Origin of the sequence: Campylobacter sp. RM9334, from assembly GCF_020138145.1 — a bacterium.
Lineage (GTDB): Bacteria > Campylobacterota > Campylobacteria > Campylobacterales > Campylobacteraceae > Campylobacter_E.
Map to the genome: position 1 here is coordinate 1 of NZ_JACGAX010000007.1, position 86,597 is coordinate 86,597.

Sequence of the window (86,597 nt, forward strand, 5' to 3'; positions counted from 1 at the left end):
AGGTTTTATATATAAAATCTAACTTAAGCAACGAATATTTAAAGCTTTCAATTCATTTTAAATCACTTAATTATTCACTATAAAAGTAGCTTTAATTACAAACAAGAACTATAATAAACCCATGCAAAGTAATTTTAAATTTATGCTTTTAATAGTTTCATTAGGTTCATTTTTAAGCACATTAGCGCTTAATCAAATTCTACCGCTTTTACCATTTATTATGCAAGAATATGGAGTGAGCGGAGATAAGATTAGCTTATATAGTGGTTTAGCTTATGCTGGTAGCACACTTACTATGGCGTTGTTTGCACCATTATGGGGTATTTTAGCTGATAAATATGGTCGTAAAAAAATGCTTTTAAGAGCTAGTTTTGGTATGGGCTTGTGCTTGTTAATTAGCGTATTTTTAAAAACCGCAGAATCATTTATAATACTTAGATTTATTATGGGATTTTTTTCTGGGTTTAACCCTGCTTGTATTGCATTAATAGCTGTTAATGCTCCTAAAGATGATGTGAATGTATCTCTTGCAAAACTTAGCTCATTTCAGATAACAGGCTCGCTTTTAGGACCATTGTTTGGTGGAGTATTAATGCACTTTTTTGATTTTAGAGTTCAGTTTGCAATATCAGGATTTTTATTAATTAGTATATTTTTATTGATATTGTTTTTTGTAAAAGAAGATTTTACTCCAGTTCCTAAAGGTGAAAAAATAAGGCTTGATAAAGGCTTGTATTCATTTGTAATAGTTTTGTGTTTAGCTTCGTTTTTAGTGCAGTATTCTCAAACATTTATAGGTCCTATAATCGGCTTATTTGTTTCAAAATTAGTAGACCATAAAGAATTAGCTACAGGTTTTTGCTTTAGTTTAGCAGGAATTGCTAGTGCTATATTTGCTCCGAAATTATCAAAATTAGCAAAAGATTATGGAGAAGTTAATTTAATTTTAATTAGTACTTTTGCTTTGTTTATATGTTTAATATTGCATTATTTTACTAGCCATAATTTTTGGTTATTTTGCTTAGTTAGGTTTATAACCGGTATTAGCTTTTGCTCTATTATGCCTAGTGTTTATTCTATGATAAGAAAAAAGATACCTAAACAAATTAGCTCAAAAATATTTGGAATAAATCAGAGTTTTTACGGATTAGGTGCGTTTTTTGGTAGTTTAAGTGGTGGGTATTTTTATAACTTATATGATGAAAAAGTGTTTTTTATCTGTGCTAGTTTTATTTTAGCTAGTTGTTTTTTAATTTTCTTTTATAAAAGAATAGGTTCAAAATAAAGTAGGGCATTAAGTTTAAGCATTTAAAAATAAATAGATTAGGTTGATTAGTAATAGTTTATTTTTGAATATCTTACAATCTATACGATGAAAAAATCTTTTTTATCTATTCAAGTTTTATTTTAGCTAGTTGTTTTTTTTTGTTTTACTTTATAAAAGAATAATTTCAAAATAAAGCAGGTATATTTGTGCTATAGGATAAAAATTATCAATAATAGAATAAAAACTAATTTATATAAAATAAGTAAAATTTTAATTATAGTTATTTTGGCTAAGTGATTTATTTGTGTCAATTTTATTTAATAAAAAATAATCTCAAAATAAAGTAGGGTATTTAGCTTAAGCATTTAAAAATAAATAGATTAGGTTGATTAGTAATAGTTTATTTTTGAATATCTTACAATCTATACGATGAAAAAATCTTTTTTATCTATTCAAGTTTTATTTTAGCTAGTTGTTTTTTAGTTTAACTTTATAAAAGAATAATTTCAAAATAAAGTATGGTATTCAGTTTAAATACTTAGAGTAATTCAGAGTTATTTATGGATTAGGTTCGTTTTTTGGTGATATTAGCTTATATGATGAAAAGTGTTTTTACTAGTTTTATTTGTTATTTTACTTAATATATAGACTATACTTATTTTGAGCTAAATTAATTTAATAGTTTTGATGGATACATAAGAAGACTTTTTAGTCTTCTTTTAAATTATTAGCTATTTTTGCTGCTAATTTTAATTTATCATTATCAAAATGAGTATAAATTCTTGAAGTATTAAGGGAAGCATGCCCTAAGGCTTCTTGGACTAATAACAAATCTTTTTCTTTTTTATAAAGTAGGGTAGCAAAACTATGTCTTAACATATGAGCTCCATTTTTTTCTTTGCGAATACCTGCTGCTAATAATACATTTTCAATTAATCTTGATATATAAGCTTGAGTTAATGGCTTACTTTGTTTATTTGTAAATAAGTATTGATTAGGTTCGGCGAAATTATTAAAATATTCTAAATGCTCTTTAATGGAATTTATATTTAGTAAAACCACTCTATATTTATTACCTTTAGCATGAATTCTAAGGCTTATTAAATCATTTTCATAGCTAATATCTTTTAACCTTAATCTAAGAACTTCATTAACCCTTACTCCAGTAAATAATATGATTTTTATAGCAAGTTTATTTCTGTCTTGATTACTTTTAAATTCATAATTATTTAGAGTATTTAAAAATGTTTTCATTTGCTCTTCGCTCATAAATTCTGGTAGTTTTTGTCCTGATGATGAGTTTAATCCTGACCAGTTTTTTAACTCTATTTCATAAACATAAGAACTATCATCATCTTTATTTTGTGAACTTAAAAATTTAAAAAAATTAACTATAGCGATTTTGTGATTTTTTTTACTCGCATCACTAAGACCTGCTGTTATACTTGATAGAATTTCAATTACTAATTCTTCATCAATTAGTTTTAGAGAGTACAGCTTATAGTGAATTATTTGCTCGTAAAATTTTTTAATAGGGTTAAAATAAGTATTTACACCAATCATTCCTATATTTCTTGATTTTTTAGCTAACTCATCTAATTCTTCTATAGTGAAATTATTTTTACTTAAAGCAATATTAATCTCTCTTAATTCTTCTGCTTTTTCAAGTAGTTTATTTGATAAAGAATTTAATTTAAATTTAAGAAATTTAGCTATCCAAAATAAAAATGATTTTGAAAAATTGTCTTCACAATCTAAAGGGTATTTCATAATTGTTCCTTAAAATAAGTTGTTTAATATAGAAAAAAAATTATAATAAAAGAAGATTATATTATAAACTTAGTTTTCAATATAAATTTAATATGTAAAATTTTATTAAAAATAATAATAAAAAAATATGATAATTTTACATAAAATAATACATAAAATAATATGATTATTTTTATAAATATACTAAATATCGTATAAAATATCAAAAATTATTTATATATTTTATTAAAATAATTAATATAGAAATAACTCAAATTTATGTTAAGTATATAAGAAATAGTTTGAAAATTATATTACATATATAAATTGAATTCTAAAACCTTATTAAATCTAATTTTGTTATGTTTGGAAATGAAGTATTTTTATAGTATTGAAATTATTGGCGTAGACATATAAAAAATACATAAGTGATTGGTATAAGTATATAATTTTTAAGTTCCGTAAGACTATTAAATTATTTTAATAATAAAGCAATCTAAATTGATTATTAGCATATTTAATTATGTTTATATATTATATTAGTATTGAAAACTATAATTTTCAAATTAGTATTTTAAAACCATATCACCACTCTGCGATTTTAATAAAACTAAAGATTTTAGATTGTTTATGACAAATTCTTATTAAGTCTTTTTTGGCAACTATTAGTTCAATGTTATTTTAAGCTTACTTGTTGTGTTTAATAGTATTTTGAATTATTTTTTATAAACTCATTGGACAATAGAAATATATGTATGTTATTTGCTAAAAAGCTCAAAATCACTAAGCTTAGCAGTATTATTAAAATCAGCCAATGCACTCTCGAAATCTCACGCAAACTTCACAGGCACAGCTAAAGCACCAATTCGGGCTAAATTGCCACTTAGTTCATCTTTAAAATTTTTTAACTCTTTACTTGCTAATTTTGTTTTTATATCAAGTTTGTTAAGCTTAGTAATACTTGCATTTAATTTATTCATATCATCAGCACTTAGCTTTGCTACACGACCAAGCACCTTTAAAGAAGTTTGCTTGTCTTTAATTCCGTTAAATCCATCAAAAGCTAATTTTATCTATTTCCAAATCTAAGCCCATTTTAAGCTCCTATTAATACATAATTGTATAATGCAAATGCGTGATATAAGTAGCTCTTATTGAGCGACAAGGGCTTTAAATGTGTATTGTAGGCTAATATACAAGGCTTTAATGCTTCGCTAGCAAGGTAACTTAGTCTAGTCCGCCTGTCAATCAATATCATAAAATGACTCAATATAATATTTGCTATTGATATCTTTTGAAGTCAAATATATATAATGTTTAAGCACTTTTTAAATACTCATTTTAAACTAAATATCAAATATGCTTTAAGTTAAGGCAAATGCAAGTGCCGTTGTTTTAAGTGTAGTGTTTTTTTTATATTTTGAATTTGATTTGTATAAAAGGTTTTAGTTTGTAAAACAAGAAAATTATTATTCTTGTTTTTTACTCTGGTATTTTGCTAATTCACTTTTTTGCATTTTTAATATATGTTCATCTGTTACTAGAACATAAAAAATACCTTCAAATACGCATACTTCTCTTATATATGCTTTTACTAAAACTTCTCTTTTTTTACTATTATCAAATTTAGCAGTTGCTTCAAAAGATATAATATCCCCTATTTTGGCCGGCGCAAAAAAACTAGTTCTTGAGCCTATAACACAGGTATTTTTTTTGTTAATTGCTACTTGTGCAACATAAGCTCCTGCAGAATATATAAAACCATTATGCGCTAAACCTTCAGAATCTGAAATTAATTCAGATGTTATTTTTAATTGCAGATTTGCTTTGTTTTCATCTGTTTCGGTAATGTTGCCACAAATTTCTGTATTTATTGTAGGGCAAGCTTCAACATTGATTTTAATCTCTGTAGAATTTTCTTCTATATCATTTTTTTCTTCAGCCATTTTATACCTTTAATTTTATATATATTCTTTTTGGTGCAGGATAACCTTCTTTTGTAAAATCATTATCTTCTAAAAAATCTTCCAAGCTATATCCATCAATCCAATCTGTTTTCCTTTGCTCTTCTATTGTTGTTTTAGAAGTTGCTAGTATTTCAAATTCTTTAAAATTAGCTTTTTTACACCAATTTTGCAATGCTTTAATACTTGGTATAAAATATACATTAGACATTTTTGCATAACTTGTATCTGGAACTAAAGCAAAAGGTTGTTCACTATCAAAATAAATAGTATCTAAGAATACAATCCCATTAGTGTTTAGACTTTGTTTTAATTGTTTTAGCATTTGCACTGGGTCGCTTCTGTGATAAATCACCCCTAAGCAAAAAATTACATCAAATTTATGATTGTAGCTTGGCAAATCAGCTACCCCTAATCTCTCAAATACAATATTCGTTTTAAATAAGGAATTTAAAAAAGTAAATTGCTCATAGCATCTTTGAGAAGGGTCAAATCCGACAATCTTAGTCGGTCTAAATTCTTGCATTCTAAACATATAATAACCATTGTTGCACCCAACATCAGCCACTATTTTATTCTCAATACAACCAATATGCTTTTTTAAAATATTATATTTTATATTGCTTTTCCACTCACTATCTATAAAAATATTATTTATTTTAAAAGGCCCTTTTCTCCAAGGTTTAAGGCTTTTTGCTTTAATTAATAAATCTTCTTCATTTAATGTATCATCATAAATTTCAACAATATCATCAAAAATAACTTTCATTATCCCTCATGCCCTAAAATTTTTGCTGTTAAATCTATAAAAACATCATTTAGCATTTCATTTAGCAAAGCATCATTATTAAATATAAATTCTTCAACTTGTGTATAGTCTATATTTTGCTTTTCTAATAATAATTTTAATGCTAAAAATTCTTTACTATGCGTTACTATAGTATTTTGAACTGCACCTCTTGGTGCGTTTTGTAATACATCTATTAGTTTTTCTTCTGGTGTGGTCTCAAATAATTTATCAAAATCATCCATTTTAATTCTCCAATAACTTATTTAAATAAAAATATATTTTAACTAAATAAATTATCATACAATTGATTTTTATGTTTTGTTTTTTTGTATTGATTTTGCTTTTTTATTTTCTCTAGAGTATTAAATTTGCTAATTAATTCAAATCTGTCTAATTGAGAAAAACAGCATAAATTTACAAAATTTTCTAATTCTTTTGAATATGTAGAATCAAGATAAACTGGCTCACATTTATTTAGTAATTTTAAATTCTGCTCTATACTAGACGCGAAAATACCATCTGAAAAATCTTCTTTTTTTAAGGCTAAAGCAAAGCGATTAGCAGCTTTTTCTAAAGCTCTTAAGTATTTTACACGCTTTGCTTTATCGTTCATAATTATTTATTAGCTCTTTCTATATACTCGCCTCTTTGAGTATCTACTCTAATAACTTCCCCTTCTAATACATGGAAAGGTATTTGAACAACTGCACCGCTTTCTAAAGTAGCTGGCTTTTTATTAGAGCCTTGTGTGTCACCCTTGAAATTCGGTTGAGTTTCAACTATTTTTAACTCAACAACTTGCGGAACTTCAACGCCTATTGCTTTTCCGTTATGGAATAATACACTTACATTCATACCATCAATCATCCATTTTCTACTTTCGCCAACATCTTCTTCTGTTATAGCTACTTGCTCATAAGTCTCATTATCCATAAATTGGCAAAATTCTCCATCATCATATAAATATTGCATTTCTTTTTCTACTAAATTAGGAGATTCACATTTATCACCTGCGTGGAAAGTTTTTTCTAAAACCTTACCATTTATGAAAGATTTTATTTTTATTCTTACGAAAGCAGGACCTTTACCTGGCTTTACATGTTGATATTCCACTATTTTATAAGGAACACCTTCTATTTCTATTTTTAAACCCTTTTTTAAATCACCCATTGAATAAGATGCCATTTTGTTAATCCTTTAAAATTAAATTAAATCCAAATTTCTTCAAAATCAGAATTGATATTATAGTTTTTTAAACTATCTATAAGGTAATGCAATAAAGAAATATTGTTAGTATCTATGACTATCTGAGAATATTTTTTATTATTAATTAAAAAATATTTCAAATTTAAATTAGATATAGTTTGTTTTACGCAAAATAAAGAATAATTATCGTTTTTATCTATATTTAATTTAAAAAATTTCTTTTTACTTAAATTACCTGTATCTTGTAATTCAAAATGAACATAAAGTTCATTTGATATTGGGTAAGAATCTCCCAATTCATCTTTAGCTAATTTAGCATACCACTCATTATTTGATATTTTATTTTTAATAATTTCAATATTTTCATCAATAATTTTAGAAATCTGCAAATCTTTATAATTTGCAGATTTTATTAATAGCATTAAAACCAATACTAAAATAAAAAAAATTATTCCAAATATAAAATATAACGAGTGTTGTTTCATTACTATTGTAATTGATCTTTAATTATATCACCTATTGTAATTTTATCATCAGAATTAAATTTTTCTAAATCTTCACGAGTTTTAATTAAATTTAATTTTTTTATACTTAAGCGAATTTTACCATTTCTAGTGAAAATTAAAGCTCCTTCAATTTCATCTCCAATATTAGGCTTAACTTCTCCTAAATCTTCATTTTTAATTAAAGCTTCAACTTTATCATTTACTTTAACGAACACTCCAAAGTCTTTAATATCGCTTACAATACCTTTAATAACATCACCTAATCTATGTTCTTTAGCAAATAATGAACTAGGACTTTCTTCTAAATGTTTAACACTTAAAGAAATTTTTTGGTTTTCACTATCAATTTTTCTAATTTTAACTTTTACTTTATCCCCTACTTTATAAACTTTTTTGCAAGTTTCATTTTCAGTCCAAGATATATCATCATTTAATAATAAACCTTCAATATTGTCAATTTTAACAAAAGCTCCAAAATTTGTAATAGTGCTAATCTCGCCTTCAACAATATCTCCTGCTTTAAATTTCTCATTAAAGCCATCAAAAGGTTTTGGAAGTAAATTTTTAAGAGATACTCTTAAACGGCGTTTTTCATAATCTATTTCAATTACTTCAACATCAATTTCTTGACCTTCTTTTAAATAATCTCTTGGATTTTTAACATTTTTATCCCAAGAAATTTCACTTATATGTAAAAATCCTTCAATATCATTTCCTAAATCTACAAAAGCTCCATAATTTTCAATATTAGAAACTACTACTTTTAAAATATCTCCAATTTCTAAGCTATCTTTAATTTCATCCCAAGGGTCACTTAAAGCTGCTTTAATTGATAAAGAAATATGTTTCTTCTCTTCATCATATCCTACAATTTTTACTAAAACTTTATCCCCTTCTTTGTATAAAGTACTAGGATTTACAGGACCTTTATAAGATATTTCGCTATAATGAACTAAGCCATCAACTCCACCAATATCAACAAACATTCCATAGCTTGTAAGTTTTCTAACAACACCTTCTTTAAGTTCTGAATCGTTGATTATATTATTAATTAATTCTTTTTTCTTTTTGCGGTCTTCTTCGTTTGCTTTTCTTTTTGACACAACTATACTTTGTGTTTCTTCATCAATTTTTAATATTTTAACTTTAATTTTTTTATTCATTAAAGTATTAATTTCTTTATGAGAGCATTGTGATTTTGGTAAGAAAAATTCTACTTCATTATTATCTACTGCAACAAAACCACCACGATTTTTTCCTATGATTTTTACTTCAAAAGTATCGTTATTGTCTTCATTATAGTTTTTAATAAATTCAACTACTTTTTCTTTACGAAGTGCTTTTTTGTATGATAATAAACGGCGTCCATTATAACTACCTACAACTGTTACTTTAATAACATCATCAACATTAAATAATAGCTTATCATCTTTTGTGATTTCACTAATGTTTAAAACACCTTCTGATTTATCTTGTATATCAACAAATACTTCGTCGCCTTCAATTTTAATAATTTTTCCATCAATTACTGAAATATTTTCAGGATTTTTTTCGCTTTCAAACTCATCTAACATTGCCGCGAAATCAATGTTTTCTAAATCTTCTAAATTGTTATGAGCTCCATTTAACTTAGCCATTTTGGTCCTTTTGTAATAAAATTAATCAAATTAAGAAATGATTGTGCCCTATTCTATCACTATTTCACTTATGACTATTTAATATTAAGTAAAATTTTCTATTTTTTTAACAACTTTATCAATAATCCATTCAGGTGTGCTAGCTCCTGCACTAATTCCGCATAGATTTTTATCCTTAAACCAATTAAAATCTAATTCATTTTCATTTTCAATTAAATAACTATCTTTGCAATGCTCTTTTGCTATTAAAAATAATTGCTTTGTATTTGAGCTATTTTTACCGCCAACAATTATCATAACATCACTTTTCATTGCAAGAATTTTAATAGCTTCTTGGTTTTTAAATGTTGCATCGCAAATTGTATTAAAAACTCTTACTTCTTTTACTTTTAACATTAAAAAATTAGCTATTTGCATAAATTTTTCTACTTTTTTTGTAGTTTGACTTACTAAAGCTACTTTATTTTTAAACTTAATATCTATCAGTTCTTTTTCATCTAAAACTACATAATTATTAGTAGTAGCATAACTTCTTACGCTTTTTACTTCTGGATGATTGCTATCACCAAAAATAACAATTTCATACCCTTCGTTGCTCATTTTTTCCACAATTTCTTGTGGCTTTTTAACGAAAGGGCAAGTTGCGTCTATAATTTCTCTACCACTTTCTTTTAATATGTCTAAGTCTTGTTTTGTTATTCCATGCGTTCTTATAATAGCCTTTTTCTCATCATTTAATTCTGTTATATCATTAATAGTCTTTACATTAAAATCGTTCTTTAATCTTGATATTTCATCATTATTGTGAATTAATGGCCCAATGGTGGCTGCATCTTTAGTCTTTTCTGCTTGTTTGATAGCTCTTTTAACTCCAAAACAAAATCCGTAACTTTTAGCTAATTCTATTTTCATATTTTATTGTCTTTCAAATAAAGATAAAATTTCATAAAAATTTGTAAAAGAAGCATCTACACATTCAACATTGTCAATTTCTATTTCATAATCTTTAGCTAGCAAAGAAAAACTCATAGCTATTCTGTGGTCTGCAAAACTTTTTAGCATTACATTATTATTTTTTATACTTTTTCCAACAACCATAAATCCATCTTCAAATTCTTCATATTCAACACCTAAAATTGAATAATTTTCAAGGACAGCCTTTATTCTATCGCTTTCTTTTACTCTTAATTCTTTTGCATTTTTGACAATAGAATTTCCTTCAGCATATAAAAATGCTATTGATAATGCTGGTATTTCATCAATTAGCCAAGAAATATTTTCACTAACTTCAACAGCTTTTAGCTTAGAACTTTTTATAGTAATGGTTCCTATATTTTCATAATCATTTTTCTCTATTTGATATGTAATATTTGCCCCCATTTTTTCAAGAATTTTAAATGCTTCAATTCTAGTTTTATTTAAAAGCATATTTTTTAAAACTAGAGTGGAATTATCACTGATAGCACATAAAACAGCAAAGAAAAATGCAGAAGAAGGGTCATTTGGAACTTCTATTTCATACGATTGTAATTTATCTTGTAATGGTTTTACTTCTATTTTAGAACCATCTGTTTTTATTGGTGCTTTTATCATTTTTAATAAATTTTCTGAATGGTCTCTGCTTAATTCGCTTTCGTATATTTCGCAACCATTACTCAATAATCCAGCTAATATTAATGCGGTTTTTACTTGTGCTGATTTTAGAGTATTTTCAAAAGTAAAATAATCTATTTTTTCTCCCCTAATTGCTAAAGGAGCATAATTTGCCCCTTCTCTACCATCAATTTTAGCCCCTAGTTTATTAAGTATATCGCTTACTCTTTTCATAGGTCTTTTGTTTAAATATTCATCTCCGCTTAAAACAAACAAACCATCTTGACTAGCTAAAAAACCAATTAAAAGTCTCATTAGTGTCCCAGAATTTCCACAATCTAAAACTACATTAGGAGATTTGATAGCATTAGGCGGTGTTATAACTAATTCATTTTTATCTTCATATATTTTTATTGTCGCACCTAAATTTCTTACAACTTCTAAAGTATGTAGGCAATCTTGTGCGTAAAGATAGTTTTTAACCTTACACTCCCCATTAGTTAATAAAGAAAATAAAGCAGCTCTATGAGAGATAGATTTATCTGCAGCTATATTTTCCAAAACTAAATCAAATTGTTTATTTAATGCTTTTATTCTCATCTTAATTTTAATCCTATTTTATCTAATTCACTAATAATTTCATTCATTTCATTATTTATATCATCATTTTTTAATACTTTTTCATCATCAACAAATGAAAAACTTATACTTAAACTTTCATAATCTTTTAAGCTTTCATCTTGATATAAATCTACGATTTTAAAATCTTTTAAATTCTTAATGTTTAATTTATTTATAGTTGATTTTATAACTGAATAATCATAATTTTTAGGCACTAAAATACTTAAATCTCTAGTTGTTCCTTGGAATTTTGAATAAGCTTTTGCTTGTATAAAATCATACTCTAAAGCATTAAAATCAATTTCGCATAAATAAGTAACCGGTAATTCTAATTCATTTTCTAAATGTAAATCTAATCTTCCAACTACCCCTATTTTTTGATTGTTTTTATAAATATCAGCTCTTTCAAATTCGCTAAATAAATGATAATCACTAGATTTTAATTGGAAATCCTTTAATATTGTTTTTAATTCATTTAAGAATGTGAAAAAATCAACATTTTTAGGTTTTGCATGATTTTTTAAATTTGCATTTTCACTTAAGCCAGAGCTAATTAAAGCAAATTTTTTATTTTCTTGTCCGTTTTCATCAAAGACACTACCAATTTCAAATAATTTTACTGATTTTCTTGAATTATTAAAATTAAAACTAGCTTGTTTTAAAAGTGTGCTAATAATAGAACTTCTTAGCGTATTCATTTCATTTGTGATTGGGTTTATAATTTCATTTTTGATATATTTTAAATTTAATTTTTCTAAAAATTCTTTGCTATCAAAAATATAGCCAATACTTTCAAAATATCCACACATTAAAGCCCTATTTCTTAATTCAAGAGATTTTTTATATTTTAAATAAGTGTTGTTTGTTCTGTTCAATTCATAAAAATCAAGTGGTTTAGGCTTAATATTATCAATGCCAATCATTCTTACTATTTCTTCACAAATATCAGCAGAATTATTAATATCGTGTCTATAAAATGGAACTTTTAAATATAGATTATCTTCAGCAATACTTAATTCAAACCCTAGTCTTTTTAAAATTTTCACAACATCATTTTTTTCGCAAGACTGACCTATCATATTTTCAAGCTCGCTAATATTACAATTAATTGATATTTTTTCTTTGCTTGGGGTATTTTGACAAGAACTACCATAAATTTTAATGTTTTTATTAAGTTGTAACAAATTAAATAAATAATCAATTCCTATATTAAGCTCTGGTTCGCTGCCCCTAAAACTTCTATAAATATCTGTATTTTTATAATTTTTATGAGTATTTGCGATTATTTTAGGATTTACATAATTTGCAATTATGATTATTTTTTTACTATCTTTATCTATTTTAAATTCTTCATTTTGTGTAATTCCAGCAATTGCTAATTCTTTATCTTTATACTTAATAACAAATTCTTTGTTTTCTTTGGTTTTTACATCTAAACTTATTTGCTCGCATTCATTACATAATTTGCTTAAATCAACTGCATTAAATAATACCCCGCTTGCATGTGTTGTATAAGATAATAAGTTTTCTATAGCATTATCTTTTAATTCTTCAATACTAGCTAATCTTAATTTAACCTTTAAAGTATTTTCAATATTATTTAATAATTCTATTGCTTTTATATTTAAATTACCATCAATTCCATCACTAAAATGAACATTCAAAATTCTTCTAATGCCTTCTGCATTATCAACATCTTTAAAAGGTTTCTTTTCTTTTAAATTAATATCTAATGCTGCACTTAAATCTCTTGCTATACCATTAATACTTAAGCAATCCCCACGATTAGGAGTTAGCTCAATTTCAATTAATTCATCATTAAATAAAGGATATTCGCATAATTCTTTACCTAAAGTAAGTTCGCCTATACTATTATCTAAAACCATAATGCCATCATTTATTTTGGCAAATCCAAGTTCAGTTGATGAGCATATCATTCCATTGCTCTCAACCCCACGCAATTTAGCTTTTTTAATAGTAATATCACCAATTTGTGCACCTTCTAAACTAACTGCTACAAATTGCCCTGCTTCAACATTTTTAGCTCCACATACGATTTGCAAAACTTCATTACCAACATCTACTTGGCAAATACTTAATTTTTCAGCATCAGGGTGCTTTTCTTTACTCATTACTTTTGCAACTACAACTTTTTTAGGAGCTATAATTGTAGTTACTCCATCAACTTCTAAACCTATGCTATTTAAAGTTTTTACTAATTCATCTGTGCTAATATTTTTTAAGTCTATAAATTCATTTAACCAATTCTTACTAATTATCATTTAAATTGCTCCAATAATCTTAAATCTCCTTCAAATAATGACCTTAAATCAGGTATTTTATGAAGTAGCATTGCAAATCGCTCAACTCCTAAACCAAAAGCATATCCGCTAACATTTTTATAGCCAACATTTTTAAATACATTTGGATGAACCATACCACAACCCATAACTTCAATAAAGCCAGTTTGCTTACAAATTCTACAACCACAACCACCGCAGAATACACAAGATATATCAACTTCTGCACTAGGCTCTGTGAATGGGAAAAAGCTTGGACGAAATCTAACTTTTACATCTCCGAACATATATCTTAAAAATTCTTCTAAAACATATTTTAAATTAGCAAAAGATATTTTATCTCCATCTTCAACCACAAGCATTTCTATTTGATGAAACATAGGAGTGTGTGTAATATCAAAATCTCTTCTAAATACGGCACCAGGTGCAATCATTCTAATAGGTGGATTTTGTTTTTTCATAGTTCTTATTTGCACCGGACTTGTTTGAGTTCTAAGTAGTAATTTATCTATAAAATAAAAAGTATCTTGCATATCTCTAGCAGGATGTGATTTAGGTAAATTTAAAGCTTCAAAATTATGAAAGTCATCTTCAATCAACGGACCTTCTTCAAGACTAAAATTTTGTCTTAAAAAATAATCAATTATCTTATCCATTGTGCTCATTACGGGATGAAGAGCACCAGAATTTGAACGCTCATCAAAATAAGCAAAATTGAAAGCATCTTTTTTAGCTTTTGCTTTTATAAATTCATCTTTTAAATATTTTTGCTTTTGAGTAAATTTATCGTTAAATTCATCTCTTAATTTATTTAAAATTTCTGCTCTTTGTTTTTTTTCATCACCTTCTAAGTCTTTTAACTTAGCAAATTCACTTGTTAAATAACCTTTTTTACCAAGAATTTGCACCTTTATTTGCTCTAATTCTTCAAGCGAAGAACAATTATCTAAACTAATTAAAATATCTTCCAAGAGTTAGCCTTTTTATTGATTTTTTACAATTTTAGTGTAAATTACATAAATAAACGATTAAGACTATTAAAAAAAGGAAAGAAAATGAGCGATTTAAATGTTTTTGAAAGAATTGTAATAGGCGAACTCCCATCTAGTAAAGTTTTAGAAAATGATGAATTTTTAGCATTTCACGATATAGACCCAAAAGCTCCTGTTCATATATTAATAATTCCTAAAAAAAGATTTGTAAGTTTTCAAGATGTTGATGGTGCTACAATGGCGAAAATGACAGATTTTATTCACGAAGTTGCAAAATTATTAGGACTTGATAAAAGCGGATATAAATTACTTACTAATGTAGGTGCTGATGCAGGACAAGAAGTGTTTCATTTACATTTTCATATGCTAGGTGGATTAAAACTATTTATCCCAAAAGTTGAAGAAAATAAAGAAGCATTATTTTAATTTAAATTCCTAGCATTTAGCTAGGAATGTTTTAATATTCTAAATCAGGTTTGATTGTTTTAGAAGTTGAAGCAGGTAAGCTAGGATATGTAATATCAGGCATTTTACCTGTTAGTGATTTTAAGAATGTAATTATTAATTGTGATTCTTCATCATTTATTTCTATTCCTAATTGGATTTTTCCCATTAATTTAACAGCTTCATCTAATTCCCAAATAGCGCCATTATGATAATAAGGTGCGGTTAATTCAATGTTTCTTAATGTAGGAGCTTTAATTAAACCATCGCTATCTCCTTTAAAATCACCTATATTTGCATATTTATATTTATTAGCTACTTCAAATGCTTGTAGTGTCCCACCAAGATTAATACCTGTATGACAAGCAGTGCAACCTTTATCTATAAATAGTTTTAATCCTTGTTTTTCTTCTTTACTTAAAGCTTTTTCATTACCATTTAAAAATTCATCAAATCTTGATGGAGTTATTAAGGTTCTTTCAAAAATACCAATACTTGTAGCAATTAAATCAAAATCAATTTTTTTATCTCCATAAGCTTTTTTAAAATCATTAACATATTCAGGAATTGAAGTAATTTTGCTCACAACTTCACTTGGTATAGCTGCCATTTCTACTGATGATTGAATAGGCCCTTTTGCTTGGTCTTGTAAATGACCTGAACGACCATCCCAAAATTGTGAAGAATTAAATACAGAATTATAAACCGTTGGAGAGTTTAGATGATGTGGATTAGGAGACCATTTATGCCCTGTACTTGCTGGAACTCCATCAGTTCCACCTAAACCTAAATTATGACAGGTATTACAAGATATAATTCCACTTTTTGAAATTCTTGGGTCAAAATATAGTTTTTTACCAATTTCAACTCTTTCTTTAGTGGTAGGATATTCTACATAATCAGGTGCATATTGTTTAATTAATTCTTCTAATTTGGCTTTATCGCTAGGTATAGCAACCAAACCTGCTTCTTTTGCTTCATCAATTAAACTAGCAGCATTTAAACCTGCTAATAAACTTAAAGATAACATAATTTTTTTCATTATTTTCTCCTTTTAATTAAAGTAAAAAGATTATAAAGTTTTTTAGATAATAAAAAATATTATTTATATAAAATTTTATAGTTTTATAATTTATTTTTTGATAAAAAATATTATTTAATTCATCACTATGCTTTGTGTAAAAATTAAAATAAATATCGTAATAGTGTTTTGAATAGCTAGAAAATAGAATTAGATTGTATATAAAGTAAATATAGAAATAGAATAATTTTAGGTCTTAATGAAAAGACCTAAAATATTAAATTAAGATTTTTTTAGTGCTCTAATTTTTGCACTTAAGCTAAATAGTCTTATAAATCCTGCTGCATCAAATTGATTATAAACTTCATCTTCACTAAAAGTTGCAAAATCTTTATAATAAAGACTATTAGGAGAGCTTTTACTCATTGCATTGCAATTGCCTTTATATAATTCTATAATTATTTCTCCATTTAAATCTTTGCTAAATTCATTAATCGCAGCACTAATAGCAGCTCTTGTAGGGCAAAACCACTTACCATCATACACTAAATAGCTCATTTCAAGTCCTAACATAGCTCTTAATTTTAAGCTATCTCTATCAAGAACGATTTGCTCTAACGCTCTTAAAGCAGTATTTATAATTGTTCCGCCAGGTGTTTCATAGCATCCCCTTGATTTCATTCCCACAAGCCTATTTTCTACAATATCAATCCTACCAACTCCGTGTTTTGCCCCTATTTCATTAAGCTTATTTAACGCTTCGTAAGGACTTAGGCTAATATCATTTACCTTTGTAACCACACCTTTTTCAATGCTTAATTTTACTAATTCAGCTTCATTAGGAGCGATTTTTGGATTTACACTTAGACAAAAACAATCTTCATTATTAAAAGTTGTTGTGTCTTCTAAAACTCCACCTTCAGTTGAAATATGCCAAGCGTTTGCATCTTTGCTATAGATTTTTTCTTTACTCGCAGTTGTTTTAATATTTTTTAACGCTAAAAAATCAAGCAAATCTTCTCTTGATTTCATATTCCAAATTCTCCAAGGAGCTATAACTTCTAACTTAGGTGCTAGTGCGTTTATAGTGTATTCAAATCTTACTTGATCATTTCCTTTTCCTGTAGCTCCATGTGCGATAGCATCAGCATTAATGCTTATTGCATAATCAACTAAAGCCTTAGCAATTACCGGTCTTGCCATTGAAGTGCCTAGTAAATATGTGCCTTCATATAATGCCCCACTTAAAATTGTAGGATATATATAGTTTTTAACAAAATCTTCTTTTAAATCAACTACCACACAATCTTTTGCCCCTGAATTAAATGCCTTTTGTTTAACATCTACTAATTCATTTTTATCTTGACCCACATCAGCTACTAAAGCATACACTTCACAATCATAATTTTCTTTAAGCCAAGGAATAATTGCTGAAGTATCAAGACCCCCGCTATAAGCTAAAACAATTTTTTTCATACTTTCTCCTTAATTATCTAAATCGTATTTTTGTAATAATTTTACATAAGTTCCGTTGTCTTTTAGAATTTTTAAGGCATTATTAAAATCATCTTTTAATTTTGTATTACCTTTAGCAAATGCAAAACTCACTCCATCACCTAAAATTGGTGTTTTAGCAAATACGCTAAGTTCAGGATAAGTATTAATATAGCCTTTAGCCACAGCAGCGTCTAATACAAAACCATCTATTTTTTTATTAACGGTTGCTAAAACAAAAACTATTAATTCAGAATTTAAATATGGTTTTACGCCTTTAATTTTACTAACTTCATCAGCTTGTAAAGTGCCTAATTGAGCTCCTAATTTAGCTCCTTTTGATAAATCTTCTAAAGAATTTATATTAGTATTTTCTTTTAATTTAACATAATAATTTACCCCGTTATAATATGAATTAGAAAAATCAACACTTTTTGCTCTTTGTGGGGTTTCATTCATTCCAGAAGCTATAACATCAATTTTTCCTGCTTTTAAAGCATTGATTAAACCATCAAATTCAATAGCAACAAATTCAACTTTAATATCTAGTATTTTTGCTATTTCTTCCACTAAATCCATATCAAATCCAACAATTTTACCATCTTTCATATATTCAAATGGTGCATAACCAGGAGATGTTCCTACTTTTAAAATATCTTGAGCAAAAATTTGTGCAACTAGTGCAAAACCTAAAAATAACTTTTTCATAATTAATCCTTTTAATAAAAATAAATAACTAAATTGCTTAAAGCAAAAAACTAATATAACCTAAATAACAATGATAAAACTAACAATAATAAAAATTAACAATGATAAAATCTGGGAAATTAAAAAATAGTAGTAAGCATCAACGAAGTCTTAAAAATAATTTAGCAACACTCTTTTGCATTTTTTCTCCTTTAAAATAATTTAAATAATAATATCAATATTTTTTGTTAATGATGATAAAAAATTATTTTTTTTGTTAATTTCGTTACGATTTGTAACAAAATTAACAAAATTTGTATTAAAAAATATCACATTTCATATTTTTCTAATAATTTTTCATAAATTCCTTGACTTTTTATAATTTCTAAAGCCTTATTAAAATCATCTCTTAATTTAATATTACCTTTAGCAAATGCAAAGCTAGTGCCTCCTTTTTCTTTTATATCTTTAAATATTTCAATTTCTTTATAGGTATTTAAGTATCCTCTAGCTACTAATTTATCAACTATAACAGCATCTATTTTGCCATTTACTAATGCTAGGATTAGATTTGAAATTTCAGAATTTAAAAATGGTTTTGCCGAAGGAATTTCATTAAGCATTGCAGCTTGAATTGAACCTAATTGCACTCCCACTACTAAATTATTTAAATCTTTAATATCAGTTCTTGATTTTAATCTTAAAAAACAATTTGAACCAGTGTAATAAATATCACTAAACTCAACATTTTTTGCCCTTGCAGGAGTATTGCTAAGTCCTGAAGCTATCACATCAATTTTGCCTAATTTAACAGCACCCATTAAAGCATCAAAATCCATAGGAACAAATTCCACTTTAATATCCAACACTTTAGCTATTTCATTTACTAAATCTATATCAAAGCCAACGATTTTTTCATCTTTTATATATCCAAACGGAGCAAAACCAGGCGACATACCAACTTTAATCAAATCTTGTGCGAAAATTTGCATTACAAATGCTAATAAAATAATTAATTTTTTCATAATTTTTCCTTATTCCATATCATATTTTTTTATTAAATTATTATAAATTCCACTATCTTTTATAATTTTAAGTGCCCTATTAAATTCATCTCTTAACTTTGTATTTCCTTTAGCAAAAGCAAAACTTAGACCATCAGTTTTTTCTTCAGTTTTCTTAAATACAACTAAATTTTTATAATTTTTTAAATATCCTTTGGCTACAGTTTTATCTACTAAAACAGAATCAATTTTGCCACCAACTAATGCTAAGATTAAATTTGAAGTATCAGCATTTAAAAATATTTTTACATCTTTAAATCTAGCTAATATATCAGCTTGAATTGAGCCTAATTGTGCTCCTATAGTAAGTCCATTAATTTCATTAATATCAGTTCTTGAAGATTGTTTTAAAAAATAATTACTACTTATGTAGTAAAAATCACTGAACTCAACACTTTTAGCTCTTTCTGGTGTATTTCTAAGCCCTGAAGCTATCATATCAATTTTTTTAAGTTTTAAACCACCTATTAAACCATCAAAATTCATAGGAACAAATTCCACTTTAATATCCAATATTTTAGCCATTTCATTTACTAAATCTATATCAAATCCATATGCTTTACCATCTTTCATATATCCAAATGGTGCATATGCTGGGTCAATTCCAACTTTAATCAAATCTTGTGCGAAAATTTGCATTACAAATGCTAATAAAATAATAAATTTTTTCATAATTTTTCCTTTAAAAACAATAAAACAAATTTATTTTCAAGCAAATAAAATAAAGCTATAAAGCTTAAAATGCTAAAAATAAAAAACTAAAAAAATAAACAATAATAAAAATTGGGAAATTAAAAAATAAGAGTAAGGGTCAATGGGCTTTAGTGAATAATACAAAAGAATTTAGATTGTTACAATTTAACATTTTATCTCCTTTAAAATTTTTTGCAAAAATATATCATAAAATAGCAAATAATATTAATTATTTATAAAAAATATTATTTGCTTTTAAATTTTATACTTTTTTGAAGAGTTTTAAGAGTTTTAACGTTAATTTTTTTAATATACTAGATTTTTGAGAAGCTAAATATTCAGCAATTTCAGTTCTTCCAAACATTAAAGCAAATGTATAAGGAGTCATTCCTAAACCATTGTTTTCATCAATATTTGCTCCGTTTTCTACTAGCAGTTTTACGATATTTAAATAACCTTTAAAGCAAACTCCAGCTAGTGGAGTTTGACCTTTATCATTTTTCATATCAACACTTGCACCATTGCTAATAAGCATTTGAGCGCATTCGTAAGAGCCGTTATAACAAGCCAACATTAAAAGTGTGTTTCCACGATGGTCTTTAAAATCAACATTAAATCCTGCCTTTATCATGTTAAGGAGAGTGTTGTAATCATTATTTCTTGCAAAATCCAACGCCATTTTACATAATTCATCGTATCTTGCTAATTCGGCACTACTTAATTGCATTTTATTTTCCTAAAGCTTTTCTTACGCCATTTGCATATTCAGGGCTAATTTTTTCAAAATGTGCCAGAGCTTTTGCAATAATTTCATCTTTTACACCATCAAAACTTGCTGCTAGATTTTTATATAGTCTTTCTTTTTCATCAGCAGGTAAGATATTAAATAGATTTCTTGGTTGTGTATAAAAATCATTATCAAGCGGAGCATATCTAGCTGCACTATTACCTATTGCCAAATCAGGCTCAAGATATTTAGCGTTTTCACTTGCACCACCTAAAGTATTTGGCTCATAATAAGCACCATTAGCTAAATTATCACCTATACCAAAATTCATAGCACCTGCAACATTATATGTGCTAACTTCATTTCTAGCTCTATTTACAGGTAATTGATGATAGTTTGCACCAATTCTGTATCTTTGTGCATCAGGATAGCTAAAAATTCTAGCTTGAAGCATTTTATCAGGGCTAAAGCTTATACCTGGAACAATATTGCTTGGGCTAAATGCAGCTTGCTCTACTTCATTAAAATAATTTTGTGGATTGCGATTTAATATCATTTCTCCAACTTCAATTAATGGAACAATGCTATGAGGCCATACTTTTGTTAAATCAAATGGATTAAATCCAAGTTTTTCAACTTCGTTTTCCGCAAGGATTTGAACTTTTACGCTCCAAACAGGGAAATTTCCTTTTTCAATATTTTCATATAAATCTCTTTGATGAGATTCTCTATCTTTTGCTATGATTTTTTCTGCTTCTTCATTTGTTAAGCACTTAATTCCTTGTTTGGTTTTAAAGTGAAATTTAACCCAAAATCTTTCATTTTTATCATTAATAAATGAATAAGTATGAGAACCATATCCATTCATATGGCGATATGATGCAGGAATTCCTCTATCACTCATAAGAATTGTTACTTGATGTAGTGCTTCAGGAGTTAAAGTCCAAAAATCCCATGCAGCATTATTGCTTCTTAAATGAGTTCTTGGGTCTCTTTTTTGAGTATGAATAAAATCAGGGAATTTGTAAGCATCTCTTAAGAAAAATGTAGGAGTATTATTACCTACTAAATCCCAAATACCTTCTTTTGTGTAAAACTTAATCGCAAAGCCACGAACATCTCTTTCAGCATCAGCTGCACCTGCTTCACCTGCAACTGTTGAAAAGCGTAAGAAAAGTGGAGTAACTTCACCCTTAGCAAAAACTTTTGCTTTTGTATATTTGCTAATATCTTGTGTTATTCTTAATTCTCCATAAGCTCCACTTCCTTTTGCATGAACTGCACGCTCTGGAATTCTTTCTCTATTTTGATGAGCAAGTTTTTCAATCAATTGATAATCTTGCATTAAAAGCGGTCCCATTGCACCTGCACTAAGTGAGTTTTGATTTGAACCTATTGGGTTACCAAAATCCGTTGTTAATTGTTTCATTATATCTCCTTTTAAAAATGTGAAGTAATAATAAATAATATAGGATAATAATTGGTAAATAATAAAAATTATTATCTAAAAAATTTTTTAGCTAATAATTTTATTCTATTTTATATGAAATTAGGAGCGTCATTTGAGAATATTATTAAATCCTTTTCTTTAGTTTCATTAGCTAAAGTTTCAATTAATTTTGCTTTATCTTTTAGAATGATTTTTTTAATTTTTAAATTCTCATCATATATTCTAGCATTAGTCTCACTTGTAATAATTGCTAAATCAAAACATTCATTAATTACTTCGCATAGTTTTTTGTTTAACTCTTCACTTGCTTCAATTATCCCTGGACTAACTAAGACTTTTTTACCTAAGTTATAATCTTTAATTATTCTATAACTATCACTCATACCATCATAATTACCATTAAATCCATCATCAATTATAAATTTTGGCTCACGAGAGATGATTTGTAATCTATGTTCTGTAGCTTTTAAATTAGCTATTTCTTTGCAAATTTGCTCGTAATTTAAACCTAAAGCCTTAGCTAGGTAAATACAAGCACATAAATTACTAGCATTAAAACTACCTAATAAATTAGCAAAATACTTTTCATCATTGCATTTAAAACTAAGCCCATCTAAACTAGCTTTTATCTCACTTAAAGCACTATCATAGCTAAAGCTCTCACCTACACTACTATGAGTGATTGCTAATTCTAATCTAGTGCTTTTTAGGGCTTCTTTTTTAACTTCTTTAGTATTTTCTATATTTTTAAAATATTCTAAATGAGCTGTGCCAATTTGTCCTATTATTACATAATGAGGGCGGACTAATTTTGTGATTTCTTCTATATCGCCCTTTTTTCTAGCACCTGCTTCTATTATTAATAAATTTGTATTTGGGTCTAGGTTTTCATTAATATCTTTAATAAGCCCTAAAAGAGTGTTGATACTACCTTTAGCATAATGAATTTTAAAATAGTTTTGAGTAATACTAGCTAGGTAATGTTTGATACTTGTTTTACCATAACTTGCGGTGATTAATACTACTTTACAATCTTTTAAATTGCTTATTTTATTGTAAGCTTTATTGTAAAAACTCTTATTTACAAAATACTCACAAATATACGAAAGTAAAAATGCAAAAATTATAATATCTAAGGTATGTGGGTCAAGTTTGTAATAAAAATGAATTGGGGTAAATACAAAAGCACCTAATAAATTAAATAAAAATAATCTCTTAATCCTAGCTGTAAATACTAAAGGTTTATCAATATTTTTTGCTAAAATAATTAAAGCTAAAAGATAAATTATAGCTACTCCTAAGGCTAAAAAATGATTAATATCACAAGTAATTACATAGAGTAAAAATGGTGCTATTAGATAATAAAAATGCCAACGCTTTTTAGAAAAATTAAATAAAACTCTTTTAAATTTATAATTATTTAACTGCAATACTAAAGCTAAATAATAAAGCATCAAAAAAGAAAACGCAAAAGAAACTATATAAATCATAAAAATAACCCTTCGTTAAATACATTTAATTCATTAATAAATTTATTTTTATCGCCTTTATATAACATATAAGTATGATTTTTTATTTTGGTGATTTCAAATAAATTTAAATGTTTTTTGATTTCGCTAATGATTAATTCGTTATTTTCAAAAAACACAACCTTAGAGCCTTCGCTCATTTTGACTATTTCATTATTATCATTTAAAAATATAAAATCTAATAATTTAAGATTTGAATAATTGATATTTAGTTCTTTAAATACATTGATTTTTGCAAATTGTTCTGTAAATATTATAGGTATAAAAACATTGTAATAATACTCATCATTTAATATTAAATCTTGATAAAAAAAACTAGAGCGTTTAATAATTTCATAAGAATACTTTATATTTTCATAGCTTAAGCTTAATTTATCTAAATATTCCTTGCTTGAGCAAAAAATTAAATTATTTTTTAAAATATTTTCAAAATCATAAAATAAGTCATTTTTTAAAGTAGTAATATTTAGCCTATTTAAACACTCTATGCTTAATTCATCTAATAAAACCACCCTTTTATCAATTGAATAAAACGCAAGCAATCTTGTTAAAGCAAATTCAAAATCATTTATTTTTAAAAATGCTACTTCTTTATCACTAATTGATAAATCCTTAGTGCTAATTATCGCATAAGCACCTTTTTTAATAGCTTCGTTAGCTAATGCTTGTTCATTGGTAAAAAACGCACTAGCATTAGTAACGCTATTTAAATTAAGGCAAAAATCTTTAAGCCTAGAAACACTAGGCTTATTAATAATTTTTGCATTAATTAATTCTGAAAAATTAGTTATTTCCAATTTTTATCCAATCACTGCACCATTTTCACATTTAGTAAGTGGTGTTAATAAAACTAAGCTTTCATCTGAATTTTTAGCACTTAAAATCATACCTTCACTTAAATGCTTAAATACTTTTCTACTCTCTAAATTAGCAAGTAAAATAATTTGTTTGCCAACTAAATCTTTAGCATTATAATATTTCGCAATTCCGCTTAAAACTTGTCTTTTTTCAGTTCCTAAATCAAGTTGGAATTTTAATAATTTCTCACTACCTTCTACATTTTCACATTCTAAGACGGTTGCTACTTGCATTTTGATTTTTGCAAAATCATCAATTTTGATTTTTGGCTCTTTTAATTCTTTTTTTACTTCTTCTTTGCTTTCAACTTTAAGCTCAACTCTTGAGAATAAATGTTCGCATTCGTTTAAATTAAATTCTTTTTGTAAATTAAACATATCGTTATATGTTTTAGTATCAATATTTACTCCTAAAGCATTAGCTATTTTTACACTAGCTTTTGGCATAACAGGACTTAATAAAATACTAGCATTTTTTAAAATGTTAAAAATTACTACTAATAAGCTTTGAGTTTGTTTGCTTTCGTTATTTTTCATCATAGTCCAAGGCTCATATTTTGAAACCATCGCATTTGCTATACTTAAAGCTTTCATAATTTCGCTTATATATTCATTCATTCTAAGCTCATTTATAGCATTTATACTTGCTTTAAAATATTCATTTGCTTTATTTAATTCTTCGCTAAATCCTGATACAAATTCCACTTTTAAATCAAAATATTTTTTAGCCATTGATATGCTTCTGCTTAATAAATTACCTAATTCATTTACTAATTCAGCATTTATTTTATTAACCATTGCAAGTTTGCTAAAATCTCCATCATTTCCAAAAGGCATTTGAGATAATAAAAAATATCTTAAAGGCTCATTGCCAAATTCATTTTTAACATCAATAGGATTTATTACATTTCCTACACTTTTACTCATTTTTTCGCCTTCAACCGTCCACCAGCCATGCGCTCCTATCATTTTAGGCAACTCTAAATCAAGGCTCATTAAAAAACAAGGCCAATAAATTGCGTGGAATTTTAAAATATCTTTACCAACTAATTGAATATTTGCAGGCCAAAAAGACATTTTTTCATCATTATCTAAATACCCTAAAGCACTCAAATAATTACTCAAGGCATCAAGCCATACATAAACTATATGCTTACTATCATTTAATTCATCAGGTATTTTTATACCCCAAGAAAAGCTAGTTCTAGTTACCGATAAATCCCTTAAGCCTTGTTTTACGAATGCTATTACTTCGTTTTTTTTGCTAGCTGGCATAATGCAAGTAGGATTATCTTCATACCATTTTAATAATCTATCTTGGTATTTGCTTAGTCTAAAAAAATAGCTTTCTTCTTTTAAAATTCTAGTAGGCTTTTTACAATCAGGACATTTATCATTATCAAGTAATTGAGTTTTTGTATGAAAAGTCTCGCAAGATACACAATAATGACCTTCGTATTCATCTTTATAAATATCGCCTTTTTCATACATTTTTAAAAAAATCTTACGAACGCAATTTTTATGATTTTCATCAGTTGTTCTAATAAAATAATCATTACTAATTTCAAGTTCAGCCCACAAATCTTTAAAACTTTTACTAACTTTATCAGCATAAGCTTTTGGGCTTTCGTTGTTTTTGATAGCGCTTTCTTCTATTTTTTGACCATGCTCATCAGTGCCTGTTAAAAAGAAAGTCTCATCTCCTTTAAGTCTAGCAAATCTTGCAAGCGTATCAGCAATTATAGTAGTGTATGCGTGACCTATATGAGCTTTGTCATTTACATAATAAATTGGAGTTGTAATATATGTTTTCATCTAAATCCTTAAAAATTAAAATCTTGTGAAGCACCTTGCGACATATTTTCATAAGTAGCCTTTACAAAAGCATTTCTTATATCGCACTCACAGAGCTTTTCACAATCTATACAAGATAATTTATTTTGTGTTTTTTGTTGGCAATCTTGCAAATTTTTTTTAGCAATTTGCAAATTACTCTCATAAATATTCATCTAAATATGCCTTTTCACTGATTGAACCAAGATAACAAGGTGTGCTTGCGTGAATTGTGCTAAATTTTAAATTAAGTAAACTCTCATATCCTTTAGAGCCTTTTATCCCATCACTTGAAAATCCACCAGCTTTTTCGTAAATATAAGCGAAAGGAAATACTTCAAATAAAGCCCTAAGTTTTCCTAATTTACCATCATTTAATGTAGCTTCGCTTGTATTTGGATATGAAAATAATCCACCACCCTTTATTAAAATCTGATGTAAATCACTAACCATAGCACCGCTATATCTTAAGCGGTATCCATCACTAAATATTTTATCAATCATTGCTTTATGAGCTTTACTCCAATCTTTTTGAGTGCCGCCTGTTGCGTTTAATTTACCTTTTTCATTTAGTTTTAAATCTTTTAAGAATTTAAATTCTTTTCCATCGTATTCATATAATTTTGGCTCATTTATACAAACTACTAATTGGGTTCTAGGACCATAAATTGAATAAATAGCTGCTTTTAAACTATTAGGCTCTGCAGTATTTTCATAGATAGCAAATATACTCCCTACTGCAAAATTAACATCAAATAAAGAAGAGCCATCAAGTGGGTCATACGCAACTATATATTTTGCATCATCGTATAAAAATTGCGGATTTTCTTTTTCTTCACTGATAATTGCTTTAATTGAGCCAATTTTACTAAGCTCGTTTGTAATTATCATATCGCTTAATACATCTTGTTTTAATTGTAAATCCCCACTAGCATTGCTTAATTCTGTATAGCCATATTCAGGGTTATCAAAGCTTTGCTTAATCTTTAAAACGCTTTGTTTTATAGCTTCTATTATTTCTTGCATTAAATCTCCTTAGCATTATTCAAAACAAATTCACTAATACTAGCAATATCATCTAAATTAAATTGCTTTAAACCATAATCTTTATTAGAATAACTAGCTAATGCTAAAGAATATTCTAAATAACTCTCATCAACTTCTTTGCAAAACACACATAATCTTGGTAAAGGCAAACTTTTAAGTCCTTCAACTAAAACAATATCAGCACTAAATTGCTTTATTATTTGCTCTATTTCTAAGCTTTCGTGATAAAAAATAGTGGTTTTTACAGGGCTTAAAACTGCAACTTCAGCACCCGTTTGATAGAATTTAAAACTATCTTTACCATTCGTATCAAATACTGCTTTATCTTTTGGGTCGTGCTTAATTATTGCTACCTTTAAGCCAAGCTTTTGTAAATGCTCTGAAATTTTACAAATTAGTGTAGTTTTGCCCGAATTTGATGGGCCAGTAAATGCGAATGCTTTTTTCATTGATTAACCTTTTTTATTAAAAATTATAAATTTATAAATTAAACGAAAGAGAAGTAATGAAAAAAGCTTTATTTTTAGTAATTTTGATATGTTTTACAGCTTGTGTTAGGCAAAATGATGAATTTTATAATTCAAAAGAAGAAATAATGCTAAGGTCTTATTATGTAAATGATTGCATTATTAGTTATTTAGGAGTTAAGGATAATAACGATTATTTTGTGATTGCTAGTAAAAATGAAATTGAACATATAATAATTGAAGGGTATTTGGTTCAATTTTTAAAACTGCCAAAAAATGAATTTAATTTGCCTTATAAAAATGATTTTTTATATTTTTACAAAATAATAAATACTGCTAGTAAAAAGACAAATATTGATATGGAAATTACTTTAAATAATGAAGAAACAAGAAGCGCTAAAATACAAAGAATTTCAAAATCTCTTGAATATCAATTTTAAGGGCAAAAAACCCTTAAAATTACGCTAATAATGATGCTATTTGAGTTTGGTTAAAATTAACTTGTTGAGCGTTTTTAAAACTTTCTTCATTTTGCTTTAAAAAATTAGCGTTTAATTTAGAAAAATCTTCATTTTTAAATCTATCGTTATTGTTATTTGCTGTTTTTAAACTATTTTCTATTTTTTCTAAATCATTTTTCAAATCAACTTTATTTGTATTATTATTTTGAATTTTTGAAATCATTTCATCTTGTTGAGTGCTGATTTCTTGATATTTTTTCTCGCTTAATTTTTCTTCACTTACTTTTTTCTCATTTAGTTGTTCTACCGAAGTATCTTCAACTTTTTGAGTAGCTTTATTTTGAGCCATTAAGACATTGCTTTGTATGTTATTGTTAATTTGCATACTAAACTCCTTTTAAATTTTGCCGATTATAGCCTATTTTTCTTTTTTCTTAGTAAAAAATAATATTAATTGTAAAATAACTATAACTTTAAAAATCATTTCACTTTGCTTATGATTATCATTAAAATCTTTACTATCAGTAACGCCTAAAGCCTGCATATCAAGCACATTAGCTGTATAATAAAATACAAATACTAAGGCTAAAATCAAAATTATTAGGCTTAAAATTGACTTTAAACTAAATAATTTATTTGAAATACTTTCATAAATAATATTTAATAAACTTACGAAAAGTAACAAATAATTAAATTTTACAAACACTTGTGTCATCAAAAGTCCGCTTTGAAAGTGGCTTAAAATCCCATCTCCAATAATTGCACTAGGATAAAAAATAATAGGAGCAACAACAATTCCTATGAATAATTCTACAAAAATTATTCCAGCTAATAAAAAATCATTAATTTTTTTCATAATCTAACCTTTCTGCTATAAAAACTCTATCAAAACCATTTAAATCTTTATAAAAACTAGCCTTAAAATTCTTTTCTTTTAGATAATCATTTAGGATTTCTTTTTGATCATATCCAAATTCGCACATTAAAAATCTCACATTTTCTAAATAACATTTATCAATTATTTTAAATAATATTTCATATCCTTTTTTACCACCAAAAAGCGCTGTTTTAGGCTCTTTTAATACTGATTTATCTAAATTATATTCGGTGCTAATATATGGAGGATTTGAGATAATTAGTTCATAGTCTTTAAAATTAACTTTCATAAAATCGCTAATAAAAAAATCACAATTTACATTATGTAATTTAGCATTTTCATTGGCTAGTTTTAAGGCTAATTTGTTTATATCACAGGCTTTTATATTTGCTTTTGTAAATAATTTTAAAAATATACTAATAACCCCACTTCCAAAACCTATTTCAAAAATATTTTTTATATTATTTTGATTTATTAGATTTATTGCTAAATCTATTAGTATTTCAGTATCATTTCTAGGAATTAACACTCCTTTAGCACATTTAAATTCTAAATCTTTTATATAAGTTTTTGAGAATATATATTGCAATGGAGTGCCGTTTTTGTATTCGTTTGCAATACTTAAAAGTTTAATTTTATCGCTTGGATTTATCACATTTGCCCTTGCAACTGAATACTCAAGCATTGAATATGAAAAATACTCCATTATAATCTGTCTTGCAATTACTTCATTGCTTAGGGCTTTTAATTCGTTAAATGTGGCTATCATTTAATGCACTTATTCTTCTACTTAAACTCGGATGAGTTTTATAAATCATTTCATAAATAGCGTTATGATCTAGCAAGGCTTTATTGTGAATAGCTAATACCTTTAAAGCACTTATCATATCGTTTTTGCTAGTTTTTATTGCTCCGTGTTTATCTGCACTAAATTCATTTTTTCTTGAAATAGAATTTAAAATAGGACTTAAAATAAACGAAATTACCGAGCCTACCATAATAAAAGCAAACAACGGACTAGATACAAAGCCTTCTAAATTAAATTGATTTTCAAAAAAACTTGAAAAATATCCAAAAAACGCAAAGGTAATTAATAGATTTAAACCACTTATAAAAAGCATTTTTAAAATATCTTTATGTTTAAAATGCCCTAATTCGTGAGCTAATACGGCAAGTAATTCATCTTTACTCATAGCGTTGATTAAAGTATCATAAAGAACTACTTTTTTTGCTCCAAACATACCCGCAAAATAAGCATTAAGTCTAGTATCATTTTTACTAGCGTCCATACTAAATACCCCATTACTTTTAAAGCCGCATTCATCTAATAATTTTGCAATATCATCTCTTAATTCACCTTCTACAGGGCTTAACTTATTAAACAATGGAACTATAAAATTAGGATAAATAACCATAGCTAAAAGACTAAAAATAAATAAAATAACAAAGCCACCTATCCACCAAAACTCGCCTAATTTAGCAATAGCAAAAAGCAAAATATAAACTAAAGCTCCACCTATAATTACTAATAAGATTAATGATTTTAAAAGGTCTTTAAAATACATTTTAGGAGTTTTTTTATTAAAGCCGTGCTTGGTATCAACAACCATAGTTTTATAATAATCTAAGCAAGTTAGAATGCAAGAATTTATAATAAAATACAATAAAACTAAAATAGTATTATCAAGCAGTGAATTAGGCTCAAAATGAACCTTTAATACATTAAATAACACCAATATAAATACGCAATTTAAAATAAGTGCTAAAAAATTATTTAGTATTGAAAATTTATGCTCAACTATAGCTATATTTTTAAATTCTATAAATTGCTCATCACTTAAAAAACCTTTATTTGTTTTTGTTTTAATATGATTTATTTCAAGTAATTTAAGTATTGTTTCAATCACAAAAATTACACTAATTATACTAATTATCAACATTTTCTAACCTTTCTGTAAGTTCTAAAACTTCGTAATACTCATTTTCTAAAAGCTCTAATTCCTGATTTAAATTCTCAAGTCTTTCATTAAGAGCCAATATCCCATATTTTTCATATTTTGTAGGGTCGCTTAAGTATTCATTTAATAATCTAATTTCTTTTTCAATCTCTTCAATTTTAACTGGGTGTTCTTCTAGGATTTTATTTTGTTTATAGCTTAATTTTACGCTTTTTTTACGCTCAACTTTTACTGGTTTTTCTTTATCATTTTCTATTTCACTATTTAACTCGCTTAATTCATCGTTTAATTCTAAAAGCTCACTAAATTTCATAGTTTCAATTTCAATTGATTGATTTGAAAAGGCAAAAAGCTTAGTAGCAAGTCTATCTGTAAAATATCTATCATGACTTACAAATATCAAAGCACCTTTAAAATCCATTAAATATTGCTCTAAAATATTAATCGTAGCAATATCTAAATCATTAGTAGGCTCATCTAAAATTAATACTTCATAATCTTTTGTAAAAAGTTTTGCTAAAGCCACCCTACTTTTTTCGCCACCACTAAGTGAGCCGATTTTATAAGTAAGTTGTTCTTTAGGAAATAAAAAATGCTTTAAATATCCATATACATGCATATTAGAGCCTTTCACATTGATAGTATCACCGCCATTTGGACAAAAATACTCAATCAAAGTTTCATCATCTTTTAAATCATTTTTTTTCTGGTCAAAATATCCTATATTTATCTCACCTTTTTTAATAAAACCACTGCTAGGGCGAAGTTTTTCAAGTAAAATTTGTAAAAAGCTAGATTTTCCACAGCCGTTTTTGCCTACAATTGCTATTTTTTCACCTTGTAAAATCCTTGCATTAAATGGCTTAAATAATAATTTTTCGCCTAGCGTTAGGCTAATATCGTGTAATTCAAAAAGCATTTTTTTCTTATTTGCTATTAGTGGATTTGATTTTATATCACTTGCACGGGCAAGCTCAACTCTTAGTCTATTCAAAATACTAGGATTTTTTTTAGCCTCTTCACGCATTTTAAAAATACGCTCTTTTCTGCCTTCGTTTCGCTTAAGCCTTGCTTTTACCCCACGACGCAGCCATTCTTCTTCGCTTTTTAATTGTTTTACTAAAGTTTCATAGCTTTTATTAAGGCTTTCTAGTAATTTTGCCTTAGCTTGTAAATAATTTGAATACCCACCTTCAAATTCTCTTAATTTCGCATCTTCTATTTCTACGCATTTACTTGCAATATTGTCTATAAAATATCTATCGTGACTTATAAAAATAACACATTTTTTACTAGCTTTTAACATATCTTCAAGGTATTTACACATAGTTACATCTAAGTGGTTCGTAGGCTCATCTAAAATCAAAACATCAGGAGATTTAAGCAGCATACAAGCAAGGCTTAATCTTCTTAATTCCCCACCACTAAGACTTGCTAGATTTCTATTTATAAAACTACTTAATTCAAATTCTTTTAAAGCTCTATTTATTTTACTATCAATACTCCAAGCGTCCTTGCTCTCTATTAAATCAAATAAAATTTGTTGTTTTTGCAATAATTCTTTATCATTTGGATTAGTTGATAGTTTAGAATTAATCTCATTATATTCGCTTAAAGCATTAAAAATATCGCCTAATTCTAATTTAATATATTCATCTACGCTAAGATTATAATCTATATTAATGCTTTGAGAAAGCATAGAAAAATTTATACTTGAATTAATCAATACCCTACCATTATCAGGTTCTATTTCTTTAGTAATTATTTTTAAAAATGTAGATTTGCCCTGCCCGTTTTTACCTATTATTGCGATTTTTTCGCCATCGTTTATACTAAAATTTACATTTTTTAAAATAACTTTTTCGCCGTAAGCTTTATCAATATCAATACAATCTATTAAAATCAATTTAAATAATCCTTAAGTTTTTTAAAGGCTAGTATTCTAGCCTTTAAAGATTATTTAACATCTACATCAAAATAAATTTCAACTTCTTCGTGAGTTTTCTTTCCGTGAAGTGCCGAGATTTGTTTATCAGTTGAAAGTGCTGTAAATGCTTCAGTTGTATTAAAATCAGTATTCATATTTATTACTCCTTTTACAACTAATTTACCATCAGCTACGCTATAAGTCATTGGAATTTCTTTTGTAATATCATTAAATGTGATTACACCTGTAGCACTTCCGCTTGTTTCATCACCTTTTACATCTTTTAAACTAGCTTCAATTTTGCTATTTTTTAGATTTGCAATATAAGTTCTATGGATATTGTTTTCACGAATTTTATCTTTTGTATTTTCGTTAGCAAAATCCATACTTGCTTTAGTTCCGTTTAAAATATCTACAACAGAGCCACTTGTTTTGCTAAATTCAAATTTAGCATCATCAATAACACCAGGAACACCTAATTTTTTTTCCATTTTAAAACCAGTAAAATGAGCTTTTACACTAGCTTCATCAATAGTAATTGCATAAGCACTTGAGCCTAAAATCGCAGTAGCGATGATTGAAGAAAATATCTTTTTCATTTTTTATCCTTTTTTTTAAATTGAACCATTATTATACGATATTTTGTTAATCATTATCATTTCTAATAGAAAATTTTTATTAATTAAAATTTTATATATTTATGCAATTTTTTTAAGGAGAAAAAATGTTAAAACAAATTAAAAAGTTAGCTTTAGTGTTGCTTGTTAGTTCAAACTTATTTGCCTTAAGTGAAGGTGTAGAATACAATGTGCTTGAAAATCCAATTCCAAATTCTGATAATTCTTTAACAGAAATATGGTCTTATCAATGTTCGCATTGTTATTTACACCACAATCACAATACTTTAGGACTAATAAAAGAGCAATTAAAAGATTTGGATATTAGATTAATGATGGTAAAAACTTGGGGAAAATTTGGTCAAGAAATGGCTAATTTACTTGCATACGCACATTATCAAGATGAAAAAAATAAAATTAGCTTGATTGATAAAAATAGCCTATATGATAAAATTAGTAGCGTTTATTTTGTTGAAATGTTTAAAAATAAATCAACTTGGAATAATAATCCTGATGAATTTTATAAATCTGGTCTAAGTATTCTTGGAATTTCAAAGAAAAAATTAGAAAGTTTCTTGCAAAGCCCTGAAGGAAAATATTTATTAAGCTCAACTGATATTGCAAATGAAATTGCTAATACTTACGGAACTCCAACTTTTATTGTAAATGGAAAATATGTAATCAATTTAGCTTATGCAAAATCTCCACAAATGCTTATAGATATGATAAACGAACTATCTAAAAAATAAGGATTTACTTAGGTAAATCCTAAATATTTCTAATACTTGTATTATGAAGTAGTGAAATGTTGCATAAAATTATAAAGCTCTTACAATATTTATCTTATTATTTATCTTGGTTATGCGTAGTTGTTGGCTTGATTGAGCTTTTTATGGGCTTTAATTTTGCTTATTATTTTATATCTGCAATTTTGCTTTCTGCTATTTATGGAAGTATTAAAAAGAGATTAGATGAGATTAAATTTAATAAATACTTTTTAATAATTTTAGCTTTAGTATCTGCTTATAAATACTATGAATTTTTTATAAAAGAGCAAAATGATTTAATAGCAAAAATCATAAATGCTAATAAAACTTGCCTAGAAAATCAAAGATATTGCATAATAAATGAAGTTACTACAAAAGAACTCAACGCTGTATTACTAGATAAAAACAATGATGAAATTCTTAAATATCTAAAAGAATATGGATTTAGAAAAAATGAGAAAAATAATATGCTGTATTTTCAAGACACTATTTATAAAAACCCAGTTGATATAGCAATAAAATTGCAAGATAATCAAATAAATAAAATATATTATAAAGCAGATAGAAAATAAATCTACTTTACACAAAATAAGCAAATCCTACTTATATACCTTATAATGAATTTCTTGGATTACTTTATCTTTATAAATTAAAGCTATGAAAATAGTCTTACCAAACACTACATTTTTATAACAAATATTAGCATTTTTATAACACCTTAGCATTTTAAATTCTTTAAAATATTCATAAACTTCATAAGGGCTTTTATCCTTTATGTTTTTATTAAGTGCATTGATTAAATTAATATCATCTACTAAAAAATAATCATTAAAATTAATCTTTTTAGCCTTTATAATCTGCATTACAAGTTCATTTGGCTGTTTTAAAAAATAATCATAATATTTATAGGCGCAAAATACTAGCAAGATAGCTAAAACAAGTGCTTGATATTTAATTGTATTTTTACCAACTAATTTATAAATTATGAAAAATAAAATCGCATAAATAATGTCTAAAATAAAATCATTTTTTACATAAAGATTAAATAAAGCATTAGCTAAGGCAATAAACATTATATAAAATGAAAAATATTTTAAAACACTAAAAAATCTATCTTTTAAATATATTTCAAAGTTTTTTAATCTTTTAGAAATTATATAATAAAGCATAAAAGATAGGCTTAAAATTATCAAATAAATTATAAAATCCAAGTGATTATTAAAACTCAATGGATTTATATTGATTAAATAAAACAAAGCTAAAGCTACGAAAAAGAAAAACCAAGCTAGATAAAAAAGTATATTTTTTATAAATACAATAAAATCATTTTTAAAAGTCATATATTCTCGCATTATATTATTTTAGTTTTGAAATAATTTTATTGTAAATATAATTTATTGCAAGAGCTAAATACATATAAAACAAATTAATATTTAAAATAACTTCTTCTGAAAATATTTTATAAAATTGTTGATAGTAAGTAATAAAAATAGCAATAGTTAAAAAAATAAATAAATTGTCTTAACTCTAAAAAAATAACACACAATATGTATTATTAAAGATATAACTAATAAGCTAAAACTAGGAAAAATATTATAAAAAAGATACAATAATGCAACAATAAAAATCAAACTTATATACGCATATTCAATATTGATTTTATGTGAAATTTTATTTTTAAAACTAGCAAAAAACCACATATAAGGCAGTAATAAAAAATGAATAATTGTAAAAATTATGTTGAAAAATATATAGCTATCATTTGAGTTATGTGAAAATGCTTTAGTTAAAAGCCCTAGATCAACAGAATAATAAAGTGATAAATAAAACAAGAATAATAAAAATCTATAAATACTAATCTTCAAATAAGAAAATGGAAAAAACATAGCTTTAAAATAATCAAAATCTATTAAAGCTTTATCCTTGCTATTTAAATTAATAATAACCCAAGATATTAGCATATTAATATAGTTTTTCATTACTTTCCTTTTTTATTAAAATAAATCTTGTATATATTCTATTCCAAGAAATGGCTCGTATCTTATTACAATATCTTTCATCACAATACCATTGTCCGTTTCATTACTAACGAATGTTATATCATAATATTGACCTTTTATAATCTTCTTGCAATAATAAACATTATTTTTAAATTTAATTTGTTTAAATCCACTATCCTCAAAATATTTTTTAGTATTATCTCTTATTTTTGTATTAACATAATCAAATAAATCTAAATCATTTTTTATCACATAGATATATCCGCCTTTCTTTCCATCTGTAAAATACCCTTTATTAGAACTTATAATCATTTTTATTAATTCATTTGGTTCTTTTATATGTGTTATATAAAATTGTGAAATTATTAGCAAAGTTGATAAAGTAATAAAAATATATAAAACTTTTTTAGAAGGTTTATAATCTCTTATAATCATTGACATTAACAAATAAAGAAAAGCAAAAACTATCGTGCAAAGCAATAATATATCATTACAAACATTGATATAAATTAAAGATACAAGATGTATAAAAAAAATTATAAATAAAGCAAGAAAAATATTTTTTAAAATACCTATAATAAGTTTTAAAATATTAAAAATTTTACTAATACATTTCATAGTTTTACCTTTTTTGCTTGAATAGTATTTAAAATACATAAAAGACAATTAAAATTCTAATTTTTATTAATATAATTTATTTTATATTAAAATCTTCTCATTAAAAAGCTTGATATTTTTATAAAAGGATTTAAATGTTTTTAAAAGAGTTGTATTAACCCTAGCTTAGGTATTAATTAAGCTAGGGTTATTTGGAATTTTATTCCCATTCTATAGTTGCAGGTGGCTTACTAGAAATATCATAAACTACTCTATTAATTCCATTAACTTCGTTTATAATTCTTCTACTTACATTCTCTAATAATTCATAAGGTAAATGAGAAAATGTAGCTGTCATACCATCACTTGCATCAACTGCTCTTAAAGCTATTGCATTATCATAGGTTCTATTATCACCCATTACTCCAACGCTTCTTACATTTAACAATACGCAAAATGCTTGCCAAGTTTTATCATAATAACCATTTGCTTTAAGCTCTTGAATGAAAATATCATCAGCTTCTTTTAAGATATTTAGGCTTTCTTCATTTACTTCACCCATAATTCTAATTGCAAGTCCTGGACCTGGGAAAGGATGGCGATATACTAAGTCTTTAGTAAGACCTAATTCAAGTCCAAGCAATCTTACTTCGTCTTTAAATATTTCTTTTAAAGGTTCAACTAATTTTAAATTCATCTTTTCAGGTAAGCCACCTACATTGTGATGGCTCTTAATTGTTTTTGAGCTACCTACAACGCTACTTTCAATAATATCAGTATATAAAGTACCTTGAGCTAAAAATTCAACACCTTCTTGTTTTTTTGCAAAATCTTCAAATATTTCAATGAAGGTATTTCCGATAATTTTACGCTTAGTTTCTGGGTCTGTTACACCTTTTAATTTTTTTAAGAAAATTTCTCTTGCATCAATAGTATTTAATTCTATTCCGAATTTTAATTTAAGCATACTTTCTACTTGCTCTTTTTCATTTTTTCTAAGCAATCCAGTATCAACAAAAACTAAAATAGTTTGTTCTTTAATAGCACTAGCAAGCAATGCAGCCACAACGCTACTATCTACACCACCACTAATTGCACAAAGAACCTTTTTATCTCCAACTTGCTCTTTAATTTTTTCAATTTGTGTCTTAGCAAATGAACCCATATTCCAAACGCTTTCGCAATTGCAAACATATTTTGCAAAGTTTTTAAGAATATTTTTACCAAATTCACTATGTTGAACTTCAGGATGAAATTGTAAGGCATACATTTTTTTCTCATCATTACCATATACGCAAAATGGACTATTATCACTAACAGCAATAGTTTTAAATCCTGCTGGTAAATTCTCAACCTTATCAGAATGGCTCATCCAAACCACTTGAGATTTAGGTAAGTTTTTAAATAAACAACTATCTTCTTGAATACTAATTTTAGCTTTACCATATTCTTTATGCCCTGCAGGTGCAACAACTGCTCCAAAATGATGAGCCATTAACTGCATTCCATAACAAATCCCTAAAATCGGCAAACCTAAATCAAAAATTTCTTTATCGCAAAAATAAGCATCATTTGCATAAACACTAGCAGGACCACCACTTAAAATAATACCTTTAGGCTCATAATTTTTAATATCATTCGCACTAATATTAAATGGTAAAATAAGTGTATAAACTCCTTGCTCTCTAAGTCTTCTAGCAATAAGTTGGGTATATTGCGACCCAAAGTCAAGCACTAAAATATCTGCTTTTTCCATTAATTTCCTTTCCTAATATAAATCAAAATATTCAAATTGTAACCACCAAACAATAACACTTAGAACATAACCTAATAAAACAGTCCAAGCATATTTCATATGAGAGCCAAAGGTATAAATTCCACGCATTTTTCCCATTACTCCAACCCCAGCAGCAGAACCAAAACTAATTAATGAGCCACCTATTCCAGCTGTTAAGGTTACTAAAAGCCAATCATCTATATTCATATTTGGATTTGCTTTTAAAACCGCACTCATTACAGGCACATTATCAACTACTGCACTTAAAAACCCAACTCCAATATTTGTGCTCATAACTCCAGCAAAATCATATAATCTTGAAGCATAAGCTAGCCAACCTGCAAAATGAAGCGCTCCAACAGCAGCTAAAATACCGAAGAAAAACAACAATGTATCCATTTCAATTTTAGTCATATATGAAAATATATTTATATCTTTTTTGCCACGAGCGACATTAAATCTATAAGTATAAAGACTTAAAAGTGATAAGCCAAACATCATTCCCCACATAGCAGGTAAGCCAAATAATGAGTGCATTAAAACTGCACTAAAAATTGTTAAAGCACCTAAGAAAATAATGATTTTTCCACCATCTTTTATACGCTCAACTTTTAAAGATTTTTCATCAAAATTAGGTTTTACATTTGGAACGAATTTGCTTAATAAAAACGCAGTAAGCCACCAACCAAGGAAACTAGCAGGAAATAATGCGAAAAAGTCTATAAAAGGACTTTTACCAGCAGTCCAAACCATAAGAGTTGTAATATCTCCAAAAGGACTCCAAGCTCCACCTGCATTTGCAGCTACAACTATATTTATAGCACCAGGAACTAAAAATTCCTTTTTTTGATTGTCAATTGTAAGTAAAACGGTTGAAAGAATTAAAGCTGTAGTTAAATTATCAGCAACAGGAGATATGAAAAATGCTAAAAGCCCAGTTAGCCAAAATAATTTTCTATAAGTATATCCCTTTGTTACAAGCTTATATTTTAAGGTATTAAATACATTACGCTCAATTAAAGCTTCAATATAAGTCATAGCAACCATTAAGAAAAACACTATTTCAGCAATCTCTTCTATTAAATCCTTTACTTCATGTTCTAATGGCTCTGTGCTTTTTCCATTTAGACACAAATAAAGCCCTAAAATAATAAACATTAAAGTTCCAATAAATATTGCAGGTTTTGTTTTGTTTATATGATATTTATCTTCAGCTGCGATAAAATAGTAACCGATGATAAATATCACTAAACATAAAATTCCCGCCCATGAAAATGTAATTTCCATAAAAGCTCCTTTTAAAAAAATGATAGATATTATTTACTCTAATTCAACAAAGGGTAATTTTTGCGTTTGCGTTGACTTGTTATTATAATAACTTGGGTCGCTTTTATACCCACAAGCAGAAAACAACAAGGCAGCAAGTAAAACAATATGGTGGAATTTAAAAACATTGAAAATATTCATAATATTCTTTCTTCTCATAATAAAAACCTTTTATTTTTAAAGATTAATAAGCAATTAAAATTATTTATTTTAAGTATGCCACCTGACCTTAAATATAAATTAACTCAAAAAGGTGTAGTTTGTGATGTATTTAAAAAATATAATAAAAATTGCTTTAGGATTAGAGTTTATCATCCGACTTTAGCACAAGATTTAAGAAATGATTCAACTATAAAAACATTAAAAGAACATATTAAAATATATAAAAGAATTAATCCAAAGGACGCTGCTATTTTAAATCTATTTGAAGAAGAAATTATAATTAATTCCAATGCTATTTTAAAAGCATATATTGATTATGAAAAATCAAAACAACCAAAAATATTTTTAAAAGATTTAATGTGTGAGAATTTTCAAAATCTAGCGATATATGAAGAACAAAAAATATTAATCAATAATCTAAAAGAAAGTATCAAAAAAACAAATGCAAAAATCAAATCTCTTAGACAAAATTAAATCATTACCAAATTCTTCTGGAGTTTATAGATATTATCATAATAATACCTTGCTTTATGTAGGTAAAGCAAAAGATTTAAAAAAAAGAGTTAAAAGCTATTTTGCCTTTACTCCAAGCCTTAGAGCAAATCCTAAAAACTCTCCTAGAATTATAAAATTAATTGAAGAAGCAAATAATTTAGAATATACCGCTACAAATAGTGAATTAGACGCACTGATTTTAGAAAATTCATTAATTAAACAAATGCGACCAAAATATAATATTTTATTAAGAGATGATAAGACTTATCCATATATTTGCTGTGATTTAAAAGAGACTTATCCAAGATTTGAGATAACTAGAAAGGTTAAAAAAGACCCACTGACTAAATATTATGGGCCTTATGCTAGTGGGGCTAAGGATTTATTAGAAGCATTGTATTTATGTTATCCATTAAGACAAATGAAAAGCTGTAAAAAAAGATGTATATTTTATGATATGTCAAGATGTTTAGCTCCTTGTGAGTTTAGCGTTAAAGATGAATATGAAAATATCTTAAAACAAGCCTTGCAAGCTCTTAAAAATCCAAAACAAATGCTACAAACTTTAAATGAAAAAATGTTTAGATATGCTGATAATGAAAACTACGAAGAAGCGGCAAAAATAAGAGATATGATAAATCATATAAAGAATTTAAATCAAGAAATTGAAGTGGATTTGGCAAAAGATGTTAGTTTTGATGTATTTGCAATAACCAATAATAATGAATTCTTATCAAGCACTAGATTAGTGATAAATCACGGAAAAGTAATAAGCGTAATAAATGAAAAAATATCTAATAAAGAAGGTGATTTTTTAACCCAATTAATACTAGCAAACTATAAAGAAGGAATAATTCCAAATAATATTTATATAGAAAATTACAATGAAAATATAAAACTTTTAGAAGAATACTTAAGCAATCTTGCAAATCATAAAGTAAATATAAAAATCGCAAAAACTTTAGAGATAAAAAAACTAATTCAATTAGCTAAAAACAATGCTTTAATAAATCTTGAAAAGACTGAAAATAATATAGCAAATAAACTAAAAAGCTTTTTTAATCTTGGCAATACTCCTTATAACATTGAAGTATTTGATAATTCACATTTTCAAGGTCAAGCAATAATCGGAGCTTTAGTTAGTTATGATGTGTTTTCTAATAGTTTTAATAAAAATAATTATAAAAGATTTAATCTTACTAGCAATAACGATTATGAACAAATGAGAGAAATGCTTACTAGAAGGATAAATTCTTTTGATAAATCAGCCTGTCCTGATTTGTGGATTATAGATGGTGGAAAGGCTTTATTAGATTTAGCAAACGAGCTTTTAGCTCAAAATGAAATCAATTTAGATGTAATTGCAATTTCTAAAGAAAAATTAAATCATTTAGCACATAGAGCAAAAGGTGCTGCTAGGGATAAAATACATTTTAAGGATAAGGAATTTAATCTTAAAACAAGTGATGAAATATTGCAATTTATTCAAAAACTAAGAGATGAAGCTCATAGATTTGCAATTACTTGCCATCAAAACGCAAAAAGAAAGCAAGATATAAAATCATCAAAATTAGAGCAAATTGGAATTTCAAAAGCTAGTATCGTAAAATTATTAAAATACTTTGAAAATTATGAAAATATATACAATGCAAGTTATGATGAAATAGCAAAAGTAACAAATAAAAATGTAGCAACGAAAATTAGCCAAATTATTAAGTAATCATTTAATTTAATAGACATAATTATGCTCTAAATTATATAAAGGATTGTTGTGTTCCCAAGCTTGTTTAATATATTATTATGTGCTATTTTAATAGCAAGTTTATTTATAGAAAACCTATTAAATCAAACAATTTTTACAATTATTCTAGCAATAATTTTGATATTTAATGCTGTTAGTTTTATGGCTGCATTAATTAGAAAAAAAAGTGCTAACCAAAAAATAAATATTTTAAAAGAAATTTTAAAAAGTTTAGGTGCTAATAGCGATAACTTAGATTTGAATAAGAATTTAAGATTAATCGTTGATGAGGTTGGTAAAATCAAACAAAAAATGATGGCTTTGCAAAATCACAACGAATTTTTACATAAGCATTTAATTGATAATGCTAAACAATTAAAGAATATAAATGCCGTGTTATCTTATACAAATGATAAGAATTTAAATCAAATTAAAGAATTAATAGAAAAGCATAATGAAGATAATATTCAAAATATATACTCTTTAACAAAAACTACAATTACATACGAAACTAATTACGATAATTTTGATAATGAGTTAAATCCTAATTTTGCAAGTGCAAAAATAGCTATTTTAAATAATGATTTATTAGAAAACTTTTTGCTAGAAACATTACTAAATCAATACGGAATTAGTGTTGATTTTTATACAAAAATTAATGATTTTTCAAATTATGCCTGCGTTATAGCTGATGAAAATTTTAATTATAAAGAAAAAAATACAATTATCTTAAGTGAAAATTGCAATAAAGATAGTTTTTTAAAAAGACCTTTTAATAAAAATAAATTAAAAAATATTTTAGTAACAATACTAAATGATTATAAGAGTGATATGAATACAACAAATTATCAAAACGATGTATTAATATTGCTTAGTTCTGATATGCAAAGTGATTATTTATATCATATCGCAAATAAACACGCAAAATTGAATAAAAAAGTAGATAGTATAAGTTCATTTAAAGATGAACTAAAAAATAATTATAAAATCATTGCCATTGGATATGAGGCTATTTTATTTGATTATGAAAGTTTAGTTAGCAATATTAATCAAGTAAAAAGCGAAAATCCAAATACTTTTATAATGTTATTTTTAGGCAATAAACACGCTAAAAAGAATTTAGATTTTGCAGATTTGATTATTAAAGATGCTACAGAAACACAAATTGCAGAAGTAATGAAGAAATATTTATGATTAGATACTTGCTTTTTAAATACCTAAGATTTGATAAATCAATGCCATTTATTATGATTACTAAGCTACTTGCTTTTATCGGAGTAGCTTTAGGAGTTTGTGTTTTAATAATAACTATGGCAGTAATGAATGGAATGAATAAAAGCTTTATTGATAAATTACTTACTATGAATTATCCAATTACTTTATATCCTAAAACCACATTAATTGATGAAGAATTAATAAATGAATTAAGTAAAAATTATAAAATCAGTCCTTTTATTCAAACACAAGCCGCTATTAAATATGGTAATGAAATGAGAGGTGCTATAATTTTTGGGATTGATTTTGAAAAAGAAAAAGAAGTAAATAAAATTTTTAAAGATTATTATTTAAATTCTAATTTGAAATTCCCCGCAATTTTAGGCAATTTACTAGCTTCAAGATTAGAAGTTAATAAAGAAGATAAAATACATATAATTTTTACAAATCTTAATGCAAATGCTTTTAGTATTACACCTAATATAAAAAGTTTTTATGTAAATAATACTTTTCATTCAGGTCTAAATGCTTATGATTCATCATATGTGTATGTAGATATTAAAGATTTACAAAAGGTATTAAAAAATAATGAGATTACAGGCATTCACATAGATACTGCAAATCCTAAAGAAGAAATTAAAAAATTAAATGAAAAATACAAAAATAATTATTTTTTAGTTGGCTGGTGGGAGCAAAACGGCAATATTTTAAGTGCAATTGACTTAGAAAAAAAAGCATTATTTTTTATTTTAATGATGATAGTAATTATTGCTAGTTTAAATATAATTACTTCTTTATTTATGATAGTTTTAAATAGAAGAAATGAAATAGCCCTACTTTTAGCGTTAGGAACAAGCAAAAGCGAAATACAAAAATCATTTTTTACCATTGGTTGTTTTATAGGATTTATCGGAATTATTTTTGGTTGTTTATTAGGATTTTTTGGACTTTGGTTTTTAGATACTTTTGATATTATTTCTTTACCAGCTGATGTTTATGGTAGTTCAAAATTACCTATTAATTTAAGCTTGAGTGATTTTTGCTTTATTATTTTAGGTGCTAGTTTAATAGTAGTGTTATCATCACTTTATCCAGCATATAAAGCAAGTAAAATTGATGTATTAAAAACTTTAAGAAATGAATAAAAAGGAGTTGTGTTATGCAAATGTTTAAAAAAGAAGATATGAGAAAAGTTGTAGAATTTTTTACTGCTAATATTTATAGGTATTTTTATGATATAGATTTTGAATTTTGTCTTACTTATATCAAAAGCCCTGATGAAGAGCATAGAAAAGTAATTGCTAGTATTTTAAGAAAAACTGATTGTGTATTTGAACTAGATAGTGGAATAATAATATTATTTTCTGGAACAAGTAAAGAAAAAACACAAATAATAAGTAATGAAATATATGATTTTTTAAATACTAAAGCAAGAGATTGTGTAGCTTTTTATCCTTATGATGGAGATAATTTTGATGATTTAATGTTAAGATTAAATAATCTTACTACTAAAAACTATAAAGTAAATATCTTAGATGAATCAAATTAAACATATCATTGATTTATTAAAGCAAGGAAGAAATGTATTTTTAACAGGTGGTGCAGGAGTTGGAAAATCCTACACCATAGAAAAAATAATAAAAAGTGAAGCTTTTAAAACCATAGTCTTAGCAAGCACTGCACTTGCTGCTATTAATATTGGCGGAGACACTGTTCATAGATTTTTTAAACTAAGACTTGCAAAAAACATTAATGAGCTAAAAACAAGTAAAGATGATTTAATGGCTTTAAATAAGTCTTTATCAAATATAGATTTAATAATAATTGATGAAATTTCAATGATTAGTAGTGATGTTTTTGATATGATTTATTCAAGGCTTTTTGGTTATAGCAATATAAAATTACTAATAGTTGGAGATTTTTATCAACTCGAACCTGTAAAATCCGATGGAAATTATGCTTTTTGCTCTAAATACTGGAATGAATGTAATTTTAAGGTGATTGAGTTAATTACCCAGCACAGAATGGAAGATAAGGAATTTTATGAAAATCTAAGAAGTATTAGGATTGGCAATATAACTAATACTTGCATAGAGTATTTTAAAAAGTATAAAATTCAAGATGATATAAATAATTATGATGATTATACAATTATTTGTGGCACCAATGAAGAAGCAAAGAATATAAATAATGCTAAACTTAAAAAAATTGATGATGAAGAATATGTTTTTAACTCAAGTATTAAAAAAAATACAGAATTAAACGAAGAACAAGAAAAAGAATTTAAACAATGGCTAAAAGCTCAACCAATTGAAGAAGAATTTATTTTTAAAATTGGAGCTAAAGTTATTTTTACTTATAATTCTGATAATTATTATAATGGAATGCAAGGAGAAATAATTGCGTGGGATAAAAGTGAGCAGGAATTAAAGATTAAATCTAATAGAATGATTTATTCAGTTTACCCTAAAGAATTTTTATACTTTAATGACCCTGAAATAGCAGCTAGCTATAGGGTTAATCCTAATTTAGTTGATACCAAGCCTGATGCTATATTAAAAGCATTCCCACTAAAATTATCATATGCTATTACTATACATAAAAGTCAAGGAATGAGTATTGATAAGTTAATTTGCAAATGCGATAGGATTTTTGCACAAGGTCAGCTATATGTTGCATTATCAAGAAGTTCAAATCCTAATAATTTTAAAATTATTTTTAATGGAAGTGATAAATCGTATGAGAATTTGTTTAGACTAAAGGCAAAGACAAATCAAGTGGTAAAGACATTTTATCAATTTTGCGATAAGGAACAATTATGAAAAAAATAATGCTAATATTTTTTAGTATTTTTGCATTTGCAAATAGTATAGAAATTAATAATTTTGAGACCGATTTGTATTCAAAATCAAACGGGCTTAAAAAAATTACTTTAAGTTTAAAAATCATAGGTGATAATGTTAATAACGAAAATGATTATATACAAGATAGTATTAATATGGTGATTTCTAGCTACTATTACGAAGATTTATTTACAGAACTTGGCAAGGAAAATCTCAAAAAAACCATAATAAAATATGCAGGTAAAAAATACTCTGTAAATATTGATGATATATTAATCATAAATCTAAAAAGCAAAGATAGTGCAGAAGCGATAAAAGAGATATTAAAAGACGCAAATTTAATATAAAAATTAATAAATAAGTTCATAAATTTTAGAACTTATTTAAGATTATTATTATAAATTATTAGCTAAATCTTTATCTTGAGAGTATTTAATATAACCTAAAACAAAAGCTAAAATAATTATTAAAATTACAAAAAATAAAATATTTAAAAAAGAATTTAAAAAAACAATAGGAAATTTAATAAACAAAAAGCTCATATAATTAGTAAAAAAAGCTTCGTAAAAATCCACACATAAAAAATATAATAAAATAGCTGGCAATAAGCCTATTTTAAACATAGAAAAAATCTGATTTTTATTTTGTATATTTTTATATTCTATTTTTAAAAATTGTTGATAGGCTAGTTTGATTAAATACATAAACACAAATGATAAAAGAATTTGAATTGAAACATTTGAAGCAATATAATCAGACAAATATTTAAAAAACATCAAAAAAGACATATAAGAAATGATATATCCATCAATCTTAGAAATAACCTTTAGCATAACTTTTCCTTTTAATAGAATTTAAAATAAGAATTTTAAATTCTTATTTTAAATCTTATCTTACTGATATTTTATCAAATCCTTAAATCCAGCTTCGCTAAAGCCTTTTAGTCTTAATTGGCAAGATTCACATTTACCACAAGCTAAATCATTACTATCATAACAACTATAACTAAGCTCTAAAGGTGCTTTTAGGCTCATTCCAAGTTTTACTATTTCTGATTTTTTTAGCTTGATTAAAGGAGTAATTATTTTAATATCTTCTCCACTACCTTCTTTTATAAACGAAGCGGTTTTTTCAACGAAATCTAAAGTAGTATCAGGATAATTGCTAGAATCCTCACTAACTAAACCCGTATAAATTGCACTAGCATTAAATCTTTGTGCAACAGCAGCAGCAATACTATAAAAAATCCCATTTCTAAAAGGCACATAAGTATTTGGTAATTTACCATTTTTACCTAATTCATCTTTTGGAATTTCTAAACTCATATCAGTTAAACTAGAGCCACCAATTTGTTTGAAAAAATCCATATCCACAACTAATTTTTCTATATTATAAAACTTGCAAATTTCATTAAAAGCTTGCAATTCTCTTTGCTCTGTTCTTTGACTATAATTAAAATGAAGGGCTATTACTTTATAGCCTTCATTTATAGCACAAGCAGTGCTAACGCAGCTATCTAGCCCTCCACTTAAAATACTTATAGCGATTTTACTCACTTATATTCCTTTACAAATTCTGCGATTTTTTCTATACCTTCTATGATATTTTCCATTGAAGTTGCATAAGAAATTCTAAAATACCCACTCATTCCAAATCCACTTCCTGGCACGCAAGCTACTTTTTTATCATCTAAAAGCTTAGCACAAAACTCAACATCATCAGGATTAATACTAGAGCAATCAATAAATAAATAAAACGCCCCGCTAGGTTTTACGCTTAATTTAAGCCCATTAATGCTATTAATCATTTCACAAGCTTTATCTCTTCTTTTTTTGAATTCTTTTTTCATCATCTCAATATCTTTATCAATCTCTCCAACTAAAGCAGGAACTGCAGCAGCTTGAGTTATGCTACAAATATTACTTGTGCATTGACCTTGAAGATTTTTCATTAATTTATTTAATTCTTTATTTTTACTAGCACTATAACCAAATCTATATCCTGGCATTGCAGCGCATTTGCTAAGTCCATTTATTGTAACCGTGCGTTTTAGTGCATCTTCGCTTAAACTTGCAAACGCTACAAATTCTCCATCATAAACTAATTTTTCATACATTTCATCAGCTAATACAACAATACTAGTGCCTTCTAAAACTTTAGCTAATGCCATTAATTCATCTTTTGAATATAAAGCTCCACTAGGATTACTAGGATTATTCAATATTAATATTTTCGTCTTAGGTGTAATTGCAGCTTTTAATTCATCAGCACTGATTTTAAAATCTTTTTTAGGAGTTACAATCACAGGAACTCCACCTGAATACTTAACTTGCTCTGGATAAGTTACCCAATAAGGAGCTGGGATTATTACTTCATCACCATCACAAACAAGTGCTTGAATTGCATTAAATAAACTATGTTTAGCTCCAACATTTGCTATTACTTCACTTATCTCATAATCTAAATTATGGTCTTTTTTAAGCTTAGTGCAAATTGCTTTTAAAACTTCAGTAGTTCCAGATACTGGAGTGTATTTTCCGCATCCATCATTTATCGCTTTAATAGCTGCATTTTTTACAACTTGCGGAGTATCAAAGTCAGGCTCTCCTGCACTAAAACTAATAACTCTTACACCTTGTTCTTTTAGTAATTTTGCCTTAGCTGTAATTGCTAAAGTTATTGATTCTTCTAAACCTTTAATTTTTTCTGAAAATTGCATATTCTCTCCTTTTAAATTTTCTTTAAATATCCATTATCGTGCATAAATATGAAAAGCTCACCTAAAATATGTTTTTTAGTTTTTTCATTTATTAATTCCGAAGAATTTATTTTATCTTGAATTTTTTCATCAATTTCACGAATATCGTAGTCTAAATCTTCTAAAATATCCCTAATTGATTGACTTTCAATAATACTTTCAATCTCATAACCTTTATCATCAATATCAATACTAACTTGAGTTGGATGGGTAAATAAATTATGCTTCATCCCTAATACTTCTTGATAAGCACCAACTAAGAAAAATCCTAAGAAATAATCTTCTTGCTCTACATCAACATCGTGTAAAAATAAAGGACGCTTAGCAGCATCAAAAGATATTTCTCCATCACTATCACAAGTTATATCCCAAATACTAGCTGATCTTGTTGGTTGAGTATCTAATCTATCAAGTGGCATTATAGGAAATTCTTGCCCTAAGCCCCAAAAATCTGGCAAACTTTGAAACATTGAAAAATTGACCAAATATCTTTCTTGAACTTCTTTTTGAGTTCTTAATAAATGTTTTGGACTTAGCATAGAAACTGCTTTTTTACCTATTAAATGAACCAATATTTCAGCATTTGAGCGGTCTTGTAAATCTACATATCCTAAGTCAAATAAAGTTAAAATACTATCTAAATGGTCATAACTATCGTGCATATATTCTACTGCATTGCTTGGCTTTATATTTTTGTATAAGTCACATAATTCATCTATTAATTGCGGGTTTTTTTCTTTTAACTGCATTTTGCTTTCTGAATATTCTTGAGAAAATAGTTCAAGAACAGGTGCTACTAATACTGCGTGAGAACCGCTTACAAAACGACCACTTTCTATATAAATATTTGGCTCTATTTCTTGTTTTTGTGCTGCTAGAGTTTTTAGAATAAATACAATATCATTTGCATATTCACTTAAAGTATAGTTTCTTTGAGAAGTCTTTTGAAATTGTGAATACTCAATCGCTAAACCACCACCAATATCAATATTTTCAAGGTTAGTTGCACCCATTTTGCGTAATTCAAAATAAATATTTCCTGCTTCGCTTAAAGCTTTTTTTAAAGGATGTATTTCATTAATTTGTGAGCCTATATGAAAATGTATCATAGTAAAACAATCTAATAAATCATTTTCTTTTAAAAGTCCTACTGCTTCTATTAATTCAGTTGATGTTAGACCAAATTTTGAATTAATCCCACCACTTTTAGCCCAAGTGCCACTACCTAAAGAATGCAGCCTTACTCTAAGACCGATTTTTGGTTTTATCCCAAAACGCTCTTTTGCTGTTTTGATAATTACTTCAAGCTCATTAATACCTTCAATAGTTAAAGTTATATTATGCCCCATTTCAGCAGCAATAAAGCCCATTGTTATTAGTTCTTTATCTTTAAAGCCATTAACAGTTATTGGAGCATTTTCGTTGTTATAAGCCATAGCTAATAATAATTCTCCTTTACTACCAGCTTCAAGACCATAATTTAGATTTTTACCAAGCTTAACAAGACTTTTTACAAAACCAGGAAATTGATTGACTTTTAGTGGATAAACAGCATTAAAACTACCACGATAATCAAATTCTTTAATGGCATTATTAAAATTTATATAGATTTGTTCTATTTGTTTTTTAATTAAATGATTAAATCTTAAAATTATAGGACCTTTATATCCATCATCTAAAAGAGTATTTACTATATCAATAATGGCAGGTTCGCTTCCGTATTTTAAACATACCTTGCCATTTTTAATGATAAAATTATCATCTCCCCAAATATCTATGCCATAATCATTCATAAAATTTCCTTTAATTCATCGTATTTTATACTTTTTTGTTCGCCACTTTCTAAATCTTTAAAAAATACTTCATTTTTACTAGCTTCATCACTACCAATTGCAATAAAGTATTTATAGTTTTGTTTATTCGCTATATTTAAATGTTTTGCTAATTTTTTTGCTTCGTAATTTAGATTAATTATTTTTCCGTTTTCTCTTAAATTATCAACTAATTTATAAGCAATTGGCAATAATTCTTCATCTAATATACAAAAATAAGTATTTTGTAATTTTTGCTCTATATTTTTACTTCTTAAAATATCCATAACACGCTCAACACCCATAGCAAATCCAACGCCATAGCTTTTAGCTCCGCCTAAATACTCAACCAAATAATCATATCTTCCACCACCAGCTATTGCAGCCTTTGCACCTATTTCGCTACTTTCAAACTCAAATGCTGTTTTTGAATAATAATCAAGCCCGCGAACCAATCTTTCATCAATTACAAAACTAATCTCATTATCTTTTAAAATCTCTTGTAGTTTAATAAAATCAGCCCTACTCTCATCATCTAAAAACTCACTTAATTTAGGAGCGTTTGTTAAGTGTTTAGCACATTCATCGTTTTTACAATCTAATACTCTAATAACATTAGTTTGTGTTCTTTTAGCACAATCAGCACAGAATTTAAAACCAGAACTATTTTCAATGTTTGCAATATATTCTCTTAATGCTTTTCTATAGTTTTGAAGGCATTCAGGCGAGCCTAAAGAATTGATTTTTAAAGTATAAGTAATATCAAGTTTTTTAAAAATTTTAGCAAGTATCATAATCACACTAGCGTCTTCATAAACATTAGCTATATTAAAACACTCTAAGCCAAATTGATGAAATTCTCTATAACGACCCCTTTGTGGTTTTTCATAGCGAAACATTGAGCCGTGATAAAACCATCTTTTAACAACTCCAGCTTTATCCATCTTATGCTCAATAAAAGCTCTTACAACCCCAGCAGTTCCTTCAGGTCTAAGACATACACTATCCCCGCTTTTGTCTAAAAATTCATACATTTCTTTACCAACTATATCACTACTTTCTCCTACGCTTCTTTTAAAAAGCGGAGTAACTTCTAAATGTGGCACTTCAATATAGCTATAACCATAAGTTTTTGCTACTTCTTCACAAGTTTTTATAATCTTTTCGTAAATTAACGCATCATCATCTAATAAATCATTCATTCCTTTAATTGCATGTATCATTTATATACTCCTTAATCATTGTATTTATTTTATCTATACTAAGACTTGCATCTATTGTAAAAACTTTTAAATTTAAAGCCTTAAAAATCGCTTCATAATTTTCTTGAACTTTTAAAAAATATTCTACGCCTTTTTGCTCTATTTTATCAAGGCTTTTATTATTTAATCTACTTTCTAATAATTCCTTACTACCTTTAAAAAATATTATATGATTAGGTAAAACATTATTAGTTGCAAACAAATTAAAATCCAATAATTGTTTGTAATCACTATCAACTTCATAAGCTAAATGAGAAAACAAACTCCTATCAGCTATAATAAATTCTTTAGTAAAATCAATTTTTGAAAATAATTCAGCCCTATCAGCTAAAAACAAAAACATTCTAGCCTTTTTACTCATTTCTTCATTTAAAATCAATTCTCTTAATTTTATTCCTAAAGTAGTTTCGCCTGGTTCTTTTACAAAAATCGGCTGGAATTTAAAATAAGAATTTGGTAATTCTTGTAAAAGCTTAATTTGAGTGCTTTTGCCTAGAGTATCAATTCCTTCAAAAGCGTAATAATTCATTTTAAATCCTTTAAAATACTAGATGGGACTAATTTTGAAATATCTCCACCATGAGCTTTAATGCTTCTTACAATTGAGCTTGAAATAAAGGCATTTTTAAGGCTTGGCATTAAATAAATAGTGTCTATTTCTTCGTTTAATTCAGCATTTGCATAGTGCATTTGTAACTCATATTCAAAATCACTCACAGCCCTTAAACCCCTTACAATAGTATATATTTTTTGCTCTTTTGCAAAATCTACTAATAAATTGTCAAACCCTATTACTTCTACATTTAATCCATTTGTTGCATTTTTTACTAAATTAATCCTAGTTTCTAAATCATAATCAGGCTTTTTTTTATCATTTTTAGCAACTGCTATTATTAATTTATCAAAAATTTTTAAAGCCCTTTTTATTACATCTAAATGCCCATTTGTTATCGGATCAAATGTGCCTGGATAAATTGCTTTTTTCATTCGCTTTTCCATCTTTTAAATTTTTTATATTCAACTCCAAGCAAATCACACCATTTACCTATTACAAATTCTTTAAAAGAACTCTTAGAATATTTAGCGTAAATTGCAGGGGCTATTATACAGCCTAATTTATTTAATTTTAAAATATTTTTAAGCATTAATTCATTTAATGGCATTTCTCTTGGAGCTATTATGATTTTTCTATTTTCTTTAAGATTTACAGCAAAACTTCTTAGAATTAAAGTATCACTAAAACCATAACTAGCCTTTGCTAAAAAATCACTACTAGCATAATAAAACGCCGCATCAAGCTTAAAGCTTCCACTTGATACAGGTGCAGCTAAATCATCATTTTTTAAAAGAGTAATATTTGTATTTTTAATGTATTTTTTTAATTTTTTATTATTTTCTTCTTTTAAAACCTTTAAAGCACCTTTGCTAAGGATTAAATACACTTCATTTTCTTTGCTTAATACCTTAGCTAATTTTAAAGCCAAATTAACTCCACTAGCTCCATTAATCGCTACTAAAAATCTCATTTTATTAAGACCTGTTTTTCATTAATTATTTCGCCAGTTAGATTGTGTCCTTGAGTGTTTTTAAGGCGAATTCTTTGACCTTTTACACCACTTTGCAAGGCTATTAAATCAACAAACACACTCAAATCTCCATCATCTAAAATACCAACTACACTATCATCTTTATTAATTAAATAATTTGGCATTAGCATAGAGGTTTTTATAATACTACCTGCTCTTACTTTGCTTTTAAACTTAATACTATTATCAAGTGTTCTTAAAGCATTATAAGGTAATTTTGAAAAATCAATTTTTTCACTTTTTAAATCAAATAGCCCTATTTCTTCATCTTTTAAGACATCTTTTTTTAAAATATAAACCTTAGTAAGAGCTTGTAATTTAAAAGATATTTGCATATCTTTATCATTGCAATTTGCTTTAAAAAATCCTTGTTTGCTAAGATTTGGATATGTAATAATTTTGCAATTATTAATATTAGGATTAAAACTAAGACTTTTTATTTCTAAAAATTCATCTTGTTTTTTCCAATGTTTTAATAATTCATCGCTTAAATTATTGGCAAACAAAACCCCACTTAATACAAATAAACTAAATACTTTGTTCATAAACTCTTACTTTATCGTTTTGCTTAATATCACAATCAATAGGACAAATTATGTAATGAGTGCATTTATTTAATGGAGTAATTTGTCCGCTACTAAGTTTTGCATTATTAAACGGAACAAAAGTATCATTTATAATATTTCCAATAACTACATTTTCTTTATTATTTTTAATTTTTAAATCCATTGATATAGGATATAAAAAGCTTGGCTTTTCATATACAATTCCTTGCATTTTATAAATTAAAACTCTTGCATAAATTAAAGCCCCAATATAAGCGCTCATAGGATTACCCGGTAAAACCAAAATATATTTATTATCTTTAAAATATAAGCTAACAGGACCTGCAGGTTTCATTTTTACCTTAGTAAAAATAGGCTTAAAACCTAGCTCATCTAAAGCTTTTTTGATAAAGTCAGCATCACCTACACTTGCAGCTCCGATACTTACAACTAAATCAAAATTATCTAAAGCACCTTTTAAAGAATTTAAAACAAACTCATATTCATCTTTTAAAACCCCTAAATAATAAGGTTTAGAAAAACTCTTAAAAGCAGAATAAATTCCATAAGCATTAGAATTATAAACACCAAATCCATTTGAATAAGGCTCAATAATCTCAAGACCACTTGCAAAAATACCAACTTTTATTTCTTTAATAACTTCAATATTAAAAACTCCATTACTAGCTAAAATCATAATAATTTCATCAGTAATTACGCCTTTTTTGATAATTAATTCGCCTTTTTTGTATTCTTCGCCTTCATATCTTATAGCTTCACCTACTTTTAAATTATCACTTGTAGCATACATTAAATCATCTTTAATAATAGAGTTTTCAACCATTAAAACACTATCAGCACCCTTTGGCACTCTTGCACCTGTCATAATCTTTACACATTCGCCACTTTTAATCTCGCATTCACTCATATCTCCTGCAAAAATAGTCTTTAAAACTTTAAGACCATTTTTAAACTCACTAGCCTTTAAAGCATAGCCATCCATTGCAGAATTTGTAAATAAAGGAGCATTGCATTTAGCATAAAAATCATTCGCTAAAACTCTTCCTTTTGCATCAAATAAATTAACAATTTCGGTGCTTTGAATGTGATTAAGTGATTTTATATTTTCTAATGCTTCATTAATTGTCATTCTTCTTCCTTTAATTCAACTAATTTCGCACCTAATTTACTTAATTTCTCACACAAATTCTCATATCCACGCTCTAAATGATAAATTCTATGAATATTAGTAGTCCCATTTGCAGCAAGTGCAGCTAAAATTAATGCAGAACTAGCCCTTAAATCAGTTGCCATCACTTCAGCACCTTGTAAATTAGAAGTCTTAACATTGGCAATATGTCCATTTAGCTTGATATTTGCACCCATACGATTTAGCTCACTTACATGCATAAAACGATTTTCAAATAATCTTTCATCAATAATACTTTCTCCATTTGCCTTAAGACATAAAGCCATAAATTGAGCTTGCATATCAGTAGGAAAGCCTGGATATTCGCTAGTTTTGATATTTGCTGCTTTATAATCGCTTGAATATACTTTAATACTATTTTTTAAAGTTTCGTATTTAATCCCCATTTCATCAAATTTTGATAATAATGCACCCAAATGCTCTGGAATTATATTTTTAACTTCTATATTTGATTTTGTAATAGCACCTGCACAAAGATATGTTCCTGCTTCAATTCTATCAGGAATAATTTCGCAAGTAAAATCAGTATTTAATTTGGTTACTCCTGTGATTTCAATAGTATTTGTCCCAATACCTTTTATATTAACACCTGCTTTTACTAAAAACTCGCATAAATTAACGATTTCAGGCTCACAAGCTGCATTTATTATAGTAGTTACACCTTTAGCATAAACTGCTGCTAAAATTGTATTTTCAGTAGCACCAACAGAAATTTTATCAAAATGTATTTTAGCTCCAACCAACTCTCCACTAGCTTTTACATAGCCATCAACTAATTCAATATTAGCACCCATTTTCTCTAAAGCACTTAAGTGCATATCAATTGGGCGTTGTCCTATAGCACAGCCACCTGGTAAAGATACTTCGCAAATTTTAAATCTGCTAAGCAAAGGTCCTAAAACCAATATGCTAGCACGCATTTTGCGAACAATATCATAAAGTGCTTTTGTATTAAATACATTGCTTGAATCAATTGTAACGCTATGATTGTTTAGTTCATATGTAGCTCCTAAATTCTCAAGCAATCTTAACATAGTCTTAATATCTGATACTAAAGGAAGATTTGTTAAAGTGCATTTTCCTTTAATAAGTAAAGCAGCAGCAAGTAATGGTAAAGCTGCATTTTTAGCTCCACTAATTTCTACGCTACCACTTAATTTTGCATTACCTTCTATTTTTAAATATTTCATTCATTATCCTTTTGTATGTGAAAACCTGCCCAAGTTTGAGTAACAGGCATTAGTTCTATTCTATTTATATTTACATGGTCTTTTAAATTAATAATACTAATAACTGCATCAGCAATATCTTCTGCATCAAGGTATTTTGTATTTTCATAAACTTTATCAGCTGCAATTTTATCGCCTTTAAAACGCACTTCGCTAAATTCTGTCTTACATAATCCTGGTGCAATATCAGTAATTTTTATATTATTTTTTCTTACATCATTTCTTAATGCGTGACTAAATTGACCTACAAAAGCTTTAGTTCCTGCATATACATTACCACCAAAATAAGGATTATTAGCAGCAACTGAACCAAAATTAAATATGTGTCCGCCGTTTTCAAGCATTCTTGGTAAAATCAAATGAGTTACATATAAAAGCCCTTTTATATTAGTATCAACCATAGTTTCAATATCTGCTAAATCTAATTTATAAAACTCTCCTAAACCTAATGCTAATCCTGCTGAATTAACTAAAACATCAATTTTATTAAAATCATTAGGCAAATTATTTACAACATTTTTTAAAGCATTTATATCTCTTACATCAGCTTCTGCTATATATACATTATTTTTAAATTCATTTTCAAATTCTAATAATTTTTCCTTGCGTCTTGCAAGAACTACTACTTTATAATTATTCTTTAAAAGTCTTTTAGCAATCGCTTTTCCAAAACCACTACTAGCACCTGTTACAAACGCTGTTTTCATTGTTCTTTCTCCTTTAATCCTAATTTTTTTAAATACTCAATATTTTCTTTATTGTTATAAATCATCGCATAATCTAGTGCATTTAATCCAAAATTATCGCTTATCGTATAATCAGCCTTATTTTCTATAAGCAATTTTAAGGTATTTAAATTCGCTAAAGACGCTGCGTGTATTACTAAAGTCTTTGCAGGATGAATGTAAGAGCAAAAAGAAATATAATAAGGAAGATTTGTTTTTAGCTCTTCTTCACTATCAATTTGTTGTAAATTAAGATTAGCCCCATATTTCATAAGTAATTTTATAGTTTTAATATCACTGATTTCAACTGCATAAAAAATCGCACTTTTACCAAGAGCATTTACATAATTAACATTGGCTTTGTTTTCTAATAAATATTCTAATGCTTCATAATAATCAAGTGCATAAAAAATCGCACTCTCATAACCTGAATTAATATTTGTATTATTTTTAGCTAAAAACTCTATTATTTTCATATCTTTTTTAGCTAATAAAGCTATTTTTAATAAAAAATCTAACTGATAATAATTTGGACTAATTTCGTTAAGATATGCAATGCTATCTTCTGGATTTTCTATCTTTAAAAATTCAATATAAATATCATCAAGCTTAATAAATTTATTAATAGAGCCAAAAGCTCTCATTCCTAGCCTTTGAGTGAAATTCTCACAAGATTTTTGATAATTTTTAGAAGAAAGCTTTATAAAATGCTCCTTGTTATTGCTACAAAAATTATTTATTTCATTATTAAACTCATCAAATAATCTTTTATTGCCAATGCTTTGATAAGCCCAATATTGAAAATAATCATAATATTTATCATAATCTTTTATAGGATTTTGATAAATATTTTTATCATTATAAGCTTTATTTAACTCATCTATATAATTATTTAAATTTACAAAATAATCATGTCCGTTACACTCAACATTTCTTCCGCTAATTGTCTCAGCTAATTTAAATAACTTTTCATCACTTAATTCCTTTGAAAAAACAAAAGCACTAATTAATAAAAATACAATCTTTTTCAATACAAATCCTGATAATTTAATAGCCCTAACTTTAACATTTTTAAATAATTATTTGGTATTTTTTCGCACTAGTTTTAAATAAAAAATATAATTAAGTTTGTGCTAAATCAATATATATTTTTAATACTAAAATATAAAAATTACGCTTTTTTAAAGAAATTAATATTGAATTGTTATTAGTTTTTGATAGCAAAATTAGGAATTTAAATTCCTAATCTTTAACTAAGCCTTTTTTTAAATCTCTTATTAAAAATCTAGCAGGATGAAGTGCGTGTTCGTATCTTTTAAACATTCCGCTAGGTGTGTTGTTAAAATAACTAGCAATTAATCTTGCAGATGTTATCGCACTAGATAAACCCCTTGAACCATGAGCTGTATTTATAAAAATCCTACTTCTTGGAGAATTTACTTGCGGTTTATGTTTATCAAATTGTAAAGATTTATAAAGATTTTTATATTTTTCTTCATTGAAATAAGCTCCAACAATAGGAAATCTATCTGAAGAATAACTTCTATAACCAACCCTATTACCTATTACTAAATCACTAAAATCAGCTTTAAAAATTTCTTTAAAATTATTTATATTAATATCATCATATTCTCTACTTGCTTCAGCAATTAAGTTTCTATCATAAGTAGCACCTAATAAAATAATCCCATCTTTTGCTCCAGTTATATAAGCTTTTGAGCTAATTGGGTGCTTATATTTAATTTTATTTTTTAGCCAAGTTGCCTGACCTCTTACTACTGATAATGGTAAATTACTAAAGATTTCTTTAGAATATGCACCACTAGCAAATATTACAGCATCAAAAATCATAATCTTATTATCAAAATCAAGCTCAACTCTATCATAAAATTCTCTAAAACTATTTAGTTTATAATTTAAAAATATCCTAGTATTGGATTTTGCAAAAATTTTAGGAACTAATTTACAGGGTTCTAATGTCCCACCATCTTTTAAATATGCAAAATCAAAATGTAATTTAATTAATGGATTATCCTTTTGTAGTTTAAATCTTTCTCTTAATTCATCAGTATATGCGTGCTCTAATATCCCTTCTAAGCTATAGCCTAATTTTTTATAAAATTTTGAGCTATGCCAAAACGAAAACTGACTAAATTCTCCTAACAAACTTGATGGATTTTGAATTAATGCTGTTAATAACCCTATTTTATTTCCGCTTCCTTCATTTGCTAAAGTATGGCTTTGCTCAAATACACTAATAGTTTTACCTAACTTTGATAGTTCATAAGCTATTGTAGCGCCTGCAATACCACCACCAATAATTGCTATATTATTAACTTCTAAATAATTTTTATGAAAATATCCTTCTATATCATCTTGCAAATCTTTATGTTTTAATATAGCAAGAGTGCTTTCTCTTTTTATTCCCAAATTAATATCGTGTATTTCAAATCCTAATTCAATTAAAGATTTTTTAAAATCAGAATTTGAACTATAACTAACCAATTTACCAGTTAATTTTAATAGCTTTTTGACATATTTTAAAGTCTCTTTAGAAAACATTTCTTTATTTTTATTAGGAGAAAAACCATCAGCATATACAACATCAGCTAAAAAATCTAAATCTTTTAAAGCAATATTTACATCTTGAAATACCAAGTCAAGAACAACCCCATCAAATTCTATTCTATAAATTCCATCTTTGCAAGGTGGATAATCATTAATAAAATTATTATTTAACTCTATACCAAATTTATTACAAAAATATCTTATGTCATCAATACTTTGGTAATAATTTTCAATCGCTACATAATGGAGTTTTATGCCTAAATCAATAGCTCTTTTTGCACTTAAAAAGAAATTTAAACCCAATCCAAAACCAAGTTCTAAAATGGTTAATTTATTAAATGCGTTACTAAAAGCATTATCTATATAAATTCCATTTCTTTCTTTTAAAGGTTCTTTTATGTTGTAATAAAAATCATCAAAATCTAAAGAAAAAATCTCATCATTTTTTAAAATCCAATTCGCCTTTTTCATAAAACTTCCTTATTTGTTTTTAACAAAATAACTCTCAATTCCATTTACAATACCATTTACCAAATAATCCTGATAAGCACTATCTGCGATATTTTTACCTTCAATAGGATGTGATATATAGCCAACTTCAATCAAAACAGCAGGCATTAAAGCACCAACTAAAACCCAAAAAGGAGCTTCTTTTACTCCACCATCTCGCTTTAAATATCCCTTAGGTATATTATTTAAAATACCACCTTGTATATCAATAGCTAACTTATTAGATGAAATAATTTTTTCTCTATTTAAAAAATTCAAAAAAGTTTGTTTAGAAAAATAATTCATCTCTTCAATATCACTTTTATTTTCTATTGCAGCTGCGTTTTTACTTCTTTCGCTTCTAGCTGGAGAGAGAAAATATGTCTCAATTCCATATATTTTATCAAATTTTGTCTTATCCCCGATAGAATTTGCGTGAATACTTATAAATAAATCACTTTTTTTATCATTTGCCATTTTAGTTCTATCTCTTAGATTTATATAAACATCTTTTTTTCTTGTTAAAAATACTTTATACCCTTTGTTTTTTAGAGCTTTTTCTAATTTTAGAACTATTGATAGAGTAATGTTTTTTTCATATCTGCCAAAAGCAGTTGCACCTACATCTTTTCCACCATGACCTGCGTCTAAAGTAATTAATAAATTTGATTTTTTAAATCCAACTTCAACTTTTTCACTAATCTCATCAGTGCTTACTTCTAAAGAATTATTATTTATATTAAAAAATATTTTTTTAGTATTCTTAGAGTATAAAACCACTCTTACCTTTTTAGGATTAAATTGTAAAACACTAATAGAGTATGTTTTAAAATCATAATTTTTCCTACCACCATTTAAAACTGCGTCAAATTCTAAAATTTGATTGTTGTTATAGCTAAAAGTTTTAATATCATCATTTGATAAAGAGTTGTTTAAAGTCAATAAAACACCATTATCTTTTTTAACGGCTTTTGTAATTGTTATAGGTTTTTTGTTTTTATCATTTACAATATTATTTGCAGCATTATCATTACTATCTAGCTTCGTATTTATATTACTTTCTTGTTTGTTTTTATAGTTAGTAGTAACGTTTTTTGCATTATTATTTACTTTAGTATTATTATCTAATTCTTTTTTATCTTCAACTAAAGATTTTTTTATTTGAGTAGTATTTTCTTGCTTATTTTGCTCTTGCAAATTACCATCTATAGTAATAAGTAAAACATTATTATCAATCTTATAATCTAATTTCAAATCAGATTTTGACCTTAATACAAATCTTACTTTTTCCGGATTAAATTGAACCAAACTTACTTCATAATTTTTATCTATGAAATTTTGTTTTCCTATATCTAAAGCAGCATTAAATTCCAATATTTTATTTTTTAATTCTTTTGTATTATAGATAATACTTTTTATATTATTATCAAAATCTCCTTTTAATGATATTTCTATTGTGTTATTTGCCTTATTAATTTTAGTTATATAAGTTTTTTTTACTTCTTCTTGTTTTGTTTCTGGCTTATTTTGACTATTTATATTTTTAGAATTTAAAGTATTTGTTGTAGTTTTAGTATTTTGTGTTTTGGTATTTTGAGTATTAATTGATTTTTGCTCTTTAGCTATATCTTTAGTCTTTTTTGCATCAGTATTATTTGTGTTATTAAATGAAATCTTATTAGGATTAATACCTAAATCTTGTAATTCTTTTTGATATGTAGATGAGTCAAGTTTTAATGTTTTTGAACTTAAAATAATTCTTTTTAAAACTTCTTTTTTGGTATCAATATCATCAGAAATTATACTTTTAATATATATAGTTTTTAATCTCTGATGAATTGCTAATTGTTCTGTTTTGCTAGATAATAAAAAACTCTTATCAAAATTAACAAATTCTTCATTTAAACTACTAGCAAACAAAACAACGCTTAGTAATAATAGTAAGATTTTATTCATCTTCACCATTAACTAATTTTTCAATCAACTCTTTAACACTAATTAACTTATTTAATCTATATCCATTAGCACCTGTAAAAAATAATCCACTTTCCTTTTTTCCACTATAAGCATCATAAAGTCTTTCGGCAATACAATATCCTACCTTTTTAGCGCCCCTACCACGCTCACATGGTGCAACACAATTTGCTATACAAGAAATTTTAGGAGCAGTGCCTTCTTCTATCATTTTTTGAAGGTTTGTTCTAATACCACGAGCAGGATAGCCAACAGGACTTTTTAACAATTCTATATCTTCTTTTTTAGCATCTAATAATACTTGTTTGAATTCAAGTGCAGCATCACATTCATAAGTTCCTATAAATCTTGTTCCCATTTGAACCCCATTTGCACCTAAACTAATAGCATTTAAAATGTCATTTTTATTCCAAATTCCACCAGCTGCAATTAAAGGAATATTATCTCCCCATTCATTAAGTTCAGCTCTTACTTCAGGAATTAATTTTTCTAATTGATAATTTGGGTCTATACATTGCTCGTATGTAAATCCTTGATGACCACCACTTAAAGGCCCTTCAAGAACAACTGCATCAGGCAATCTATCGTATCTTTGAGTCCATCTTTTACAAATTATTTTAAGAGCTTTTGCTGATGATACAATAGGAATTAATGCAACATCAGGAAAGTCTTTAGTAAATTCTGGCAAATTTGTAGGTAATCCTGCACCACTAATAATTGCATTAAAACCAACATTGCAAGCGTCTTTTACTATTCTTTCATATTCGTTTGACGCGTGCATTATATTACAGCCTAATGGTGAGTCATTGCAGATTTTTCTAGCATTAGTAATTACAGCATTAAGTCCTTTTGTAGAATAAAAATTCTCACTTCCATAAGGTTTGCCATTTAGCTCTTTGTTAATATGTGCTCTATTTTCATAAAACCCAGTTCCAACCGAACTAATAATACCTAAAGCTCCATTTAAACTAACATTACCAGCTAATTTATCCCAACTTATTCCAAGTCCCATACCTCCTTGAAATACCGGCACTTTTAATGTAAAATTTCTTATTTTTAATTCTGGTAAGCTCATTATTATCCTTTTATTATTACTTTTGCAAATTTTCTTTTTCCAACTTGAATTATAAATTCACCATTGCTTAATTTTAGTTGTTCATCGCTAATTTTTTCTCCATTAACACTTACAGAATTAGCTTTTATAGCTCTTCTTGCTTCACTGCCTGAACTTGCCAAATTAGTATCTTGCATTAGTTTTATAATCCATTGTTCTTCATTAAAATTAAACTCCGCAATATCACTTGGAATTTCATTTTTACTATGAATATTATCAAACTCATTTTTCGCATTAATTGCTAAATCTTTACCCCAAAATCTCTCAACTATTTCTAAAGCCAAATTTTCTTTAGCAACCTTTGGATGTAGAGTATTGTTTTTAATATTGTCAAAAATATCATTAATTTCTTTTGTTGTCTTAAAGCTTAAAAGATTGTAATATTCTTTCATTAATTCATCACTTATACTAAGTAATTTTGCATACATAGAATTTGGTTCTTCACTAACTCCGATATAATTACCCAAACTCTTACTCATTTTATTAACACCATCAAGACCTACTAAAAGCGGTAACATTATAATACCTTGTTCTTTACCTGTATTATAGGTTCTTTGTAATGTTCTACCCATTAATAAATTAAATTTTTGGTCAGTTCCACCCATTTCAATATCACATTTTAATGCAACGCTATCATAACCTTGTAAAAGTGGATATAAAAATTCGCTAATTGATATAGGGCTTTGTTCTTTAAATCTTTTTGTAAAATCATCTCGCTCAAGCATTCTAGCTACACTAAAAGTTGATGTAAGTTCAACTATACCAACTGCTCCTAAAGCATTAAGCCAAGTTGAATTAAATTTTAATTCAGTTTTTTCTTTATCTAAAATTTTAAAAACTTGCTCTTCATAAGTTTTTGCATTTTTTAAAACTTCTTCCTTGCTTAATTGTTTTCTAGTAGCACTTTTGCCTGTTGGATCACCTATTTGAGCAGTGAAATCTCCTATTAGGAATTGAACTATAGCACCATGATTTTGTAAAAATCTCATTTTGTTTAAAATAACACTATGACCTAAATGTAAATCAGGTGCAGTTGGGTCAAACCCAGCTTTTACATAAAATACTTCGCCCTTTTCATAGTAATTTTTAATCAAATTCTTAATTTTTTCTAAATCAATAAATTCTGATACACCGCGTTCTAAATCATTATAAATTTCATTCAAATTCATCTTTATCCTTTATTCACTATAAGCGTCTTTTAATGATATAAACTCATAGATTTTACATTTTGTTTTGATTTTTTCTTTTGCTATTTCTATATTTTGATTATCAGGTACTTCAAAAACTATTTCAAAATACTCCAATAAACTATCAGCATTTTTTGTAATATTAATACTATTAACATTGATTTGTAGTTTTAGTAATTCTGTTAATAATGCTAATAATGTGCCTTTTTTATTCTCTAAAGAAAAAATCATTTTATAATTTTTAGGAGCATGCTTAGACCATTTAATTAGCACCATTTCTTCTTTAGAATCTTCCATTAATTTACTTGCTCTTTCACATAATTTATTATGAATTGTAACAGAATGATTATGTTTAAAAGCAACTATATCATCACCTCTTTTTGGGTTACAACAATAATCAAAATCCACATTATTTATTTTGTAGTTTGAATATACAACAAGATTTTCTATTCTTTGTTTTTTTAAATCATAATTTTTAACTAGCCAAATTCTTTTTGAATATTTTTTAAGACTATCTATAACCTTACTTAAAGTAATATTATCTGTAGTGCATTTTTTAACATTTTTTGATAATTTTTCATTTGCAATCCAAGTATTTATTTTGTCTTCATCAGCACTAAAAATAGTTTGCAAAATTCTTAACCCAGCTTTTTGGTCTATACTTGAAATTCTTTGCTTGCAATGTGATTTAATCATAGCTTTAGCTCTAGCAGTAACCACACTATCAAGCCAAGAACATCTTGGTTTTGCGTTATCATCTATCTCAATTCTTACAATATCCCCATTTTTAAGACTTGTAAGCAATGGAGATTTTACTCTGTTTATATAAGCGTGACTTGCTTTAAGACCAATTTGTGAATGAACTTCAAAAGCAAAATCAAGAGCAGTAGAACCTCTAGGTAATGTAAAAATCTCTCCTTTTGGAGAATAAACCGCAATATCTTCAACATATAAACTATCTTTTGCGTATTCATAAAATGCCAAATCATTGTCTTTTTCTTCTAAAGAACTATTGGTTGCTATATCATTTACCCAATCAGCTTTATAGTCTTCTTTATCATTTTTATATTTCCAATGTGCTGCAATTCCAAGTTCTGCAGTTTCGTGCATTTTATATGTTCTAATTTGTGCTTCTATTATTGATTGCGCGTCAAATAAAGTAGTATGGATTGTTTGGTAACCATTTTGCTTAGGTAAGGCAATATAGTCTTTAAATCTTGAAGCAAGTGGATTAAAATGCACATGTAAAAGCCCTAAAACTATATAACAATCTTTAACATCTTTTACTAAAATTCTAATACCCAATAAATCAAGCACTTCTTCAATACTAACGCCTTTTCTTTGCATTTTTAAAAAAATAGAATATACATGTTTTATTCTTTTTTCTATTTTAAAATCTACATCTTCAATATATCCGTTATCACGCATTAAATTAATTATTTTTTCAATAAAATCATTTAATGTTAATTGTAATTGCACATTATTTGCCTTTAAATAATCTGCTATTTCTTTAAATTCTACTGGCATTAAATATTTAAAACTTAAATCTTCTAAGTAATTTTTAATACTAGAAATTCCTAGCCTATGTGCAATTGGTGCATATACCATTAGAGTTTCTTCAGCTATTCTTTTTTGTTTTGCTTCTCTTAACGCATCAAGAGTTAGCATATTATGCAATCTATCACATAATTTAACAAGCAATACCCTACTATCTTCAATGCTAACCATTAGCATATTTCTAAAAGTCATTGCTGATTTTCTAAGTTTTTCGTTTGATTCTGAACTAGCTAAATTATCTCCCCTAATCTCAACTATTTTAGTCATACCTTCAACTAAAATACCCACAGAATGTCCGAACATTTTTACAAGTTCTTCCTGAGTGCATTCGGTATCTTCTACAACATCGTGCAAAAGTGCTGCTAAAATCATACTTTCATCTTTTGAAAAGAAAGCTACAAAACACGCAACTAAAATAGGATGAATAGAATAAGGTTCTCCACTTTTTCTAAATTGTCCTTCATGTGATTTTATACAAAAATCTAAAGCTTTTTCAAGCATAGGAGTGCTTGAAAAAAGTGAATACAATAATTCCCGTGCTTTATTTAAATCATTACAATGCTTAATGTCTTCTAATAATGTTTCAAAACTTAGAATATTTTTCATTTTTTTATTCGTTTATTACACCATCAAATATAATTTTTTCTTCAGCAACTTCTAACATTGCTATATCAGTAAATTTCATTTTTCCTTTTTCAACTTTTACTAAAGGTTCAGCACCATCACTTAATTCTCTAGCTCTTTTAGCTACTATTAAAGATAGAATATATCTATCATTTCCTACTTTTTCTAATGCTTTTGCTGCTACTTGTTCAGTTCTCATTTTATTCCTTTTAATTAATTTTTTACGATTGAGCAATTGCTAAAATCATCTTTAATAATTTTTAAAATATTGCCTTCTTCAAACATATTGCAAACTACTATTGGTAATTTATTATCCTTAGCAAGTGCTATTGCTGTATCGTCCATTACCTTAATATCATCGCCCATAGCAAGTTCGTAACTTAATTCATTATATCTTTTTGCATCTTCAAATTTCATAGGGTCTTTATCATATACACCATTAACTTTTGTTGCTTTAATAATCATTTCAGCATTAATTTCAATAGCTCTTAAAACTGCTGCAGTATCAGTAGTAAAAAATGGATTACCTGTTCCTGCTGCAAAAATTACAACTCTACCTTTTTCTAAATGTCTTTGCGCTCTTCTCATAATATAAGTTTCGCAAAAAGCTTCCATTTGAATAGCACTCTGAACTCTTACACTAATTCCACAACCTTCTAACGCTTCTTGCATAGCAATTGAGTTTATCACGGTAGATAACATTCCCATATGATCGCCACTAACACGCTTAATTATCCCATCTTTAGCAGCACTAACTCCACGAATAATATTACCGCCACCGATAACAATTCCTACTTGAGTTCCAGCATCTACTAATTGTTTAATTTGTCCTGCAATAAACTTTAAAATATGAGTATCTATTCCAAAGCCTTGCTTTCCAGCCAAAGCTTCACCTGAAAACTTAATTAAAATTCTTTTAGCCATAATGATTTCTCCTTAATTGATAAACGCGATACTACAAAAAAATTTTTAACGCTTAAACTCAAGTAAGAATTTTTCAATCTGATATCTATCTCTATAAGCAGGGCTCATTAAATGAATTAAACAATCTCCTAAATCAAGAACACTCCAATCATCAGTGCATTCTTCATAATAAACTTTACTATTATGTTTTTTTAACAATTCTTTAATATCTTCAATTATTGCAAAAGATTGTTTAGTAGAAATCATAGTTGCAATAATTACTTCATCTACAAAATATTCACTTCCTTTAATATTAATCAACTCAACATTCTCTGCTTTTTTTTCATCTAAAAGCTTAATAATATCTTCATTTCTATTCATTACTTTCCTTTATAAAATTCTTTTACTTCATCTTTAATTTTAGGATTTACTTTTTCCAAAATCAAATTATTTCTTATAAAACTTGAAGAAATATCTTCATTTATTTCAAGTCTTAAATAATTATCTGGTATAAAAATATTATCCCTACTAGCTATAACAAAAACGACATTTTTAGATAATTCATCAAAATTATGCCATTTATGTAAAGTTTTTAAATGATCAGCCCCTATTATAAAATAAATTAAGCTAGAATTTAGTAAATTTTTAAAATACATAACACTCTTAAAACTAGGAACTGGCTCATTTTGAGATATTTCATAATCACTTATTAATAATTTATCACTTTCAACAAACACGCTCTTTAGCCATTTTAATCTAAGTTCTGGACTAGCATTAAAATTATTTTTAAATAAACTAATATATGTTGGCAATATTATTAATTTATCAATATCTAATGTATCTAAAGCTGCTTTTACTACTTTTTCATGACCTAAATGAACTGGGTCAAAACTACCACCAAAAATTGCTATTTTCAAAATCTCTTAACCTTTTTTTATTAGTATTATCTCAAATTTTTTAAATAAAGGGTTAAAAATGGGAGTAAATGTAGCGATTAATGGATTTGGTAGGATTGGTAGATGTCTTAGTAGAATAATTCTTAATGAAAACAAAATGAATTTAGTAGCAATAAATTGCTCGTGGGATATGAAAAGTATTAAATACCTTCTAAAATACGATAGTGTTCATGGGAATTTCAATCAAGAAATTGACAATGATGGAGAAGATATTTTAATAGTAGGAAATAAAAGAATTCAAATAATTAGAAGTAGAGAAATTGAAAATATTGATTTTGCTAAATATGGAGCTAGTTTAGTTTTTGAATGCACGGGAGCATTTTTAACACAAGAAAAAACTAAAGCATATTTAGACAATGGTATTAAACAAGTAATTATGTCAGCACCACCAAAAGATAATACACCTATGTTTGTAATGGATGTAAATCACACTAAATATAACGGCGAAGCTATTATTTCAAATGCAAGTTGCACAACAAACTGCCTTGCACCAATGGCAAAAGTTTTAGATGAAAATTTCGGTATTAAAAAAGCTTTAATGAATACAATTCACGCATATACAGCAACTCAAGAACTATGTGATACAAAATGCCCTAAAGACATTAGAAGGGGTCGCGCAGCAGCACTAAATCTAGTCCCATCAAGCACAGGTGCAGCAAAATCAATAGGTAAAGTTATACCTAACCTTTTAGGTAAAGTTGATGGTCAAAGTGTTAGAACTAGCTTAGCAAATGTATCAATGCTTGATTTAACTTTATTGTTAGATAAAAAAACTACAAAAGATGAAATAAATGAAACTTTTATAAAAGCAAGTAAAACAATGAATGAAATTCTAGCAATTGATTACGATTGCTGCGTTTCAAGTGATTTTTGTACTAGCACTTATGGATGTATATTTGTCCCTGATTTAACTCAAATAATTGATGAAGATTTTGTAAAAGTTCTAGCTTGGTATGATAATGAATACGGATATTCATATCAATTAAATAGATTAGCTCAATATATTAGCAAGGAGAAATAATATGCCTTTAATTTCCATAAAAGATGTAGATTTAGTAAATAAATGTGTTTTTATTAGATGTGATTTTAATGTCCCACAAGATGAATTTGGAAACATTAGTGATGATAGAAGAATAAAATCTGCAATTCCAACTATTAAATATTGCCTTGATAATGATGCTAGAGTGATTCTTGCGAGTCATTTGGGTAGACCAAAAGAAATAAGTGATAAATATTCTTTAAAGCCAGTTGCAAAAAGATTATCAAAACTTCTTGGAACTGAAGTTATAATGGCAAACGATATAATCGGAGAAGACGCTCAAAACAAAGCTAAAAACTTAAAAAAAGGTGAAATTTTACTACTAGAGAATTTAAGATTTATAAAAGGTGAAACAAAAAACGATGAAGATTTGGCTAAGAGTTTAGCTTCAATGTGTGATGTGTATTGTAATGATGCTTTTGGAGTTTGTCATAGAGCACATTCAAGTGTAGAAGCAATTACTAGATTTGCAAAAGAAATTTGCGCTGGGTTTTTATTGCAAAAAGAATTTAATTTCGCACAAGATTTATTAAAATCTCCTGCTAGACCTTTTGTTGCTGTTGTTGGTGGTAGTAAAGTTAGTGGAAAATTACAAGCTTTACACAATCTACTTCCTAAAGTTGATAAGATAATAATTGGTGGCGGAATGGCTTTTACTTTCCTTAAAGCAAACGGATTAAATATAGGAAATTCAATTGTAGAAGAAGAGCTAATTGAAGATGCTAAACAAATTATGCAAACTGCAAAAGAACTAGGCGTTAAATTATATTTACCTGTTGATGTTCTTGCTGCACAAAGCTTTTCAAATGATAGTGTAGTAAAAAAAGTAAGCGTTCAAGAAATACCAAATGGTTGGATGGGGCTTGATATTGGACCTGCTAGCTCAATTTTATTTAAAGAAATTTTAAGTGACGCTCAAACTATATGGTGGAATGGACCTATGGGGGTATTTGAGTTTGATAAATTCTCAAAAGGTAGCTTTAAAATGAGCCATTATATAAGCGATTCTTATGCTACTAGCGTTGCTGGTGGTGGAGACACTGCTGATGTTATTAATCGTGCAGGAGATGCTGATGATTTTAGTTTTATCTCTACTGGCGGTGGTGCTAGTTTAGAACTAATTGAAGGTAAGGAATTACCTGCTATAAAACCACTTATATTAAAGGAAGAATATTAATGATAATTGCCGCAAATTTTAAATGTAATCATACTAGAAAAGGTTTTGCTGAATACGCTAAAAAACTTAATGCTTATTTAAGATTTAGTGATTTTACTAATCTTGAAGTAATTGTAGCTCCAAGTGCAACTTCATTTATTGATAGTGAATTTAGTTTCATTCAAGCTGCCCAAAATATATATCCAACTCATAGTGGAGCTTTTACTGGAGAAATTGGACTAGATCATTTGCTAGAATTTGGAATTAAAACAATTATTTTAGGACATTGTGAAAGAAGAAATTTAGGCGAAACAGATGAATTTCTAGCAAAAAAATTTGAATTTTGCGCTGAAAATGATTTAAAAATTATTTATTGCATAGGAGAAGATTACTCTACTTACGAACAAAATAAAAGCATAGATTTTTTAAATAAACAACTAAATAAAATAGATTTGCAATATGATAAACTAATATTAGCTTATGAGCCAATTTATAGTATTGGTAAAAGTGCTGCAAAATTAGAAGATATTGAAAATATTATGAGCTTTTTACGCTCAAAAACTAAGCAAAGTATTTTATATGGTGGTAGTGTAAATTCTAGTAATATCGCTGATATTAAAAGACTTTGTGATGGGGTTTTGGTAGGTGGAGCTAGTCTTAATGTAGATGGTTTTATAGACTTAATCAATGCCGCAATAAGAGGTTAATATAATAGGCCTAATCGGTGGGATGAGCTATGCTAGCACAATAACTTATTATAAATTAATAAATGAATTTAGCCAAGCTCATTACAATTCTTTATCTCGTGCAAAGATTTTAATATCAAGCGTAGATTTTGATGAGATTGAAGAACTTCAACACAATAACGAATGGCAAAAAGCAGGAGAATTATTAAATAAGGAAGCAAAAAGATTAGAAAAGGCTGGAGCAAACATAATTGCACTTTGTACAAATACTATGCATAAAATTGCAAATGATTTGCAAAAAGATTTAAAAGCTAGATTTATTCATATAGCCCATTCAAGCCTTAAAGAATTAAATCATAATAATATAAAAAATATTTTATTACTAGGCACTAAATACACTATGCAAGAAGACTTTTATAAAAAAGAGTTAAAAGGAATAAATGTAATTACCCCAAATAATAGTGATATAAATACTATTAATGATATTATTTTCAATGAACTTTGCTTTAATGTTATCAAACAAAATAGTAAAGAAACTTTCATAAATATTATAAATAAACATAATGTTGAAGGAATTTTATTAGCTTGCACTGAAATTGCACTATTAATTAACGAAAATGATTTTAAAAATATAAAAGTCTTTGATACAACATATATTCATGCAAAAGATATATTTTTGCAGTCTTTAGAGTAAAATGACAAGAGTTGTAGTAAAACCAATAGATAAAAATAAATTTGAATTAGCTTTTGAATATAAATATGAAAGCAAAAATCAAACCATCATAATACCAAAGGGATTTGTTACAAATGGAGCAAATATACCTAGAATATTTTGGAGTTTCTTTCCACCAAATTCTCCAGAATACTTATCAGCAGTAGTAATTCATGATTTTTTATGTCTTCAAGCTAAAAAAAGTAAAAAATACCAAGACGCTGTTTTAGCTGATGAAATTTTTAAAGAAGCTCTTAGAACTTTGCAAGTGGCAAATTACAAAATTAAAATATTTTATTTTTCTTGTAAAATATATCACTTATATAAAAAATACTTAGGATTTTATAGGTAATAATATTTGTTAAACTAAACATTATTAAACCATTTTAATACTTTATATTTTTATAATTTACATTCAAACCCAATAATCATTTGATATCTAAAACTATTTATATTCTTTTAAAGCTTTAACATTAAAAAAAGTTAAATTATTTAAAGTACTTGTTTGATTTTAACAAAAAAAGATGATAAAAAATAAGAATGGTGGAGCTGTGGAGATTTGAACTCCAGTCCAAAACTAGCTCAAAACCAGCGTCTACATGCTTAGTAGGCTGCTTAAATTCATTTTTGCCAAGTGCAGCTTACGACTTTAGCAAAAACTAAGGCTTTTATTTTATTTAAAGTCTAGCCAAAACTTTAAACTAGCTTGAATGATGACCCGCTAATGCTATTACAAGCTTTAAGCATCGCAGGGCTCAACTGAACTTACGCAGCGTAAGCGTAAGCAGGAGCTAATTCTTTTTTGTTTGCGTTTAATTTTAATTTAGCGTTTAACGTAGCAACACGGCATGCAGCTAATCCCTTACTAATCCTGTCGAAACCTAGTCAGCCCCAAGAAAAGTAAAGTTGTGATTATATCAAATTAACATTATTTTTCAAGGTCTATTTTCACTTAAAGGTCCTAAAGCATTTGTAATTAAATCTAATTTTTTCTTAATTTCTAATTGTTCTTTACTTAATTTTAAATGCTCTATTTCTAAATTTATATTTTTTTCTTCAATATTTTCAGGCTCTATTACAAATTTAGATAATTCTAATTCGCCTAAATGCCTAGATATATTAAAATCTTGTTCTCTATTAAATTCATTAGCTTTTATTTCTAAATTAATACTAGTTTCTTCTTGTATGTCTGGCTCTATTACAAATTTAGATAATTCTAATTCACCTAAATGCCTAGATGTATTAAAATCTTGCTCTTTATTAAACTCATTAGGTTTAGTTTCTAATGAAGTTTTTTTTTATCTAGCTCTGCATTGATTATTTTTGCATTTTTAGTTTTAAAAAATGCACTACATTTAGCTAAAACATTTTTAATATTATCTCTTAAAATAGCCTTTTCTTTCTCATTATAAGGCGGCATTACATGTAATTCTAAAGTATCATTTTCTATTTTAATTTTTACTAATGATTCAAATAAAATATTTTGAAGTTCAGGTTCGTATTGCTCTAAAATATCATCTGGTATTTCATAAATATTATCTTCATCTTCAAAAGCCATATTAGAATCTAAAAAATCATCGCTTTGATACTCAGGATATTTAATCTCTTCTTCATAAGTATTGTAATTATTTTGAAATTCCTGTTTTAAATTCTTGCTTGAATTATTTTCAAAATTAGTATTATTTATTTTAGGATAATTATTTTCTTCTTTTATTGCTTCATTTTTTACATTTTGTTTCGTTAAATCGCTAATTAAAACTAATTTTGCATCATTAAAGATACTAGCAAATACATTCTTTACAACGCTTGTGTAATATTGTTTAAAATACTGCTTATCTTCTTCATTTTTAGGGTTGATTTTAATACAAAACTCACTACCATCAAAACTTACAAAAGAAGCACATTCTTTAAATATTTCTCCTAATTTATAATCTCTTTTAGCAATCATAGTTACAAAATTTAAGTAATCTTGCTCGTTTTTATTTGTATTTTCTACTTTTAAATCTTCATCTATACTTTTTAATTTTGTAGCGTCTTTTAGCATAAATGCTAAAATGTATAAAATAAATTCATCATCATCGCTAATCTTTGTCATATTTTTAGCCTTTGCTAAAATATGAAAAAATCTATCGTATAAAATTAAAGAAAAATTTGGATTTTTATTAGCAAAACTATCTTTTAAAAAAGAACTCATCTCATCAATTACTACACTTGCTTCATAAGATTTAGCAAGTTCTAAAAATCTAAAAATACCATTATCATTTGAGCTTAAAACATCAGCAAAAAATTGCTTTATAATATTTGGCTCTATTAAACCTAGCATTAAAGCTATGCTTTCTTTATTAAGTTTTCTTTGAGAATAAATTATGCCTTGCTCTAATAAAGTAAGACTATCTCTTAAAGACCCGCCACCGCTTCTAGCAATAAGAGTTAAAGCTTCTTTTTCATAAGGAATTTGCTCATTTGCTAATATAAATTCCATTCTACTTACAATATCTTGTAAAGGAATTTTTTTAAATCTAAAATGTAAAACCCTGCTTAAAATAGTAGCTGGTAATTTATGCACATCGGTTGTTGCTAAAATAAATTTAACATGACTAGGTGGTTCTTCAAGTGTTTTTAAAAGCGCATTAAAGGCTTCACGAGTAAGCATATGCACTTCATCAATTATAAAAATCTTAAATCTTGAATGAAGTGGTGCATATTTTGTATTTTCTATTAAATCTTGAATACTATCAATACCACGATTACTAGCCGCATCAAGCTCATAAATATCTATTCCATCATTACTAACGCAACTAGCACACATTCCGCAAGGTTTTGAGCTAATCCCACGCTCACAATTTAGTGCTTTTGCTAATATCCTAGCAGAGCTAGTCTTTCCACTCCCGCGAAGACCAGAAAAAAGATAAGCATTAGCTATGTTTTTACTATCTAGTGCATATTTTAAACTCTTACTAACAGCACTTTGTCCTACTAAATCATCGTAATTTTTTGGACGATATTTAAGTGATAAATTTTGCATATTATTCATTTAATCCTGACAATAATTCTTCATTATTTTGAGTTTTTAGCATTTTTGCATATAAAAATTTAAGCGCTTCTACATCTTCCATAGAATTCATAGCTGAACGAATTGCCCAAATCTTAGGTAAATTAATTGGCCCTTGTAATAATTCTTCTTTTCTCGTTCCACTCTTTGTAATATTTATAGCTGGATATATTCTTCTATCTGAAATATTTCTATCAAGAACGATTTCACTATTTCCTGTTCCTTTAAATTCTTCAAAAATCACATCATCCATTCTTGAACCCGTATCAATTAAAGCAGTTGCAACTATTGTTAAGCTTCCACCATGCTCAATATTTCTAGCAGCTCCAAAAAATCTTTTTGGCTTATGAAGTGCATTTGCATCAACACCACCACTTAAAACCTTACCACTACTAGGAGTTGCAGTATTATAAGCACGAGCAAGTCTTGTGATACTATCAAGTAAGATTATTACATCTTTACCCATTTCTACTAAACGCTTAGCTTTTTCAATCACAAGTTCAGCCACACGCACATGATTTAATGCAGGTTGATCAAATGTAGAGCTAAAAACTTCACCTTTTACACATCTTTGCATATCAGTTACTTCTTCAGGTCGCTCATCAATTAAAAGCACTATTAGTTGGCTTTCAGGATGATTTTTAGCAATTGCAGTTGCTAATTCTTTCATTAATTCAGTTTTTCCTGTTCTAGGTGGTGCTACTATTAATCCACGCTGACCTTTTCCAATAGGTGTGAATAAATCAAGCACCCTACCCGTTAGCTTTAAAGGGTCGTATTCAAGTTGTAATTTTTCTGTTGGAAAAATTGGAGTTAAGTTATCAAATAAAGCTCTTTTTTTAGCTTCTGCTAAAGGTAAATAATTAATCGCTTCAATTTTCAAAAGTGCATAATATTTTTCTTGTTCTCTTGGCTCTCTTACTTGACCTGTTACGATATCACCCACTCTTAAAGCAAATTTTTTAATCTGTGAATTGCTAACATAAGCATCGTTTGCACTATCACTTAAATTCGCATCCATAGCTCTTAAAAAGCCGTAACCTTCTTGGTTAATCTCTAAAATACCTGTAAAGAGTATAAAGCCACCTTTTTTTGTTTGAGCTTTTAATATTTCAAACATTAGCTCTTGTCTTCTAAATTCCATTGGATTTTCAACACCAGCTTCGTTTGCGATTTCTATTAGTTTTTCAAGAGTTAGTAGTTTTAATTCTTCTATTTTATATCCATCTACTGGAATATGCTTTTTTTGATTTTTTTTATCTTGCTTTTGTTCTGTTTGTATATCTTTATCCATTGATTTCCTTATTTGTAAAAAACGAAGTATTAAAAATTATTTTATAAATTAAAAATAAAATTGTCAATAAAATTAAAGGAAATTATCTTGAAGTGCTCTCATTGTAAAATAGATTTTGATAAAAATAGTATGATTTTTCAAGGCAATAACGCATTTTGCTGTAATGGTTGTAAAAATGTTTTTAATCTCATAAATGAAAATAATTTAGAAGATTTTTATAAAAATGCTTCAAATTTATCTAAAATTAATGAGCAAATTTCTTATGATGAGAACTCTTTTTTCATAGAAAAAGAAAATAATTATGAAAAAATTTTAATTTTAATAGATAATTTACATTGCGCAGCTTGTGTATGGCTTATTGAAAAAATGCTGCTTAAAAATGAAGGCGTATTAGAAATTAATATAAATTATCAAACAAAAAGAGCAAGTATAGAATATAATCCTAATAAAACTAAAGCAAAAGATATATTAAATATAATAATATCTCTAGGCTATATCCCACTAGCTTACAATCCAAATACAACAATGAAAGCTAAAAGAACTCATATTGAGTTTTATTCAAAACTAATTGTAGCAATTGCTTGTGTTATGAATATTATGTGGCTTAGTATCGCAAGATATGCTGGGTATTTTTCTAGTATGGAGCAAAGCGTTCAAGATATTATTAATTTTGCTGAATTTGTTTTATGTACTCCTGTGCTTTTTTATAGTGCTTCATCTATGTTTAAGAGCGCAATTTCTGCTTTAAAAAATAAGATTTTAAATATGGATTGTCTAGTTACTTTTGGGGCTAGTTTGGTTTATATTTATAGTATTTATGCTATGTTTGCAAGACTTTCTTATGTGTATTTTGATAGCGTAGCTATGATAATTTGTTTTGTTTTTATAGGTAGATTTTTAGAACAATTATCATATAAACAAGCTTTAGAAAATATTGATTTTTTAAGTGATTTATTAAACGCTAGTGTAAATATTGTTAAAAATGACAAAATAGAAAAAATAAGCGTTACTAAAATAAAAAAAGATGATGTAATTAGAGTGTTTTTAGGGGATAAAATCTTAATAGATGGCACTTGCAAAAGCTTACAAGCTAGATTAAATCTAAGTGCTATTACAGGCGAGAGTGAATTAGTTGATATTAAGCAAGGAGATTTTATAAAAAGTGCTAGCGTGGTTGAATGTGCTAGTTTTGATTACATAGCAAATTGCACTTTTCAAGATAGCTATATTAATAAACTTGCAAAATTACTAAATAAAACCAAAAAATCAAACCTAGAAAAACTAACTGATAAAATTGGTGTTTATTTTTGTTATGCGATTTTTAGCATTGCGTTTTTGTGCTTTTTATATAATATGAGCGATATTCAAGAAGCAATTATTAGAAGCGTTAGTTTATTAATTATTGCTTGTCCTTGTGCTCTTGCACTTAGTGCTCCTGTTGGAAATCTTTTGTGCTTACACGAAGCTTTAAAGCTTAAAGTATTATTTAAAAACTCAAATTATATTGAAAATCTTAGTAAAATTGACATAGCTGTATTTGATAAAACTGGGGTTTTAACAAAATCGAAATTAGAATTATTAAGCCAAATAAATCTAAATAATTATGAAAAAAGCATTTTAAAGGCAATTTTAGATAAAAATAATCACTTCATAGCAAGTTCGTTAAATGAATATATAAAAGATACTAAACCTAGTTTAAAAGACTTGAAGCTCACACAATTAAGCGGCTTAGGAGTGATTGCAGAATTTGAAAATGATAAATACTATCTAGGCTCTGCAAAATTATTAAATAATCATAATATTAATGCAAATTCTAAAAACGAAACTGAAATGTTTTTTGCTAAAAATGATGAGATTTTAGAGCATTTTGTATTTTCTAATCAATTAAATGATGATGCTTTAGAACTAATAAATTATTTTAAAAAGCAAAATATAAAAGTAATAATGCTATCAGGGGATAAGCAAAAGCCTTGTGAAAAAATAGCAAAAGAACTACAAATTGATGATTTATATAGTGAATGCTTGCCCGAAGATAAGCTTAAAATAATTCAAAACCTTAGTAAAAATAATAAAGTCTTAATGGTAGGTGATGGCATAAATGACGCACTAGCTTTAAAATTAGCATTAGTATCAATTAGCTTTAAAAACGCTACTAATTTAGCCCTTAATTCATGTGATATAATTATGCTTGATAATAAATTAATAGGCATTAAAAACTCTCATTTATTAGCAAAAAGAACTTATAGACTAATAAAAACAAACCTAGCATTAAGCTTTTTATACAATATAATTAGCATTCCATTAGCTTTTATGGGGCTTATAAATCCATTAATTGCTAGCATTTTTATGTCGCTTAGCTCAATTTGTGTGATACTTAATTCTATAAGAATTAAAAATTATGCTAAAAAAATAAAGAATTTAAAATAAGATTTAAATTCTTTTAATTTTTCTTACCTTCATCAATAAAAATTGAGCGTATTGCATCTGTTTTATCATCTTCTTTTTGCCTTTTAGCCCAGCTCATAATAAGCTCATCTTTTGCTCTTGTAAGTGCTACATAAAATAATCTTCGCTCTTCATCAATACCCCCAGCACTTTTGCTAAGCTTTAGATTTGGAAATCTACCTTGTGCTAAGTCAATCAAATAAACAATTTCAAATTCTAAACCTTTACTAGCATGAACGGTTAAAAGCTGAACCCCTTTAGTATTTTCATAATCAATATTTAAAATAGTTTTTTCATAAAATTCTTTAAAAGTATTATAGTTTTTCGCATCGTCTAAAATATATTTACAATTATTTTTAATATTTTCTAGCTTTTGCTCTTTTATCTCATTAACTATTTTTGCACCTTTAAAAGAACGCTTAGCTGCAAGATTATTGATAATCAAGCTAAAAATCTTAGATGAATAAGCATTGTTTAATAAAATGCTAGGATTATCAATATTTTCATTTTCTTTTAAGAATTTATAAAGTTCTTCAAGAAAGGTTACATTATCAAATTTTAATTCTTTTAACAATAAAACAGGATTATTTTTAAACTCGGTTGCTAAAAAGCTAAACTCACTTTGCTTAGCTTGATTTTGAGTGCTTGCAAACAGACCAAAAGCTTCATCGCTTTTAGCTAAAAAATCGTAATTATCTTTTTTAATAGGTCTTAAAATACCTTCTAATAAAGAGCCATTTCCTAATTCTAAAAATGCTTTATAAATAATATTTACCTTAGCATTTCCAACACCTTTACTCTCTAATAAAATCCCTAAAAAGCTTAAAATATCACTATTTTTATTAGTTAAATTAGCTAGATTTATAAGAGTATTTATTTCTTTTAATTCATAAAAACTACTGCCACCTTTTCTAGCTATTTTAATACCCTTTTGCTTTAGGCTTCTTTCCATTAAATCACCACTTGAATTATTGCGATAAATCACTGCAATATCAGCTCTATTGTTTGCTTCAAGTTTGCTTAAAATATCATTGGCAATGAATTCATATTGTTCGTTTGCTAGATTAAAACTATGTAATTTAATAGGTTTTGTAGCTTCTTTTCTAGTTACGATTAGCTCTTTTGGATATAGTCTTTCGTTTTTTGTAATAACCCTATTTGCAAATTCTAAAATATTGCTAACGCTTCTATAGTTTTTATTGAGTGAATAAATTTTAGCATTTTTATATCTGTCTTTAAAACTTCCAATTATTTCTATATTTGCCCCATTAAAAGCATAAATGCTTTGGTCATAATCTCCTACACAAAAAAGAGATTTTTTAGGGATTGCGTCTAAAATCGCACTTTGAAGATTATTTGTATCTTGATATTCATCTACTAAAACTTCATAAAAAGGCTCATTTTTATAATCATTTGTGAAAAAATCCTTAGCATTTAGTAATAAATCATCAAAATCATAATAATTATGAGCTTTTTTTTGTTCTTCGTATTCGCTTAAAACTTTGCAATAAAAATTAATATTATCGCCTTGCTCTTCATAATTAGCATTCAAATATCCACGAAAATCATCAACTAAATTAGTATTATTAAACCTTGAATAAATATCGGCTAAATATGAATAATCAAACAAATCATCTTTATTAGGAGAATATTTTTCGTAAATACTTTTTAGCAAGGCTCTTAATTCACTATTTCGCTTAAGCTGAATGTTTTTATGCTTTTTAAGATATTCAAGACTAATTGCGTGAAATGTCCCACTTACAATGCCTTTTATCTTGCTTGAGCCGAGTTTTTTTTCAAGTCTTGCTATCATTTCACGAGCGGCTTTGTTTGTAAATGTAAGTAGCATAATGCTATTTGCTTTAGCACCATCATTTAATAATTTTTCTATCCTTGCAACTATTGTGCTTGTCTTTCCTGTTCCTGCACTTGCTATTATCAAATTACTACCTAAACTAGTATTAACCGCCGCAAATTGTTCATCATTTAATCTATTCAAAACATCTCCACAAATTAAATTAAAAGCCAAAAAGTCTAGCAAAATAACCTAAAAATAAGCAAAAATTAATAAAATGGCAAAAAACACTAATTTAAGGATTATTTATGAGCGATTTTTACAATCCAAAAGAAATTGAAAAAGATTATTATGAATTTTGCAAACAAAAAGGCTATTTTGAAATAGATGGAAATAAAAACATTCAAGAAAATGGCAAAAACTTTGCAATTATGATGCCACCGCCAAATGTTACAGGTGTTTTACATATAGGACACGCACTTACTTTTACACTTCAAGACATTATTACAAGATATAAAAGAATGGATGGCTATAAAGTGCTTTATCAACCTGGGCTTGACCACGCAGGCATTGCCACTCAAAATGTAGTTGAAAAGCAACTTTTAGTAAAAGGGATTAAAAAAGAAGAATTAGGGCGTGAAAAATTCATAGAAAAAGTATGGGAGTGGAAAGAGCAAAGCGGTGGAGCTATAGTTAAGCAAATGCAAGCACTAGGCATTACTCCTGCCTTTTCAAGACTTCGTTTTACTATGGATGAAGGGCTTCAAAACGCTGTTAAAAAAGCTTTTGTGGACCTTTATAATAAAGGCTTAATAGAGCAAAATAACAGAATGATAAACTGGTGCACAAAAGATGGAGCATTAAGTGATATTGAGGTTGAATATGAAGAAAATAAAGGCAAACTTTATCATATAAGATATTTTTTAAATGATAAGGATTATTTAGTAGTTGCAACTACTAGACCTGAGACTTATTTTGGTGATACTGCTGTAATGATAAATCCAGAAGATGAAAGATATAAGCACTTAGTTGGTAAAGAAGTTACGCTGCCTATTGTAAATCGTAAAATAAAAATCATAGCTGATAGTCATGTTGATATGAGCTTTGGAACAGGAATTGTAAAAGTAACACCAGCTCACGATAATAATGACTATGAAGTAGGACTTAGACATGATTTAGAGTTTTTAACTATTTTTGATGAAAATGGAATTTTAAACGAGCATTGTGCTGAGTTTAAAGGACTTGAAAGACTTGAGGCTAGAAAAATAGTAGTTGATAAACTAAACGAATTAGGCTTTATTGAAAAAATTGAAGATTATGTAAATCAAGTTGGACATTGTTATCGTTGTAAAAATATCGTTGAGCCGTATATTTCTAAACAATGGTTTGTAAAAACTGATATCGCAACAAAAGTTATAGAAAAGGTAAATAATGGTGATGCTAAGTTTTATCCAGCTCATTGGATAAATAGCTTTAATGCTTGGTTAAGAGAATTACGCCCTTGGTGTATCAGCAGACAACTTTGGTGGGGACATCAAATTCCTGTTTATTATTGTGATGAGTGCGAACATATTCATGTAAGTGAGAGAAAGGTAGAAAAATGCGAAAAATGTGGCTGCGATAGTATCACTCAAGATAAAGATGTTCTTGATACTTGGTTTAGCTCGGGACTTTGGGCATTTTCAACTCTAGGTTATAACAATGGCGATTTTGGTAAAGGCACTTTATGGAATGAAAGCGATATAAAAGACTTTTATCCAAATTCGCTTTTAATTACAGGCTTTGATATATTATTTTTCTGGGTATGCAGAATGTTATTTCAAAGTGAAAATGAGCTAGGCGAAATCCCATTTAAAGACATTTATCTTCACGCACTTGTAAAAGATGAAAACGGACAAAAAATGAGCAAAAGTAAAGGCAATGTAATCGACCCACTTGATAGCATTGATAAATATAGTGCTGACATTTTACGCTTTACTTTAGCACTTTTAGCCGTTCAAGGAAGAGATATTAGAATGAGTGAAGATAGAATGATTTTAGTTCGTAACTTCACAAATAAGCTTTATAATGCGGTAAATTTCTTACTACTTAAAGGTAAGGATTATAAGATACTAGGTAACTATAAAACAACACTAGGTATTTATATAAACGCAGAATTTCAAAAATGCGTAAATGAAACTCGCAAAAACTTAGATGAATATAGATTTAATGATGCTGCTATGAATATTTATAAGTTTTTATGGGATGAGTTTTGTGATTATGGAATTGAGTTTAGCAAGGCTGATGAGAGTAGTATAGATGAGCTTGCGAGCGTATTTTTAAACGCTATGAAATTACTTAGTCCATTTATGCCATTTATTAGTGATTATTTATATCATAAATTAAGCGGGACAAGTATTTTTGAAAATGGCTCAATTATGGTAGAAAAATATCCTAAAATAAATGAAATTTCAACCACTGAAGAGCAAATTATCAAAAACTACGAGCTTTGCAAAGAAGCGATTAATAGCCTAAGAAGTATCAAAAAAACAGCAAATATTACTGATAAAAACGCTCCGGCACAAATTATAAGCGAACATAAATTTGATGAATATTATCTAAAACTAATAGCAAAATTAGCTAAAGTAGGAGAATTAAGCCAAGATGAAAATCCTAAAGAAAGCTTTAGCGTAAATGTTAGCACGAACCTAAAAACCGCTATTTTTGTAGATAGCAAAGCACTTGATGAAATGAAAGCTAAGTTAGAAAATAGATATAAAAAAGTTCTAGCAGAATACGAAAAGCTAAACAAAATGCTAAGTAATGAAAAATTCGTAGCTAACGCACCAGCACAAGTTGTAGAACAAAACAAAATTGCTATGCAAAAAGCTGAAAATGAATTATATGAAATAAAAGCTGAATTAAATAACATAGGATAAATTATGAATGAATATATCTTAAAAATCACTTGCCCTGATAAAAAAGGGCTTGTGGCTATTATCTCAAATGAGATTTATAAGGCAGGATTTAATATAGAAAGCAATAATGAATTTGTAAATAGCGATACAAATTCTTTTTATTTTCTAGCGATTTTAAGCTCAAGTGAAAGTGTAAAAGATGATTTTATAAATAATTTAAAACAGATTTTAACAGACGCACAAATCACATTTAGCCCAAAAAGAAAGAAAAACATAATAATCCTAGCATCAAAAGAACTTCATTGTTTAGGGGATTTGCTACTTGCAAACTATGAAGATGAACTAAATGCGAATATCTTAAAAGTTATGGCAAATCACGATTTAAGCGATTTTGTGAAAAGATTTGATATAGATTTTAGCCTAATTGATACTAGCAAAGATAAAGAACTTTACGAGCAAGATATAATTCAAGAGATTAAAAAATACAATGTTGATTATATAGTATTAGCAAAATATATGCGGATTTTAAGCCCAAATTTTGTAAATACTTTTAAAGATAAAATCATCAATATTCATCATTCTTTTTTACCTGCATTTATCGGTGCAAATCCATATCTACAAGCTTATGAGCGTGGGGTTAAAATCATAGGAGCAAGTGCACATTTTGTAACGGATAATTTAGATGAAGGACCTATTATTTTTCAAGATATAGTTAGAGTAAATCACACTTATAATTCAAAAGATTTAAGAAAAGCAGGTAAAAAAATAGAAACTCTAGTGCTAAGAAATGCCCTTGAAAAAGTGTTTGATGATAAAGTATTTATTGCAGGTAATAAAACAATTATATTTTAAAAAATTTTAAAAATACAATTAGGGTTTAAGTTTTTAAGCCTTAATTGTATTAAACTCCTTAGCTTATTAAACAAATATAATAATTTGTGATTAGTTTTAAAATTATGCTAATTTTTACGATTTTAAATTCTTTTAATCTAAACTCTTTTATCATATAAATTCTCGCCATTTTTATAGGCTAAAAATATAGCCAATAAATCTCTTTCATTTTTGATTTCAGTTTTATTTAATTTGCTTAAAATCTCTTCCATACTTTCACGAATATTATCACTTTTTACTTCTATGGGTTTAAACTCATCTTTTTTAAGTTCTTCGCTAATTTCATTTATATTATCTTTTAGATTTTCTTGCTTAAGCTCGTTTATACGCTTTAAGTATTTTTTCTTAAATTCATCTACACTAATATCACTTGCAAAAAGTTCTTTAATCTCATAATCATAATTAGCAGTGTAATCGTTATTTAAGGCATTTTCTTTTAAAAATGCCTTAATATCCTTTGCCTCATCATCGTTTTGAAAAAGCTTAGAAATAAACATCTCAGGATGAAGCCTAGCATAACCGAAATCTCGCATATAAACATAAAATATAGAAATATCACTAATATTTGTCGATGCATTATTGTTACTTATATTATTGTTTTCTTGACTATCATTTTGACCTTTGAATAAAGCAATATCACTTAATTCTTTTAAGTATTTATTCTCTTCTTCTGGTGTTTTTGCTTTTTGATAATCCTTATAAGCGTCATTCCAATTTCTTAGATTTAAATCATTAAAATTAATTTTCATTTTTTACTCTTTTGATAAAAATTAAGATTTTTAAATTCTTTTATTTTAAACCCTTTTATCATATAAATTCTCGCCATTTTTATAAGCTAAAAATATAGCTAATAAATCTCTTTCATCTTTGATATTTTGAATATCAAGTTTGCTTAAAATATCTTCCATACTTTCACGAGTGCTTGTGCCTTTTACTTCTATGGCTTCGTAAGGTTTTTCTTTAGTTTGTTCTTCTTTTTCTTCTTGTTTAATTTCTTCTTTAGATTGCGATATTTTTAAATCTTCATCTGTATTAGAAAAAATACTTTTCATTAATTTATTTTTTTCTTCATTACTTATGCTATCTGAAGTTAATTTATCTAAATTTTTAAAAAGTTTATTTAGAGTTTTTACTAATTCTTCTGGATCAATGTCTGGAGTATTTTCCCATTCTATTTTTCTTTGTTCTACAATATCAGGGTCTAATGCTCCAAATAAAGCTAGATTAAGTATTTCACTTTTATCTAAATTTCTATCATTAAAAGGATTATAAGTCGGATCGTTTTCTAGCTTTTGCTGGGCTAGTTTTAGATATTCTAAACTAGCTCCATCATTTGCTTTATTTTGTGAATTTTTACTATTAAGCGTATTTGCATAAGTATTTGAAAAATTATTTACTCCATTAAATATCATAACAAATCCTTATACTTTC

84 protein-coding genes and 1 other RNA gene are annotated in these 86,597 nt (G+C 26.9%); 20 read left to right on the top strand and 65 right to left on the bottom strand.

The window, feature by feature from the left end; genetic code table 11:
• Positions 1-142: 142 nt before the first annotated feature.
• A complete protein-coding gene (locus tag AVBRAN9334_RS04370; RefSeq protein WP_336607118.1) occupies positions 143-1,285 on the top strand; it encodes an MFS transporter in 1,143 nt (380 codons plus the stop codon).
• A 690-nt stretch (positions 1,286-1,975) separates the two neighbouring features.
• Here the strand turns inward: AVBRAN9334_RS04370 and AVBRAN9334_RS04375 are convergent.
• The 13 genes from AVBRAN9334_RS04375 to pheS form a co-directional block, all read right to left on the bottom strand.
• Complete coding sequence (locus AVBRAN9334_RS04375) at positions 1,976-3,037, bottom strand: tyrosine-type recombinase/integrase (RefSeq protein WP_336607119.1); 1,062 nt, start codon at positions 3,035-3,037, stop codon at positions 1,976-1,978.
• Between the two features lie 809 nt (positions 3,038-3,846).
• On the bottom strand, positions 3,847-4,032 hold the full coding sequence (locus tag AVBRAN9334_RS04380; protein WP_336607120.1) for a hypothetical protein: 186 nt from the start codon (positions 4,030-4,032) through the stop codon (positions 3,847-3,849).
• Between the two features lie 453 nt (positions 4,033-4,485).
• Complete coding sequence (locus tag AVBRAN9334_RS04385; RefSeq protein ID WP_214117512.1) at positions 4,486-4,962, bottom strand: PaaI family thioesterase; 477 nt, start codon at positions 4,960-4,962, stop codon at positions 4,486-4,488.
• Between the two features lies 1 nt (position 4,963).
• Positions 4,964-5,749 (bottom strand): tRNA 5-methoxyuridine(34)/uridine 5-oxyacetic acid(34) synthase CmoB, encoded by a 786-nt coding sequence (gene cmoB / locus AVBRAN9334_RS04390; RefSeq protein WP_336607121.1) that lies wholly within the window; start codon positions 5,747-5,749, stop codon positions 4,964-4,966.
• Positions 5,749-6,012 (bottom strand): DUF2018 family protein, encoded by a 264-nt coding sequence (locus AVBRAN9334_RS04395; RefSeq protein ID WP_214117514.1) that lies wholly within the window; start codon positions 6,010-6,012, stop codon positions 5,749-5,751. The genes cmoB and AVBRAN9334_RS04395 overlap by 1 nt, the downstream gene beginning before the upstream one ends.
• 38 nt (positions 6,013-6,050) lie before the next feature.
• Positions 6,051-6,383 carry a hypothetical protein gene (locus tag AVBRAN9334_RS04400; protein WP_214117515.1) on the bottom strand — a complete coding sequence of 111 codons (333 nt, stop codon included), beginning with the start codon at positions 6,381-6,383 and terminating at the stop codon, positions 6,051-6,053.
• A 2-nt stretch (positions 6,384-6,385) separates the two neighbouring features.
• Positions 6,386-6,955 carry an elongation factor P gene (efp, locus tag AVBRAN9334_RS04405; protein ID WP_214117516.1) on the bottom strand — a complete coding sequence of 190 codons (570 nt, stop codon included), beginning with the start codon at positions 6,953-6,955 and terminating at the stop codon, positions 6,386-6,388.
• Positions 6,956-6,978: 23 nt separating this feature from the next.
• Positions 6,979-7,461: a hypothetical protein gene (locus AVBRAN9334_RS04410; RefSeq protein WP_214117517.1), complete on the bottom strand. Its 483-nt coding sequence runs from the start codon at positions 7,459-7,461 to the stop codon at positions 6,979-6,981.
• A 2-nt stretch (positions 7,462-7,463) separates the two neighbouring features.
• Entirely contained in the window at positions 7,464-9,119 is a 1,656-nt protein-coding gene (locus AVBRAN9334_RS04415) for a 30S ribosomal protein S1 (protein WP_214117518.1), read from the bottom strand.
• A gap of 84 nt (positions 9,120-9,203) precedes the next feature.
• Positions 9,204-10,031: a 4-hydroxy-3-methylbut-2-enyl diphosphate reductase gene (locus tag AVBRAN9334_RS04420; RefSeq protein WP_214117519.1), complete on the bottom strand. Its 828-nt coding sequence runs from the start codon at positions 10,029-10,031 to the stop codon at positions 9,204-9,206.
• Positions 10,032-10,034: 3 nt separating this feature from the next.
• On the bottom strand, positions 10,035-11,312 hold the full coding sequence (gene aroA / locus AVBRAN9334_RS04425) for a 3-phosphoshikimate 1-carboxyvinyltransferase (protein ID WP_336607122.1): 1,278 nt from the start codon (positions 11,310-11,312) through the stop codon (positions 10,035-10,037).
• Entirely contained in the window at positions 11,309-13,615 is a 2,307-nt protein-coding gene (gene pheT, locus AVBRAN9334_RS04430; RefSeq protein ID WP_336607123.1) for a phenylalanine--tRNA ligase subunit beta, read from the bottom strand. Before pheT ends, aroA begins: the two co-directional genes overlap by 4 nt.
• Positions 13,612-14,604, bottom strand: a complete 993-nt coding sequence (gene pheS, locus AVBRAN9334_RS04435; RefSeq protein ID WP_214120333.1) for a phenylalanine--tRNA ligase subunit alpha — start codon at positions 14,602-14,604, stop codon at positions 13,612-13,614. The genes pheT and pheS overlap by 4 nt, the downstream gene beginning before the upstream one ends.
• An 84-nt stretch (positions 14,605-14,688) precedes the next feature.
• Here pheS and AVBRAN9334_RS04440 point away from each other — a divergent pair, with 84 nt between their 5' ends.
• Positions 14,689-15,051, top strand: a complete 363-nt coding sequence (locus tag AVBRAN9334_RS04440; protein WP_214120332.1) for a histidine triad nucleotide-binding protein — start codon at positions 14,689-14,691, stop codon at positions 15,049-15,051.
• A gap of 31 nt (positions 15,052-15,082) precedes the next feature.
• On the opposite strand, the gene AVBRAN9334_RS04445 is transcribed toward AVBRAN9334_RS04440, so the two are convergent.
• The 13 genes from AVBRAN9334_RS04445 to mobB all read right to left on the bottom strand — a co-directional run bounded on the left by AVBRAN9334_RS04445 (position 15,083) and on the right by mobB (position 27,920).
• Positions 15,083-16,111, bottom strand: coding sequence for a cytochrome-c peroxidase (locus tag AVBRAN9334_RS04445; protein ID WP_336607124.1), 1,029 nt, complete (start codon positions 16,109-16,111; stop codon positions 15,083-15,085).
• A 261-nt stretch (positions 16,112-16,372) separates the two neighbouring features.
• Positions 16,373-17,566, bottom strand: coding sequence for an argininosuccinate synthase (locus tag AVBRAN9334_RS04450; RefSeq protein WP_336607125.1), 1,194 nt, complete (start codon positions 17,564-17,566; stop codon positions 16,373-16,375).
• Between the two features lie 9 nt (positions 17,567-17,575).
• Positions 17,576-18,292, bottom strand: coding sequence for a transporter substrate-binding domain-containing protein (locus tag AVBRAN9334_RS04455; protein ID WP_214117526.1), 717 nt, complete (start codon positions 18,290-18,292; stop codon positions 17,576-17,578).
• A 308-nt stretch (positions 18,293-18,600) separates the two neighbouring features.
• Positions 18,601-19,296: a transporter substrate-binding domain-containing protein gene (locus AVBRAN9334_RS04460; protein WP_336607126.1), complete on the bottom strand. Its 696-nt coding sequence runs from the start codon at positions 19,294-19,296 to the stop codon at positions 18,601-18,603.
• A gap of 9 nt (positions 19,297-19,305) precedes the next feature.
• A complete protein-coding gene (locus AVBRAN9334_RS04465; protein ID WP_336607127.1) occupies positions 19,306-20,007 on the bottom strand; it encodes a substrate-binding periplasmic protein in 702 nt (233 codons plus the stop codon).
• A gap of 283 nt (positions 20,008-20,290) precedes the next feature.
• Positions 20,291-20,755: an ankyrin repeat domain-containing protein gene (locus AVBRAN9334_RS04470; RefSeq protein WP_214120329.1), complete on the bottom strand. Its 465-nt coding sequence runs from the start codon at positions 20,753-20,755 to the stop codon at positions 20,291-20,293.
• A 1-nt stretch (position 20,756) separates the two neighbouring features.
• A complete protein-coding gene (locus AVBRAN9334_RS04475; RefSeq protein WP_214120328.1) occupies positions 20,757-22,184 on the bottom strand; it encodes a catalase in 1,428 nt (475 codons plus the stop codon).
• 110 nt (positions 22,185-22,294) lie between these two features.
• Positions 22,295-23,695 (bottom strand): UDP-N-acetylmuramoyl-tripeptide--D-alanyl-D-alanine ligase, encoded by a 1,401-nt coding sequence (locus AVBRAN9334_RS04480; RefSeq protein ID WP_336607128.1) that lies wholly within the window; start codon positions 23,693-23,695, stop codon positions 22,295-22,297.
• Positions 23,692-24,531, bottom strand: coding sequence for a hypothetical protein (locus AVBRAN9334_RS04485; RefSeq protein ID WP_336607129.1), 840 nt, complete (start codon positions 24,529-24,531; stop codon positions 23,692-23,694). The genes AVBRAN9334_RS04480 and AVBRAN9334_RS04485 overlap by 4 nt, the downstream gene beginning before the upstream one ends.
• A gap of 3 nt (positions 24,532-24,534) precedes the next feature.
• Positions 24,535-26,406 (bottom strand): methionine--tRNA ligase, encoded by a 1,872-nt coding sequence (gene metG / locus AVBRAN9334_RS04490; RefSeq protein ID WP_336607130.1) that lies wholly within the window; start codon positions 26,404-26,406, stop codon positions 24,535-24,537.
• Positions 26,407-26,414: 8 nt separating this feature from the next.
• Positions 26,415-26,600, bottom strand: coding sequence for a hypothetical protein (locus AVBRAN9334_RS04495; RefSeq protein WP_214117534.1), 186 nt, complete (start codon positions 26,598-26,600; stop codon positions 26,415-26,417).
• Positions 26,587-27,450: a class 1 fructose-bisphosphatase gene (locus AVBRAN9334_RS04500; RefSeq protein ID WP_214117535.1), complete on the bottom strand. Its 864-nt coding sequence runs from the start codon at positions 27,448-27,450 to the stop codon at positions 26,587-26,589. Before AVBRAN9334_RS04500 ends, AVBRAN9334_RS04495 begins: the two co-directional genes overlap by 14 nt.
• Positions 27,450-27,920, bottom strand: a complete 471-nt coding sequence (gene mobB, locus AVBRAN9334_RS04505) for a molybdopterin-guanine dinucleotide biosynthesis protein B (RefSeq protein WP_214117536.1) — start codon at positions 27,918-27,920, stop codon at positions 27,450-27,452. The genes AVBRAN9334_RS04500 and mobB overlap by 1 nt, the downstream gene beginning before the upstream one ends.
• 56 nt (positions 27,921-27,976) lie before the next feature.
• Here mobB and AVBRAN9334_RS04510 point away from each other — a divergent pair, with 56 nt between their 5' ends.
• A complete protein-coding gene (locus AVBRAN9334_RS04510; protein ID WP_214117537.1) occupies positions 27,977-28,378 on the top strand; it encodes a hypothetical protein in 402 nt (133 codons plus the stop codon).
• A gap of 19 nt (positions 28,379-28,397) precedes the next feature.
• On the opposite strand, the gene AVBRAN9334_RS04515 is transcribed toward AVBRAN9334_RS04510, so the two are convergent.
• Genes AVBRAN9334_RS04515 through AVBRAN9334_RS04540 form a run of 6 tightly spaced genes read right to left on the bottom strand, consistent with a single transcriptional unit; the run spans position 28,398 to position 33,760 of the window.
• Complete coding sequence (locus AVBRAN9334_RS04515) at positions 28,398-28,784, bottom strand: hypothetical protein (protein WP_336607131.1); 387 nt, start codon at positions 28,782-28,784, stop codon at positions 28,398-28,400.
• Between the two features lie 33 nt (positions 28,785-28,817).
• Complete coding sequence (locus AVBRAN9334_RS04520; protein ID WP_336607132.1) at positions 28,818-29,255, bottom strand: DUF4149 domain-containing protein; 438 nt, start codon at positions 29,253-29,255, stop codon at positions 28,818-28,820.
• Positions 29,242-30,045 (bottom strand): HemK/PrmC family methyltransferase, encoded by an 804-nt coding sequence (locus tag AVBRAN9334_RS04525; RefSeq protein WP_336607133.1) that lies wholly within the window; start codon positions 30,043-30,045, stop codon positions 29,242-29,244. The genes AVBRAN9334_RS04520 and AVBRAN9334_RS04525 overlap by 14 nt, the downstream gene beginning before the upstream one ends.
• Complete coding sequence (locus AVBRAN9334_RS04530; RefSeq protein ID WP_336607134.1) at positions 30,029-31,216, bottom strand: M48 family metallopeptidase; 1,188 nt, start codon at positions 31,214-31,216, stop codon at positions 30,029-30,031. The genes AVBRAN9334_RS04525 and AVBRAN9334_RS04530 overlap by 17 nt, the downstream gene beginning before the upstream one ends.
• Positions 31,203-33,140, bottom strand: coding sequence for a ribosomal protection-like ABC-F family protein (gene abc-f / locus AVBRAN9334_RS04535; protein WP_336607135.1), 1,938 nt, complete (start codon positions 33,138-33,140; stop codon positions 31,203-31,205). Before abc-f ends, AVBRAN9334_RS04530 begins: the two co-directional genes overlap by 14 nt.
• A gap of 50 nt (positions 33,141-33,190) precedes the next feature.
• A complete protein-coding gene (locus AVBRAN9334_RS04540) occupies positions 33,191-33,760 on the bottom strand; it encodes a hypothetical protein (protein WP_214150635.1) in 570 nt (189 codons plus the stop codon).
• A 125-nt stretch (positions 33,761-33,885) separates the two neighbouring features.
• On the opposite strand from AVBRAN9334_RS04540, the gene AVBRAN9334_RS04545 reads away from it, so the two are divergent.
• Together AVBRAN9334_RS04545 and AVBRAN9334_RS04550 are read left to right on the top strand one after the other, a co-directional pair.
• On the top strand, positions 33,886-34,527 hold the full coding sequence (locus AVBRAN9334_RS04545) for a thioredoxin domain-containing protein (protein ID WP_214117544.1): 642 nt from the start codon (positions 33,886-33,888) through the stop codon (positions 34,525-34,527).
• Between the two features lie 56 nt (positions 34,528-34,583).
• Positions 34,584-35,117 carry a hypothetical protein gene (locus AVBRAN9334_RS04550; protein ID WP_336607136.1) on the top strand — a complete coding sequence of 178 codons (534 nt, stop codon included), beginning with the start codon at positions 34,584-34,586 and terminating at the stop codon, positions 35,115-35,117.
• A gap of 27 nt (positions 35,118-35,144) precedes the next feature.
• Here the strand turns inward: AVBRAN9334_RS04550 and AVBRAN9334_RS04555 are convergent, their stop codons facing one another.
• From AVBRAN9334_RS04555 to nhaD, 5 genes are all read right to left on the bottom strand, one after another.
• On the bottom strand, positions 35,145-35,897 hold the full coding sequence (locus AVBRAN9334_RS04555; RefSeq protein ID WP_336607137.1) for a hypothetical protein: 753 nt from the start codon (positions 35,895-35,897) through the stop codon (positions 35,145-35,147).
• Positions 35,898-36,044: 147 nt separating this feature from the next.
• Complete coding sequence (locus AVBRAN9334_RS04560) at positions 36,045-36,524, bottom strand: hypothetical protein (protein ID WP_336607138.1); 480 nt, start codon at positions 36,522-36,524, stop codon at positions 36,045-36,047.
• Positions 36,525-36,539: 15 nt separating this feature from the next.
• A complete protein-coding gene (locus tag AVBRAN9334_RS04565; RefSeq protein WP_336607139.1) occupies positions 36,540-36,986 on the bottom strand; it encodes a hypothetical protein in 447 nt (148 codons plus the stop codon).
• Positions 36,987-37,362: 376 nt separating this feature from the next.
• The gene (guaA, locus tag AVBRAN9334_RS04570; protein ID WP_214117549.1) at positions 37,363-38,898 is read right to left on the bottom strand and encodes a glutamine-hydrolyzing GMP synthase; all 1,536 of its coding nucleotides are present in this window, start codon (positions 38,896-38,898) and stop codon (positions 37,363-37,365) included.
• Between the two features lie 12 nt (positions 38,899-38,910).
• On the bottom strand, positions 38,911-40,206 hold the full coding sequence (nhaD, locus tag AVBRAN9334_RS04575) for a sodium:proton antiporter NhaD (protein WP_214117550.1): 1,296 nt from the start codon (positions 40,204-40,206) through the stop codon (positions 38,911-38,913).
• A 147-nt stretch (positions 40,207-40,353) separates the two neighbouring features.
• Here nhaD and AVBRAN9334_RS04580 point away from each other — a divergent pair, with 147 nt between their 5' ends.
• The 7 genes from AVBRAN9334_RS04580 to AVBRAN9334_RS04610 are packed head-to-tail and all read left to right on the top strand — an operon-like array spanning position 40,354 to position 47,048.
• Positions 40,354-40,881, top strand: coding sequence for a hypothetical protein (locus tag AVBRAN9334_RS04580; RefSeq protein WP_214117551.1), 528 nt, complete (start codon positions 40,354-40,356; stop codon positions 40,879-40,881).
• Entirely contained in the window at positions 40,850-42,622 is a 1,773-nt protein-coding gene (gene uvrC, locus AVBRAN9334_RS04585) for an excinuclease ABC subunit UvrC (protein ID WP_336607140.1), read from the top strand. The genes AVBRAN9334_RS04580 and uvrC overlap by 32 nt, the downstream gene beginning before the upstream one ends.
• A 51-nt stretch (positions 42,623-42,673) precedes the next feature.
• Positions 42,674-43,837: a hypothetical protein gene (locus tag AVBRAN9334_RS04590; protein ID WP_214149969.1), complete on the top strand. Its 1,164-nt coding sequence runs from the start codon at positions 42,674-42,676 to the stop codon at positions 43,835-43,837.
• Positions 43,834-45,003: an ABC transporter permease gene (locus AVBRAN9334_RS04595; RefSeq protein ID WP_336607141.1), complete on the top strand. Its 1,170-nt coding sequence runs from the start codon at positions 43,834-43,836 to the stop codon at positions 45,001-45,003. Before AVBRAN9334_RS04590 ends, AVBRAN9334_RS04595 begins: the two co-directional genes overlap by 4 nt.
• Before the next feature lie 14 nt (positions 45,004-45,017).
• Entirely contained in the window at positions 45,018-45,407 is a 390-nt protein-coding gene (locus AVBRAN9334_RS04600) for a hypothetical protein (RefSeq protein WP_214117555.1), read from the top strand.
• Positions 45,394-46,680, top strand: a complete 1,287-nt coding sequence (locus AVBRAN9334_RS04605; RefSeq protein ID WP_214117556.1) for an ATP-dependent DNA helicase — start codon at positions 45,394-45,396, stop codon at positions 46,678-46,680. The genes AVBRAN9334_RS04600 and AVBRAN9334_RS04605 overlap by 14 nt, the downstream gene beginning before the upstream one ends.
• Positions 46,677-47,048, top strand: coding sequence for a flagellar basal body-associated FliL family protein (locus AVBRAN9334_RS04610; protein WP_214117557.1), 372 nt, complete (start codon positions 46,677-46,679; stop codon positions 47,046-47,048). Before AVBRAN9334_RS04605 ends, AVBRAN9334_RS04610 begins: the two co-directional genes overlap by 4 nt.
• Before the next feature lie 48 nt (positions 47,049-47,096).
• On the opposite strand, the gene AVBRAN9334_RS04615 is transcribed toward AVBRAN9334_RS04610, so the two are convergent.
• The 22 genes from AVBRAN9334_RS04615 to nadD form a co-directional block, all read right to left on the bottom strand.
• The gene (locus tag AVBRAN9334_RS04615) at positions 47,097-47,534 is read right to left on the bottom strand and encodes a hypothetical protein (RefSeq protein WP_214117558.1); all 438 of its coding nucleotides are present in this window, start codon (positions 47,532-47,534) and stop codon (positions 47,097-47,099) included.
• Positions 47,535-47,594: 60 nt separating this feature from the next.
• Complete coding sequence (gene queC, locus AVBRAN9334_RS04620) at positions 47,595-48,257, bottom strand: 7-cyano-7-deazaguanine synthase QueC (protein ID WP_336607142.1); 663 nt, start codon at positions 48,255-48,257, stop codon at positions 47,595-47,597.
• Complete coding sequence (locus AVBRAN9334_RS04625) at positions 48,254-49,420, bottom strand: pyridoxal phosphate-dependent aminotransferase (protein WP_336607143.1); 1,167 nt, start codon at positions 49,418-49,420, stop codon at positions 48,254-48,256. Before AVBRAN9334_RS04625 ends, queC begins: the two co-directional genes overlap by 4 nt.
• 11 nt (positions 49,421-49,431) lie before the next feature.
• Positions 49,432-51,252, bottom strand: coding sequence for a biosynthetic arginine decarboxylase (speA, locus tag AVBRAN9334_RS04630; RefSeq protein ID WP_336607144.1), 1,821 nt, complete (start codon positions 51,250-51,252; stop codon positions 49,432-49,434).
• On the bottom strand, positions 51,249-52,493 hold the full coding sequence (gene hisS, locus AVBRAN9334_RS04635) for a histidine--tRNA ligase (protein WP_336607145.1): 1,245 nt from the start codon (positions 52,491-52,493) through the stop codon (positions 51,249-51,251). The genes speA and hisS overlap by 4 nt, the downstream gene beginning before the upstream one ends.
• Positions 52,477-53,061, bottom strand: coding sequence for a dTMP kinase (gene tmk / locus AVBRAN9334_RS04640; RefSeq protein WP_214117563.1), 585 nt, complete (start codon positions 53,059-53,061; stop codon positions 52,477-52,479). The genes hisS and tmk overlap by 17 nt, the downstream gene beginning before the upstream one ends.
• A complete protein-coding gene (coaD, locus tag AVBRAN9334_RS04645) occupies positions 53,058-53,519 on the bottom strand; it encodes a pantetheine-phosphate adenylyltransferase (protein ID WP_239803706.1) in 462 nt (153 codons plus the stop codon). Before coaD ends, tmk begins: the two co-directional genes overlap by 4 nt.
• Positions 53,516-54,058 (bottom strand): UbiX family flavin prenyltransferase, encoded by a 543-nt coding sequence (locus AVBRAN9334_RS04650; protein ID WP_214117565.1) that lies wholly within the window; start codon positions 54,056-54,058, stop codon positions 53,516-53,518. Before AVBRAN9334_RS04650 ends, coaD begins: the two co-directional genes overlap by 4 nt.
• The gene (gene flgA / locus AVBRAN9334_RS04655) at positions 54,055-54,663 is read right to left on the bottom strand and encodes a flagellar basal body P-ring formation chaperone FlgA (RefSeq protein WP_336607146.1); all 609 of its coding nucleotides are present in this window, start codon (positions 54,661-54,663) and stop codon (positions 54,055-54,057) included. The genes AVBRAN9334_RS04650 and flgA overlap by 4 nt, the downstream gene beginning before the upstream one ends.
• Complete coding sequence (locus tag AVBRAN9334_RS04660; protein WP_336607147.1) at positions 54,647-55,813, bottom strand: molybdopterin molybdotransferase MoeA; 1,167 nt, start codon at positions 55,811-55,813, stop codon at positions 54,647-54,649. Before AVBRAN9334_RS04660 ends, flgA begins: the two co-directional genes overlap by 17 nt.
• The gene (gene murA / locus AVBRAN9334_RS04665) at positions 55,810-57,063 is read right to left on the bottom strand and encodes a UDP-N-acetylglucosamine 1-carboxyvinyltransferase (RefSeq protein WP_214117568.1); all 1,254 of its coding nucleotides are present in this window, start codon (positions 57,061-57,063) and stop codon (positions 55,810-55,812) included. The genes AVBRAN9334_RS04660 and murA overlap by 4 nt, the downstream gene beginning before the upstream one ends.
• Positions 57,060-57,809 (bottom strand): SDR family NAD(P)-dependent oxidoreductase, encoded by a 750-nt coding sequence (locus AVBRAN9334_RS04670; RefSeq protein ID WP_214117569.1) that lies wholly within the window; start codon positions 57,807-57,809, stop codon positions 57,060-57,062. The genes murA and AVBRAN9334_RS04670 overlap by 4 nt, the downstream gene beginning before the upstream one ends.
• Positions 57,806-58,858, bottom strand: a complete 1,053-nt coding sequence (locus AVBRAN9334_RS04675; RefSeq protein WP_336607148.1) for an ankyrin repeat domain-containing protein — start codon at positions 58,856-58,858, stop codon at positions 57,806-57,808. Before AVBRAN9334_RS04675 ends, AVBRAN9334_RS04670 begins: the two co-directional genes overlap by 4 nt.
• A 211-nt stretch (positions 58,859-59,069) precedes the next feature.
• Positions 59,070-60,866, bottom strand: a complete 1,797-nt coding sequence (gene mnmC / locus AVBRAN9334_RS04680; protein ID WP_336607149.1) for a bifunctional tRNA (5-methylaminomethyl-2-thiouridine)(34)-methyltransferase MnmD/FAD-dependent 5-carboxymethylaminomethyl-2-thiouridine(34) oxidoreductase MnmC — start codon at positions 60,864-60,866, stop codon at positions 59,070-59,072.
• Between the two features lie 9 nt (positions 60,867-60,875).
• Positions 60,876-62,849: an N-acetylmuramoyl-L-alanine amidase family protein gene (locus AVBRAN9334_RS04685; protein WP_336607150.1), complete on the bottom strand. Its 1,974-nt coding sequence runs from the start codon at positions 62,847-62,849 to the stop codon at positions 60,876-60,878.
• Positions 62,833-63,933 carry a nitronate monooxygenase gene (locus AVBRAN9334_RS04690; RefSeq protein ID WP_214117573.1) on the bottom strand — a complete coding sequence of 367 codons (1,101 nt, stop codon included), beginning with the start codon at positions 63,931-63,933 and terminating at the stop codon, positions 62,833-62,835. The genes AVBRAN9334_RS04685 and AVBRAN9334_RS04690 overlap by 17 nt, the downstream gene beginning before the upstream one ends.
• Positions 63,934-63,935: 2 nt before the next feature.
• Positions 63,936-65,141, bottom strand: a complete 1,206-nt coding sequence (gene tyrS, locus AVBRAN9334_RS04695; protein ID WP_214120370.1) for a tyrosine--tRNA ligase — start codon at positions 65,139-65,141, stop codon at positions 63,936-63,938.
• A 9-nt stretch (positions 65,142-65,150) separates the two neighbouring features.
• Positions 65,151-67,322, bottom strand: coding sequence for a RelA/SpoT family protein (locus tag AVBRAN9334_RS04700; protein ID WP_214117575.1), 2,172 nt, complete (start codon positions 67,320-67,322; stop codon positions 65,151-65,153).
• 4 nt (positions 67,323-67,326) lie between these two features.
• A complete protein-coding gene (locus AVBRAN9334_RS04705; protein WP_214117576.1) occupies positions 67,327-67,539 on the bottom strand; it encodes a DNA-directed RNA polymerase subunit omega in 213 nt (70 codons plus the stop codon).
• Positions 67,540-67,553: 14 nt separating this feature from the next.
• Positions 67,554-68,264 carry a UMP kinase gene (pyrH, locus tag AVBRAN9334_RS04710; protein WP_250325143.1) on the bottom strand — a complete coding sequence of 237 codons (711 nt, stop codon included), beginning with the start codon at positions 68,262-68,264 and terminating at the stop codon, positions 67,554-67,556.
• A 45-nt stretch (positions 68,265-68,309) separates the two neighbouring features.
• On the bottom strand, positions 68,310-68,624 hold the full coding sequence (gene rsfS / locus AVBRAN9334_RS04715) for a ribosome silencing factor (RefSeq protein ID WP_214117577.1): 315 nt from the start codon (positions 68,622-68,624) through the stop codon (positions 68,310-68,312).
• Positions 68,624-69,160 carry a nicotinate (nicotinamide) nucleotide adenylyltransferase gene (gene nadD / locus AVBRAN9334_RS04720; protein WP_214117578.1) on the bottom strand — a complete coding sequence of 179 codons (537 nt, stop codon included), beginning with the start codon at positions 69,158-69,160 and terminating at the stop codon, positions 68,624-68,626. The genes rsfS and nadD overlap by 1 nt, the downstream gene beginning before the upstream one ends.
• Positions 69,161-69,218: 58 nt before the next feature.
• On the opposite strand from nadD, the gene gap reads away from it, so the two are divergent.
• From gap to AVBRAN9334_RS04745, 5 genes are read left to right on the top strand one after another with little or no spacing between them, the layout of a single operon-like run.
• The gene (gap, locus tag AVBRAN9334_RS04725) at positions 69,219-70,220 is read left to right on the top strand and encodes a type I glyceraldehyde-3-phosphate dehydrogenase (protein ID WP_214117579.1); all 1,002 of its coding nucleotides are present in this window, start codon (positions 69,219-69,221) and stop codon (positions 70,218-70,220) included.
• A 1-nt stretch (position 70,221) separates the two neighbouring features.
• Entirely contained in the window at positions 70,222-71,415 is a 1,194-nt protein-coding gene (locus AVBRAN9334_RS04730; protein WP_214150312.1) for a phosphoglycerate kinase, read from the top strand.
• Positions 71,415-72,101, top strand: coding sequence for a triose-phosphate isomerase (locus AVBRAN9334_RS04735; RefSeq protein WP_214117581.1), 687 nt, complete (start codon positions 71,415-71,417; stop codon positions 72,099-72,101). The genes AVBRAN9334_RS04730 and AVBRAN9334_RS04735 overlap by 1 nt, the downstream gene beginning before the upstream one ends.
• Position 72,102: 1 nt before the next feature.
• Positions 72,103-72,774 (top strand): aspartate/glutamate racemase family protein, encoded by a 672-nt coding sequence (locus tag AVBRAN9334_RS04740; RefSeq protein WP_336607157.1) that lies wholly within the window; start codon positions 72,103-72,105, stop codon positions 72,772-72,774.
• 1 nt (position 72,775) lies between these two features.
• The gene (locus AVBRAN9334_RS04745; protein ID WP_214117583.1) at positions 72,776-73,144 is read left to right on the top strand and encodes a DUF1353 domain-containing protein; all 369 of its coding nucleotides are present in this window, start codon (positions 72,776-72,778) and stop codon (positions 73,142-73,144) included.
• 189 nt (positions 73,145-73,333) lie between these two features.
• Here the strand turns inward: AVBRAN9334_RS04745 and ssrA are convergent.
• The 3 genes from ssrA to rho all read right to left on the bottom strand — a co-directional run bounded on the left by ssrA (position 73,334) and on the right by rho (position 77,138).
• Positions 73,334-73,685, bottom strand: a transfer-messenger RNA (tmRNA) gene (gene ssrA, locus AVBRAN9334_RS04750).
• 389 nt (positions 73,686-74,074) lie between these two features.
• The gene (gene dnaX / locus AVBRAN9334_RS04755; protein ID WP_336607151.1) at positions 74,075-75,826 is read right to left on the bottom strand and encodes a DNA polymerase III subunit gamma/tau; all 1,752 of its coding nucleotides are present in this window, start codon (positions 75,824-75,826) and stop codon (positions 74,075-74,077) included.
• On the bottom strand, positions 75,819-77,138 hold the full coding sequence (gene rho / locus AVBRAN9334_RS04760) for a transcription termination factor Rho (RefSeq protein WP_214118675.1): 1,320 nt from the start codon (positions 77,136-77,138) through the stop codon (positions 75,819-75,821). The genes dnaX and rho overlap by 8 nt, the downstream gene beginning before the upstream one ends.
• Positions 77,139-77,225: 87 nt before the next feature.
• On the opposite strand from rho, the gene AVBRAN9334_RS04765 reads away from it, so the two are divergent.
• A complete protein-coding gene (locus AVBRAN9334_RS04765; RefSeq protein WP_336607152.1) occupies positions 77,226-79,565 on the top strand; it encodes a heavy metal translocating P-type ATPase in 2,340 nt (779 codons plus the stop codon).
• A 13-nt stretch (positions 79,566-79,578) separates the two neighbouring features.
• On the opposite strand, the gene AVBRAN9334_RS04770 is transcribed toward AVBRAN9334_RS04765, so the two are convergent.
• Entirely contained in the window at positions 79,579-81,582 is a 2,004-nt protein-coding gene (locus tag AVBRAN9334_RS04770) for an ATP-dependent helicase (RefSeq protein WP_336607153.1), read from the bottom strand.
• Between the two features lie 104 nt (positions 81,583-81,686).
• Here AVBRAN9334_RS04770 and AVBRAN9334_RS04775 point away from each other — a divergent pair, with 104 nt between their 5' ends.
• Both AVBRAN9334_RS04775 and purU read left to right on the top strand, forming a co-directional pair.
• Positions 81,687-84,296: a valine--tRNA ligase gene (locus AVBRAN9334_RS04775; RefSeq protein ID WP_336607154.1), complete on the top strand. Its 2,610-nt coding sequence runs from the start codon at positions 81,687-81,689 to the stop codon at positions 84,294-84,296.
• A 3-nt stretch (positions 84,297-84,299) separates the two neighbouring features.
• A complete protein-coding gene (purU, locus tag AVBRAN9334_RS04780) occupies positions 84,300-85,127 on the top strand; it encodes a formyltetrahydrofolate deformylase (protein ID WP_214118690.1) in 828 nt (275 codons plus the stop codon).
• Between the two features lie 137 nt (positions 85,128-85,264).
• Here purU and AVBRAN9334_RS04785 read toward each other — a convergent pair whose 3' ends face one another.
• Positions 85,265-85,915: a hypothetical protein gene (locus AVBRAN9334_RS04785; protein ID WP_336607155.1), complete on the bottom strand. Its 651-nt coding sequence runs from the start codon at positions 85,913-85,915 to the stop codon at positions 85,265-85,267.
• 45 nt (positions 85,916-85,960) lie between these two features.
• Complete coding sequence (locus AVBRAN9334_RS04790; RefSeq protein ID WP_336607156.1) at positions 85,961-86,578, bottom strand: hypothetical protein; 618 nt, start codon at positions 86,576-86,578, stop codon at positions 85,961-85,963.
• Positions 86,579-86,597 lie beyond the last annotated feature (19 nt).

What these genes read in the sequence shown, in the direction of transcription:
- AVBRAN9334_RS04370 (WP_336607118.1), top strand. Translation starts at nt 143, where the DNA reads ATGCTTTTAATAGTTTCATTAGGTTCATTTTTAAGCACATTAGCGCTT.
- AVBRAN9334_RS04375 (WP_336607119.1), bottom strand. Translation starts at nt 3,037, where the DNA reads ATGAAATACCCTTTAGATTGTGAAGACAATTTTTCAAAATCATTTTTA.
- AVBRAN9334_RS04385 (WP_214117512.1), bottom strand. Translation starts at nt 4,962, where the DNA reads ATGGCTGAAGAAAAAAATGATATAGAAGAAAATTCTACAGAGATTAAA.
- cmoB (WP_336607121.1), bottom strand. Translation starts at nt 5,749, where the DNA reads ATGAAAGTTATTTTTGATGATATTGTTGAAATTTATGATGATACATTA.
- AVBRAN9334_RS04395 (WP_214117514.1), bottom strand. Translation starts at nt 6,012, where the DNA reads ATGGATGATTTTGATAAATTATTTGAGACCACACCAGAAGAAAAACTA.
- AVBRAN9334_RS04400 (WP_214117515.1), bottom strand. Translation starts at nt 6,383, where the DNA reads ATGAACGATAAAGCAAAGCGTGTAAAATACTTAAGAGCTTTAGAAAAA.
- efp (WP_214117516.1), bottom strand. Translation starts at nt 6,955, where the DNA reads ATGGCATCTTATTCAATGGGTGATTTAAAAAAGGGTTTAAAAATAGAA.
- AVBRAN9334_RS04410 (WP_214117517.1), bottom strand. Translation starts at nt 7,461, where the DNA reads ATGAAACAACACTCGTTATATTTTATATTTGGAATAATTTTTTTTATT.
- AVBRAN9334_RS04415 (WP_214117518.1), bottom strand. Translation starts at nt 9,119, where the DNA reads ATGGCTAAGTTAAATGGAGCTCATAACAATTTAGAAGATTTAGAAAAC.
- AVBRAN9334_RS04420 (WP_214117519.1), bottom strand. Translation starts at nt 10,031, where the DNA reads ATGAAAATAGAATTAGCTAAAAGTTACGGATTTTGTTTTGGAGTTAAA.
- aroA (WP_336607122.1), bottom strand. Translation starts at nt 11,312, where the DNA reads ATGAGAATAAAAGCATTAAATAAACAATTTGATTTAGTTTTGGAAAAT.
- pheT (WP_336607123.1), bottom strand. Translation starts at nt 13,615, where the DNA reads ATGATAATTAGTAAGAATTGGTTAAATGAATTTATAGACTTAAAAAAT.
- AVBRAN9334_RS04440 (WP_214120332.1), top strand. Translation starts at nt 14,689, where the DNA reads ATGAGCGATTTAAATGTTTTTGAAAGAATTGTAATAGGCGAACTCCCA.
- AVBRAN9334_RS04445 (WP_336607124.1), bottom strand. Translation starts at nt 16,111, where the DNA reads ATGAAAAAAATTATGTTATCTTTAAGTTTATTAGCAGGTTTAAATGCT.
- AVBRAN9334_RS04450 (WP_336607125.1), bottom strand. Translation starts at nt 17,566, where the DNA reads ATGAAAAAAATTGTTTTAGCTTATAGCGGGGGTCTTGATACTTCAGCA.
- AVBRAN9334_RS04455 (WP_214117526.1), bottom strand. Translation starts at nt 18,292, where the DNA reads ATGAAAAAGTTATTTTTAGGTTTTGCACTAGTTGCACAAATTTTTGCT.
- AVBRAN9334_RS04460 (WP_336607126.1), bottom strand. Translation starts at nt 19,296, where the DNA reads ATGAAAAAATTAATTATTTTATTAGCATTTGTAATGCAAATTTTCGCA.
- AVBRAN9334_RS04465 (WP_336607127.1), bottom strand. Translation starts at nt 20,007, where the DNA reads ATGAAAAAATTTATTATTTTATTAGCATTTGTAATGCAAATTTTCGCA.
- AVBRAN9334_RS04470 (WP_214120329.1), bottom strand. Translation starts at nt 20,755, where the DNA reads ATGCAATTAAGTAGTGCCGAATTAGCAAGATACGATGAATTATGTAAA.
- AVBRAN9334_RS04475 (WP_214120328.1), bottom strand. Translation starts at nt 22,184, where the DNA reads ATGAAACAATTAACAACGGATTTTGGTAACCCAATAGGTTCAAATCAA.
- AVBRAN9334_RS04480 (WP_336607128.1), bottom strand. Translation starts at nt 23,695, where the DNA reads ATGATTTATATAGTTTCTTTTGCGTTTTCTTTTTTGATGCTTTATTAT.
- metG (WP_336607130.1), bottom strand. Translation starts at nt 26,406, where the DNA reads ATGAAAACATATATTACAACTCCAATTTATTATGTAAATGACAAAGCT.
- AVBRAN9334_RS04495 (WP_214117534.1), bottom strand. Translation starts at nt 26,600, where the DNA reads ATGAATATTTATGAGAGTAATTTGCAAATTGCTAAAAAAAATTTGCAA.
- AVBRAN9334_RS04500 (WP_214117535.1), bottom strand. Translation starts at nt 27,450, where the DNA reads ATGCAAGAAATAATAGAAGCTATAAAACAAAGCGTTTTAAAGATTAAG.
- mobB (WP_214117536.1), bottom strand. Translation starts at nt 27,920, where the DNA reads ATGAAAAAAGCATTCGCATTTACTGGCCCATCAAATTCGGGCAAAACT.
- AVBRAN9334_RS04510 (WP_214117537.1), top strand. Translation starts at nt 27,977, where the DNA reads ATGAAAAAAGCTTTATTTTTAGTAATTTTGATATGTTTTACAGCTTGT.
- AVBRAN9334_RS04515 (WP_336607131.1), bottom strand. Translation starts at nt 28,784, where the DNA reads ATGCAAATTAACAATAACATACAAAGCAATGTCTTAATGGCTCAAAAT.
- AVBRAN9334_RS04520 (WP_336607132.1), bottom strand. Translation starts at nt 29,255, where the DNA reads ATGAAAAAAATTAATGATTTTTTATTAGCTGGAATAATTTTTGTAGAA.
- AVBRAN9334_RS04525 (WP_336607133.1), bottom strand. Translation starts at nt 30,045, where the DNA reads ATGATAGCCACATTTAACGAATTAAAAGCCCTAAGCAATGAAGTAATT.
- AVBRAN9334_RS04530 (WP_336607134.1), bottom strand. Translation starts at nt 31,216, where the DNA reads ATGTTGATAATTAGTATAATTAGTGTAATTTTTGTGATTGAAACAATA.
- AVBRAN9334_RS04540 (WP_214150635.1), bottom strand. Translation starts at nt 33,760, where the DNA reads ATGAAAAAGATATTTTCTTCAATCATCGCTACTGCGATTTTAGGCTCA.
- AVBRAN9334_RS04545 (WP_214117544.1), top strand. Translation starts at nt 33,886, where the DNA reads ATGTTAAAACAAATTAAAAAGTTAGCTTTAGTGTTGCTTGTTAGTTCA.
- AVBRAN9334_RS04550 (WP_336607136.1), top strand. Translation starts at nt 34,584, where the DNA reads ATGTTGCATAAAATTATAAAGCTCTTACAATATTTATCTTATTATTTA.
- AVBRAN9334_RS04555 (WP_336607137.1), bottom strand. Translation starts at nt 35,897, where the DNA reads ATGCGAGAATATATGACTTTTAAAAATGATTTTATTGTATTTATAAAA.
- AVBRAN9334_RS04560 (WP_336607138.1), bottom strand. Translation starts at nt 36,524, where the DNA reads ATGAAAAACTATATTAATATGCTAATATCTTGGGTTATTATTAATTTA.
- AVBRAN9334_RS04565 (WP_336607139.1), bottom strand. Translation starts at nt 36,986, where the DNA reads ATGTCAATGATTATAAGAGATTATAAACCTTCTAAAAAAGTTTTATAT.
- guaA (WP_214117549.1), bottom strand. Translation starts at nt 38,898, where the DNA reads ATGGAAAAAGCAGATATTTTAGTGCTTGACTTTGGGTCGCAATATACC.
- nhaD (WP_214117550.1), bottom strand. Translation starts at nt 40,206, where the DNA reads ATGGAAATTACATTTTCATGGGCGGGAATTTTATGTTTAGTGATATTT.
- AVBRAN9334_RS04580 (WP_214117551.1), top strand. Translation starts at nt 40,354, where the DNA reads ATGGTGGAATTTAAAAACATTGAAAATATTCATAATATTCTTTCTTCT.
- uvrC (WP_336607140.1), top strand. Translation starts at nt 40,850, where the DNA reads ATGCAAAAATCAAATCTCTTAGACAAAATTAAATCATTACCAAATTCT.
- AVBRAN9334_RS04595 (WP_336607141.1), top strand. Translation starts at nt 43,834, where the DNA reads ATGATTAGATACTTGCTTTTTAAATACCTAAGATTTGATAAATCAATG.
- AVBRAN9334_RS04600 (WP_214117555.1), top strand. Translation starts at nt 45,018, where the DNA reads ATGCAAATGTTTAAAAAAGAAGATATGAGAAAAGTTGTAGAATTTTTT.
- AVBRAN9334_RS04605 (WP_214117556.1), top strand. Translation starts at nt 45,394, where the DNA reads ATGAATCAAATTAAACATATCATTGATTTATTAAAGCAAGGAAGAAAT.
- AVBRAN9334_RS04610 (WP_214117557.1), top strand. Translation starts at nt 46,677, where the DNA reads ATGAAAAAAATAATGCTAATATTTTTTAGTATTTTTGCATTTGCAAAT.
- AVBRAN9334_RS04615 (WP_214117558.1), bottom strand. Translation starts at nt 47,534, where the DNA reads ATGCTAAAGGTTATTTCTAAGATTGATGGATATATCATTTCTTATATG.
- AVBRAN9334_RS04625 (WP_336607143.1), bottom strand. Translation starts at nt 49,420, where the DNA reads ATGCAATTTTCAGAAAAAATTAAAGGTTTAGAAGAATCAATAACTTTA.
- speA (WP_336607144.1), bottom strand. Translation starts at nt 51,252, where the DNA reads ATGAATGATTATGGCATAGATATTTGGGGAGATGATAATTTTATCATT.
- hisS (WP_336607145.1), bottom strand. Translation starts at nt 52,493, where the DNA reads ATGATACATGCAATTAAAGGAATGAATGATTTATTAGATGATGATGCG.
- tmk (WP_214117563.1), bottom strand. Translation starts at nt 53,061, where the DNA reads ATGAATTATTACGCTTTTGAAGGAATTGATACTCTAGGCAAAAGCACT.
- coaD (WP_239803706.1), bottom strand. Translation starts at nt 53,519, where the DNA reads ATGAAAAAAGCAATTTATCCAGGCACATTTGATCCGATAACAAATGGG.
- AVBRAN9334_RS04650 (WP_214117565.1), bottom strand. Translation starts at nt 54,058, where the DNA reads ATGAGATTTTTAGTAGCGATTAATGGAGCTAGTGGAGTTAATTTGGCT.
- flgA (WP_336607146.1), bottom strand. Translation starts at nt 54,663, where the DNA reads ATGAACAAAGTATTTAGTTTATTTGTATTAAGTGGGGTTTTGTTTGCC.
- AVBRAN9334_RS04660 (WP_336607147.1), bottom strand. Translation starts at nt 55,813, where the DNA reads ATGACAATTAATGAAGCATTAGAAAATATAAAATCACTTAATCACATT.
- murA (WP_214117568.1), bottom strand. Translation starts at nt 57,063, where the DNA reads ATGAAATATTTAAAAATAGAAGGTAATGCAAAATTAAGTGGTAGCGTA.
- AVBRAN9334_RS04670 (WP_214117569.1), bottom strand. Translation starts at nt 57,809, where the DNA reads ATGAAAACAGCGTTTGTAACAGGTGCTAGTAGTGGTTTTGGAAAAGCG.
- mnmC (WP_336607149.1), bottom strand. Translation starts at nt 60,866, where the DNA reads ATGAAAAAGGCGAATTGGATTTTAAAAAATGATGAGATTTTTTCTTTA.
- AVBRAN9334_RS04685 (WP_336607150.1), bottom strand. Translation starts at nt 62,849, where the DNA reads ATGGTGAAGATGAATAAAATCTTACTATTATTACTAAGCGTTGTTTTG.
- AVBRAN9334_RS04690 (WP_214117573.1), bottom strand. Translation starts at nt 63,933, where the DNA reads ATGAGCTTACCAGAATTAAAAATAAGAAATTTTACATTAAAAGTGCCG.
- tyrS (WP_214120370.1), bottom strand. Translation starts at nt 65,141, where the DNA reads ATGAATTTGAATGAAATTTATAATGATTTAGAACGCGGTGTATCAGAA.
- AVBRAN9334_RS04700 (WP_214117575.1), bottom strand. Translation starts at nt 67,322, where the DNA reads ATGAAAAATATTCTAAGTTTTGAAACATTATTAGAAGACATTAAGCAT.
- AVBRAN9334_RS04705 (WP_214117576.1), bottom strand. Translation starts at nt 67,539, where the DNA reads ATGAGAACTGAACAAGTAGCAGCAAAAGCATTAGAAAAAGTAGGAAAT.
- pyrH (WP_250325143.1), bottom strand. Translation starts at nt 68,264, where the DNA reads ATGGCTAAAAGAATTTTAATTAAGTTTTCAGGTGAAGCTTTGGCTGGA.
- rsfS (WP_214117577.1), bottom strand. Translation starts at nt 68,624, where the DNA reads ATGAATAGAAATGAAGATATTATTAAGCTTTTAGATGAAAAAAAAGCA.
- gap (WP_214117579.1), top strand. Translation starts at nt 69,219, where the DNA reads ATGGGAGTAAATGTAGCGATTAATGGATTTGGTAGGATTGGTAGATGT.
- AVBRAN9334_RS04730 (WP_214150312.1), top strand. Translation starts at nt 70,222, where the DNA reads ATGCCTTTAATTTCCATAAAAGATGTAGATTTAGTAAATAAATGTGTT.
- AVBRAN9334_RS04735 (WP_214117581.1), top strand. Translation starts at nt 71,415, where the DNA reads ATGATAATTGCCGCAAATTTTAAATGTAATCATACTAGAAAAGGTTTT.
- AVBRAN9334_RS04745 (WP_214117583.1), top strand. Translation starts at nt 72,776, where the DNA reads ATGACAAGAGTTGTAGTAAAACCAATAGATAAAAATAAATTTGAATTA.
- dnaX (WP_336607151.1), bottom strand. Translation starts at nt 75,826, where the DNA reads ATGAATAATATGCAAAATTTATCACTTAAATATCGTCCAAAAAATTAC.
- rho (WP_214118675.1), bottom strand. Translation starts at nt 77,138, where the DNA reads ATGGATAAAGATATACAAACAGAACAAAAGCAAGATAAAAAAAATCAA.
- AVBRAN9334_RS04775 (WP_336607154.1), top strand. Translation starts at nt 81,687, where the DNA reads ATGAGCGATTTTTACAATCCAAAAGAAATTGAAAAAGATTATTATGAA.
- purU (WP_214118690.1), top strand. Translation starts at nt 84,300, where the DNA reads ATGAATGAATATATCTTAAAAATCACTTGCCCTGATAAAAAAGGGCTT.
- AVBRAN9334_RS04785 (WP_336607155.1), bottom strand. Translation starts at nt 85,915, where the DNA reads ATGAAAATTAATTTTAATGATTTAAATCTAAGAAATTGGAATGACGCT.
- AVBRAN9334_RS04790 (WP_336607156.1), bottom strand. Translation starts at nt 86,578, where the DNA reads ATGATATTTAATGGAGTAAATAATTTTTCAAATACTTATGCAAATACG.